Here is a 115343-nt window from a genome sequence, read left to right as displayed (position 1 = left end):
CGGCGTGCCCACGATTCTGACGAGCGTGATCGCGGCGCGGGGCGGTGTCATCTTTCCCCAGATCACCGATGTGTTTCCCGGCCAGGAAGTCATAGATCGCACGTTCATCAACACGTGGGAAGACAAAAAAGTGGTCGACGCGGCCAAGGCCACAGGCCGCAAGCAGTTGATCATCGCCGGGCTGTGGACGGAGGTCTGCGTCGCAATGCCAGCGATCCAGGCGGCGGGCGAAGGTTGGGATGTGACGGTCGTCACCGATGCCTCCGGCGGCGTGTCGGTCGAAGCGCACGAAGTCGCCCTCCAACGCATGGCGGCGGCCGGCGTGAATCTGATGACGTGGATGGCGGTGGCCGCCGAGTGGCAACGCGACTGGGCGCGCGCCGACACCGCCGCCGGGCTGACCGACATCCTCGTTCAGCATGCCGCCGGTAGCGGCATTGCCTATCTGTGGGAACAGCAGTTGCTGAACACGCCGGTACCCGCCACGGCAGGCTGATCGTGCCGGGGGATGACCCGTTCGCTAGCACCGCATGTTCCAGGGTGCGGCTTGGTCATCCCTTGCACGCCTGCGCCGGGGCCCACGTCCGGAGGTACCTTGATGACAAAACCTGTTTTGTTGATGGGCGGTACAGGCGCTATCGGCCGCTTGAGCGCAGGCGCACTGCGCGCCGTCTACCCTGATGTGCCGCTGCTGATCGGCGGGCGCGACGCGGTAAAAAGTGCCCAAGCCGCGAGCGACTTGGGTAACGCCGAGGGGGTGGCGATTGACCCCAGCGCAGAAGACCTTGGCCTGCGTGATCGCCCGGTAGCAGCCGTCGCGGTGTTTTACGCGGATGATCGACTGGCCGGACTGCGCTACGCGCAAGGTCGCAACCTGCCCCACCTGGGCATTTCTTCCGGCATCTATGAAATCGCCCCCGAAGTCGCGGCGTTTATGCAGGCGCCCGACGCTGGCGCGATCGTGCTGGGCTACGAATGGCTGGTGGGCGCCACGACAATCGCTACGTTCGCGTGCGCGAAAGCCTACGCGCAGCTGCACGACATCAAGATCGGTGCGCTTGTCGATGAGCAGGATGGCGGCGGCCCCGCCGTCGCCGAGGATTTCGAGCGCCTGAACCGCATGATGCCCGCGGCACTGACGCGTCGGGACGGCCGTTATATCTGGCGCGATGAAGACGATGCCAAAGCCGAATTCCGCGCCATCGATGGCACGACGATGCAAGGGACCGGCTTCTCGTCTATCGATGTTGCCGGCCTGGCGGCCGCAACCGGGGCGCCGAACGTGCAGTTCAACATCGCGACCGGAATCAGTTCGTCCCGGCGTCGCGGCGAACCAAAATCGACGGAAATCATCATCGAACTGTCAGGCAAGGATCATGACGGGCTAGCGCAGCACACGCGCCATGCCGTCGTCCATCCGCGCGGCGCCGCCCACCTGACCGCACTGGGCGTCAGCATGATTCTTGAGCGGCTGGCGGGCCTGGACGGCAATACGCCGACCCCGGCCGGCTTGTATTTCCCCTTCCAAGTCATCGATCACCGCACATATCTGTCTCGCTTGCAGGCCGAAGGCGGAAGTCTCGTTTCGTTGGATGCCGAGTGACGCCGGCGCCAGGTCTGACCCTGGTACGGACGAGCCCATGAACCCGGGGCTTAAGCTGGGTGCAACGGGCTTCGCGCTGATCGCCGTCTGCTACGGGTTTGCCCGCTTCGCGTTCGGGTTGTTTCTGCCCCGGATCGATGCGGACCTGACTTTGTCGTCGACCTTGAGCGGGTTGATTTCAGGCGCGGCGTTCCTGACATATTGCATTGCGGTCACGCTGTCCGCGTGGCTGACCGAACGAATCGGCGCGCGCGCTGTGGCCATCGGCGCCGCGCTGATCGCAGCAGCAGGCATGGCGGGCATCGCGGCAGCGCCCTCGCCCGCCTGGCTTGCCGGCGCCGTCATGCTGGCCGGATCAAGCACGGGGCTGGCTTCGCCGCCGCTGGCGGCGGCAGTGGCTGCGGCAGTCAGGCCCGATCGGCAGGACGCGACCAACACGATCATCAACGCCGGCACCGGTGCAGGCGTTGCCTTGTCGGGCGCCGTGGCGCTAATGATGGGCGACCTATGGCGCTTTGCGTTCGCGGGGTTTGCCGCCGCCGCGATCGCCCTGGCATTCGCCGTGGCGCTGACCCTGCCGCGAAGCCCACCCCGTACGACAACAAGCGCGCATGGCATGCCATCGCTTGACGGCGTGCTCCGGCGCCTGGTGTTGGCGGCGTTCCTCGCGGGCGCGGCCAGCACGGCGGTCTGGTCCTTTGGCGGGCAACTTGTCGCCCTTCGACTCAACTGGGGCAGCACCGGCGCGGGCATGCTTTGGATCGCCATCGGCGCAGCCGGCATCGCAGGTGCAGGCGCCGGCCATTTGATCGCGCGGTTTGGCATCAACGGGGTGCATCGGGCGTTTCTGACGGCGATGGCGGCAAGCATTCTGCTGATCGGCGTCGAAGGCACTTCGACAGCCCTGACGCTAAGCGGCGGCGTGCTATTCGGTGCCGCCTACATCATGCTGACAGGGGTCTATCTGCTGTGGGGAGTGGCGGCGCTGCCCCATCGGCCCGCCACCGGCGTGACGATCGCGTTTCTGGCCCTGGCTATTGGCCAGACCGCAGGGGCCGCAGGCTTCGGGCTGCTGATGGACCGGCTGACGGCCCATTACGCCGTGATCGCTTTTGCGTGCCTTGCCCTGTCGGCCGGGGTGGCACGCGCTGACCCAGTGCCTTAACCCGTTCCATCCCCCCGTGGCAGCCACGCCCCATGGAACCCCGCCGGAATCCGCTGCGGCAACCGCACTGTCGCCAACGGCCCCGCATCCAGATCACGCCCATCCAGCACCACCACGTCACTGGTGTCGCTGGCCTGGCGATACACGCACGTGAGCACCCAGCCATCGTCCTCATCCCGCGCGCCGGGACGCGGCACGAACACCGGCTCGCTGTTCTGGTCGCCGGGCGGCACGCGATACTGCTGGGTCGGGCCGTTTTCCAGGTCGTAGCGCACCACGCCGCGCATTTCCACGTTGCTAGGCTGCTGCACCGCGTAGGCATAACGGTAAGGGCGCCCGGTGCGGCCCTCGTTGATGCGCGGCAATTCGATGCCGGCCTCGTCCCATTGCCGCTCGCTGACCCCGCCGCGCGCCAGATCGATCACATAACGCCACAGCACGCCCAAGGGGTTTTCTTCGAAGCCCGCGCCGCTGCGCGACACACGCAGGTATTCCGGGTAGCGCACCACATCCAGCACCAGCGTCGTGGCATCCAGATCGTACGCGTTCACCACGTGCAGGATGAAGCATGGCGCCACCTCGAACCAGCGTATCGGCCCGCCATGGCGCGCAATCACGCCCAGTCGCGACTGCCGTTCGTCGTGCCAGCGCAGCGGCATGCGGTAGCCGCGCGACAGCATGGAAAAGTCGTACGCGACGTTCAGGTCCAACAGGATGCTGTAGCGGCCGGTGATCGCCATGTCGTGCATCATCGACGGCGCAGGCACGTCGATCAGTTGGTCCAGCACCGGCTGGCCGTCGGCGTCCGCCACGCCATAGCGCAACCAGGGCTGTTCCCAGTGGGAACGGAAGCTCATCAACTCGCCGGTCACGGGGTCCACCTTCGGATGCGCGGTCATGCCGCCCGCCAGGCCTGGATGACGCCGGCTGGTTCCCAGAAAGTCCAACCCCGGCGTCATCGCCAGCGGCGCGCCGCCCTCGGCCAGCGCCAGCGTTTCACCGGCGTGGCGCAGCACGTTGACGTTGGGGTTGGTGTCAGGCAGGTCGGCGGCCAGATGCGGCGCATGTTCGCTCGCCCAGATCCGGGTGCGAGCCCAGCGGTTGCGGTAGCTTGCCGCCCGGCCCTCCCGGAATTCAATGGCGTGCAGCATCGCCGGCTGGGGCCACCACGACAGCACGTCATTGCCCTCGAAGCGCCCGCGCAGCGGATTGGGGCCGTTGCGCACCAGCATCCCTTCCAGCTCGGGCGGCAGCGCGCCCTCCACGGGCAGGTCCATCAAGTCGATTTCATTGGACAGCGGCGCGGTGGCGCCAGCGTTCAAATCGAATGAGCTCATCGTTGCATCCTTGATCGCGATAATCGCTGGACGCATTTTTACCCGGATTAAATTAATCCGTCAATATTACCCGGATATAAATAAGCAAAAAATAAGCCCGGCAAGGTCCATACCCCATCTTGGGTATGGATGAGCGGGACTCGGTACCCATAGGCCAAGCTAGACTGAAAGGGTCAGGCTCCCCATCACCTGAATGGAGTTTTTCATGAAAAAGTCCATCTTCCCCGGGGCGGCTCCCCTAGTTCTTTATTGCCTTTGCGCGACCGCACAGACCGTGACGCCGATGAACGGCCAGTCTGCCGAATTGACTCAGCAAGACGTCGCCGCATGCCAATCGCAAGCTGGCGGGACAGGCAACGCCGCGCCGCCGCCATCCGGCGGCCGTGCCCGAGGCGCGGCGACCGGAGCGGTTGCCGGCGCGGCGGTCGCGGGCGTACGTAGCAATCAACACGAAGCGCTCTCTGACCGCGTCGACGACGACGTCAAGCAAGACTATCGACAAGAGAAGGCGAAAAACGCCGCGGTGGCCGGCGCAGTGGTGGGCGGATCCCGCCAGCGCCAGGATCGGCGCGAAACGGCGCAAACCAACGCCGCCGCGTCTTCGGCCTACACGAGTTGCATGCAACAACGCGGGTATCAGGTCACGCCTTGAGTCATCATCAATCCTTTCCCTGAACGGAAGCCGTTCGCAAAAAGGACAGGACCCGCCTCCATAAAGCGATACCATCTCGGACACCGCCAGGAGCCGGAGCCCGGGATGGGAACCAACAAAACGCGCCAGTTGGGCGTATTCATGACCGCTGACGACGAAGTGGCGTTCTTCCATGCGCTTCACACTCGATTGCCGGCGATTCGCTGCATCGATGTGTCCCAACAAACTCATACCGCCACGCCCGTGTATGGGACTGATATTTCCGCCTGCGCGGGCCGCCTCGTCACGCTGGTCGATTCAGACCTCGTTCCAGAATCCGACTTTCACGCGCGGTACGTGGTTCGCCATCCCGGTGGCGATCACTGGATATACGCCATCGTTGGGCGCGGGCTGATCAACCTGCTGCGCGCCACGCCAGCGAACTATGCGCCCGACTGCCTGCTGAACGGCGAACTTCGCGCCACCATCCCGGCGTCTGACACCGAGACCGCTGCGCTTGCTGACATCGCCTTCGATACTGCGGCGCAGGCGCACAAGGTCTACGGCTTGGACCTTGCCAATGGCGAGGCCGCGCGCCGCGCCGAGCGCAAGCTGATAGCCTGGCCGGACGCCGCCGCGCGATTCAATGGCAGCGATGGCCGCTATCTGACTAACCACACCGAAGCGTGGTTCGTGGCGCGTGCGGCAGGCAACAGGCGCCACTGAATCCTCTAGTGAAGATCCGGATCCCGGCTTTACGCCATCAGATACTGCGTCAGCTTCTCCATCATGGCATCGCACGCTTCCAGCTGCGATAGCTCGACGTACTCGTCGGCCTTGTGCGCCACTTCGATGCTGCCCGGTCCACAGATCAGCACCGACGTCTGCGCCCACAGCTGCTGGAACAACCCGCCCTCGGTGCCGAAAGCGGCTTTGACGAGCGGCGTGTCCGGCGGCAGCCACGAGGCCAGCAGCGTGACGGCCTCCGAGTCGTCCGCCGTGGCAAGGCCGGGATAGGTATTGACGGTCGTGACCTGGGGCGGCTCGGCATCGGGCCGGGCGCCCGCGGCGCGCATTTTCGTTCTGGTAAGCGCCAGCACCCGCTCCAGGATCTGGTTCGGGTCATCCTGCGCGACGTTGCGGATCTCGAAATTGACTTCACATTCTGCGGGCACGATGTTCAGCGCCGTGCCGCCCTTGATAGTGCCCGCATGCACTGTCGTGTACGGCACGTCATAGCCGGGCTCGCGCGGCCCGCGTTCGGCAAGGTCGTGCTGCACGTCGCGCAAGGCGCTGATCAGATCGCTGGCCGTGTGGATGGCATTGACAAAATGGGGCGCCAGCCCCGAGTGGCCCGCCTGGCCGCAGCACAAGGCCCGGTAGGCCGCTTTGCCCTTGTTGCCGGTGCCGATCTTCATCAGCGTGGGTTCACCCACGACGCAGAGCAGCGGAGCCGGTTCCATGTGTTCCAGCGCCCGCAGCATATGGCGCACACCCACGCAGCCGATTTCCTCATCGAACGACAGCGCCAGATGCAAGGGACGCGCAAGCGGCTGGCGGGCGGCGCGGATCATGGCCATCACGGCGCAGGCGACGAAGCCCTTCATGTCTGCGCTGCCCCGCCCATAAATGCGCCCATCGCGCAGGGTTGCCTCGAAGGGCGGCGAGGTCCAGGGCTGGCCCGTCACGGGGACCACATCGGTGTGGCCCGAGAGCAGGATGCCGGGCACATCCAGTGGGCCCACGGACGCGTACAGATTGCTGCGCCCGGCGTCCTGCGGGTCCGCCACCAGCGTGGACGCGATGCCGGCCTGCGCCAGCAATTCCCGCACACGCTCGATGAGTTCGATGTTCGGCGTCAGCGTGACGGATTGGAACGCGAGCAATTCGCGCAATAGGTCTGGACTGTTGTCCGGAGTCGGTTTGTTCATGACATGGGCCTGCAAGACTGTGGAAGGCGGCGGGGCGCGCCGTCCGTTCATTTGTTTTCGGGAAGCACGTAAGGATCGAAGAAACTGCCTTCGCTCATGCCGGGAATGTATTGATCCGAGATATAGGAGCGGCAGCGCTGCATGAACACCTCGGTCAGGCGCGACGGCTTCATCGGCTTGTAGGTCGTCAGGCCTAGCAGCATGGGGCGGTGTTCACCCACGAGGCGCAGCCGTACCAGCCGCTTGCCATCCAGCGCTTGCGTGGACTTTGGCCGCACGTTGAACAAGGCATAGCCGATCCCGTTGGCCACCATGGACCGCACCACTTCCTCCGAGCGCGAACGCGCCACGATGTTCGGCTCAAGTCCGACCTTCGCGAACAGGGACATGAAGTAGTCACGGCTTAAAGGCAGGTCCAGCAACACCATGGGCAGGCGGGCCAGGTCCTCCAGCGTCACCGCGATCTGCTGCGAAAGCGGATGCAGTTCGCTGACCACCACATGCGGCGGCAGGCGCGCCAGTGCCTCGAACGATATCTCGTCGCCCAGCCTCAGGTCGTAGCTCAGCGCGACGTCGATCTCCAGCGTATGCAGCTTGTCGATCAGCAACTGCTGGTCTCCTTCGACCATATGCAGCTCGACCTTGTCGAATGCACGCGCGAAGCCGAAGATCACCTCGGGCGCAATCATGGCCGTGAGCGACTGAAAGCAGCCCACGCGCAAGGCGCCCTGGATCGCATTGCTGGAGACGGACGCGATCTTGTAGAGGCGGGACGCGCGGTCGAGCAGGTCTTCGCATTCGCTCATGACCTGTTGGCCTAGCACCGTCAGGGCCAGGCCCTTGGACGGATGCCGGACGAACAACTGCACGTCCAACTCGGTTTCGACATGTGCGATGGCGGCCGAAATCGAAGGCGCCGAAATGTGGATCTGGCTGGATGCCGCGGCGATACTGCCATGCTTGGCCGTGGCGACGAAGTACTCCATCTGGCGCAGCGAAATGCGATTGAGCATAGTCCGAAGTGAGAAAACAGGAGCAGGCTGGAGGGAGATGGCGTTCCGGCTGGCGGACCGTCACCGTGGCCCGGCGCCGGCATGCGCCGCACCGAGGAAAAGTGTCCCACTATGCCCGGACAGCGGGCAGGACGCTCCTCGGGTTTTCTCGCACTCGCCAACTTCCACAGCCTGTCACAGATTGCCAGGCACGCCAAAACTTGGCGCGGCGCGCGGATCCCGGGCGCGGGTAACGTAGTCCTGGATCTGGGGCTCATAGACCTTCCAGGCCTCGTAAAGCGTCTCGACGGGGCATTGCTCCACCCAGTCCATGCGCAGGTCGACGATAGGCCAATCCAGCTCCGCCACCACCAGCAGCCCGGCCGAATGCACCGGCCCCTCTTCGCCGCCCGCCGCCTGCCCCGCCAGCATGGCCTGCATCAGGCGTTCAGCCAGCGAACCCGGCGTCTTCTCGAACGCCGACAGCATGGCGGCGGGCACATCCAGCGACGCCAGCATATTGCCCGCGCACGCGGCGTGCTCGCCCTTCGCGCTGGCCAGGCGGCCCAGCGCGTTCGACCCGGTGAAGATGGCCGGCGCCTGCGTGGCGTCGATGGCCATCAGTTGCCGGTAGCTGATGAAAGGACGTTCGGCCAGGGACTGCAGCGCGCGTTCGGGTGAGAGGCCCTGGCCCATCGCGTCAAGGATCAGCGGCCCAAGGGCGGGGTCGGTGATGTTCTGGCTGACCGCCGCGCCGACGCCTGCGCGCGCGCGGACGCAACGCGCCGCGACCGCAGGTGACGACGATGAGACGGCCGCGCCGAATTGGCCTGTGGCCGGACAACGGGCAATGATCGAAAAAGTCATGACCTGGGCCTCCTGAGGCGTCAATCCGGAATAACAGCAGTCGCGTCGATTTCCACCAGCCATTCGGGGCGCGCCAATGCCGACACCACGATGCCGGTGGACACGGGGAACACGCCCTTGAGCCACTTGCCGACCACAAGATAGACGGCCTCGCGATAACGGGGATCGATGATGTAGATCGTGATCTTGCAGATGTCCTGCAGTTCGCCGCCGGCTTCCTTGAGCAGCATGTCGATGTTCTTCATCGCCTGCTCAGCCTGGCCGGTGGCATCGCCGATGCAGACGCTCTCGGACGTGTCCAGGTTCTGGCCGATCTGCCCGCGCAGGAAGACGGTGCTGCCGCGCGCGACGACGGCCTGGCACAGATCGTTGTCGAGTTTCTGTTCCGGGTAGGTTGCCTTGGTATTGAAGGTGCGTATGCGCTTGTGCTTCATGGCTCGACTCATTATTAGGGTTTATCCGGGGACCCTGCGTCTGCCTGGCAAGCGGCATCGCATAAGGCCGTGACCTGCCCGCTGATGGTCGGCTCAAGCGGGGCGGCAGCCTATTTGTTTTTTCCGGCGTCCCGTCTCGGAAATCCTGACGCGGGCGGCGCCCCCGGCAATGCGCCCTCACCATGGCTTGGGACGCCTCGCCCGGCCATCAGGAAAATCGATCCATGCCAACGGAAAAGGCGACTTGGTCGCTCGGACCCCGTCTCTCATCATTGGTTTTCGCTGGCCGAAGCAACCTCTTTTTGCAGGGAAACCGGATGAACACCGCCTCAACGCCCCTACCCACCGCCTACCCCCGATTCCGCTACGACGGCTCTGGCGATCTTGCCCGCATCGGGCTGATCTACATCGCCTCCAGCGTCGTGATGGAAGAAGAAATGTGGGCCATGTCCGGTCCGGGGGTTTCCACCCATACCGCGCGCATCAAGCTGCCCAAGGTCACCGTGCAGGGCATCGAGGAAATGATGAACGCGCCGGAACTCGAACAGGCCGCGCGCCTGGCCGGCGCGGCCCCCATCGACGTGTTGCTGTTCGGCGGAACCAGCGCCTCGTTTCTGCACGGCACCGCCTACGACCAGGCGCTGATCCAGAAGCTGCGGCAATGGGTGCCAGGGCCGCAGATCACCACGGCGTCCACCGCCACGCTCGCGGCCTTGAAGCAGGTGAAGGCGGGCAAGGTTGCGCTGGCCACGCCGTATCTGCCGGAAATCCATGAGCGCGCCATCCGCTTTCTGCAGGAAAACGGCCACGAGGTCGTCAAGAGCGCCTGCCTGGGCATTTCGGATGACCATGCGCTGGCCGAGGTGTCGCTAGAGAAGGTCTACGACCATGTGATCTCGGTCGACCACCCCGATGCCACCGCCATCTTCGTTTCGTGCACCAACTTCCGGACCGCCGGGGCCATCGAGGCGCTGGAACAGAAACTGGGCAAGCCGGTGATCTCGGCCATCCAGGCCTCGTTCTGGCACTGCCTGGAACTTACCGGCGCGGCAGGCGCCAAGCCCGGTTACGGGTCGCTGTTCAACGCCCACCTGACCAAGGCCAACACGATGTAAGCACTTCGCCACGGCGGATAACCAATAAGCAAGGGGAAAAAAGATGCATCTGCACAAAACCATCACGGCGCTGACACTCGCAAGCGCCTCGTTATTCGTCCTGGCGCCGGCCCACGCCGAGAAGCTGGTACTTGGCAACGAGGGAAGTTATCCCCCGTTCAGCATGGTCGATCCCTCGGGTCGCCTGACGGGCTTCGAACCCGACCTGGCGCGCGAAATGTGCAAGCGGATGAAAGTCGATTGCGAAATCGTCGTCATGGACTTCAAGGCCCTGATTCCAGCACTGCTGCAGAAAAAGCTGGACGCCGTGGTCAGCCAGACCAAGCCGCTGCCGGAACGCAAGGAAAAGGTGCTGTTTGGCCGCCCGGTGCTGTTCAATCCGGATTCCTACGTGGTGCCGGAAGCGAAGAACTACACCTTCACGCCCGAAGGGCTCAAGGGCGTGCGCATCGGCCTGCAACGCGGGTCGGCGCAAGCCAAATACGTGTCCGAGACGTTCGGCAGCGGGGTGCAGATCGTGTTCTACGACAACCCCGACCAGATCCGGCTAGACCTGGCCAACGGGCGGCTGGACATGAGCCTGGGTCCCAAGATCAGCTGGACCAACGAGTTCCTGTCCAAGCCCCAGGGCAAGGGCTGGAAATTCGCGGGTGGCGACTTGTGGACCGGTGGCGGCGAAGCCGGCTCAAGCTGGATTGCCCGCAAGGACGGCGGCGAACTGCTCAACCGCATGAACGCCACGCTGGACACCATCATCAAGGACTGCACCTTCACCAAGCTGCGCAAACCCTATATGGAAGTGGAGCTCCTGCCCGAGGAAGCGGCCTGCCGCTAGCCGCATACCCGCACCCCGCCTGGGCCGCCCGCCATGAGGGCGGTGGATCAGGCGGCGTGTTTCATACGCTTGCCAGGGCCTGCGCAAGGCGCCTTTCAATGTGAACAGGCTATAGGAATACCTCATGCCTTCGATGGGTTTCGTGCAGCAACTCGCGACCGGCGCGATGATGACGATCCAGGTCGCCGTCTGTGCCTATCTGCTGGCGCTGGCGATCGGGACGTTCTTCGCCCTGATCACGCTACGGCCGACATGGCTGGCCAGGATCATCTGGATCCCGTATGCCTCCATCTTCACCGGCGTGCCTTCGCTGCTGGTGGGATTCCTGTTCTATTACGGCGGCTCGCAGATCGTCGCCGGCCTGCTCTCGCCGTTTGGCATCGGCCAGCGTATCGAGATCACGCCTTTCATGGCGGCAGTGGCGGCGCTGGGCATGGTGTACGGCGCCTACCTGGCCGACTTGATACGCAGCGCCATCCAGAACGTGCCCCACGGCCAGTTCGAAGCCGCGCGCGTGCTGCTGGTGCCGCGCAGCGCCATCTGGCTGAAGGTGATCCTGCCGCAGATGCTGCGCCTGGCCTTGCCCGGCATGACCAATATGTGGATCGTAGTCCTCAAGGATACGGCTCTCATTTCGTTGATCGGCCTGAAGGAAATCATGGCCTACGCCAAGCTCGCCTCCGGCGTGACCAAGGAACCTTTCGTCTACTACCTGCTCGCGGCGTTCTTCTTCCTCTTGATGACCTGGCTGACCTACTACGTGGCCCGTCGCGTTGAAACGTGGGCCGCGCGCGGCTTCCATCCCGTCGTGACCCAGGGAGCGTCTCATGCACTTTGATTTCCAGGTGGCCTGGGAGAGTCTGCCCAAACTGCTGGCCGGCGCCGGCACGACATTCGCCGTGCTGCTGCCGGTGCTAGTCATCGGCCTGCTGCTGGCGCTGCCGGTTGCGCTGGCAAGCTTCCGCCCGGGTCCGCGCGCCCTCTTCGCCAGCAGCTACATCGGCTTTTTCCGCGGAGTGCCCAGCCTGGTGTTGCTGTATCTGATCTATAGCGGACTGCCGCAGTTCTCTTTCGTGCGCGATACCTTTCTGTGGAACGTCTTTTCCAGCGCGTATGTCTGCGCCTGGCTGGGCTTGGCGCTGACGCACTCCGGCTTCATGGCGGAGATCATCCGCGGCGGGCTGGCGGCAATTCCGAAGGGCACCATCGAAGCCGCGCAGACCCTGGGCCTGAAGCCCGCGCAAATCCTGTTTCGACTGCGGCTTCCGCTGGTCGCGCGCTATGTACTGCGCGCCTATCAGAACGAGTTGCTGATCATGGTGAAAAGCACGGCGGCCGTCAGCGCCATCACCCTGGTCGACCTGACGGCCGCCGCCAATACCGTGTTCGACTACACCTATGACCCGTTCACGCCCCTGATCACGGCGGCGGCCATCTACTGGTGCATTACCAACAGCATACGTCTTGGATTCTCGATCGCGGATCGCAAGTTGAACCGCTATCTCGCCAGAGTCTGAGCCGCCCGGCCGACCGTCCTTCAGAGCGCGAACCATCATGACTGCCATCCTGTCCAGCATCACGCCGCCGTTGTCCTCCGTCCGTTCTGAATGCGCGCCCGCGGTATCCATCTCGGGATTGAACAAGTTCTACGGGTCGTTCCACGCGCTGCGAGATATCCACCTTGAGGTATCCAGCGGCGAAATCGTCATCCTTTGCGGCCCTTCGGGATCCGGCAAGTCGTCGCTCATCCGCTGCATCAACCATCTGGAACAGCACGACTCTGGCGATATCCACGTCAATGGCACGGCGCTCACCCGGCGCCCGGAAAGCGTGGAGCAAGTCCGGCGCCAGCTGGGCATGGTGTTCCAGAGCTTCAATCTCTTTCCGCACATGACGGTGCTGGAGAACTGCACCTTCGCGCTGAAGATCGCCTTGAAGACGCCGGCCGCCGAGGCCGAGCAGACCGCACGGGAGTACCTCGCCAAGGTCAATGTGATCGAACAGGCCGGCAAGTATCCGATCCAGCTTTCCGGCGGGCAGCAGCAGCGCGTGGCCATCGCGCGCGCGCTCTGCCTGCGGCCGCGCATCATGCTTTTCGACGAACCGACGTCCGCGCTGGATCCGGAATCGGTCGGTTCCGTGCTGCGCATCATGGAAGACCTGGCCCAGACCGGCATCACCATGATCTGCGTCACCCACGAGATCGGCTTCGCCCGCAGGGTGGCCGACCGCTGTGTGTTCATGGAGTGCGGCGAAATCATCGAGACCGCGCCCGCCGAACAATTCTTTGCCTCGCCGAGAAGTGAGCGACTGAAGCATTTCCTCGAACAGGTTCTGTAGCCAACAACATAGACAAGGGGTTGTCATGATCAAGAAACTTATTTGCGCGGGCATGCTTGCCGGCGCTGCCCTCGCCGGCACGGCGCATGCGCAGGATGCCCTGGTGGTAAGCACCTGGGGCGGCAGCTTCCGGGACCTTATCGATGAGACCATCTCCAAGGAGTTCACGCGGCAGACAGGGGTGCCGGTGAAGTACATCACGGGTGGCACCATCGACCGCTTGAACAAGGCCAAGCTCGCCACCAAGCCGGAAAGCGACATCACGTTCACCACATCGCACATCGGCTGGCTCTACGTCAATGCCGGTCTGTACGAGAAGCTGGACCTGAGCAAAATCCCCAATTATTCGCACTTGGTCGATCGCGCCAAGATCAGCCCGTACCACATCGGCAGCTGGGCGTATGTGTACACCATCGGCTATCGCCCCGACCTGGTTCCCGCCGGCATCACCTTCAACAGCTGGAACGATCTCTGGAACCCGGCGCTGAAAGGCAAGCTGTCCGCGCCCGATTTCGACCCCAGCCATATCATCGACATTTCGGCCCTGCTCTCGGGCGGCAACGCAAGCAGCTGGGAAAAGGGCCAGGACAAACTCAAGGCGCTGAAGCCCAACTTCAAGGCCTTCTACACCAACGATGCCAACAGCCAGCAACTGATCGCCGCCGGCGAGACGCCCGTGCAGATCGTGCTGTCCATGAACGCCTATTACATGATCGGCCAGGGGGTGCCGATCAAGGTCGCGATGCCCAAGGAAGGCGCAGTCCTGGGGGTGGACACCATGGCCATCATGAAAGGCAGCACCAAAGCCGACCTGGCGCACAAGTTCATGAACATAGCGCTGTCGCCGGAAGTGCAGGCCAAGATCGTGGCCGCGAAGAAGGCCAGCCCCGTCATCGACGACGCCAAGGTCTCGCCCGAAGACGCCGCGCTGCCGGGCGTCTTCACGACCAAGCAGCAATGGGATACCCAGGCCATCGTCATCGACGACAAGCTGCGCGCCGAAAAGACGGCTGAGTGGCGCAAGTGGTTTACCGAAAACATCATGAACTGATTGCCGATACCGCGGCCTCGCGGCCTTGCGGGCCGCGGCGCCGCCGTGCTTTCACCGTACACGAAGGATGGGTCCACCATGGATGCGCGTTCCACCCTGCGGGGATGGCTGATATCCCCGGCCAGCTTCATCGCGCTGTGCATCTGCGTCGCCATGGCGGCCGTGCTGCAGTACAGCTTGCGCACTTTCATTCCCGGTTCGCTGGATGTCGGGGGCCTGACGCTCTCGAACTTCTCGGGTATGGGCAAGCAGATCTACGTCGATGCCTTTGTCAACACCTTGCGCCTGAGCGTGGAAACGACAGTCTTCTCCCTGCTCGTCGCGTACCCCTTGGCGTATGCCCTGGTCAGGGTGCGAAACCGCTACATCAAGTCTTTCATCCTGATCGTCTCCATCACGCCGCTGTTCCTGGGCGAAATCGTGCGCACCTATTCCTGGATCATCGTGCTGGGCAGCACGGGCTTCATCAATTCGATGCTGCTAAAGCTGGGCCTGATCGATACGCCGCTGGCGCTGATGTTCAGCCATCTTGGCGTACTGGTGGCGCTGGTGCACGTTACCGTTCCGGTGGTCGTGCTGATGTTGGCTACCGCCATCTCGCACATCGACCGCGATTACGAGAAAGCCGCCGAAAGCCTGGGCGCCGGGCCGGTCCGCACTTTCCTGACCATCACGCTTCCCCTGTCGATGCCGGGCATCCTGGCCAGCATCACGACCTCGTTCGCCTGGACGTTCAGCGCCTTCGCCACGCCGCAGATGATCGGCGGAGGCCGCGTTCCGACGGTTTCCACACTGGTCTACCAGCTGGGGTTCTCGTCCATGAATTTTCCCCTGGCGGCCAGCCTGAGCGTCATGGGCCTGGGCCTTACGGCGATTGCGCTGATGCTGCTTGGCCGCGTCACGCGCCGTCTCAAGGTCATTGGAGGACACTGACATGGGTCTCCGTAAATCCCTGCCCCTGTGGCTGCGTATCGGCGCGCCGGTGCTGATCACGCTGATTCTGGCCTTTGTGCTGCTGCCCGTCGTGGTGGTGGTGCTGGCTTCCTTCAATGAAAAAGCCTTGCTCACGTTTCCGCCGCAGGCCTGGTCCTGGCGCTGGTTCGAGCGTGTTTTCACCTACTCCGACTTTCGCGACGGCTTTCACGCCAGCATGGTGGTGACGTTCTGGTCGTCATTGCTGGCGCTGGTCATCGGCACCGGCCTGGCGATTGCCGTCAAGCGCATGGCGTTTCCCGGCAAGAACATCCTGCAGGCGATTCTGCTCTCGCCGCTGGTGATCCCTCACTTCACGGTGGGATTGGGCCTGTTGATCCTGGTGGCGCAGCTGAACATCGATCGTGGCTACGGCATCGTGATTCTGTGCCACGTCATCCTCGTCCTGCCTTTCGTGCTGCGCAGCGTCTACGTCTCGATGGAGAACCTGGACGAGCGCCTGGAGCAAAGCGCCGCCAGCCTGGGAGCGTCGCCGGTGCGGGTCCTGTTCACAATCACCGTGCCCTTGCTGGCACCCGGATTGTTCGGCGGCTGGCTGTTCGCGGCCATCATGTCATTCAGCGAATTCACCGCATCGCTGTTCGTGACTACCCAGAGCACGCAAACCCTTCCCGTGACGATGTACAACTATGTGCGCGAATTTGCGGACCCGACCCTGGCCGCGTTGTCGGTGGTGTATATCGTGGTGACGGCCAGCCTGCTGATCTTCGCCAACCGCTTCCTCGGACTGGGCAGGATTCTCAATATCGAGGACAACCACTAGAGAATTTTTGGGTGGAATGTGGAAGTTTGATTTTGTGACGCCAGGTTCGTTCTTGAGCCGCCGGAGTCCGGACTGCAGGATTCCGATGCTCGGCCCGGTGGTCCTGCGCTTCGGGGCGAGCATCGGAATGGCGCAGGGCAGCCTCGGCGGGTTCAGAACCCTGACATCCGCAAGCTCTAACATCCGAGCGAGCCCGCTGAGCCCTTCAATAGCCGCGCGCCGGATCGACGCGGTTGGCGGGCTCCAGGCCCTGGCTGACTCGCAGTACGTTGTCGGCGATCTGTCCGGCGGCCGATGCCGGAATGGCCACCGAAGCCAGGTGCGGTGTAATGAGCACGTTGTCCATTCCCCAGAGCGGGTCCCCAGGCGGCAGCGGCTCGCGCTCGAAGACGTCCAGCGTCGCGCCGCCCAGATGTCCGCTGCGCAGCAGATCGGTCAGGGCCGCCTGGTCCACCAGCGCGCCCCGCGCCACATTGATCAGGGCCGCGCCGCGCGGCAGGCGCTGCAGACGCTCACGGTCCAACAGGCCACGCGTCTGCGGCGTAAGCGGAAGCATCACCACCAAAATGTCGGCGCGCGACAGTACGGTATCCAGCGCCGCCATGCCGGCGTGGCACTCGATGCCTTCGATGTCGCGCGGGCTGCGCGACCAACCCAGCACGGTCAGCCCCTGGCGGGACAGTTCCTGCGCCGCACAGGCGCCCAGTTCGCCCAGGCCCAGCACTGCCACGCGCACCGTCTCCGGCGAGCGAGGATGGCGATAGGCCCACTCGCCCCGCCGCTGCGCCGCTTCAAAATAGGGAATGTCACGCGCATACCGCAGGGCGGCAAACAGCACATAGCCCGCCATCATGCGCGCCATATTGGGATCGGTGAGGCGGGTGATGGGCACCTCGGCGGGCAGGTCTTCGCGGCCGACGAGTGAATCCACCCCAGCGCCCAGATTCACGATAAGGCGCAGGTTCTTCATGCGGTCGAAGAATCCCTGCGGCGCCTTCCAGACCAACGCGTAATGGATGTCGGCCGGATCGTACGCGTCGTTGCCGTGCACCACGCGCAAACCGGGCAGGCAGGCCTGCATGGCATCGCGCCAGGCCGCGTAGTCGTCGAAATCGCTATAGAAGATCATTGCGCCCGACACGGCGGGACGGGGGGATGCGTGCATGGCCGGTCTACCTCAGGTGCCGCGATTGATCAGGCGGGACATGGCCTCGATGGCAAGTTCGTAGCCATCGCCGCCCAGCCCCGCGATGACACCATCCGCGGCCTTGGAAATATAGGAATGATGGCGGAAGGCTTCCCGCCGCCAGATGTTGCTCATGTGAACTTCGATGATCCTGCCCGGAAAGGATAACAAGGCATCCAGGATGGGCACCGACGAATAGGTCAGGCCAGCCGCGTTGATGATGACGCCCTGCGCAGCGCCGCGCGCTTCCTGGATCCAGTCGACCAACTGGCCTTCGTGGTTGGACTGGACGAAGTGCAACTGGATGCCCAGCGAGGCGGCCTTGCTTTCGCAACGCTGCTGTAGCACGGGAAAACTGTCGGAGCCATAGGTCTTGTTGGCATCCAGCCCGTAGAGATTGGCGTTCGGCCCGTTCAGAAACCAGACCGTGGAAGAGGTAGTGGTGGCGCTTCGCGTCGTCATGGAGGCAGTCTCAGGCGTCATGGGGAAGGGTCGCCTGCATGGCAGGCAATTCGTTGAACACGGAGAACCACGCTGCGGCGCGCGGATGCGCCGTGCGCCAGTCCAGTTCAGGAAAGCGGAAATCCAGATACCCCAGGGCGCAGGCGAGGGTCAGGTCGCCGATGCTCGGATGCGTTCGCGGCAGCTCGTCTGCCTGCGACTCGATATCCGCAAGGCAGGCCTGGACTTTGACGAGCTGCGCCTCGCGCCATTGGGGCCACTGGATCTCGGCCGGCCGGGCCGTGTGCTCGTAACGCGCCAGCAGCGCGGCATCCAGCAGGCCGTCGCCCAGGGCCTGGCGCGTCAACGCGACCCAGCGGGCCGGCCCCGCCGGAAACAACTGCGTATCGCCGGCAGCCTCAGCCAAGTACTCGCAGATCACGCGGCTGTCGTAGAGCGCTCTGCCGTCCGGCAGGATCAGGGTGGGCACCTTGGCCAGCGGATTGTGGGCCGCGATACGCGTATCGCGGTTGACCGGATGCGCGGCGCTGGCCAGCCATTCGATCTGTCCGGCCTGGCCGGTCAAGTGCGCGCACACCATCACCTTGCGCACGAAGGGCGACGTCGGGGCATAAAGCAGTTTCAATCCATTCTCCGTTTGTCAGGGTTTGAGGACCAGTTTGCCAAACACCTTGCCGCTTTCCAGCAACTGATGCGCACGCACGGCCTCGGCCAGGGGCAGGCTTTGCGCCATCCTCGGCCGGATACGGCCCGCGGCCACCAACGGCAGCACATGGCGTCTGAGCGCAACCGCCATCCGGGCCTTCTCAGCATCGGTCTGCGGACGCATGGTCGAAGAGTGCAGGCTCAACTGCTTTTGCATCAGGGTCAGCAGTTCGATGGTGACGGCCGATCCCTGCAGGAAGGAAAGGCTCACGTGACGCCCGCCGAAGGCCAGGGCCTGCAGATTGCGCCGCACATAATCGCCGCCGACGATATCCAGCACGACATCCACGCCACGGCCCTGCGTGAAAGTGGCGCAGGCTTCCACGAAATCCGTGTCATGAAAGCAGATCACCTCGTCGGCGCCGAGTTCGCGCAAGGCGTCCAGGCGGTCGCGTTCGCCGTCCGTGGCGATGACCCGCGCGCCCGCGGCATGCGCCATCTGGATGGCCAGCGTGCCGATACCGCCGCCGCCACCATGGATCAGCACGGTCTCCCCCATGCGCAGGCGGCCCAGTTCGAACAGGTTGTGCCAGACGGTAAACAGGCCTTCCGGCAGGGCGCTCGCTTGCGCGTCGTCCAGCGCGTCGGGCACAGTCAGGGAATGATCCACGCGCGCCACGCACCACGGCGCATAGCCGCCGCCCGCAAGCAGGCTCATGAGGCGCTGCCCTCGCAAGGCATCCGGCACGCCTGGCCCGCATGCTGCTACCTCGCCGCAGGCCTCCAGCCCCAGCACGTCGGTCACGCCCGGCGCCGGCTTGCTCACGCCCTGGCGCTGCATGATGTCGGGCCGGTTGATGCCGGCCGAGTGCACGCGCAACAACACTTCGCCCGGGCCGGGCGCCGGGACGGGCCTGCCGGCCAGCGTCAATACCGTGGCATCGCCGGGCTCGCGGGCGATGATGGCTTGCATTTCAGCGGGAATTTGATTCATGGCACTGTGCCTCGCGGACGAATGGAAACTCGGCGGCTGCGCAGGCGCCACCACCAGGAAAGGGCATCGCGTGAAGCCGTCTTCAGGACGGCGCGTTGAAGACACTGACCCCGTGGCCGGGCAGGGCAAGGCCCGCCACGGCGCCCACGGGCCATTCATGCAGGCAATTCAGGTCGAAGGTGCGCACCATGACGTGCTGGCGCCCTTCCACGGGAATGTGCACATCCAGGTACAGGTCCACGTGATCGCCCTGGAACACGTGGTTGACGACCGTGCCGCTCAAGACTGATCCGCTATGCAGGGCTTCCAGCTTGATATGTTCTGGCCGTACATAGAGATCAAGCCGGTGGCCCTCGTGCGACCCGCCCACCAGGCGCTGGCGGGGAATATGCGTCAGCCCCGCGCCCAGGCGCAGCTGGATGGTTTCCGCGCTGGTGCCGTGATAGTGCGCGGGCAGGATGTTGACGTCGCCCAGGAACGATGCCACGAACGGATCCTGCGGATTGCGGTAGAGCTCGTCGGGCGTGGCGACTTGCCGGATCACGCCCTGATTCATCACGGCGATGCGATCCGACATGCTGAGGGCCTCGCCCTGGTCATGCGTGACGAAGATCGTCGTCACGCCCAGCCTGCGCTGGATATCGCGGATTTCCACCTGCATGGCGCCGCGCAGGCTTTTGTCCAGAGCGGAAAATGGCTCGTCCAGCAACAGGACCTTCGGACGTATCACCAACGCCCGCGCCAGTGCCACGCGCTGCTGCTGCCCCCCGGACAGCTCGCGCGGCTTGCGCTCGCCGAGTCCATCCAGCTTTACCAGCGCCATGGCTTCACGCACCCGCCTCTCGATCTCGGCGGCCGGCACGCGCCGCATCCGCAGGCCGTACGCAATATTGCGCTCCACGGTCATGTGCGGAAACAACGCGTAGTTCTGGAACACGATGCCGATCTGGCGCTGATACGGCGGCAGCGCCGTGACGGGCGTGTCGTCGATAAAGATCTCGCCCTCGTCGGCGTCGGCGAAGCCCGCAATCAGGTTCAGCAAGGTGGTCTTGCCGCAGCCCGACGGGCCCAGCAGCGTCAGGAATTCCCCGCGCTCGATCTTCAGGGACACCTGTTGAAGCACCGCGTGACCGCGATATTTCTTGACCACTCCCTCCAGGCGGACGGCACTGGAGCTATCGGAGGAATAGGGACTATTCGGCATGGCTGCTGCACTCACGGAGTTCAGTTTCCCGGCGCGAAGATTCCGGGAAAAACAGGCGGTGGCCGCATGGCACGCAAGGCTGCGGCGCCAGCGTTTCTGGTGCAGTCAAGAATACGGTAAAGCCCTGTTTCCAGTGCGTTGCCGATGCTGATGGGGGCCATCGGAAAAAAGAAATCACGACGGCGCAAGCGCGTCGGCGCTTGCCGCCCCGCTAAACAGACACCTTTGCTTTTTCCTAAGTCAGCCGTCCGAAAAACGAAGTTATCAACTTAGGGCTTCGGGGTCACACTGCGTGCCAATCGTTCAGCGCGCACCCTGATCGTGCACGCGGTTCGCCGGCTTTCTTGTCCTTGATCGTCGTGTCAGCCTCGAGACGCACCAGGGTCTCGGTATTTCTTAGGATCTTCACATGTCAATTGAAAAAACCAATACGCTGGTGATCGGCGCCGGCCAGGCCGGCATCGCAATGAGCGAGCACCTCGGCGCCATGGGGATTGCGCATATCGTGCTCGAACGCAAGCGGATCGCCGAACGCTGGCGCTCCGAACGCTGGGACTCGCTGGTGGCCAACGGCCCCGCCTGGCACGACCGCTTTCCCGGCTTGAAGTTCGATGACGTCGGACCCGATGTCTTCCCGCCCAAGGAGCGCATGGCCCAGTACTTTGAAGACTACGCCAAGATGCTCAATGCGCCGGTGCGCACCGGCGTCGAAGTCCTGCGCGTCCAGCGCAACGAGAAGCGTCCGGGCTTCACCGTCACCACCTCCGCAGGCACCATCGAAGCCCAGCACGTGGTCGCCGCGACTGGCCCCTTCCAGGTCCCCACCTATCCGAAAATCGTGCCGGAAAGCGCCGGCATCCAGCAGCTTCATTCCTCGGCCTACAAGAACCCGGGGCAATTGGCCGACGGCGCCGTGCTCGTCGTCGGCGCGGGCGCCTCCGGTTCGCAGATCGCCGAAGAGCTCCGCCAGGCCGGCCGCACCGTCTACCTGTCCGTGGGCGAACACTACCGCCCCCCCCGCTCCTACCGCGAACGCGATTACTGCTGGTGGCTGGGTGCGTTGGGCATGTGGGACGAAGTCAAGAAAAAGCCCAAGCGCGAACACGTCGCCTTCGCCGTAAGCGGCTACGAGAACGGCAAGACCGTCGACTTCCGGCGCCTTGCCCGCGACGGCATCCAATTGGTAGGCATCACGACCTCCTACGAAAACGGGGTGCTGCACTTCGCCGACAACCTCGGCCGCGATGTCGCCCAGGGCGATGCCGACTACTTCGAGGTCCTGCGCGAAGCCGACGCCTACATCGAGCAGAATGGCCTGGACCTTCCGCCCGAGCCCGACGCCTGGAAACTGCTGCCCGACCCGGAGTGCCTCACCTACCCCATCCTCAGCCTGAACCTGGCCGAGGCCGGCATCAAGACCATCCTGTGGGCAACCGGCTTCAAGGTCGACTTCAGCTGGATCGATGTCGACACCTTCGACGAAAAGGGCTACCCCATCCACAAGCGCGGCATCTCGGCCGAAAAAGGCATCTACTTCTTAGGCCTGCCCAACCTCACCAACCGCAGTTCCTCATTCATATGGGGGGTTTGGCACGACGCCCGCTACATCGCCGACCATATCGGGATCCATCAGGACTACCTGGCGTACAGGAAGGAATGACGGAGTCCGCGGCACGCTTGCTTCGGGCGACATCGGCTGCCAACCGCCGCCAAGCGCCTTGAACGCAGCAACGGCAGCACGCGCTGATTCAGTTTGTGCCTGCGCTCTGGCATCCGACACTTGCAAAAGAGTTTCGTCGGCGCGCAGCACATCGATCAGGCTGGCGGTTCCACGCTGATAGGCCGCGAACGAGGACGCCTGGGCACGGGAAAGCGATGCTTCGCCTTGCGCCAGCATCGCGGCCTGCTCTCCCCGATTGAACAATGCCGAAAGTGCATTCTCGACATCCTCGGTAGCGCGCAGTACCGCTTGACGGTACGCGGCCAGTGCCTCGGCATCCCGCCCCTGGGCGAGATCGATCTGCGCATTGATGCGGCCGAAATCGAAAAGGCGCCACCGCAGCCCCAGCATGCCCGACGTCTGACTCGCGCCGCTGGAGAACAAGTTGCCGCTGGAGATCACTGTGGCACTTCCCAGCAAGCCGCTCAACGAGAACTTCGGGTAATACTCGGCAATCGCTTCACCGATTCGGGCGTTTGCCGCGGCAAGCCGGCGTTCGGCCACGATTAGATCAGGGCGCCGCTGGAGCAGATCCGCCGGCGTCCCCATCTCGGCGATCCGTGGAATCGCGGGAATCGGCGCGACGGCCTCGAGTTCAGCCCGATGCGTGCCCGGCGGGGCGGCGAGCATCACGTCCAGGGCATTCATGCCCGCGTCCAGGCCCGCCTGGAGCACGGGAATGGTCGCTCGCACCTGCGCCAGTTCTCCTTCCGCTTGCCGTACCTGGTAGTCGGCAGCCAGCCCCTTGTCGTAAAGCAGTTGGACTTTCGCCAGCAGGTCCTGCTGAGTCTTGACCTGCCGCTTGGCAATATCAAGGCGGGCCTGCAAGCCCCGGATAGTGATGTAGATATCCGCCGCCTGGGCGGCTACGGCCAAGCGCGTGGCCACGGCACCCGCCTGCGAAGCTTGGTAGTCGGCCAGTGCCGCTTCCAGGTCACGCCGTCGACCGCCAAATACGTCCGCTTCCCAGCTTGCTCCCAGGTTGGCCTCGTAGGCATTGCCCCAGCGGTTATATCCAGGCGTGGCATTTACCACCTGGCCCAACGGAGTTTCCACCGACTGATAGGCGCGAGCGGCCGATCCGCTGAGGCTCCCCGACGGGAGCAAAGCCGCGTTGGCTGCCCCAAGCCCGGCACGCGCTTGGCTGACACGAGCGGACGCCTGCGCCAAATCCAGGTTCTCCTCAAGCGCCAATGACACAAAACGCGTAAGCAGGGGGTCGTTGAATCCCTGCCACCATGTCGCCAATTCCGCCGCAGACACGTTGTGACCGCGTTCAGTTGTGCCCTGCCCCATGTAGCGCTGCGGCAACGGCGCCTCAGGCCGCTGATAGTCGGGCCCGACTGCACAACCAGTCGCCACGCTGACGAGTAGCAAAACAACAATAGAGCGACGGGGCGACATGGCGATCCTCGGGGAGTTCAGATTGCTGTGACTATAATACGAAATGGTCACTCGTTGTCAATGATCATCCCACGAGGTAAGCTCGTGCCATGACCAAGACACCCTCTTCTGCGCCCCAGCTTCGCGGGCCTTCGGAACACGATGTCCGAAATCAAATTGTCGAAGCGGCTACCGAGTATTTCGGCCACTATGGCTACGAAAAGACCACCGTCTCCGATCTGGCCAAGGCGATCGGCTTTTCCAAGGCCTACATCTATAAATTCTTTGACTCCAAGCAGGCAATTGGCGAGGTCATCTGCGCCAATCGCCTGAGCACGATCGTGGCGGCCATTGATGAGGCCGTAGCCGGCACGCCCTCTGCACCCGAGCAGCTTCGCCGCACGTTTAAGACGCTGGTGGAATCTGGTAGCCAATTGTTCTTCCAGGATCGCAAGCTCTACGAAATAGCCAAGACTTCGGCAGGTGAAGCTTGGCCTTCCACACGCGGCTACGAAGAGCACCTCAGAGGGGTAGTCTTGCAGATCGTTCGCAACGGTCGCGAGTCGGGCGATTTCGAGCGCAAGACCCCACTGGACGAGACGGCGAATGCCATCTTTTTAGTCATGCGCCCGTATATCAATCCGTTGTTGTTGCAGCACAATTTAGACAATGTCGACGAAGCCACGACTCAGTTATCCAACCTGATATTGCGTAGTCTGACCCCCTAATCGAATGCGTTGTGACTATTGACTGATTTAGTCACTTGATTAAAATGGGCAACCTATTTCGTCAGGACGGGTTCCCATGCTTCGGCGCCAGCTTGCTTCGTATGCCATTTGTCTGTTGCCCCTTGCCCTCGCGGCATGTGGTGAAAGTCCCACCTCTGATCCACGTACAGAGGCCCCGCTAGTCAGGATCGGTGCCGTCGAAAACGCAGCCGCCGCGTCGCGTTCGTTCACGGGCATCGTGGCAGCCCGGGTTCAAAGCGACCTGGGTTTTCGCGTAGCGGGCAAGGTTTCTGAGCGCCTCGTCGATACCGGGCAGGCCGTCAAGCGCGGTCAGCCTCTCATGCGGATGGATCCGAATGACCTGGGGCTGCAGGCCCGTGCGCAACAGGAGGCGGTAACCGCGGCTCGGGCGCGCGCCAAGCAAACGGCCGACGACGAAGCACGCTATCGCGATCTGGTCGCGGAAGGCGCTGTATCGGCGTCGGCCTACGATCAAATAAAAGCCGCCGCCGACTCGGCTCGGGCTCAACTCAAGGCTGCCGAAGCGCAGGCCGACGTGGCGAAGAACGCGTCGAGCTACGCTGTTTTGCTGGCCGATGTCGATGGTGTGGTGGTAGAGACGCTTGCTGAGCCGGGGCAAGTGGTGGCTGCCGGGCAGCCGGTCGTGCGTCTGGCGCGAGCAGGCCAGCGTGAGGCCATCGTGCACCTGCCCGAGACGTTGCGTCCGTCCCTAGGCTCGTCCGCGCAAGCCAGGTTGTACGGCAACGGGCAGACCTCAGTGGCGGCGAAACTGCGGCAGCTGTCCGACGCGGCGGATCGCGTCACCCGCACCTACGAGGCCCGTTATGTACTTGAAGGTGCGTTGTCCCAAGCGCCTTTGGGGGCCACCGTCACCGTTGACATCCTAGAGGGCACGCAAACCTCGCCATCGCTGCAAGTCCCGATCGGCGCATTGTTCGATCCGGGCAAGGGGCCGGGCGTCTGGAAAATTGAAGGAGAGCCTGCAAAAGCCGTCTGGCGCTCCGTTAAGGTGCTCAGTCTGACGGACGAAACGGCGCGGGTGACGGGCGATCTCAAGGTTGGCGAGCAGGTGGTATCGCTGGGCGCGCACTTGCTGCGTGAGGGCGAGATCGTCAGGCCGCTGGGACGAGGCGCAACGGTGGCGGCCGGAGATCGGCCATGAGCGAGGGACGTTTCAATCTTTCGGCGCTCGCGGTGCGCGAGCGATCGATCACACTGTTCCTGCTGTTGCTGATTTCCGTGGCGGGCGTTCTGGCGTTCCTTGGACTGGGGCGCGCGGAAGATCCACCGTTCACGATCAAGCAGATGACGGTCGTCACCGCCTGGCCGGGCGCAACCGCGCAGGAAATGCAGGATCAGGTCGCCGAGCCACTGGAAAAGCGCCTGCAGGAACTACGGTGGTACGACCGCTCCGAGACATTCACGCGCCCCGGGCTGGCATTCACCATGGTGTCTTTGCTCGACGCCACGCCGCCTGCGGACGTGCAAGAGGAGTTCTACCAGGCCCGCAAAAAGCTGAGCGACGAGGCGCAGCGGTTGCCTGCCGGCGTCATCGGGCCGATCGTCAATGACGAATACGCCGACGTGACGTTCGCGCTCTTTGCCCTCAAGGCCAAGGGCGAGCCACAACGGCTGCTGGTGCGTGAGGCGGAAGCGCTGCGCCAACAGCTGCTGCACGTGCCTGGGGTGAAGAAGGTCAACATCATTGGGGAGCAGCCCGAACGCATTTTTGTGTCCTTCTCCCACGACCGCTTGGCCACCGTCGGCGTCACGGCGCAAGACATCTTCGCCGCACTCAACAGCCAGAACGTGCTAACCCCGGCAGGCTCCATCGAAACTAGGGGGCCGCAGGTCTACCTGCGCGTCGACGGGGCGTTCGACAACCTGGAGAAGATTCGACAGACCCCGATCGTCGCCCAGGGCCGCACGCTAAAGCTGTCGGATGTGGCGACCGTCGAGCGGGGCTATGAAGACCCTTCGACCTTCCTGGTGCGCAACGGCGGCGAGCCGGCATTGCTGTTAGGCGTCGTCATGCGCGACGACTGGAACGGTCTCGATCTGGGCAAGGCGCTTGAGGCGGAAGTCATCAAGATCAACGCGGCGATGCCCCTGGGCATGACTTTGGCCAAGGTAACCGATCAGGCTGTCAACATCAGCTCGGCGGTGGACGAGTTCATGGTCAAGTTCTTCGTCGCCTTACTCGTGGTGATGTTGGTGTGCTTTGTCAGCATGGGCTGGCGTGTCGGCATCGTCGTTGCGGCCGCCGTGCCGCTGACCCTGGCAGCCGTATTCATCATCATGGCGGCGAGCGGCAAGAACTTTGATCGCATCACACTTGGTTCGCTAATCCTGGCGTTGGGCCTGCTGGTGGACGATGCCATCATCGCCATCGAAATGATGGTAGTGAAGATGGAGGAAGGCTACAGCCGCGTGGCCGCATCGGCCTACGCCTGGAGCCACACGGCGGCCCCGATGCTTTCGGGCACCCTGGTCACGGCCATCGGTTTCATGCCCAATGGCTTCGCGCGCTCCACGGCCGGTGAATACACCAGCAACATGTTCTGGATCGTCGGTGTCGCCCTGATCGCCTCTTGGGTGGTGGCGGTGGTGTTCACCCCGTATCTGGGCGTGAAGCTACTGCCAGACATCAAGAAGGTGGAAGGCGGGCACGATGCCATCTATAACACCCGCCACTACAACCGCTTCCGACAGCTGCTCGGGCGCGTTATCGCACGCAAGTGGCTGGTGGCCGGAGCGGTCGTCGGCTTGTTCATGCTGGCCGCCGTCGGAATGGGTGTGGTCAAGAAGCAGTTCTTCCCGACTTCGGACCGGCCGGAGGTGCTGGTCGAGATACAGATGCCTTACGGCACCTCGATCGAGCAGACCAGCGCCACCACGGCAAAGGTCGAAGCCTGGCTGGCGAAGCAGGAAGATGCGCGGATCGTGACGTCCTACATCGGCCAGGGCGCGCCGCGCTTTTTCCTGGCGATGGCACCTGAGTTGCCCGACCCATCGTTCGCCAAGATCGTGGTGCTCGCGGGCAATGACAAGGAACGCGAGGCGCTGAAGTTCCGCCTGCGCCAGGCGGTGGCGGATGGACTGGCGCCCGAGGCGCAGGTGCGCGTCACCCAGATCGTCTTCGGCCCGCCTTCGCCGTTCCCCGTGGCCTACCGCGTCATGGGGCCAGATCCGGACAAGCTGCGGGCCATTGCCGCGGAAGTCGTGGGCGTCATGAGCGCCAGCCCGATGATGCGCACGGTCAATACCGACTGGGGGCCGCGCGTGCCCAGCCTGTCCTTCACCCTCGACCAAGATCGGCTCAACGCCGTCGGCCTGACTTCCAGCTCGGTCGCCCTGCAGTTGCAGTTCTTGCTCAGCGGGGTGCCGCTGACGCAAGTGCGCGAAGATATCCGTTCGGTGCAGGTGGTCGGCCGCGCGGCGGGTGACGTTCGCCTCGATCCTGCGAAGATCGGCGCCTTCACGCTGGTCGGATCAGCGGGACAGCGCATCCCGCTGTCCCAGGTGGGCAGCGTCAATGTGCGCATGGAAGATCCCATCCTGCGACGCCGTGATCGCATGCCCACAATCACCGTGCGCGGCGACATCGCTGAGGGTCTGCAGCCCCCGGACGCTTCCATGGCTGTGCTGAAGCAGTTGCAACCCATCATCGAAAGTCTTCCTCCCGGCTACCGCATCGAGCAGGCCGGCTCGATCGAGGAAGCCAACAAAGCCACCACGGCGATGTTGCCGCTGTTCCCGATCATGATCGCGCTCACCTTGCTTATTATCATTCTGCAGGTACGCTCGATAGCGGCAATGGTCATGGTGTTTGCGACCAGTCCGCTCGGCTTGATCGGGGTGGTTCCGACTCTGCTACTGTTCCAGCAGCCGTTCGGCATCAATGCCCTGGTCGGCCTGATCGCCCTGTCGGGCATCCTGATGCGCAACACGCTGATCCTGATCGGACAGATCCACCACAACGAGCAGGAGGGATTGAGTCCATTCAACGCGGTCGTCGAAGCCACGGTTCAGCGTGCAAGGCCGGTGATATTGACGGCCTTGGCCGCGATTCTGGCCTTCATTCCGCTGACCCACTCAGTGTTCTGGGGCACGCTGGCCTACACGCTGATCGGCGGTACGTTCGCGGGAACGATTCTGACACTGGTGTTCCTGCCGGCCATGTATGCGATTTGGTTCAAGATCCGCCCGCACGGAGAGAAGCTATCCGAGCCCACAGCACAACCAGCATGAAGATTCGCCTGGTGGGCGCGAAGTGGACACACTTCCGCCCACCAGTGCACGGTTAGACGCAATCAAGCCAGTAGCGCTGCCGTGGCGCGGCCGGCAATCATGTCTTCGAACAGGGCCGCGAGGCTCGGGGCGACCTCGCGGGTGTCCTCGAATTCCGGCTCGATGCCGTGCACGATGCGGCCCGAGTCGCGTTCTATCGCCAGAAATTCGTAATCGCCGGCAACGCTCATGTAGATCGGCGTGTGCTGTTGCCAGAAGTCCAGGACCACCTGCCGGCCGGCGTCGTCCAGCGCGGCATCCAGGCTGATATCGCGCAGGGTGTGCCAGGAAAAGGCGCTGTCCGCAGTGCCGTCATGGTCAGCCGTGCTCAGGAACCAGCGTGTCTGGTTTGCGTTGTGCAGGTCAGTGAATGCCGCCAGGAAAGCGCCATAGCCATGCGCATCGCCCGGCGCGGCCGCCGACGTCGAGTTGGGCGCCGTCCGCAGCACCGTCCAGCCGTGAGCGGCAAGATGATCCAGGAAGCGTTGTGGCTGCGATGTCATGTCGGTTTCCTCGGATCGGATGTCTATGGTATTGCAGTCTGACACTCCTTGGGCACTCCAAGCTTGATTGAGAGAAATCCCAAGCATCGCTTGGGCTTCACGGTTCTCGTCAGGGCGGCCGGGGCGGGTCTGCGTCCCCCCCGGCCCCGATCAGAACCGGTACCGCACGTCCAGCGTACCCGAGTGCTGCTGGTTACCTTCGCCGAACTGCCCGCCGTAGATCACACCCACCGTGGTGCGCTTGCTGACGGCCATGTTCACACCCAGCTCCACCAGTGCGGCGTCGGGTGCGATCGGCACGCCGTTGGTGGTGAAGGACTCGCTGCCCTGCACGAACGACATCGTGCTGGCCGGATCGACATCGCCAAAGGCGTGGCGCCAGCCCAGCGTGCCGATCAACTGGCCCTGGGCACCCGCGCTTTCAAAGGCGCTGCGGGCGTGCAAGCCCACCGTAGCAGTGGTGACGTTGTTGCGGCCGGCCTCCCCGCGCAATGCGGCGTCGCCGCCGGACTCGGTGAAGGCTCGGGTGCGCAGGCTGCTGAAGCCGGCGCCAACGAAGGGTTCAAGCGTGACGCGGTCGGTCAGCGGCATGGCATAGCCAAGTTCGCCGAACACTTGGGACGTGTTGCCGTCGTAGTCGGCCTTCAGCGTCTGGGGCAAACCTGCGGCGTCGGCGTAGCGCTGCGTCTTTATGTCGTGCCAGGTGTAGGACGCGCCCAGGCTCAGGTTGAGCTTGGCGCTGCCGGCATCGAACGCCTTGCCGCCGTAGACCGTCAGGCTATAGCTGTCGGCCTGCGAACTGGACGCGCGGTCGCCGGTCCGGCTGCGGCTGTTGGAATAGCCGACCGCGCCGCCCAGGCGCCAGCCGCCGCCCACGGCCACGTCGCCGCCTGCCGACACGCCGCTGTCGCTCTGCGTGGTGCGAGCGGCATTGCCGTTGCCGCCCAGCGAGCTCCAGTTGCCGAAAACCTGTGCCCATAAAGGCTGCGCGGCCGATTGCGGCAAGGCGGCGGCGTTGCCCAGGCCCAGCTGGGCCGTGGGCACGCCGGGCAACATGCCCGCCCCCAGGTTGGCGCGCAAGCGATTCATCGGGATCTGCACAAAGCTGTTGGCCACGCCCTGCGCCACCGACACCGTGGTCGCGTGCGCCTCGCCAGACAGGCCATTGAACACGTCGGCCGGCGCGCCGTTGGGCAGGTTCAGCACACGTCGGTACAGCGCGCTGTCCGCAGGCAGGCTTTGCAACGCACGCGCCACTGAACGCTGGTTGCCGGTGAAGGCGGCATCGGCGAATTCAATCGGGCGCGTGCCGCCGCCATTGCCGTTGCCGCCGCCGTTGCCGTTATCAGGCACCTGCTTGAGCTGCACCGTTAGATCCACCTGGTTGCTGCCGTAGGCCAGCGACGGCGCCAGGAAGGCAAAGTCGCTGGAGACCGAATCAAACCGGCCCAGCAAGCCGCCGCCAGCCGTCAAAATGGTGTATGTGGTGGACGGCGCATAAGCGCCGTTCTGCCCCACGTGCAGCACTGTTCCTGCCACGTGGGCAGTACCCGTGACGTTGACGCCGCTGTGCTGGCCGTCTGCCAACGCAGCCACGCGATACGACGCGCCCGGCGCCATGGTCAGGTTGCCCAGCACGCTCAAGCGGCCAAGCGGCGTCGCGGCGTTGCCGGGCGCCAACGTGACGCCCGCCCCCACCGTCAGATCTTTCAACGACCCGATGCCGGACACCGTGGTGCCCTTTGTGGTCGCAACTAGCGTACCGCCCAGCTTGCCGTCGACCTGCAAGCCACCGGCCGACAAGGTAGTGGTGCCGGTGTAGGCACGGCTGTCGCCGGTCAGCGCCAGCGTGCCCGTCCCCAGCTTGGACACCGCGCCCGTACCAACGAACACCCCCGCGAACACCGAATCGGTGGCTCGGTTGAACACCAGGCGGCCGTTGTTGATGACGGTGCCGCCCAGCGTGCCGTGATTGGCGCCGTCGCCGACCTCCAGCGAGCCCGAGGCGATGTTGGTAGTGCCCGTAAACGTACTGTCGCCTGTCAGCACCAGCGTGCCGCTGCCTTCCTGGCGCAGGTCGCCCGATCCCGAAATCGCGCCGCCGTAGACCACGCGGTCGCTGCGCTTGAACGCCAGCGTGCCGCCGGGCTGGATGTCGGCGTTGCCGGTAATGCTGCCAGCGGTGGCGCCGTCGCCCACTTGCAGCCTGCCACCGGCCACCGTGGTCGTGCCCAGGTAGGTGTTGGCGCCGGTCAGCACCAGCGTGCCCGCGCCCAGCTTTGCCAGACCGCCATTGCCCGACAAGGATTGCGCCACCGTGAAGGTGTTGCCCGCATCGGCGATGTCCAGCCCGCCGCCGCCCCCGCCCAGCGAGATCGCGCGGGCCGTGTTCTGGAAGGCGGTGCCGGTAATGCGCAGCGTGCCGCCCTGGAAGTCCAAACCGCCCGACGCCGCGCCGAGGTTGGCGTCCGTCGACACTGACAGCGTGCCCGCGGATAGGCGCGTCTGCGCGTAGAGGTTGGCGCCCGTCAGCACCAGCGTGCCCAGGCCCGTCTTGTTGACGCCGTTGCCAGCCACTACGTTGTCGAGCGTCGCAGTCCAGTTTGCCGATTGAGCGCTACCATTGCCCACGCGCAACTCGCTCAATGCCCCCCACGGCGGCGCCACCAGGTTGAGCGCGTCACCATTCAGGCGGTAGCCGTCGCTGGCGAATTGCACGCCATTGGCCATGATGGCGCCTGCGGCGGAATCCACGGTGACCGTGCCCGCCGTGCCGCCAAAGATCGCGAACCCATTGACCGGCGAAAACGTCGAAGTCAAAGTCGCCGCGGCATCCGTCCAGTTGAAATAGTTCCTGGACCAGATGCCGGACCCGCCGCCCAGCTGCGACGACGTGGCCGTACGGTCGGCGTTCCAGATATTGAGCGTCAGGCCTGCCGAATTGATCAGGTTGATCTGCCTGGATAGGGTCAAGATCTGTAAGGTCTGTCCAGCCGACAGACCGGTGATGCCGCCGTTGGCCTGGAGCAGCGAGCCGGTGTAGTCGAACAGGCGGTACAGGCCGGCGCCGTAGCCGCCCGCGTCGTGGATATTGAGCTGGGTGCCGTTCAGGGCCAGATCACCGTTGACCTGCACGCTGTGGCCGGCGCCCGCTGCACCCGAGCTGCCCGGCGCGCCAAGCGAATAGTCCATCTGGCTGCCCTCCGCCAGCGTCAGGTTGCCATTGACGGTGAAGGTGCCGCCCGAGGCGCCGGGGGCCAGGCTGCCGCCGGACCGCACGGTCACGTCGCCGGTCACCTGGCCAAAACCGCCGAGCGACGCGCCGCTAGCCACCGTCACCGAGCTGAGCAGCCGCGCGCCGGCGTCGGCGGACGTGCCGCCTACCCATAAGGCGCCCGCGTTCAGCTGGGTCGCGCCGGAATAGGTATTGACGCCGTTCAAGGTCAGCGCGGCGGTCGTGTTTTTGGTCAAGCCGCCGATGCCGGTGATCGCACCGTCGTAGGTGCCCGCGCCAAGCGTCAGCATGTTGGCCCCCAAGGTCACGCGGCCGCCTGCGGCGCCGTTCAGCGTGCCCAGTGCGGTATTTGCCGCGGCCGAGATGTCGAACTCGCCATCAGCCCCGACCTTCACGGTGGAACCGGCCGCCAGGCTGCCGCCCACGCCCAGCGCCAGCGTGCCGGCCTGGATGTCCACACCGCCGGTGAAGGTATTGGCGCCAGTCAGGGTCTGCCTCTGGCGTCCGCTCTTGATCATCCCGCCCGTGCCTTCGATCACGCCGCCGAAGGTCTCGGCGCTCAGGTTCTGGAGGTTCAGCTTATTGGCGCCCAACAACACCGAGCCACCCGTGCCGGACAGGCCATTGACGGTCTGATTGGTGCTGTTCGACATGTCCAACACCGCGTTCGGGCTCAATGTCAGCCGTGACAGCCCGCTCAGTATCCCGCCCTGAGCAACCCGCAGGGTGCCGGCCTCGATGGCCGTGGCGCCCTGGTGGCTGAGCGAACCGGCGATCGTCAGGACGCCGGTCCCTTGCTTGGTCAGGTCGCCTGAGCCAGACAGCGCGCCCGTATAGGTGCCGTTTGCCGCGCTGGAAAAGACCACCGTGCCACTATTGTCGATAGCGCCTTGCAGGCTGGTGCTATCGCCCTTCAGCGTCGCTCCTGCGACGACCGTGGTGCTGCCGGTGTAGTTGTTGGCGCCTGTCAGGGTGACGGTTCCGGTAGCCGCGACCTTCAACGGACCGGTGCCCGTCAACACGCCGGACAGCGTGAGGTCGTTGGTTCCACCCGCGGTCAGGCCGCCGTCGCCCAGCGTGAAGGTGTTGCCCATCGACACTCCGGCGGCGGACGCGCCGATGCTGCCGCCCCCGGCATTGATCGCGCCGATGCCCAACCCGCCGCTGGTGTCAACGAGCACCGTGCCGCCATTGAGCGCAATGCTGCTGCCGGCGGACATCAGCGGACCGCCCGACAGGCTCCAGGTGCCGCCAGTGACGGTCAGACGGTTGAAATTCAGGTACGTGCCGGCGGCGACGCTGGTCGTCAGGCCCCGGTTGGCCGTATCGGCGAACGTCAGTGAATTAGTGCCACCCGCCCCGCCATCCACCGTGCCCGGCTTTGCAAAGAGCAGGCCCGGCACCACGGTGATGGAGATGGTCCCGGTGGTCAGGCCCTGCGCGCTAATCGACGAACCCGACTCGGCAATAAAGGCGTTCTTGCTGTTCGCCCCCATCGACACGCTGCCGTTGATGACGCCAGCATTGGTGAAGCGATTGCCCAGGAACGCGCCGGCCGATTCAAAGGCGACGCGGCCGTTGATGGTGCCGCCGATGCCGTTGGTGAAGGTGGCCACGCCGCCGCCATAGATCGCCACGGCCGCCATATCCGCGCTGAGGCGGGAGCCGCCGGCCAGCGCCTTCATATCGATGGTTCCATTGTTGGTGACATTGGTCACCCCGCCCAGGCCGTTGTGGATGGACAGCGCCATTCCCGTCAGGTTAGCCGCTTGCGAAAAGTAGGTGTCGTGGCTCGAACCACGAATCAGGCCGGTTGCCTTGTTCTCGACCTCATAGGTGCCAAATCCCGCCGTTGTCGCTTCCGGCGGACCCATGACCAGGCCCGAAGACAGCACGCCAAGGCCGGTGCCCAATGCGTACACGTCGATCTTGCCGTTATTGGTTACGGACACATTTCTGCCCGACAGCTCCATGGCCGTGCCGCCGATGCCCAGCAACGTGCCCACTTCGGCGCCCGGGTTGAGCGTCAGAGTCACACCGTCCAACACGCTGGCGTAAGTCGGCAACAGCGGATTGGCCGCCCCGGAGCACGTAACCATGAGGCTTACCGAGGAACAGCCCGCCTGCGCCGCGGCCCCCCACCCGGCCAGCCCCAGCCCCAAGGCCGCGGCCACCGCGCGCAATCGCCACCGCACTGGCGCGTACACCGCCGTCGGCGCAGCGCCGCCGCGCGGCTGAGCCGCCAGCTCAGACACAGGCTGCCACATGCGCATAGCGCGGTTCCATACCAGGCGGTACACGTGATTCAAGGCCTGCTCCTCCGAACGAAGCTGCAAATGATGCGGGGCGTCCGCGACGCGGAACGCCCCAGGGCGGTGACGGCAACGATGTGGCGGGCGCCAGCCCGGCGCGACACCATACCATTTTGCAACTTTCTTTTACAAGTCAGAAAAATACTGGCGAACGCCTTGTCCAACGACAGGTCCGCGACTAGGCGCTCGAGTCGATTGCATTCCTCGTCAAGCTGGCAAAGTCGTCGCAGCTCCGAGGGCCCAATCCCCCCGAATTTCTTCTTCCAGTTGTAGAAGGTGGCTTCGCTCACGCCCCCTTGGAAACAAGGCATCCTTGGCAGATTTCGTGTGCCATCGCTCCGGGCAGGATGCTCGCGCCCACCGCAGCTACCGCGCCCACGTCCAGCCGCGCATGCGCCCCGTCCCACATGCTGGCCGGCAACCGGCATGGCGCGCACCCAGGGAACAACTAGAATCCCCCCTCCTCGTTTTCATCCAGGGCGGCCGTAGCGGCGGCCGCTGGTATTTTCATGGCCCACAAGCCCGCACCCCCAAAACCGCAGGCAGGCAAGCCGCTTTCCCTGCGTGAGGCCATGCAGCAGGCGCACGCCCACTGGAACGCCGGCCAGGCCAACCAGGCCGAGGCGCTGTGCCGCCGGATCCTCGCCGCATCGCCCGGGCAGGCCGATGCCTCGCACCTGCTGGGCTTGATCGCGCACGCCTACGGCAAACCGGCGCTAGCGCTTGATCTGCTGCGGCAGGCATGCCGGACAGCCTCCGCGCCGGCGGTCTATTTCGGCAACTTCGCCGAGATCTGCCGTCAACAGGGCCTGCTCGCAGAGGGCGAGGCAGCGGCGCGGCATGCCACTGCGCGTGATCCCGGGCTGGTCATGGCGTGGAACAACCTCGGCATCATCCTGCAGGAGGCCGGGCGCCACATCGAAAGCGCCGGTTGCCTCGAGCGGGTGGTACAGATGCAGCCGCACAGTCCGGAGGCGCGCAACAACCTCGGTAACTCATACGCGGGCATGAACCGCCTGCATGATGCGCACGAGCAGTATGTCCAGGCGCTGGCACTCCGGGCCGACTATGCAGAAGCCCACAGCAACCTCGCTTTCGTGCTGGGCGAGTTGGGCGACCATGACGCGGCCGCAATCGCCGGCCAACGCGCCATCGAATGCAACCCACACCTGGCCAACGCCTACCTCAATCTCGCCGGCATCGAAGCCGCACGGTCGCGGCCGCAAGAGGCGCTGCGCTGGCTTGAGGCGCTGCAGGCCTTCGCGCCGGCCCATCCCAAGGCGCAGGAACTTCGGGCGCGCCTGCGCACGGAGTGCGCCCCGCCGAATGCAGCGGCGCAGGAACTGGCTCGCCAAGCCAGCAGGTTGCTAACGCAACGGCAGTACGCCGAAGCCGAACGCCTGCTCCGCGCAAACATCGATCCGCGCGGCGCACCCACCGCGCTGTGGCGGCTGCTCGGGCTTGCGGTCAAGCATCAGGGACGCATCGAGGAAGCGACCGAAATCCAGACGATGCTCGCCACGGCCATGCCGGGCGACCTGTCCGCACGCTTCGATCTTGCCGAGACGCTCCTCCTGCAAGGGGATTTCGAACGCGGCTGGTCTGAATACCGCTGGCGCTACAGTCTGTCCCACACCGCCGCCATGGACCGCAAGGTGCAGCGGCCGCGCTGGGGCGGAGGCCGCATCGCCGGCCAGACACTGCTCATCCATGACGAACAGGGCTACGGCGACACGCTGCAATTCATACGCCTGGTCAGTGCGGCCCGGGACCGCAGCGGCGCTCGTGTCGTGCTGGAAGTGCATCCCGACCTGTTGCCGATCGCCCAGCGACTCGTCGGCTCGGACGCCTTCCCGCGCGGCCAGGTCCCGCCGCCGTTCGACGAGCACTGCGAGTTGATGTCCCTGCCCATGGCGATTGGCCTGCGCATGGCCGACCTGCCTTGCCAGGTCGCATACCTGTCGGCCGATGCGGCCCGGGTGGAGAAATGGCGGCAGCGGCTTGCCGGCTTGCCGCGGCCTTGGGTGGCGCTGGCCTGGGCCGGCAGACCCACGCATTCCAACGACGCCAACCGCTCTCTTGCCCTGGCGGACCTGGCGCCGCTCGCCTTGCCGGGCATAACGTATCTCGCCATCCAGAAAGGCCCTGCCGCAGCCCAGGCTGCCGCGGCGCCGCCCGGCATGAACATCGTGGCGCTGGACACGGAGATCACCGATTTCGAGGACACCGCAGCCATCCTGTCCTTGGCCGACCTGCTCATCTCAGTCGACTCGTCACCCGCGCATCTGGCGGGCGGGTTGAATCGCCCCGCCTGGGTAATGCTGCCCTTCCTGCCTGACTGGCGCTGGTTGTTGCGCCGGTCCGACACGCCCTGGTATCCGTCGCTGCGGCTTTTCCGCCAGCACACGCCAGGCGACTGGAAGACGGTCCTGCACGAGGTCGGCCAGGCCCTGGCAAGGCGCTTCCCGGGGACTGAGGCCTGAACAGCCGGGTTCAGCCATTGGCCAAGCCGGCGCGCCGACCGCGCCAAGCGAAATTAAGCCCGAGATTCACCCTTGTTGCGCTCTTTGAAAATCCGCCTTCGCCGGTAACGTGCAAGGTGCGATCGTGCGCGTACCGAACGGCCGCCAGTCTGACCTCGTACCCTGGCGCCTGCAGCGTGGATTGCCCATTGCTTCTCCGGTTGCCGCCAGACACCCCATGACATCGCCCCAGGCGGGAGCTTGCCTTGAAGCTGAAAAACCGAAAAAAACGTACCAACTTCTTTTCCAAGGCATCCGCGTGGGCCGGCTCGACGGCGCCCCCTGCCCGCTCGATGCAACTTCTGTCGGGTGTTTCTTTCGTGGCCGCCAGCCTGCTTCCCGGCATGGCCCATGCAGCGGCGTGCGTCGCTGTTGACTTCCCGGGCAACACGACCGTCGTAGGCCAAGTCAATTGCATCGATTGGACGCAAAGTAACCTTAAGGTCAACAACGTCGGCATCATTTCCGGCGAAAACATCGGTTTGCACGCCTCCATCACCAACCCCGGCGCCACGCTGGAGAACTTCGGCACCATCGTTGGCACGCTGGCCGGCCTGCAGAACGACGCCATTTTGTATGAAGTGACCAACAACGTTTTGCTCTCATCCACCGGAACGGGCGTCACCGTAGCGGGCATCGTGAACTCCAGCGGCGCAAGCATCACCCGCGTGGTCAACACCACCGGCGCCACCCTCGCCGGGGCACGTGCTGGGCTTTTCAACGAGGGCACCATCGCCGCGCTCAGCAATTCCGGGATGATCTCCAGCAACAGTACCTTCGGAGGGACTATTGCGGGGATCTGGAACGACGGCGGAACGATCACCAGCTTGACCAACTACGGCACCTTGCAAAGCGCCAACATCGGCGGTTTGCTTCAGGGTTTCGGTGTGGTCACCGAAAACGGCGCCATCGAAACGCTGGAGAACGGCGGGCACATCGTGGGCCAGCTCGGCTTGCTGGCGCAGGACAACGGGCGGGTGGGCACACTCACCAATTCCGGAACCATCTCGGGCGACATCGCAGGCATCTTCATGGATGCCAGCACGGTCGGCACCATCACCAACACGGGCCTGATCGTGGGCGCGCCCAGCAGTGCCATGGGCGGATCGTTCGATGCCGGCATCTACCTTTCGCGCGCCAGTACCGTGGGCCTGATCAACAATAGCGGCACCATCACCGGCCGGAGTGCGGCGATCCAGATCGATAGCAACAGCGCGATCGGTACGATCGCCAACAGCGGTCTCATCGCGGGCGACCTGACCTCCGCCAGCACCATTCCTCTCGCCATCGCAGGCGGCAGCGGCACCGTCGTCGGCACCCTCACCGGCGCGAGCGGCGGCCTGGGCGGGGCCGACAAAGGTCTCATCAAGGTGACGGGCGCGAACCTGGTGTTTTCGGGCGGCAACCTGCTGCTGAACGACGACATCGCCGCGGTGGGCCGTTCCGTCATCAACAGCGGCGCGACCCTTCGAATCAACAACCCCATCACCGTCACGGGCAACTACTCGCAGACAGGCGGCGGGCTGGCATTCGCCGTCGCCAACCCGGCCAGCCATGGATACCTGACCGTGAATGGCACGGCAGCCATCAACAATGCCGCGATCAGCCTGAACGGTACCGGATTGGCGGAGGGCCAGACCTACGCGGTCGTGCGACCGACAGGCTCCAGCACATACGGCAACAACACGGCCTTCGTCTCCACCAACAACGGCCTGCTCGCCCGTCTGAGCGACGTCAACGGCGCGCTGACCGTGACGTTGGCCGCCGACGCCCGCCGCCATTACTGGGACGGCGCCAACACCGTGGCCGACGGCACGATTGCCGGCGGCTCCGGCACGTGGACGGCGAACGGCACGAACTGGACCACGACCGACGGCACGACCAACGGCTCGCTCGACCAGACCGATGTGCGCCCCGTCTTCGGCGCGACGGCGGGCACCGTGACCGTGGATACCAGCCATGGCCCGATCAACGTCACAGGCATGCAGTTTTCCACCGATGGCTACCGCGTGACCGGCGGCCCCGTCGGCCTGGCAGCGGCCACCTCAGCCATCGAAGTCGACGCCAACGCCACGGCCATCATCGATTCGGAGCTCAAGGGCAGCGGTGCGCTGGCCAAGACCGGCGGCGGCATGTTGATCCTGAACGGCGTGAACACCTACTCCGGCGGCACGTCGGTGGAAGCAGGCACGCTGGAAATCGGCGATGCCGACCATTCCACCGCCAGCATTCTGGGAGACGTTGCCGTCGGCAGCGCGGGCACGCTGCGCGGCCACGGCTCCATTGGCGGCAACGTCATCAACAACGGTATCGTGCGCCCCGGCGGCTCCATCGGCACGCTGACAATCAACGGCAACTACACGCAGTCCTCCACGGGCACCCTGTTCATCGACGTCAGCCCTACCACCGCATCGCAACTGAAAGTAGGCGGCACCGCGACACTGGGCGGCACCCTGAATGTGCTGTATGGTCCCGGCACCTATAGCGCGACGTCCTACCGCATTGTCGACGCGACGAGCGTGACCGGCCGGTTCGCCAGCGTCACCAGCAACGCGCCGGCCGAACTGGCGCAGAGCGTGCAGAACCTGGCCGACGGCAGCACCCTCAGCCTGGCCGCCGGCAGCGGCGACGGCGGCAACACGGGCGGTGGCACTGTCGTCATCGCTCCCACCAACGCCACCATCTTCGGCGCCGTCGCCTCGGCCGCCCTGCGCGAAGGCCAGCGCGTGAACGACACGCTGCTCTCGCGCCTGGGCCAGGATTGCGCCGAAGCCTCGTCCGCCGCCAATTGCGCGCGCCCCAGTCGCCAGGCATGGGCCCAGATCGTCTCCAACACCGTCCACGTGCGCGGCGACGACAATGCGCCCAGCTACAAGGATAGCCATTACGGCTTCCTGGCCGGTTTGGATCAGCAAGTCGGCGACTGGACGCTGGGCATCGCGGGCGGCTACAGCCATGTCGACGTCACCGAAGACGAAGCCAGCGGCAAGATCGACACCCTGCGCATCGCCGGCTACGGCAGCCGCCGCCTGGGCGCCGTGAACATCGCCGCGACGGTGGGCGCCGCCTACGATTTCCTTCAGTCGCGCCGCTCTTTCGCCGGTCTTGGCAAAGCCCGGGACGACTCCGCGGGCCAGGAAATCACCGCCGGCCTGCAAGCCAGCCTGCCCCTGGCCGCGGGCCCGGTCACGGTCACGCCGCGTCTCGGCCTGCGCTACCAGTACTTCCACGCCGAGCGCTTCAGCGAAACGGGCTCGACCCGCCAGAACCTGGACGTCAACGCGCAGGATTTCAACAGCCTGCAACCCTACGCGCAACTGGTCGTGGGACTTCCTTTCAGCATGAAGGCGGACAAGCAGGCCGTCGTCCAGGTTCAAGTCGGCTACGCCTATGAAACGCTGGACACGAACCGCGGCTTCCGCGCCACGGCAAGCGACGGCACGGGCTTTACGCTGCCCGGTGTGGCGCCCACGCGCGGCATGTTCTCGGCCGGCCTGGGCATGACGTTGCCCGTCAGCAAGGCAATGGACCTCACCGCCAGCTATGATCGGTTGTTCGACACCGGCAACGTGTCGGGACAAGCCTTCCAACTACAGGCGATGTACCGGTTCTAAGGCAAAAAGCAGAAGGCCCATGCCATCCCATGGGCCTTCTGCTTTCACAATCAAGCGAACGCCTTCAGCACCAGTCGGCGTACCCGGCGGCGCCACCACCACGTCAACCCGCCCGCGAATGCCAGCCAACCTTGCACGAGCCTCCGCTTCACCTCCTCCCGGAGGTGCCCGCCGTGGCAGGAACCGCTGTACCGCTGCTATGCTTGGCTCACTGGCCGCCCCGCCGCAGCGCCGTGCCATGGCGTCAGCCTGACCGCAACCCAGGAGCATCGACATGAAGCTATCTAAACGCGCGTTATTGGCAGGGCTGGCGCTATCCGCGCTGTCGGCAGTCGCCCCCCCGGCCCTGGCGCATCACGGGTGGTCGTGGGCGGAATCCGAACAGATGACCTTGCAAGGCACGGTTGAGCAGGTTCAGGTCGCGCCGCCTCATCCCACTTTGAGGGTGCGAGCCGACGACGGTGTCTGGGTGGTCGAACTCGGCAATCCCGCCCAGACGAAGGAAGCGGGCTTCGTCGAGGGGTCGGCCAAGCCGGGCGACCCCATCACCGCCATCGGCAACCGCGACCAGGACGCCAGCAACAAGCGCATGAAGGCCGTCCAGGTCATGGTGGGCGGCAAGACCTACGACATCTATCCCAGCCGCATCAAGAAACCCTGAGCCCCACGGCCTTCAGCCATGCCCGAACTGCTTCGGTTGGCACTGGAACAGCTTACGGCCCTGCCGCCAGCGCTGTGGCTGCGACGGTCCGCAACGCTCTACCTTTTGGTCAACGCCGCTCATATCGGTGCCATCGGCCTGTTGATCGGTTCGATCGTTCCGCTGGACTTGCGCCTCCTCGGCGCCCTCAAGCCCACTTCCTTGGCATTCCTGGCGCCCGTGCTGGCGAGGACAGCCGCGCTCGGCCTGGCTCTGGCCGTACTGACCGGCGCCACGCTGTTCACCGTGCGTCCGCAGGAATATCTGCAGAATCCGGCATTCGTGATGAAGATGGGCTTGCTGGGCGCGGGCGCGATCAACGCCTGGCTCGTGCGCCGGGGCGGAGCATGGGGGCAGGTTTTACAGGGAGGCCGCCCATCCAGCGCGCTGCGCTGCCAGGCCGCCGTCTCGCTGCTGCTATGGACTGGCTGCCTGGTCGCGGGCAGATGGATCGGGTTCCTGTAGCCCGCTGTTCGCCTGAACCGGCTAGGTCAGGGGCTGGCGGCGCATTTGCTACGCCCAGTCCGCTTCGGGTCGCAAGCGGCCGTTGCAACAACGGAGTGGGTCGAGAGCAACCATCATTGGGCAGGTGTGCCAGCCCTGCATGGCCAATACCGAACCAGGCGGACGTCATGTGCCGCTCAGGCGCCTCGCGTCGCCAGCAGCGGGCAACGGCTCCATTCGGGGGAGAGCCGCGCGTCACCCTGAACTTGACACAGGGAATCGGACCTCCAGAGGTGAAATCCGGTGTCGAAGTTCAGCGCGCTTGGGAATGACATCACCGCCAAATCAATAAGTTATGAAAAGTTCGTCATTGACGTTGGTCCCATTGCGTCATTCAAGTTGGGATTTTGCTCAAAAAATGTCACCTAACTTGGGATTTTGATCAGCGACGTTAATGAAGGCCATTCACGGACGGCCCCGCTAGAATTGAGATCACTCGGCTACGCCGCTCATCAAGAAAGATGAGGTCAATCCGGTTCGCAGCGAATTTCTCGACGGCTTTATCCTCTTTCCCAGACCAGGTTTTCGTTAGACAGCACGTCTTCCCCATCCCAGCGGTAAGCCACCAACGGCCCTCCGGCAGCCGCCGACCAGTCCAAGCAGGCAAGCTTCCCGCTCTCGATCCTGGGCTGCCCCTTGAACCAGTGATGGCCGATGAAAATAGGCGCACCGGCAATGGGAGTCCGGTTGAAGCTCTCAGGCAAGGCCAAGCCGCGAATCTGCTCCTCTTGACCCGCGGGAACCAAGGCGACCTCATGCAAAGCACTCGCCCAATCGCGCCAATTGGCCAGCCGCACCTCATGATGACGGTGCCCCTCCTTGTCCTCGATGTAGCGGCCCGCAGGCAACGCCAGCACCATCCCTGATGTGACCAGCTTCCTGGCTCGCTCCAGATCCGAGCCGTCTTGATGAGTGGCCAGCAGCACGGTATCGTCAAGTGACTTGCCGGGCGTCCATCCGGCATCAGCCAGGGCGTTGACCGCGCCGTCGTCCCAACAGGCGTGCGCGACGCGAATGCCGCCCAAATCCAGGCAAGGCGGCAATTGCCGGAACCAGGCAACCCAGGCAGCGTGCTCCGGGCTGCCCTCTCCAACCTGCTCAATGAACGCCCGATGTTGCTTTCGGTTCTTGCGGCTCGTCTCCGAATTGCCACGATTCGGCCGCAGGAACTCGCCAGGATTGTGGGGATCTTCGGTGGCGTAGCCGATGGCGTTGAATTCATGGTTGCCCATGATGCGCAAGGCGTGGCCGTCATCCATCATGGCCCGGACAATCTCCAGGACCCGGCGTTGCCCCTGCCCTCGATCCACCAGGTCGCCCAGGAATACTGCCTGACGACCATGGGGAGCTTTATAGCCCCGCCCTGCCGGCACATATCCCAGATGGCGGAGCAGACCTTCAAGCTTTAGATCTTCGCCATGAATATCGCCGACGACGTCGTACATATGCACTCCATATGCTGCTCTTGGGCTTGAGTTTAAATCTCTTTCCCGCCAGGCCATGATGCACTTCCGGAAATCACCAACACCCTCCAGGTCATTTATTCGGCGATAAGTCAATGCTGCCGCAGATCGTCTGGAGTTGGACGAGCCCAACGCCGTGCTTCGACCGCGCCTCCGGCCGCATCTACATCATGCACAGCCAACGCGACTGGCAACGCCCTTGGCGCTCGTTTCGCATCCCCGTTTCGGTCCAGTCGTTCGACTGGCATGGGGCCGGTACTTTCAACCACCGAACTGGCCCAGCTTAAAGTAGCGATGGCTCATCCGAGAAGATTGTGATGGAGCCGCCGCTTTAGTTGATAAAGGCACAGGCGTCAGCTTAGATCTGGTAAAAACTGAGCCGGGTATTGGAATAAGAATGCTTCTGATGCTCCAGCGACAAGATCACAAGACCAGAGATGTGCATTAGCTCGGTTAAGCTGATTTGACGTGTCACGAGGGAGATGTGTTGTGCTGTACGCAGGACATCATCAACATACAACTTGAGAAGATAGGATCATGACCCAGCCGCATTCAACACGCCCACCCGCTTACGCACTGAAGATACGGTGTACACCTGCGATGAAGCTTCTCTTTACGTTGGGCCTTGCAACGCTATGGACTGGTGCCCAAGCCGCTAGTTTTGATTGCAACAAGGCCGTGGGCACGACGGAAAGGTTGATCTGTAGCGATGCCGAAACATCCGCGCTGGATGGAAAATTGCGAGGGGCCTATGAAACAGCACTAGCCGCAACCGATGCCTATGGCAAGAAAGAGTTGACTAAAGAACAGCGCAACTGGATTAAATACGCTCGTGACATTTGTCAAGACAGCGCCTGCCTGCAGCAAGCCTACACAACCCGCATCGCCATGCTAGCGCGTAATGAGGAACATATTGCCGATGGCGAGGTGTACTCAGACTGCAAGCTGCCGGGCAACCAAACCATTAGTGGCGAATGCGTTAATGTTGTGTCGATTCGTGATCCCAACTCCCGTGTTGAATCGTTCAACCAATCGTTGGCGCATCAGAAGCAAAACGGCCGAATCATCGGTTGTAGTCGGCTGATTGATCTACCGGTTGGCGTCGCTGGGAGTAATCACAGTTTTGGCGGCTCCTGCGTATTGCAGGAAGGTACGCAGCGCAAGAACGTGAGTATCTGCAACGACGATATGTTCGGGCATTTCCAAGTGGAGCCATCCACGCCACAGGATGCCTCAGACAAGCGCTTGGTCGACTTTACTTACGCGCAATGCTATGGCGGTTGATGGTAGGCGCCTGGGCCTATCCGTGATTTTGTGTGCGAGGCATATCATGAGGACTAACGATCATGGATATGCCGATGAAGAAGATACGCACAGCAGCCGCCCAGGCGGCGGCCCGTGGGCCGCTGCATGAAGTGCCGGCCGAGGCTGCTTGAGATAACACCGGCTTGGGGCCGGTGTCAGGTGAATACCATCTCAGTACATGTAATCACTGTTCGATATAGCAAGGAGTCCGGTCTCCCCAGGCATGTCGCGGGAATAACGTGACGGCAGAGTAAGTCAGTGGCTAAGCCATCCTCAGTGCTCATCCCGGGCGTGCCACACCCGAAGCACGCACACCGGCCCGCGCAGCCTTCTCGAATGCCTCGCAATCCTGGCGCACCGCTTCCAGTCGCAGGCGTCCCGACTCTGCGGCCAGATACTCAATGGCCGCAGTCAGACCGTTCCGGGATTTGAATAATTCGTCTTCATCCACGCGTCAGGACCCCGTCCTCCGAAATCGCGCAGATGCGCTTCTGGGACCGAATCCATTTTTTTGAAGACCGGTTTTGGCCAGGAGCGGCCCTTCGTTTCTGCGCCAGAATCCGGTCAAAAATAGTCCTCTAGGCAGGGGGAGGCAACTCGGCCAGAATACCGGACCAAGGCTTTGGCCTCAGGCCTTGCACGAACCCCACTTCCATCCATTGACGGAGCATTCCATGGTTGAGACATCCAAGGTAAAAGGACCTGCCTCCTACTTTCCTTCCATCGAAAAGACTTATGAAAAGCCAATAACGCATTGGATGGACATTCTTCAGAATGCGGGTCCGCTAAAACACATGGAACTCGTCAACTGCCTAAAGACGCAGCACCAGATCGGTCACGGTCACGCAAACGCCTTAGTGGCGGCGTTCCTCGCGAAGAAGTAGCGCGTGAAGAAACATGCCGGAGGATCATCCGCTACAAATCAGACTTGCTCGGCGAAGTTTGAACGGCAGCTTTGGGGCGGAAGCGGAAATCCGCATGGGACAGCTACCGGCCAGGAACGGTCGCAGGCGAACGGGCTCCGTATGGTGTGCAAGACGCACTCAAGAGCTATTCGTGCCAGAGGGGTAGTACCCGAATTTAGGTGCACGCAGGGCATTGCTATTCGCGAGGATCGCAGTGCCGGCTTGCGTTGCGGGCATCTGACACCCCTCGCGCCGCGCGAATAGCGCCCGTCGCTTGCCGGATGCTATCTTGCCCTCTAAACGTAGGCGCCATTCAGACACAGTCAGCGTGCGCGCACATCGCACTTCGGGTCGAATGCGATGGCACTACCATCCGAACAAATTAGGGCTCACTGAACATGCTTACAGATATCCTGGTTGCCTCGACTGAAGACATCCCCGCGATTCTCTCTGGCGAGTCGGCCAACTGGCCAATCTTGAAGTTCAAAGCTTTGGACAACATGGTGCTGGCCGGACTATGGTCCGCGCTCGGCGGAACGACCGCTACAGAATTTGAAGGCGAAAAGCATCTTCGTGCGCACACTCAAGAGCGATGGGTCTTCGAGTTCCCAGAGGACTTTGTGCGCAGGCTTTCAGCCGCGCAGCCAGAAGCCGTTCCAGGCATATCGGCTGTCTGGGCCAAACACGACGAAATGGTGCACATGGGCGCCGATGGTCCGGCCATCGAGCCGGTTGTTGAAGCTTTGACTAAGTTTGCTCGGGAAGCGACGAGCCAAGGAAAGCGTCTCTTCCTTTCGATGAGCCTCTAATCGAATGACTGCTTTCGGGAGAGTCGAAGGACTGCTCAGGGTCGGGAGCGGCCCGTTGCCAACAACGGAGTAGGTCGAGAGCGACCATCGTTGGTCAGCTGTATTCGGCATGCATGGCCAATACCGAACCAGGCGGGCGTCGTGTGCCCGTCAGTTGCCTCGCGTCGCTAGCCGCAGGCAAGCCTCCATCCCGGGGAGAACGGCGCGTCACCCTGAACTTGACACAGGAAATCGGACCTCCAGAGGCGAATTCCGGCTGGATGCCGCGCCAGTCCTTGTATATCGAAAATTCTCGATTCCCGAACTGGATGACGTAACTCCCCAGTTGGATGAATTTCGACAGCAGGCTCATCAGAAAGAAGGTCTTTTACCCCTGGACTCTATGTCGGTGCTGTCGGAGTTCATTGAAGCCGGGAATATCATTCGTTAAAAATCAATAAGTCAGATATTTTTGGTTCACTGAGTTTAGAATACTTGGTTCACTCAAGATGAGAAATTAACCTCAATGGTTCATTTAACTTGGGAACACGTCATTCCAAGGACATTTCGATTGGTACTCGCTGCGCGACTCCTGCACCAGGCGCACCGCGCGCTCGCGCACTTCAGGGGAAAACTTGTTCGCGTTGTTTTTGCTCATGGCTCGCATTTTCTCAAGAGAAGGAGCCTCCGCAAAACCGGGGGCCATTCACCAAGGTGGCTGGAGCCCAGGGCGAAGTCACTCTTGTGCGACGGCACTCGCTATGGTTCTTCAATGAGATCAAACACGCTGTGAACACGCTTACACGAGCCGCCCCCCCGCTCGTCGTTCCAGCTCTTGAGCGTACCTTCCTGGTAGCCCTTCATGCAGTCGCGTCCGGTATATTGGATAGGTGTTCTGGTACACCGGGGTATTATGACCCCGCTCGCCAGTCAAATCCGCGCGCATTATCGCTTGTCGCTTCTTCGAGGACAATCACATTCGTGGCCGGACGAAGAGGCGCCCCGCACTCCCCAAATGCAATCGGCGGCGCATCCAACTCAACCCATAGCATTGGGCTTCGGCGGCAAGACGCTCTTGTCAAGAAAACAACCGAGACCAGAGCGAGACCTTTGCAGCCGATGAGGTAGCAGGCTCAACGGGCGCGGGAACCGGCGCCATCGATGAGATGACGGGAGCCGTATCAAGCACGATATCTGGCACCTGCTCCCAGTTGACCCGATCGCTTTCGTTGATTTCACGAAACTGTGCATCAATCACCGTGCCGTAGTCGTACCACTTCTTGAAGCGGGAATGGCGCTCCTGCAATGTATGCATTTCGGCATCGATGGCACCGAGTTGCTGCTTGAGATCCGCAAAGGCAGGAAAGAATTTCTCGGAAAAGTCAGGAGAGTCGACCAACCGTACGACGTCCTTGGACTGTTCCTGCAGATTCTTGAGCATGGTTTCAATGGCCTGCGCAAAAGCCTGCAGGCGCTCTTGCGCCTTATAGCTATCCCATGCTTCCAGGGCAATCCCGACTACGGCCAACGCACTGCCCAGGCCATTGGCCAATTTCGTCGCCCCCCAGGGTTTGAACTTCAGATACTTGCCAATGTCGAGGCCAACCATCTTGGTTGCCGTGCTGATGCCGTCGCGCACCGCCAGGACGCTGCCGTTGGTGATGACGCCAGGCTGTGAAAGGAACTTCACTCCCTTTTTCCCCAGCGTGGTAACCACGTCGTTGTAATGCTCGAGTTCGTTGTTGACGTTGACTGCAATCCGGTTCAGGTCGCGTGCGATCCCGCCCACTTCGTCACTGAATATCTCCTGGATTCGTTGCTCGACCAGACATCCTTCATTTCCAATTTCGCGGTGCATGAAATCATCGAACGTCTCCAGCGTGACATTTTTGGCCTGCAATTGCACGTCTTCGAAATAGCGCAACAGGCGGCCTCGCAGCCGCACCTGAGCCTGCCCGATATTCCCGTAAACCCGCTGCAACTCGATCGCTTGACCCTGCTTGATTTCGGTTACGCGCCGGGCTTCGTCAGCCAGCATGGCATAAGCCTCTTTTGCCGCAGGCAACTGCTGGGCGATGATGTCCGAGATGATGCTTTTCTTGGTTTCACTTACCAGAGCCAACACACCACCATTGCCCTCTATCTTTTTCTGTGTTGCCGCCTGCAGTTCGGCTATACGTGAAAGGCGACGGAACTCTCCGAGGTTCTGCAGCCAATGCTCGACGCCCAAATCGAAAGGGTTGGCGGCAACAGCCACGACGCTGACATCCGTCTGCTCCTGCGCCGTCAGATTCAGCACGTCGTCCAATCGCTTGAGGACCGATGCCTTCTTGATCAAAAACCGTTCCTGGAACTCGGCCGGATCCGACATGTCTGCCACCTCGTCGAACCGGCTCAGCACGAATACTGTGCGGGGCAATAAGTTCAACGTGCGAAACAGCCATTTCAAATCTTCGGTATGGCTCTCCTTGATCGGATTGGTCGGGTTCATCACATAGAGCACCAAATGAGCCTCGCTCACATAACGCTTCGTGATGTCCTTGTATTTCTCTATCTGAGCGGTCGTTGCATTGGTCTTTTCCTTGAAGCCAAACAGCCCAGGCGTATCGATGATCTGCAGTTGATCCTTGAAGTTGTAGATCGCGACCTCGTTCGATGACTCCTGCTGGCTGATATTCATGCTCTTGCGATCAAGCTCCTCCAGCCAGGCCGCAGCAATCGACGTCTTGCCCTCAGAGAATCCGCCGATCAACGCAACCTTGAGCTTCTGGTCAGTAGTACTTTCCACCGACGCCTTTAGCTTTTCCACCAACTCGGCGTGCAGTTGGACCCCGAGATCCAGCCCCTCGTCGACGAAAGCGGTCAAGCTGGACAGGATGCGCAAGGCCTTCTGCCTCTGCTGCTCGAACGAATGAATTGTGCTGGTCATTTTGCAAAGACTCCTGTACTCACGCTGCGTTTTCAACAACGGCAGCCGTATCAAAGGCGGACGCCTTGCCGACTTTATCGCGCAAGGCCTTCATGTCGGCGGCAATCCTCTCCAAGGCTTTCCGGGTGCCGTCACTCTGTTCGTAGGGAATGTTCATCTGCTTCTTGGCTTCATCCAGTGCGCTACCTATCTGGATCTTGGCAGAATCGATGTTCTGCTTCAGCATTTCAGCCAATTTCTCGAACACTTTCTCGAGATTTTCATCCGCAGACTTGCGCTGCTGCGCCATCTTGTAGTCGGAGCTGAAGAAACTCCGCACTGCCTTGTAGAAGCTGAAGACCAAACCCACGGCGCCAAGCACCGCAGCGACCGTCCAACCTGCAGGATTCGAGGCAAGGAACGACGCCCAGACTAACGCAACGGCGCCACCGAAAGTCGAGAGAAGCCCCAACATGTTGATGCCGTTGTCCATTTCGAACTTGGTATCGAAGCTCAGATCCAAAGCCGAAAACGGGTCGTTGATAGTGTATAGAAGAATCTCGTCCACGTTCTTCTGATTCTTTCTGACTATATCTTCCGCATCGTTCTTGAACGACTCGAACACTTTCTGGAAACGGCGCTCCAAGTCGGGGCCGACTGTCACCTTGAGCTCTTGCAGCGTCGCTGTCAGGTGCGCCTTAAAATCTTCATTGCTTTTATCTGTGGCGATATAGTTGTATATCGCCATGCGCATGGAGGATTTCTTCTCAGCCAACGCGTCATTGCATTCGCTATCGAGCCGCCTTTGGGTTCCGGAAAGCAGATCGTCGACCTGGGTTGCAGAGGATTTGTACTGAACCTTCAATTTCTTCGCAGCCTGCGCGAAACTGTCGCGCGCCTGAACCAGGCGATCTATGCCTTCCTGCAGGCAGCTGGCGATCTTCTTCCTGTTGGCTTCAACGATCTTCCTGCGAAAATCCCGGCATATGTCGTTACGGATGAATTGCAGAAATGCACGCATACCGCTGCGGTCTAGGATGTCTCCGGCACTCATTTCCGATAGAAACTTCTGCCGACTTTTCGTATGAGGGTTGTTGGGAAGCAGGCAAGTTGCCGATGCCAGGAAAGCCGGCATGCCGCTGACGCAGAAATGGCCCTTGTAGACGTCACCAAGCGTGGCACCCAACGATTTGTCCAGATCGCCCAAGCCGATCAAATCATTCTTGTTGGCGAGCGTTTTCCCTTGCAGGATCTGCGGGGCTGTCGCACTCTTGTTGAATATTGCCCAGACCTCCGTCTGCTTGCCAAGCTGGCGCTTGATCTTGTCGATCGTTCCCTCCTGGCCTTCGCTACCCGAACCCGGAGGCGTGGCAGCGCGCGTCACGTAAAAAATCGCGTGGGCTTTTTTTACCGAAGAGTCGATCGCGCTCAGCACCTGGGCTTCGTCGCCTTCGATGCCCGGAACGTCGATCAACTGAAATTGCTGTCCATCAATCACGAAGCGGTAGGCATGGGACTGCAATGTGAAATCGGAGCGGCCATTACCTATGATGCGGCCGTCCTGCAATGGCTCCAGACGCTCAAGCGCCTTTTCGATTTCGGCCAGATCGGCACGCAATCGGTCAAGCTCATCGCTGACCTTCTGCACGTTATCGGCCGCTACCTTCCGTCGTGCATCGTTGCTGGCTTGCATCTGGCCTAGCTGTGCGCGGAGCACCAGCAGCATCTTCTCCTCTTCCAGCTTCTTGAACAGGAAGATCAACCGTTTCCATACCGTAAATCCCTGCCGCTTCTGTTTGGCGAGCGTTCCCAGGGCTTCCATTTTTTCTTTGAACGTCGCCTCTTCGTCCTGCCATCCTTTTTCCATTACTTGGGCCTGGATCTGCTCGTCGGCCAGCTTCGCCTCAAGTGTCTGGGTGGCAGAACCCAAGGCCACCAGATCGTTCGGGTCGATGCGCAGATCCTTGATCAAGTTATTAAATTTCTCTTGCGTGGCCAGCTTTTCACTGTGGCCCAATTGAATACGCAAGGTTTCGATCAGGGTCGACTTTCCCGCATTGGTCTCTCCGTAGAGCGCAATGGTAAATGTGTTCCACTCGGATAGCTCTCTGAGTTCACCGACGTCTTCCACCGTCTTGTCGCGGAACGTCTGCAGCAATGCCTTGGAATGGTCAATCGCAGTTGCCAGATCGAGGTTGCCATTGAATGTGGCCTTTCCGGAAATTTCGGCGAGCGACCAATCGACCATAGCGATGACTTGGTCGTAAGGCTGGTCCATCTTGTTGAGCATATTCGTGTCTATCGGAGATTGCAGAGTTGAGTAACCCGTGCCCAGGACGTATCCATAGCCCAGCCACGTGTAGGAAGTGACCAAGACCGAGCAAGTCTTTCTTCGTCGAGCCGGGGCAAGCCGCCGGCCTGGCATTGGCGGCATGCCGAGACGTTTTACCTGGCTCAGGCGCAACCGTTCGCCAAGGCGCATCCCAAATTAAAGCAAACCAAATAAATCAAAACGTAACTATATACGTTATTTATGAGGAAATCCCCACCAATAAGTTATTCATAAAACCCGGTCTGGTATCTGAGATCGAAAGATCGGCCTTTCAGATCGCCCCTGGAACAACGATCTCATCAAGGCGAAGGGGTGAAGCACCTTCAAAAGCATGGTCGAGTGTCATTTGTGGGACTCTTCCAACAGAATCGGCCTGCGGCAGTAGCCGACAGCATAAAGAAGCAGGCACTCAACGACTGCATTCAGCCGCGCCATTAGGCACCGGAACTACGGGTTAGGAATCATGCCGGCGCTCGGCGACGAAACTCCTGCAGTTCCCAAGTGGCCAACGTTCGAGGCTGCGCGTGCGCCCTAAGTGCTGCGATAGCGGCCTCATACTCCGCGACGGAGTCGCTTACGGTCCAGTCGTAGTTCAGGCCCGCGCGATCTCGGATGCTGCCGTCGATTGGGCAGTGCGGAGGCTCTGGGATCACTCCAGCAGCCCAGATGTATTTGAGGTGAATGTTTACTAGTTTTTGGGCGACCCCGTGCCGAAATCTACCTTTGTAAAGTGAGGACTCGTGCTGGCAGGAAAGTCGATCTGCAAGCACGGAGATCAGCGCCACATGATCATCCTCGCTTACCGGCCCTTTGGCATATGGGGTAGCAAGGCTATCCAGTTCTTTACGAACGGCCGCTTTGACGTCGTTTCGTTGGTGTCCCTTGCGACTCGCCGAATATATCGGCCAGTCCTTTGCTCGCGTGGAAAGTGCTGCTTTGAGGCTAAGCAGTCCCAATTCATAAGCGAGGAATGAATTTTTATCGTTTTGTATATGCATATGACGTACGTGGTGAGTTCTGACGGGAAGGCTAGCGGCTGGCCATAGCTGTGGTGTACGATCAGTTCGCCCGGACTCCCGCGTCTCAATCTGGGGCCGTTCCGGGAGAAAAGTCCGGGGCTGCATCATTGATTTCATCCGCAATCCTGCGCAGTAGCGGATCGTCATAGCCATCTGGCACGTGAATGACCGAGCCGTGAAGTTGCGCCCGCAGCGAATCCCAGCGTGCTTTCAAGACCATCCAGTTATGCTCGTCGTAAGTACCCTGGAACACAATCGGCAGGATGTCGATGCGGGGAAGATCGCTACCCCGGACACCGTTCGCCACAGCTTCCTCGAGCAGCTGCTCCCAACGGCTGCCAAGCCGGTCCACGCGCCCGATCTGTTGTTCGACCACGGCGGGATTCCATTCTGGGTGCAAGAGCAGCACGGTCCGGCAGGCCTTGTGTAGATTTAGCCCTTCCCGGCCGACCACTGACTGCGCAACGAGCACTCGGGGATAGCTGTCCCGACGGTTGAAGGACATTTGCAGCAGCCGCCGCGTAACGTGCTTGGTTTCGCCGTACATCAGCCGCGCGAAGCCGCCCTGCGGATGGCGGTATTCATCATCAAAGCTCTCAGCCAGCTTCGGCCACAAGGCGGACGCTCCAGCTTCGTTCAAGCCCGCTTCGCCGCGTTCGTCGACATCCTCGCGCTCCCTTGCCGCATCGACAAGATGCACGAACGCGTCGGCCCAATCCTGGGGACTCGCTTCGTCATGCGGCAGCAGTTCCATCACGGCTCGGGTGACGGATGCTTGGCCGACCGGATTGCGTTCAAACGCGTGGAACAGGCGTTTGGCAGCACTGTCGTCGGGATACGTTGCCAAACCGGCGCGCAGTGTATGGAACAACTGCTCACGTGCCGCCTGGCGACGATTTTCAAGATCCTCATATTGACGCTTTAACTGCGCATTGATGCTGTCGATCGATTCATCCCGCAGGATGCCGAGCTGCCGTTGCGCGGCCCTGACCGCGTCGTGTTCGCTTTCGCGCACGCCGCTCTGTGGCCAGGGCGTGTTGTCGCGCAAAGCCCGGAGCATCTGGCGCGCATTCAGCAACTCGACCAGCTTTTTCATCGGCGCGGTATAGCGGCCAAAAACCAGGACTTTCTCGCCCTTTTCGTGAGCGGTTTCGATTTCCCGGACCGCCCTGTCTATGGCCGGATGGTCGAGCAGCACATTCTCATTTTTCAGCGCCTGGCGCATCACGTCCAGCCACCAATCCACGCGCCGGGACCGGGCGGAGCCCGAATGGGGTTCGTCCCCCAGCCAACGGTCCAGTGCCAATTGCTCACGATCCTCGGTTTCATCTTGCTGAAGCTGATCGATGATCTTGGCGATGCCGTGGCCGTTGCCCATAGTCAAGCGCAGTCGTTGCGCCTGGGGCGCGGTGCCCTGGGCGGCGGCGAGGGACAGGGCTTCCCCCGCGCAAACCACCTGCCGCCAAGCGGGCGACAGCTCCGCCGGATCGACGATCAGTGGGCGTTCCCGCCGATAGGCGTGAGGCGGCAGTCCGGCGTGGCGGGCGAACGCTTGTACCGATTGCGCTTCGCGTTTGTCGCGCCGCAAGAGATATGGCGACAAAGTCTGCTCGAACGCTCGGGCCGTTGTCCGATAATTTTGTCTTTTCCCCGCGTCGGTCGGTTGCATCTTGACCTCATTGACCGCCCTTACGTAATCGCCTATCGCGCGAGTCGTTTGCTCATGGTCAGGCAAACTCCGCCCGTCGGCCGTCTTGACGGCGATACGGTCCAGCACGTCCTGCCATTGTTCGGCGTCCAGTTCCACCGGGGTGGCCGTCATGGCCAGCCTGCGTCCGTCGGCGGGGGCCAAGGCGACGTTGTTCAACAGGCGGGACAATCCCGTCGTGTCTCCGCGGCTCTTGTGCGCTTCGTCGATGATGATGAGATCGAAGAAGCCCAAGCCGATACCCACGGCGCGTTCCAGCGCAACGCGCAACTCGGTGCCGGAACTGTACTGGCCAGGTTGCGTCGCCGCCGGCCAGGGAGCCTCTTTGACCAATGTGTTCAAAAAATCGACGGGGGTGCCCCCGGTGCGTTTTGCCCATGCCGCGATATCGTCGGCCGCAGCCCGAATTCGCGGGTCCGACAGTTCTCGCGTCTCGTGGAAGTTTCTTGGATATCGGCCATCGCGGGCCTTGCGCCACGTGGCGTAAAGCACGGGCAGCAAAGACCAGTAAGGCGCGCGCGTGCCTTCGCCGATGCGCCAGTTGGCGATCTGATGCGACAGCAATACCACGCTTTGGGTCGACCAGAGCGGCGCGCCGCCCTCCTTGGAATCCCAAGGCTTGAAATACTGTTCCAGGCTTCTGAGCAGGGGCGGGCACTCCACACCGCCGTCCTGCATTTCCTGCGCCCATTGAAAACCCAGACCAGGCGGCACCAGCACGGCGACGCGGCCGCCTTGGCGCACGACCGCACGGGCCAATGCGACGGCAATGCGGGTCTTGCCCATGCCGACTTCGTCGGCGATCACGACGCCGTTTTGCGAGATGCGCTGGGCCAGCGCCGTCAGGCTGCGGCGCTGGCCTTCATTCAACGACCACGCGTCTTTCTGGACTCCGTCAGTTGCATCGAGCGATGCGATCAGTGTCTTCGCGACTGCGTTCCAATCCATTATGTCTCTTCTCCAAAAGCCAGATACCCTTCCTGCACGTCCCACGATTCGGCCACGCGTTGCAGCGCTTCCTCGTAGCGTCGGCCATGCGGGTCGCGGGCGTCGAGGGCGTCGCGGGCATAGTCGGGACGGAAGGCCGGCTGCCGCAGGCAACTGAGTGGATCGATCTTCAACTGCCTGAAATCGGCCAGCACGGCGCTGCCGCGCGCCTGGCACAGCGTCTGCTCGAGGCGATGGCACCAGGCCGTCCAGTCGGCGTCCGCGACTTGAACCTGTTTCTGGGCGATCAATTCCAGCTGCGTCATCATCGTCCGGATCGCGGCCGTCTGCGACGAGCTGCCACCGCCACGCGCCTGGTTTTTCTTGTCGGATGCATCCATGTCATCGTCGTCGCCGCCATTGTGGTCGCCGACGTCGATCGCAGGAAAGCCCAGCAGTTGTGCCGCCAGGTCCTGGAGTTCCAGTTCAGGCAGCTCGGTAGCGGCGATCCGGCCGTACTCATCGATCACGGGAACCAGCTGCTCCTGGTGAGCCGGCGCGCCCCAGCGCAGCCGGGCTTGGCGCGGCGCCTCACCCGGCCACACCCAATCCAGCCCCGTCCGGACGCAGGCTGCTCCGTCCGGACCCAGCACCTCGACATCCTCGGTATTCTGGCCGGGCGCTCGCAGCAATCCGCCGTCCGGCGTCGACATCCATTGCAGATAGGCCACCGGCGCGGCAAGGAAGGCATCGTTGTGTTCCGGCATCGGATCGCCGGCCTTGAGCCGTTCATTGATGGTCAGCGGAATACCATTGGCCTGAATCGGCAACAGGACCGTCAAGGCCGGCACAGTGGGATCCCGGGATGCCAACCACGGTGTCCTCGGCAAGGAGAAGACCACCCCTGCCTCAAGATTGCCGCTAGTCCGTGCCGCGCGTTGGATAAAGCCCGGGTTGGTCAGGTTCCCCGAGCCGAGGTAGAGCCAGCCGCTGGAGCAGGCATCGCCGACGTCATTGCCGCCGAGCAGGAATTTGGCGTGCAGGGTGCGGTGTGCGTCCGGGCCAAAGATACGTTCGGGCACGCCGGGCGCCAACACGGCCCAAGAGCGCTCTGCCATCGCTTCCTGGCACACGGCCACAGCCTGGCAGCTTTCCGGGTTGACGTAGACCTCCACCAGGGCATTGCGTGTCAGCATGTCATGGGAGCGCAGCGTGTCTTCTATCCGGGCAAGCACGGTGGGCACCTGGCCCGGCGCGCTATCCGTCACGGCCTGCGGCAAATCCTCGAAAAAGCCTGATGCCATGGCCAGATAGTTGCGGCGAACCTTGCCGGCGTGCTGCGTTATCCGGTCTGGCAATTGCTCGAGCAAACCGCGCGAGCGGTTGTCGAAGAATCGAGGCTCCTGCCCGTCCGCGCGCGAGGCGCATTGACCGACCCAGTCGTTGAACCGAGCGACACGGTCCGCCGCGCAAGGATTTTCCGACATGGCATCGAGGATGCGGAGATCGAAATGGGACACCAGCCAGCCCACCATTTCCGATGCTGCCTTGATGTCCGCGCAGCGCAGTGGCAGATCGCGCGCGTCCGCATCCAGCTCCTCGGAAGACAGCTCAATCGACCATGCCAGATCAAGGCTTTCCTCGACCGTCTGCTGAGTCCAGTTTCCGGTCGAGACGATCAGGCGCAGCAGCCACGCATCGGCGCTTGCCTTGCGAAAACCCAGCAGGGCGACCTTGGCGTGCATCAGCTTGAATGGCTGCTCGCTGGCTCGGCGCAAGGGCAGGTGGGCCACCCCTGGCACATCCAACAGCGACAGTGCCTCATGCTGAGGATCCAGGATCAGGCCCAGGGAAATCTCGCCCGCCTTTGCGCGCTGGGCTTGGGTGCGGCGGGTGAATCGCTCGGCAGCCTCGCCGAGGAACAAGGCATCGGCGGAATAGCCGCATACCCAGCCGAATAGACCGTCATAGTCGTCGGGCGCGTTGAAAAGATGCAATAGGGACGGCGTCATGCTGCGACATCCTCCAGATCCTGGTTCAGGATGTCGTTGCGCATAGCATCCGGTTCTTCCTGCAAGTCGCGATTCAGTGCATGGAGGTTGCGCACGCGGAAGGACAGGCCGGCGGGCCATGCGATCACGCCGCCGGCCTGGCCCGCATCGTCCGGATCCGGCGCGGACGACGGATCCGGTGTGTCCGCGTTCTGCATCGTGCGGCTAAACGCGGAGCCGGGCTTGACCTGGCGGCCGACCAGGCGCAGCACGCGGCCGTCGCGGCGCAGCAAGTGCTCGAGTTGCTCGGTGGTCGACGCAAGGGCGCATTCGCGGCAGAACGCCATGGCGTCGGGGTCGGTATGCGAGAACGCCAGATACCGTTCGGCGGATCGGCGCAGATCTGCCAGTTCGTTCGTCAGCGTTCCGGCGGCATCTTCGATGCCCATTGTCTCCTTGGGTGCCAACGCGAGCGCCCGTTCCAATTCGTCGAGCACGCGCAAGGCTTGATCGCGGCAGGCCATGAGTTGCGCGCCTGCCCGCAGGTCCAGCCAATGCGCATCATCGGCAATCGCGGTCGGCCGGTCTTCCCAGCGCATCGGCGTCGCAGGTGGGTTGTTGCGTACGTCCTCGACCCATTGCAGAGCAGCGCGGCGCCGTGTCTTGTGAGCGATGCTTTCGTTCTCGGCGCCGAGCATTAACTGCGCATGGAGCAGACCCCGGGCCGCGGCCGACAGCGGCACGCAAGGAGACAACAGCTTGACGAAGCGCGGGGGCCAGCCGACCTGCTTTCCCTGCATCCAATTCAAGAGGTGCGTCACGACATCGTGGCGACCACCCTCCCCGCATGCCAGGGCGATCAGCCTCTGGCCGGTCTCGTTGGTCGACAGGGCATTGAACCGCCGGCTTTGCCCGTCCGCCAGTCCCAGCGGCATCAGGCTTTGCCCGACCGCCATGCGCATGGGCTGCGAAACATAAAAACCGGGGCGACGCAGGGTACGGAAATCCAGGGCATGCTGCCGGGGAAACTTATTGATGCCCCGCAAGCGTGGGTGCTGCGTCCATTTGTTGTCGTTGAAGCCGAGCCAGCAGGCCAGCGCCTCGATCGCGTTGGCGCATTCGATATTGCCCACCGCCATTTTCTCGTGGCGCGCCAGTTCGGCGACGCGGATGCCGAGTATGGCAAGAAACACCTGCTTGCCAAACCAGACGCCGCCCGTGCCCGGCACGGCCAGTTCATTGAAACGCCGGACTGCCCGTCCTATTTCCAAGGTTCGCGTACGCCTCTCTCCGGTCAGTACTGCCGGTCCCAACAAGCCCCATTTCATAGTCATCTGCCTTATTTTTGGATTCAACACGCCATGCGCGCGGGTGCCCGGCACAATTCTGATCAAGCCCGCTGCCGCGCGGGCGTGCCCACTCCTACGCCGGCGCGACCCGCGCGGTGTGACGAATACTCAAGCGCCGCTGCGCCATGTCACACAACGAGGAAAGCGAATCGGCCACCAGCGATAGAATTTGCCGCAACGAAGATCGCTTTTGGCTTTGGAGCGCGAAGGCCTCCGCATGCGCCGCGAGCCTACTTCTCCCCGCAGCTTCAAGGATGGCGACGGAATACTGCTTTGTGTTTTTGTTGCCGCGACTCCAGATACTGCAAGACTGTCAAGCCGCCTGCGGCACGGCAGCGATCCCTAACGGCCGCCCCAATCTCTCCAGCATTCCCGAGACAAAGTCTTGTGCAACTTCAATGATCGAGATTTTGAACAGCAGCATTTCCGTATGCACCAAGGGACGATCATCTTGCCAAAGCTGCTGGTGGGCTTCGGCCATGACATCGAGGTAATAGGCATAGGCATCCTGGTCGGGCACCACTGCGTTGTTGAGCCAAATCCTTAGGGAATCATCCTTGCTCGTCTTCCCTACGTTTACGGCATCCATCTCATCACGTGCCGGGCACGCGCTCCCGTAACTTCCCAACCAGGCAAAGGCGGCCGCGCTCTCAGCGTCGAGACTCGCAAGCAACCCGTTTCTACCCGGCGGCACGGGCAACACCGGAGCATTCACTGCTCGGATAAAGTGGATCGCGTCCAAAGCAAAAGCGATGCGCGCGTCGTAAATCAATGCCCAATCGTTCCACACGAATGAAAGCCATTTTGACCAGCTAGCGATTCCGCCGAATTTGTACAACCCGCGCCTGATTCGCGGCCGAACCGCCGAACGAAGGCTTTCGTGATCAACAACCGCATCGAATCCGGTTGCGATATCGGTGAACCGAGAGGCGTACTCTTCAATCGTTTCCTCATCATTTCCATTCAACCCACCCCAGTCGGAAATCACGAATTTGGCAAGATCGGCCAGTTCCTGAACACCGGTTGCCCCTTTCTTCCCGTCCTGGATCTCGCGCGATCGCTGGGCAACCGCCTGTCGCAACTCCAAGGTTTCAGCGAAGCCTCCGCCAAAATCACGGTCGGAGAGCAAGCCGCGGACCCGTGCCGCGGCTATGCAGCTCTCCGTCATACCCCAGCTATAGTCGTCCAGTCGATGACGGTAAGTAGATAAGTACGTAGCCACTTCACGGCCAAATGCGACTGCTTGCGAGGTTGTAGGCTTCATTTCCCTTTTCATCCGTTCATCACTATCTCAGTCCCAAAACAGGTCGGCGATTGCCCCTTGCTTCCGCTTGCGCCCCGACAAGGCGGGTGCCGACCTAACCCGGCATGACGCCGAACACCGGCACTAGGCTGCTAACCTCATGGGGCGCGCTTGCCTTGCATACGGACATGTGGTGATTCTTGTCATGCAGCTTGATACTTGCGCTTATGGTGTCTCGACCGACCGCGTCTATGAGTGTGTTGTGTACGAGCATATCGAGCTGCCGCGACGCCAAGTCCACCCGAGCGCCGCGACCCAATCCGGGGAGCACCCAGATAAGTCGGTTTTTGCTGACTTCCACGCTTCCACCGCGTATCTCCACCTCCGCAGCGAGTAGCTCCTCTAACAGCAACGCGGTGCTCGTACCTTGCTTCGCATGCTTCAAGGCGGCGCACGCCGCTTCGCCTAGGGTGTCGAAGTGCAGTTTCTCTGCAAACTCTCGGGAGCCCGTCGCCTTGTTCATGTACCAGATCTGAGGGCTCTCTACCGCTGCGATCCCCACCCAGTCCTCGCGCCAATCGTCATCCAGACCGAAGGCCTCGTCTTCACTGATGCAAGCCAGCATCCGTATGACGATGGCGCGGACCGCAGCATCAACTTGACCGTCTGGCTGCACCATGGGGCCGTACACGACGTGCTTTCCGCGCACGAGAAAGATCCAGTGGTTGCCGTTGGTGACGACACCCATCATCCCGGGCTTGAGATAACAATCGATAAGGTCCGGATGCAATTTCCTGGCGAACTTCTTTGCCTCAATCAACCAGACAGGCCGGGTGCCCTGCACGATCGCGATGTCCGCCGACAACCGTTTGTTCGGACCGTTCGGCTGGGAGTATTCATAGAAGGCTTCCAGGCCGCTGATTTTCAATGCGGCATCCGTCACGGGACAGATCAACCGATACATCGCCCACCGTTCGGACGGCTGCGGTCGAATCGGCTTCTCGCCGAACGACGTACCGAGTTCTTGCTGGCCCGAGGCATTGCTGTTTACGAACTTATTCATGAACTGCAGCAATCTGCACAGCGCGAGCGGCAACGGGCAGAAATAGCCAGCGCTCACGCACGGCCTCTCCCGACGCGGCCTCGACAGCACGGGCATAGGCCTCCAGTTGTCCGCCGTGCGTCGCGGCCAGGCGCTCGCCGTCCGCGACGCCGCGCGGGTCCGCCTTGTGATCGATGAGGATGTGGCCAGCCGCGACTCGGATCAGCAAATCAATCTGGCCGCGGATGACGGTGCCATCAAGGCGTGGCACCTGAATCGGCAGTTCCGCCTGGGCAGTGCCGTCAGGCCACTTGGACTGCCACCATTCCTGAAAAGCGCCCACCTGGAAGCGGACCGCCTCCGGCGTCACGGCGCCATGTACACCCCAGCGTATCAGGACCTCCCTGATCTGCTCATCGCTGATGGGACGCGACAGATCCGCCACCGAGCAGGCGATGCAACCATGCAGCGCCGAACCCAGCGCTGCCATGTCAGTATCAGACTGCACAACGATCCGTTTGCCTACGCCCTCCACCTTCACCGCCCGATGCTGTCCGGTCTGGGCGGCGCTGGGCGCAAACCAGAGCCGTTCATAAGACTGGGGCTGGCGCGCGTCGAAGTAACGCATGACCCGTGCAGCCGGTGCGGGCGGTGCGTCGAGCGATTCATCGAACTCGAAGGCTTTCGTTTCGCGGACGACGGTCTGGCCGTCCATCACGGATGCGCCCGCCGGTCCCCAGAGCTTGGTGGCAGCGCCGATCTCGTCGAGCCAATCGCAGGGCGGGGCTGAATCCACCGTCTTGGTACCGCCCACCAGGGCGAGCACATCGCGCGCACGGGTGAGGGCGACATACAGCAGGCGTGTGTTCTCCGCGCGCGCCTGCTCGGCCATGAGCTTGCCTGTTTCTGAGGCCTCCGCATCGGCGATGACCTGCACGGCAGACCTGAAGGGATTGACCCAAAGATGGATGTAGCGATTGGCCAGAGGGGCTGTCGCGTCAAAAGCACCGATCGTCCGGGAACGCACGCTCCACAGATCCGTGCGATAGCCGTGATCCAGGCCGATCACAATCACCATCGGCCATTCCAGGCCCTTGGCCGCATGGAAGGTCATGACTTCGACCGCGCCATGGGCAGCGGCCGCACGTCCGTCCGCGCCATCGGCCACCAGTTGTTGGAACCAAAGCAACATCCCGTTAATCGTCGCCGGCTGCCGCGAGCCCAAACAAGCCTCCTCGTACTGTTGCGCCAATGCCAACAGCGCTTCAATGTTGGCGATACGAACCTGCGCCTCGCGCTCCGCCGCCGACCACTGGTGTGCCAAACGCGCAACGCCGGACTCAGCCTTCGCCAGCCTCAGCGCTTCTCGCGGCGTGAGCGACACCAGGGACGGCCGCAAGCTGGCCAGCCTGGCGATAAGCGGATGAGCGTCCGCTCCCTCCGCCTTCCATGCTGACACTGAGGGCGAAGTCTCGCCATCTGCGCCCGCAGCCATCCCGGAAAGGAACTGCAGGCGGTCTTGCAGCCAGTCTTCCGGCCTCACCGAACCCGTCAGCCCGACAATCATGGCCGTGGCCACAGTATCCGAGGCGTCCTGCAAACGACGCAGGCAGGCCAGCACCAACTGAATCTCGGGCGTCGACATCAAGCCAGGCCGGGCCGCCGCTGCGGCAATGCCCCAGCGGCTCAGTGCAACGACCGCGGACTTGATATGGTCATTCTTGCGGCACAGCACGGCGATGTCGCTGGCTTGCAACGGACGTTCCCGGCCCGTGGCCTTGTCGGCGATCAGGATGCCGCGTTCCAGCAGCTCCGATACCGCGGGTCCCAAGGCCTTCAGCGAAATTGAACGTTTCCCGGCTTCCGTCACGAATGACCAGTTCAAGAGCTGAGGCTGTCCGGCAAGCGCCTTGCGCACCGGTCTGAGCGCGGTTTCGGAGGCTGACGCGGGGTGGAAGGCCGGCACGAACACCTCGTTGGCAAGCCCCACCAACCCCGGGGTGGAGCGGTACGAATCCGACAACGGTGTACCCATCGTGCCGCCCCAGCCTTCCACGGAATCGAGAATCTGCTGAATGAGTGTCGAATCCGTGCCGCGAAAGCCATAGATGGCTTGCTTGGGGTCGCCTACCCAGATCGAGCTTTTGGCCAGCTTCGCCAACTCTACGAAGATGGCCAACTGAAGCGGGTTCGTGTCCTGGAACTCGTCGACCAGAACGAGATCGAGCTCACCTGCGAGCGCTTCACGCACCAAGGTGCTGCTTTGCAGGGCTCGCAGCAACAAGACCTCCTGATCGGTGAAATCGACTACACCAAGGTCCCGCTTGGCATCGGCAAAGGCTTGCAAGGCACGTCCCGCCAGGTCGAAAACCGTGCAAAGATAGTTCCGCACATCATTGTGAAACCGGTCATGGGTAGGATGGCGTGCTGCCATATCTTTAAGGTCTTCCACAATGCTGGCCTGCTTGGCGCCAGCATTCAGTTTCGAGAGTTGCTGCCAGGCATTCCACGCAAGCTGCCCGCGAGCGAGACCGCTACGGGCCGCTGCGACTCTCTCGATCGCGTCGTTTAGAACCTTGGTATTCACGCCTGCGGCCTGCGCCTGCTTGAGCTCGCGCTCCGCGCGTTCAAGCGCCGCAATCAAGACGGCATCGTGATCGCCCTGCGGGCGCGGCCAGCACGCCAGCATCGCGTCCGCATTTCGCGGCCCCATCGCGGCAAGTTCTTCTGGGCTGATGTTGTTGGAACGCGCGGCGTTCATGACCGCCTGCAGCGTGGCGGTCACCGCATCGTCGTCCAGGTCCAACCGCGCGGTCAGTCGCGCCAGATTCTCGACGGCACTCGAATCCTGGACGCCTTCGACAGCAACGCGCACAAGGCGGCGGCCTTCATCTTCGGTCAGGACGGTCTGATCCGGCGAGATGCCGAGCTCAAAGCAGAATCGCTGAATCAAGCGCCCGCAGACGCTGTTGACCGTACCGATGCTCGCTTGCCCCAGTGCGGCGGCCAGATCGAGCCGTCGCTGGCTTAACAACGTCGACCTCGCCCGCTCGCGCAACTCCGAGGCAGCCTTGACCGTGAATGTGGTGGCCAGGATCGCTGCTGGCCGCGCAGCGCCGCTTTGCAGACGGTCCGCCAGCAAGTGGGTCAGGTAATAGGTCTTTCCGCTGCCCGCCCCGGCGCGGACGAATTCCACATTCATATTTTTCTGATCCATGGTTATTCCCTGCTGCCGAACAGCGCCGTGTAATCGCCGTGCCACGGCGCGGTTTCGCCCAGCGGCAGGCAGTCTTCCGGAGATGGCCCCGGTTCCGGATCGAGCCCCTCTCCGATCACGTCAACATGGCCTTCCTGCCACTGCCGCACCCGCCAGGCCCACGTGGCTCTGGCCTTCATGACGAGTTCCGATGCGTTGACGCCGTTCTTTGCACTGATGACACGGGCTTGTGGGCCGAAGACGTCTGGCGTAGCGGTCAACAGCAGAGCCTCACGGAATGTGAAATAGCCCACTGCGGCAGGTGGCGTTCCGAGCTCCTGCCGAATCATTTCGCCATACAACGCCAGTTGCAGGTATGTGCCGTCGGACAGCGCTTGTCGGTACCGCTTCGCGCCCGTCCATTTGAGATCGAGCGCGGCGGTCCTGCCATCTGCCAGATGCAATAGCAGGTCCGTGGCGCCGTTGAGACGCAACGCGCCGAGCATGCCAGCCAGCGGCCGCTCGGCCTCGACGCGGACGACGCCGGCATGCGCCATATGCTGCAGCAACACCCACAGGCCGTGACTCACAGTGTTCTTGAACTGAAAGAGCGCAGCGCCGTTGCCCGGCGCAAGCAACGGCATGCCTTCCTGTTCAAGCAATCTTGCCAACTCTGGTTCCAGCCACGCTTCCAATTGCGCCTGGCTCCACGATGGCGCATCATCGTTGACGAATAGGGTCTCCACCAAGCGGTGCGCGAGATTGCCGAGCAAGCGGCCATCCTTCGCGACCACCGTAGCCCGCCCAGTACGCAAACCGGCCGCATACTTCAACACGGCGATCGCGGGGTTGTTGAAATGAAGATCCAATGACGTGTAAGACTGCGATGGCAGTCGTGTCGGAAGCGGATAGGTGGCCCGCCATGGCGCCTCCGTGTTTAACTTCCAGACGCCTTGCGCGCGTTGCAAGGGAAGAGGTGCGACCTGCCTCACCTGGTCTCGCACCATTGGATGCTCTTCGAGCTGCGATGCGGTCAACGCAGGCGCGAGCAAGGCGATAAGCTGCCATGCCGGATGATCTTCCGCCGGTGCCGGCGGCAAGACCAGAATCAGGCGATGAGCAGCAGTCAGCAGCGGCCGCATCCACAACGCGGTTAGGGCTCCCATGGCGAACGCCTGGTCCACAAGCTCGACCCCTCCCGCTTCCAGCGCCTCGATTTCAGGACGGCTCCACGGATGTCCCGCAGGCAGCTTCGGAGCGGAAGGCATCCACCAAATGACTTCGGCGACCGGCCCCAGGGCGCAGGCTTCGGGCGCCGTGGCGCTGAGCATGCAAGCCGCCTCGGCCACGGCCAGGCTATTGCCGCAGGCCGTGGTCGCCTGAGCGCATAGCTGTTCGAGCAACCGGGGCTTGACGTGCTTTACCCCGTCCCGCTGCAGCGACTGGAGGCCGCTCAGTGTCCCCGCGCATTGGCTCAGGGCCGCGCCAAGATCGCGCGCCACCGCGTCGGTAGGCATGAGGTGCAGCAAACGGCCGCGCAGCGCCTGCGCCAGCAGTTTGACCCGTTCGATTGCATAGTCAATGGGCGCGCCGAGGGCTCGCGGATGGCGGGGCGACTCAAGCCAGACCCGGATGTGTTGCTCCAGTTCCTCACGAAGTTCGGTCGGAGTCTCGGCCAGCAGGCTTTCGCGCGCTTTGACCCACTCGGTCCCACCGATACCCGGCTGCTCTGAAAAGACCGCGCCGAACGCGCGACGCGCCGAAGCCCGGAACGGGCCGATCGGATGCATGAGGAAATCCAGCAGGCGCGCAGGTTCGAGAGGATCCCAGAAGGTCTCGAAGATCAGCGGCAACGCCAGCAAAGCTGGGCGCAAGGCACTGGACTCGTCAAAACCGCAGGCCGGTGCACCGTTGACACGCAAGGTATCGTCGACCGAAGCGCCGTGCTGCTCACTGACCAGGAGCATCTGTGCCTGCCCGGCATGATAGTGATGAGCTAGCCATTGCTCCGCGGTTTCGCACGTGTGGGGACGAAGCACGACAATCGAGCCATCGCTACCGTCGATATCCGACCGAGCCGTGAACGATTGGTCAAGCGACACTGCATCCGACACGGCGCGTTGCAGACGCCCCAGTTGCGAATGCGATTCGGCCGCGGGAACCAGGACGCTTCCATCGACAACCGGAAATCGGGCCAGCAGCCTACGCCACATGGACGGAAAGAGCTTACAGTCCTCCAGCAGTACGATCTCGCCGACCGGTACGCTGCGCTCATCGAGGCGACGCAGGACAGCAATCAGGCGATCGCCTTCGCCAGGGGGTAACAATCCGGCCGCTGCGGCTTCGACGACGGCCATGTCCGATAAGCGAGACGGCCATCCCACTGCTGCGACACCAGTCCATCCTCCGAGAATCCATTCGTCGCGCCATTGCAGGAGTCGGGCCGCAGTGCCGATTTCATCAGCCGCCAGACTGTCGTGAAAAAACCTGTCCGGCCCATCGGATTGACGCAATGCCAGCAGGAAGGCCGCGGTCCGTTCTGCCACACTGACTGGCAACGACGACAGGCCGAGCCAGGTTTCCAACATCCCGAGAAAGGCCTGACGCCCCACGGTCGCGCGTTCGAGCGACGCCCCGGGGTGAGGCCCTTGCCACTGCTCGATATGCAGGCCCAGGGTAATTCTCAGCGCTGCCGTGGTGCCTTGTTGCTCTTGCATTTCGCTCGCTCTTTGGTCATAGGTGCGGATTGGGGGTGACTGGCTACCTCCATGGGAGTCGCCACGGGACTGATCACGCCGGAGTCGGGCAGCCGTCGAGACGTTCGAGCAGTCGCGCCGCCGCCCTCTCGGACATGACCAAGACCAGCTTCATGGAGGCGCGCGTCGCGCCTACGAACAAGCGGCGAACCTCGTCGTCGCCCAGCATTTCGAAATCGATCTCCGCCATCACTACTGCCGGCGCGGACTGCCCCTTGAATCGGTGCACGGTATCCGTCACCAGCGTGCCGTCGGAATACTGCGGCCTGCCTTCACCGTCGTAGGTGCCAAGAAATTTTCTCAGCGCATATGAACCCAATTGATCGTAGGACAGGATGCGAGAGCTATCCCTTCCCCGATAACTGAGAAGCGCGATGTCCGTCGTCGCGAACCCCGCCACTTGGCACAGGCGCACACCTTCTTTGACTTGGTCGAGCAATTGCGCGCCAGTCTCGTAGGTAAGGAACTCCACGTCGTGGCCCGCGACGGGCGATGCCGGCACGACCGCCACTCCGTCCGGGACCAATGCTTGCAGCAATTGAACGACAGGGCGCGGACTGCGGAAGTTCATGTCTGCTCGCAGGCGTATCCAACCCGGCAATTCCACGGCGGCATGGCGATACAGCTTCTGCATTGGATCTTCGAGCCAGAGAATGCGGGCATCATCGCGGGCATGGCGCAGAATCAGCTCAAACCATTCGGTCTTGATGTCCTGCCCTTCATCGACGATGACCGTGTCGAACATCAGATCCAGCGGGACCGCCAATTCCCGGCAGGCGTTGACCAGTTGCTCGAAGGCCATGGCCGCATTGAAGTCAGGCACCGATCCCGACTGTCTGACCATGCGTACGCACAGCATGTGGAACGTGCACACCACGCCGCCAGCCGGCACGATCGCGGCAATGTGATCTGCCAGGGGCCGGTTGAAGCAAAGATACAGCGGCCTGCGTCCGGCTTCGATTGCCGCGCGGTATTCGGCCAATGCCAACTGCGTCTTTCCAGAGCCAGCCGTGCCGTTCACGTGCAGTCGAAAGGGCGCCATGTCGATTTGCCGGGCCCAATACGCCAGGCCGCTGGACACGCGGGTGACCAGGGCCTTGGCCTGCCCCACCAAGGCGCTGGCATCCGCCTCCAGTTGTATGACGTCGCAGAGAAACCGATGCACCTGCGCGTACAGCGGACCCGCGATGCCTGCAGGGAGAATCTGCTGAATCACCGTACACAATGCGTCGCGTCGGCCTGCGTCGACGATACGCTCGGACATCACGCCCACCGTTTGCGGCGTCTTGCACAAATAGTCGGGGCAATAGAGCAGATGCTCAATCTCGATATAAGCACCATTCAAGACCCGTGCCAGCTTGCCTCGCAGGCTGTTCACCGTGCGGCCCATCTGCGCGGGTACCGATTTCAGTTTGCCGCCACCATAGTTCTTGGCCAGCCCATCGGGCGTCTCTTCCAATGGTCCGCATTTCTGCTCGATGAGCATCATGTGTCCGGCCTGGTTGACGATGACGAAATCGACTTCGCCGTGGATGGCGTGGGATCGTTCGATATTGGTCCAATGCACGGCGTGATATACCGTATATTCATCCGGCAACCCCTGCGCCAACAATTCCAGCGTCTCGAATTCCCGACGCATCGCGCCAATGGCATCCATGGTCTGCCAACCATCCGGCACGATACGCGTCATGTTGCGATGCTCCTTTGCAGGCGAAATTGGCGGGCGGTGTCCGGGAAAAGTACTGGGCGTCAGCCTGAAGAACGGACCGCCTCATTGCCAGAAGGGTCTGTTCAGCCAAAATCAACATTTTGATTTAATTGTACGTATTTGAATACATATACGTCAGCATACCCTATCCAGCGTTTCTTTTTTTATTGCGATCTGATTGCCGCGTTGACGGATAGTGGGCCACGGCACTGAGCCCGAGTCGAGAAACGTGGCGAGACCCGTGCGCTCTATCCTGAGCTAAGAAGGCGTTTCAGCCAGCTCGCCATCAGCGCTGGCGTCGAAGGCGCGATAAATCGCAGTTGCCTTGATTGGCATTTTGGACAATGGGCCGCAATATCCCGCCCAACGACAAGCGCGTCACTGATGGGCGAAAATGTCTGTGTCCAATTGCATTCGGTGCAGATCTGGGTGAATGGCCGGGGACGGACAGGCATGCTGCGATTCCAGGAAAAATAGGGCGAAATACTCAGAAAAATGCGAGCTTGCACCTGGCTCAATCATTTCGCGCGCATGCGTCTTCTGCCGCATCTCGCCTGACCGCGTCAATATATCTGCCCAGGATTGCCGTGCCTAATACACCCGTCACGAAAACGATAGCGAATGCAGCCAAGTGTTCCAAGGGTGTGGCGTTGTTGTTGATCATGTGAATTCCAGGATAGGCAAAATCGGCAGCCCGATGACTGCCGCACCGCAACCAGAATAAGAGGCGATCGGGACATTACGTGTCTCGATCACCCACTCGGTCACGCACGCGCTGAATAAAGCGCCGCAAGCGTTTCCGCTTCGTTGGCCATTTCCTCGCGTAGCCTTGCCGGCCCCAGGACCTCGACATTCGGGCCAAACGCTCTCAGCCACCAACGCAGGCGCTTGCTGAGCAAGACCGTGCCCCTGACCCGCAGTTCCGATCCGACATACTCCGCCACTTGATCATCGGATAAGGGCGATTCGATCAGGTGATTGCCAGCGCCGCTGAGAAAACGCAGTTCCAGCTTGATGGCGCCCTCCACCATGAAATCGAACTGCCTCTGATGTTTCACATACTCGGCCAGGCTGAATTCCCGGGGATAGGCGAATATCTCTGGCAGCATGGTTGCGCTAACCACCCTGTCAAGCCGGTACATTGCGGGCTTGGGATAGCCGACCATGGCTGCGACAAGATAAATCACCCCGCCCACCTCGACCAATCCCAGCGGGTCGATAATCTTCGCCGTTTCTTGATCCCCTTTTGAGCGAACGCGATAAACCACTTCGAGTTTCTGCTCAAAAAATAGAGCGCGGGAAACGGTGGAAAAAGTGTTTGAGTCTATGGCCGGATGCTGTAAGGCAAAGGCCCCGCTTTCTACTTCGACCTTGTCCACCCATTTCCGATAGCGGCGTTCGCTATCGTTGTGCGAGACGCCCAGACGTTTCTCGGCGGTATCAAACAAGGAAGATAGCGACTCGGAAACCAGCGACGGAATCTGGCGGGATGAAAAGCGCTTCAAAGTTTGCAGCGCCAGCGCTTGTTCATGCGTCATCAAGCCGGCCGATCTGGCGGCAACACCTCCAGCGCCGGCCCGCCTGCGCCAGACCAACGCCGTGCCACGCTTTTCGGACTCCACCAACTGTTGGTCGAGCAACTTCTGCAATGTGCGCAGAACAGTCTTGACGACGGGAGGCTCCGGAGATGATCGGCACAACTCCCGGTGTATTTCCGGCGTACTCATGAAGTGCCCGCCTTGCTCGGCGCCCTTCAAGACGTGAAATATATTGGCGACCAGCGGAGGCATGCAGGAACTCACTCACTTCGACATGAAGTTGCTACGATAACAAACTGAGATTTACCAGAAATGTCATCGCCCACGCAGGCCGGCCCCGGAACTCCAGAATGCAGAGGTCGCGGTGAAAATAATCGGTGGGATTTAATCGAGCGCAGGCCAGGAGAAACCCAGCAAGGCATCCACGCGCATCGCGCCATCCAGAGTCATGGGCACGGCGACTAAAGGCTGCAATTCTTGCAAACCCGCTTCGATGATCGTGCGCTGCAACTCATGCTCGGGAACGCCGGCAGCGGCGAGCGCTGCAGGTTGCATCAACAGCGCAGTCAGCGCCTCGCGCAGCAGCTCGGAAAAGCCGGCGGCGGTCTGCTCAAAACCAAGAACGGCAAGAAGATTGGCATCGGCGAACTTGCGCGTCGCGCGCCACCCAGGCACTGTCTTGTAGCCCTCCGCACGGGTCCATTCCAGCGCCGCCAGCGCCCGCACTGACGTTTGCACGGCGCACGCCCACGGCTTGTCCGCCGCCATGACCCAGACACCCTTGCGAACGGCCGGCAACTGGCTGACCCGGCCACGGCACAACGCCAATGCCGCCACGCCATGCTCACGGGCCTGACGCATCGCCTCGATCGGGCCAAAGGCATTCCAGGCGGCGCGCCCTTTTCCCGTCAATGCGGCGAAGTCCACGAGATGCAGCGACAGCGCGCCGTGCGGCGCGCCCGTATCCGAGTGCCAATCAAAGGCCGGCACTTCCTCCGCAAGCTGCCGCACAAGCAAAGCGACCTCCTCCCCAGACATCCCCCAGCCGTGCAGGGCGACCACGGGGCGATTGGATGCGGTATGAGTTCCACGGGTTGCTATTGAGTCCGACACTGTGTCTCCACTTGAGTTGGGAGTACGCAGTTTCGATCGCGGTCAGGACATTAGCTGTCTCGAAGGCCACATTGGTTGTATTTACTTGCTAGGCCGCTTGAGTCGCCCGGGATAATGCGGAGGAGTGGACTCACAACATCTGCTGCAGCACTATCCCGCGAGCAGGACGGTTATGAAGAGATCGACGTACACCAAGGAACGGAGAGCAGGCCCGCCATCTGTACAACGCATTCAACCGCGCCGACCTGCCCGGAGATCTGCTTCACGCGCTGTGGTTGCCGGTGGCGGAGAACGGCAAGATCGAGGTGGAATTCGCTGGCGAGCCGGGCGTGCGTTATGACGCGTTGATCGTCTTTAGTGAAGGGCATATCAAATGCCTGGGCCTGGCGATCCTGCTCGCCAAGAACATCGCACAGGGCTGCCCCGTGGTCATCTTCGACGACGTCGTCAACGCGATCGACGACGACCACCGCGACGGCATCTGGCGCACTTTCTTCGAGGACGGCTTGCTCGATGGCAAGCAGGTCATCCTCACCTCGCACGCGGAGGAATTCCTGCACCGCATCCAGCAGGAGTTGGGCGTGCGGCGCGCCGCGGCCATCAAGCGCTACAAGTTCCTCCCGCATCAGGGGGAGCACGAACTGCGCGTCGACAGCGACCCGCCCACGAAGAACTACGTTCTGCTGGCCCAGCAGGCATTGGCGGCCGACGAGAAGCGCGAGGCACTGCGCCAGGCCCGGCCGGCGCTAGAGAGTCTGACGGATCGCCTTTGGACATGGCTGGGCCGGCGGGCGGACAGTCGGATCGACATCAAGCTGGGCGGACCCCGCTCGCCCTGGGAGTTGAACAACAAGTGCAGCAAGTTGCGATCGGCGGTCGATCGCATCTCGGCGCAGCACGCCGGTGCGCCGCAGGCGGTCGCCGCGCTCGCCGCGCTGCTCAATGTCAGCGGCGCGAGATCGAGTGGGGATACCTCAATAGCGGCGTACACGACGCCCAGCGTGACCATGAATTTGACCGTGCCACTGTGCGCACAATAGTGGAATCCGTCACTGCATTAGATGCAGCACTAGAAGCGTTGCAGAACCGCTGAGCAACCGCCTTAGGTCGTCCGAGATGAGGTTGATTGAGAAATATCGACCCTGCCCAACATCCTGGACCCATGACCGATGCCAAATCGATGCCTGCATTGGGTCGGATGCGGTCGGTCGGCTCGAGGTACTTTCTGCCCAGGTTAAGGCCAAGGTCTCAAGTTGAATGAAATTCGACAGCAGCTCAATTTCCGCAACAAATCCTTATTTTTCAACGACTTGAGTTAAATTAATACATATTTGTATTGGGGATCACAGATGCCAACGGCGCTGCCACTGTGGTTTGCGCTCATCAACGGCAGTGCCGAAAGTTTCAAACTGGATGACACAAATTCCAAACTCAATGGAATTCGACACCCGGCGCGCCCATCAAATATGTAACAGCCCGGCCTCCCCCCCTTGAAGCCCGGAACATCATCCCTATAATTAGCACTCGACACCGGTGAGTGCTAACAGCCCTCCCGGGGCTAACCGATCATTCACTTTTTTCAAGTAAACAGGAGTTCCTCATGGCCTTGCGTCCCCTGGGCGATCGCGTGATCGTCAAACGCCTCGAAAACGAGCGCAAGACTGCCTCGGGCATCGTCATCCCCGACAGCGCCGCTGAAAAGCCTGATCAAGGCGAAGTCGTGGCCGTCGGCCCCGGCAAGAAGACCGAAGACGGCAAGATCCTGCCGGTCGACCTGAAGGCTGGCGACAAGGTTCTGTTCGGCAAGTACGCCGGCCAGTCCGTGAAGGTTGATGGCGAAGAACTGCTCGTCATCCGCGAGGACGAAATCCTCGCCGTGGTTCTGTAAACCCCGCCTCAAACGAATTTTCGAAGGAAGCTAAGAAATGGCTGCCAAGCAAGTATTGTTCGGTGACGACGCCCGCGTGCGCATCGTCCGCGGCGTGAATGTTCTCGCCAACGCTGTTAAGACCACCCTGGGCCCCAAGGGTCGCAACGTCGTGCTGGAGCGCTCGTTCGGCGCCCCGACGGTGACCAAGGACGGCGTGTCCGTCGCCAAGGAAATCGAACTGAAGGACAAGTTCGAAAACATCGGCGCACAACTGGTCAAGGACGTTGCTTCCAAGACCTCCGACAACGCCGGTGACGGCACCACGACCGCCACCGTGCTGGCTCAAGCCATCGTCATGGAAGGCCTGAAGTACGTTGCCGCCGGTTTCAACCCGATCGACCTGAAGCGCGGCATCGACAAGGCTGTCGCCGCTGCCGTTGCTGAACTGAAGAAGCAATCCAAGCCGGTCACGACCAGCAAGGAAATCGCCCAAGTCGGTTCGATCTCGGCCAACAGCGATTCCTCCATCGGCCAGATCATCGCTGACGCGATGGACAAGGTTGGCAAGGAAGGCGTCATCACCGTCGAAGACGGCAAGTCGCTGGAAAACGAGCTGGACGTCGTCGAAGGCATGCAATTCGACCGCGGCTATCTGTCGCCCTACTTCATCAACAGCCCGGAAAAGCAAGTTGCCGTGCTGGAGGACCCGTTTGTCCTGATCTTCGACAAGAAGATCAGCAACATCCGTGACCTGCTGCCCGTGCTGGAACAAGTTGCCAAGTCGAGCCGTCCCCTGCTGATCATCGCAGAAGACGTCGAAGGCGAAGCGCTGGCCACCCTGGTTGTGAACAACATCCGTGGCATCCTGAAGACCACCGCCGTCAAGGCTCCGGGCTTCGGCGACCGCCGCAAGGCCATGCTGGAAGACATCGCCATCCTGACGGGCGGCACGGTGATCTCCGAAGAAACCGGCATGTCGCTGGAAAAGGCCGGCCTGGCTGAACTGGGCCAAGCCAAGCGCATCGAAGTGGGCAAGGAAAACACGACGATCATCGACGGCGCTGGCGACAGCAAGTCGATCGAGGCTCGCGTCAAGCAAGTCCGCATCCAGATCGAAGAAGCCACGTCCGACTACGACCGTGAAAAGCTGCAAGAACGCGTGGCCAAGCTGGCCGGCGGCGTTGCCGTGATTCGCGTTGGCGCTGCCACCGAAGTCGAAATGAAGGAAAAGAAGGCTCGCGTCGAAGACGCCCTGCACGCTACCCGCGCTGCAGTGGAAGAAGGCGTTGTGGCTGGTGGCGGTGTTGCACTGCTGCGCGCCAAGCAAGCCATCGCTGACCTGAAGGGCGACACGCCTGACCAGAACGCCGGTATCAAGCTGATCCTGCGTGCTGTGGAAGAGCCGCTGCGCACCATCGTCACGAACGCCGGCGAAGAAGCCAGCGTCGTGGTCAGCAACGTGCTGCAAGGCAAGGGCAACTACGGCTACAACGCTGCAACCGGCGAGTACACCGACCTGGTTGAGCAAGGCGTGCTGGATCCCACCAAGGTGACCCGCACCGCCCTGCAAAACGCTGCCTCCGTCGCCAGCCTGCTGCTGACGGCTGAAGCCGCCGTGGTCGAACTGGCAGAAGACAAGCCCGCTGCCCCGGCCATGCCGGGTGGCATGGGCGGCATGGGCGGCATGGACTTCTAAGTCCCGCTTCCCTTGCAAGGCCTCCCCGGCTCACGCCGGGGAACGCAGTATCCTGAGAAACCCCCGGACCTTCGCCCCGGGGGTTTTTCTTTTGGGGTCGCTGGACGCCCACTGGCCGAATTACGCCCTGAGCGGTGCGAACACGTTTGCGCACAAACTGTTGGTTTCGCCTGGGCGCATGCGTCCCTACAATAAAGGGTCCACAGACCGAGTCCAGACCCATGCGCCTTCCTCAGAGCCTGCGAGCCTTGCGTCCGTCCGAAATCGGCGGATTGCTGATGGATTCCGCCAACCAATGGTCAAGCCATCGCGCCTCCAGCAAAGGGGCAGCCCTGGCGTTGTACATGGTGTTCTCGCTGGCGCCCATGCTGATCCTGGTGATCGCGGTGGCGGGCGCATTCTTTGGCGAAGATGCGGTGCGCTCCGAGTTGTTCTCGTCCCTGCGGGACCTGACCGGCGAACGTGGCGCGGAAGTCATTCAGACCGTGCTGGCCAGCGCCCATGAGTCAGGTGGCGGCTGGATTGCGGCGCTGATTTCGATTTTTGTGTTGATCTTCAGCGCCACGACGGCGTTTGCCGAACTGAAGGCCAGCCTGGACGACCTATGGGAAGTGCCGCCTAACCAGAAGGGCGGCATCCAGGGCATGGTGCGCAGCCGCATGCTGTCGTTCGGCCTGGTGCTGGTGCTCGCCCTGTTCCTGCTGATCTCGCTGACCGTGAATGCCGGCCTGGGCGCCGCGCGCAAGTTCTACGGCGACCTCTGGATGGCGTCTACGTTCGCCACGGTGGCGGACTGGCTGTCCAGCCTGTTCTCGTTCTCGGTGGTGGTGGCGCTGTTCGCCGTGATCTTCAAGCTGCTGCCCAGCGCCCGGATTTCCTGGAAGGACGTCATCCCCGGCGCCATCGTGACGGCGGCCCTGTTCCTGGTCGGCAAGTGGGGCATCGGGGTCTACCTGAGCCGCGGCGCCGCGGTCTCTGCGTATGGCGCGGCCGGATCGCTCATCGCCCTGCTGCTATGGATCTATTACTCCGCGCAGATCTTCTTCTTCGGCGCGGTGTTCACACGGCAGTTCGCGCTGCGCTTTGGCAAGGCGGCGGATGCCGCCCCGACGGAGCCGCCCTCGGCGGATTCCCCGCCCCCACCCGCCGCCTGATCCGCCGTCAGGCTGGATCCTGGGGCTCCAGCCCCACCATCAAGCGCAGGCACTTCAAAAATACGGGCCGCAGCTCTGGCGGAATCGGCGCCAGCACCGCGGCCTCGACGTCGGCATCTTGCGGCAGGATGCGCGCCAGCAGCGCCACGCCCTCGTCCGTGATCTCCAGCGCATAGGCGCGGCCATCTTCCGTGGATCGCGTGCGGCGCACATAGCCCTTCGCAGTCATGCGGGCCATCATTTCGGCAAAGGAATTACGGTCCAGGGCGATCAGCTCGGCGATGCGGTTCTGCGTGGCGCCGGGGTTCTGATAGACGGTGATCAACAAGGCCTTCTGGCGCGGGGTGAGGTCTTCGTCCGGAAAGGCTTGCGCGAACAAGGCTTCGGCCCGGAAATGCGCGCGGCGCAGCAGGTGCGAGGCGACCTGGGTCAGGTCGAAAGCTTGCAGGTCGCGGGGCGGAGCCGCTGCGGAACGGGCGGTGGCGGTCATCGGGCTTCCATGGGTTGTGCCTGCCGATTGTAGGCGTTGGATCTCTCGAAAATGCGCATTGACTTGGCGCGGGCCGCTGCCTATGATCCAAAATATAGTACGTATACGTATTTATTGACCGCCAACCCGAACACCATCCAAGGGGCCAGATCGTGACGATCCGCCAACTGCGCAACTACATCGACGGCCGCTTTGAAGACGGCGCGTCCACCTTCGACAAGCACAGCCCGGTGGACGGGCAGCATATTGCCCAGGTCCATGAAGCCAGCCAGGACCAGGTCAACCGCGCCATCGCGGCCGCGCATCGGGCGCTGCCGGCCTGGGCCGGTTTGTCGGTCGAGGCGCGCACGGACCACCTGCTGGCGCTGGCCGACGGCATCACCCGGCGCTTTGACGACTTCCTGCAGGCCGAGATTGGCGACACCGGCAAACCGGTAGGATGGGCCGGCAAGATCGACATCCCGCGCGGCGCCGCCAATTTTCGTGCCTTTGCCGAACTGGCCCGCACGCTGGATATGGAAAGCTACATGACGGACACGCCCGACGGCCGGCAGGCGCTGAACTACGCCTACCGCAAGCCGCTGGGCGTGGTGGGCGTGATCTCGCCGTGGAACCTGCCGCTGCTGCTGTTGACCTGGAAGGTGGCGCCCGCGCTGGCGTTCGGCAACACCGTAGTCATGAAGCCGTCGGAAGTCACGCCCAGCACCGCCACCCTGCTGGCCGAAGTGGCGGACCAGGCCGGGCTGCCCGCCGGCGTGCTGAACCTGACGCACGGTTTCGGGCCGGGATCGGCCGGCGAATTCCTGACCACGCATCCGGACATCGACGGCATCACCTTCACCGGTGAATCCGCCACGGGCGCCACCATCATGCGGGCCGTCGCGCCGGGCGTGAAGCCGGTGTCGTTCGAACTGGGCGGCAAGAACGCCGCGCTGGTGTTCGCCGATGCCGACTTCGACGCCGCGGTCGACGGCGTCACGCGGTCGGTCTTCGCCAATTGCGGACAGGTCTGCCTGTGCACGGAACGCGTGTACGTAGAGCGCCCCATCTACGAACGCTTCGTCGCCGCGTTGGCGGCCCGCGCGCGCGACATGCGCATCGGCTGGCCCCTGGACCCCGCCACGGAGATGGGCCCGCTGGTGTCGCGCGAGCATCGCGAGAAAGTGCTGTCGTACTTTGCGCTGGCGCGCGAAGAAGGCGCTACCGTGGTGGCGGGTGGCGGCGTGCCGGTGTTTGGCGACGCCCGCGATGCGGGGGCCTATGTACAGCCCACCATCTGGACCGGCCTGAAAGAAGACGCCCGCTGCATCAAGGAAGAAGTGTTCGGCCCGGTGTGCCACGTGGCGCCCTTCGACACCGAGGAAGAGGCCATCCGCCTGGCCAACGACACGCGCTACGGCCTGGCCGCTGCGGTCTGGACGCAGAACCTGACGCGCGGGCACCGCGTGGCGCAAGCCATGAAAGTGGGCCTGGCCTGGGTGAACTGCTGGTTCCTGCGCGACCTGCGCACGCCGTTCGGCGGCAGCGGACTGTCCGGCATCGGCCGTGAAGGCGGCCGCCATTCGCTGCATTTCTATACTGAACCCACCAACGTCTGCATCAAGCTCTGACCCTGTCCACAAAGGAACGCAAGATGACCCAGTCCAACGTCAGCGCCACCGTCGTCGCCGGCAAGGCCACGCCGCGCGGCAAGTATCCCCACATCAAACGCGCCGGTGACTTCCTGTTCGTCTCCGGCACCAGCTCGCGCCTGCCCGACAATCGTATCGCTGGCGCTGAAGTCGACGCCATGGGCACGACCACGCTGGACATCCGCGTGCAGACGCGCGCCGTCATCGAGAACATCGGCGACATCCTGGCGACCGCCGGCGCCACGCTGGCCGATGTGGTCGAGATCAGTACTTTCCTGGTCAACATGAACGACTTCGGTGGATACAATCAGGTCTACGGCGAGTTCTTCGACGCCGATGGCCCGGCGCGCACCACCGTCGCGGTGCATCAGTTGCCGCACCCGCAATTGCTGATTGAGATCAAGGCGGTCGCCTACAAGCCGCTGGCGCGCTAGCTTCCGGCTACGCGGCGGGCAGATGATGGGCGACGGCATTTCGCGTTCACACAGGGAACAGGATGACGGCTCGCGGCGCACCGCCGGCGCCGCCCCACGCATGTCGAACTTCCGCATCACGCCCAACGCGCTCAGCCACAAGCTGAAGCTGCACCAACTGCAGATCTTCGAACGCGTGCTGGCGCGCCGTTCGCTGTCGCGCGCGGCCAGCGAACTGCATCTGACCCAGCCCACCGTCACCAAAGCCATCCACGACCTGGAAGCCTTTTTCGGCGCCACGCTCTTCGAACGGTCGAACCGGGGCGTCACGCCCACCGAACTGGCCCTGGTGCTGGGCCGCCGGGTGCACGCCATGATGGCCGAAGTCCGGTATATGGCCGACGACATCGACGCCGTGCTGGGTGGCGCCAGCGGCCACGTCGTCGTGGGCACCCTGATCGCTGCCTCCGCGAAGCTGCTACCCGAAGCCATCGCGCGCCTGATGACGGAACACCCCGGCATCCAGGTCACGGTGCGCGAAGGTCCGTCCGCCCAACTGCTGCCCGCGCTGGCCACCGGCGACGTCGACATCGTCGTGGGCCGCCTGCCCGGCGCCGACATGGCCTCAATTTCCGGCGTGGCGGTAGACCACCACAAGCTGTACCGCGAATCGCTATGCCTGGTGGTAGGCGCCCAGCATCCGATGGCCCACGCGCAATCGGTGTCGCTGCCCGACCTGATCGACCACATCTGGATCCTGCCCGCGCCCACCTCGCCGCTACGCGCCTCCGTCGAACGCACCTTCTTCGACGCCGGCCTGCGCCTGCCCGCGCGCCACGTCGAGTCCTTATCGCTGCTGACCAATATCGGCATCCTGATGCACAGCGACGCCCTGGCCCTGATCCCCTACGACGCCGCCGCGCAATTCCTGTCCATGGGCCTGCTCGCCCGCCTGCCCACCGACGTCTTCGGTGACTTCGGCGACGTCGGCTACTCCATCCGCGCCGACCGCCCGCTGACCCCCGCGTGCCAACGCCTGGTGGACTACCTGAAAACCATCGCAGCGCAACGGCCGTAGCACGCGCGCGGCGTCGGGCCTTGCCACGATGATGGGTTACGCGCGAAGAACAGCCGCGTCCTTCTGCCCCGCTTGCCGCGCTCCACCCATCCTACAAATGCCACCGCACGCGTTCGTGCCCAGGGTCATCACCTCGTGATCCCCCACGATTCAATCCGCCATCCCAGTAGCACAACTCAAACGCCACGACGCAAGACACCGCCAAAGCCCCAAAAGGCCGCCCGCGCGGCCGGCCTGGGGCGAGCCCCGCAAGATCCTCCACCACACCCCACTCGCGGCGAGCACCCCAAGCACACCGTCCTCCCCGCTGACGGCCGCTTGCCGCTGACGCAGCGCGGCGTGGCGCGTGCCCGCGGTGCGCGGGGAGTCGATAAGCCCAAGGGAATCCGTAGGGAGCCGAAGGCGTACGAGGATGACGCAGGGGAAGTCCGGAGCGAAGGCTCCGGACCGCAATCGTTGACCCGCGCACCGCGGGCACGCGCCACGCCGTGCGTCTCAAGAACCAACAACCGCCCCATCAGGGAAACCCCGCGATAGATAACCCGAATGTCCACCCCGACAATTTCTATTATGCAGCCCCCCTCCCCCCGCCTAGACTGCATCAACAACGTCCTCCCCGGAGACCCTCATGCCCGCCTACGGCCCGCCGTTGAATTTCCAGCGCTGGATACAAGACCACGCGCATCTTCTGAAGCCGCCGGTCGGCAACCAGCAGATCTGGCAGGACGCGGACTTCATCGTCACCGTCGTCGGCGGCCCGAACCTTCGCACCGACTATCACGATGACCCGCTCGAAGAATTCTTCTACCAGATCAAAGGCAACGCCTGGCTGTCCCTGTGGGTGGACGGCAAACCCGAACGCGTGGACCTGAAGGAAGGCGATATCTTCCTGCTTCCCCCGCACGTGCGGCACTCCCCGCAACGCCCCGAGACCGACAGCGCCTGTCTGGTCATCGAGCGCCAGCGCCCCATGGGCCTGGTCGACGGCTTCGAATGGTATTGCCCGCATTGCCGCCACCTGGTGCATCGCGTCGAAGTGCAGTTAAAGAGCATCGTCACCGACTTGCCGCCGTTGTTCCAAGGCTTTTACGCCAGCACGGAAAAGCGCACCTGCCCTGGTTGCGGAGCCATCCACCCGGGCAAAGGCCACGCGCCCTCGCCCCAAGCCACCCCTGCCTAGTCTCCCTGCGAAGCCGCTTCCCATGATCCAGAAAATCGACATGCACGCTCACTTCTTTCCGCCGATCACCCGGCAGGAAGCGGCCGCGCTGGACCCCGTCAACGCGCCGTGGCTGCGGGCTGACGGCGATGGCGCCACCGGCCAGATCATGGCCGGCGACCGGCCGTTCCGGCCCGTGGACGCGACCCTGTGGGACCCGGCGCTGCGCATCGCCCAGATGGACCGCCACGGCGTGGACGTACAGATCCTGTGCGCCACGCCGATCATGTTCGGCTACACCTACCCGGGCCAGGCCGCGGCCGATTGGGCGGCGCGCATGAACGACCTGGCGCTTGAGCATTGCGCCCACGCGCCATCGCGCCTGAAAGCGCTGGCGCAGGTGCCGCTGCAAGACCTGGATCTGGCCTGCAAGGAAGCGTCGCGCTCGCGCGCCGCCGGCCATCTTGGCGTACAGATCGGCAACCACGTCGGTCCGCGCGACCTGGATGACGACACGCTGGTGCAGTTCCTGATCCATTGCGCCAACAACGACATCCCGGTGCTGGTGCATCCGTGGGACATGATGACCGACGGCCGCATGAAGAAATGGATGCTGCCGTGGCTGGTCGCCATGCCCGCCGAAACGCAGCTGGGCATCCTGTCGCTGATCCTGTCCGGCGCCTTCGAACGCATCCCCCGCAGCCTGAAGCTGTGTTTTGCGCACGGCGGCGGCAGCTTCGCCTTCCTGCTGGGCCGCGTGGACAACGCCTGGCGGCATCGCGACATCATCCGCGAAGATTGCCCGCAACTGCCGTCGTCCTACACCGATCGCTTTTATACCGACAGCGCGGTGTTCGACCCGCGCTCGCTGCGTCTGTTGGTCGACGTGATGGGCGAAGACCGCGTGCTGTTGGGATCCGACTATCCCTACCCGCTGGGCGAACAGGAAGTCGGCCGCCTGGTGACGCATGCCGACCTGAGCCCCACAGTGCAGCAGAAGATCCTGCTGCGCAACACGCTGACCTTCTTCGGCCTGAACGCATAACGCGCTTTTCGCACTTCACAACACCACGACCGTGCCACACGGCGACTCAAGGGAAAACACCATGAAACGCACCACCACGCTGGCCGCCGCTGCGGTCATGGGACTGGCCTTATCGGCCACCGCGATGGCCGATGTGAAAATCGGCCTGCTGACGACACTGACCGGCCCCGGCTCCGTGCTGGGCCAGGACCAGCTGGACGGCTTCATGCTGGCCGTGGAGCAAGGCGGCGGCAAGCTGGGCGGCGTACCCGTGCAGGTCATCAAGGAAGACGACCAATTCAAGCCCGAAGTCGGTGTGCAGGCCGCGCGCAAACTGGTGCAAAGCGACAAGGTGCCGATCATCACCGGCGTGGTGTATTCCAACGTAATGTTGGCCGTGGTGCGGCCGGTGACGACCGCCGGCGTGTTCCTGGTGGGCTCCAACGCCGGCCCCACCAATTTGGCGGGCAAGGACTGTTCGCCCTATTTCTTCTCCACGTCCTGGAACAACACGCAGCGCCATGAAGGCAGTGGCGAAATGGCCAACCAGATGGGGTTCAAGAAGGTCTACCTGCTTGCGCCCAACTATCAGGCCGGCAAGGACGCCATGGCCGGCTTCAAGCGCTTCTACAAGGGCGAAGTGGCCAACGAAGTCTTCACCCAGGTCAACCAGCCGGACTATTCCGTGGAACTGGCCGCGCTGGCCGACGCCAAGCCGGACGCCGCCTACGTATTCTTTCCCGGCGGCATGGGCGTGAACTTCATCAAGCAATATCGCCAGGCCGGCCTCTTCGGCAAGATTCCGCTGCTGTCGGTGGACACCATCGACGGCGCCACCCTGCCCGCGCTGCAAAAAGACGCGCTGGGCGCCGTGACCAACGTGCCGTATTCGCCCGACCTGGACAACGCCGCCAACAAGGCCTTTGCGGCGGCGTTCCGCCAGAAGTATGGCCGCGAGCCCTCCAGCTATGCGGCGCAATCCTTCGACGCCGCCCAGCTGATCGGCTCGGCCTTGAAGAAGACGGGCGGCAAGACCGACGACAAGGACGCCTTGCGCAAGGCCCTGGAAGCCGCCGATTTCCCATCGGTGCGCGGCGAATTCCGCTATCAGCCCAACCACTTCCCGGTGGCCGGATTCTTCCGCGCCGACGTGGAGGCTGGCGCAGACGGCAAGGTCGCCTTCGTGAACAAGGGCCCGATCTTTCCGGACCTGTCCAAAGTCGCCGACCAGTACGCCGCCCAGTGCGTCATGAAGTAAAGCGGGCGGCCAAGACATCTGTCACGGCCGCCGGCAAGAGGTGAACTGATATGTCCACGACGCTGCTGCTGGTGCAGGCCTTGAACGGCCTGCAGCTTGGCATTCTGCTGTTCCTGCTGGCGGCCGGCCTGACGCTGGTGTTCGGCATCATGAATTTCATCAATCTGGCGCACGGCTCGCTCTACATGATGGGCGCCTTCATCGCGGCCACCGTGTTCCGTCACACCGGCTCGTTCCTGCTGGCCGCCGCCGCGGTCATCGCCGGCATGGCGGCGCTGGGTCTGCTGCTGGACCGCATTGCGCTGGCACGCCTGTATCCGCGCGAACATCTGGACCAGGTGCTGGCCACATTCGGCTTCATCCTGTTCTTCAACGAGCTGACCCGCATCATCTGGGGGCCGGCGCCCATCAGCATGGGCCTGCCATCGTGGCTGTCGGGCACGATCGATATCCTGGGCGTGACGTATCCGCTCTACCGGTTCCTGATCATCGTTGTGGGATTGCTGGTGGCGGCGGGCTGCTACGTGCTGATCCACCGCACGCGGCTGGGCATGCTGATCCGTGCGGGTTCCACCGACCGCATGATGGTCGGCGCGCTGGGGGTGAACATCGCACGGCTGAATACGCTGCTGTTCGTGCTGGGCGCGGTGCTGGCGGGGCTGGCGGGGCTGATGGCCGGCCCCATCCTGTCGGCGCAGACTGGCATGGGCGAGCCCATCCTGATCCTGACGCTGGTGGTGATCGTGATCGGCGGCATCGGCTCGGTGCGCGGCGCCTTTCTGGCCGCGCTGATGGTGGGCCTGATCGACACGCTGGGCCGCGCGCTGCTGCCGACACTGCTGCGCGCCGCCTTGCCACCCGCCGCGGCTAACGCGGCCGGCCCGGCCATCGCATCGATGCTGATCTACGTGGTGATGGCGCTGGTGCTGGCCTTGCGGCCGCAGGGCCTGTTTCCCGTCAAGCACGGATAAGGGGGAATCCCATGCACAGGCTTTCTCCTCGAACCCTGGTGGCCGGCACATTGCTGCTGTTGCTGGCGCTGGTTCCCGTCTACGCGCAATGGCAAGGCGAACCCTTCCTGCTGGCGCTGTTCGGCCGCGTGCTGGTCTACGGCGTGGCCGCGCTGGCGCTGAACCTGCTGTTGGGATATGGCGGCATGGTCAGTTTCGGCCACGCGTTGTACCTGGGGCTGGGCGCGTATTCCGTTGGCGTGATGTCGCACTACGGCATCGAAAGCGGCTGGCTGCATCTGGCGGGCGCGCTCGGCGCGTGCGCCGTGGTGGGGCTGGTCAGCGGTTATGTGGTGATGCGCACCTCGGGCATCGCCTTCATCATGATCACGCTGGCGTTCGCGCAGATGTTCTATTTCCTGGCGACGGGCCTGGACGGCTTCGGCGGCGACGACGGCATGTCGCTGTTCGCAGGCAGCGACTTCGGCGCGTTCCGGCTGGATACGCCGCTGGCTCTGTACTACGCGGCCTTCGGCGTGCTGCTGGCCGTGCTGGGGCTGATGCACCGCATGGTCCACGCGCCCTTCGGCATGGCGTTGCGCGGCTGCCAGGCGAATGAACGGCGCATGCGCGCGCTGGGCTTTCCGACCTTGCGCTACCGCCTGGCTGCGTATGTGATTTCCGCGATGATCTGCGGCGTGGCCGGCGTGTTGCTGGCTAACCTGACGATGTATGTGTCGCCGTCGTACCTGGCCTGGACCACGTCGGGCGAATTGATCGTGATGGTGGTGCTGGGCGGCATCGGCACGCTGTTCGGCCCCGTCGTGGGCGCGCTGGCCTTCCTGTTGCTGGAAGAAGGCTTGAAGCTGCTGACGGACCATTGGATGTTGATCATGGGGCTGTTGATCGTCGGCGTGGTGCTGGTGTCACGACGCGGCGTCTACGGCAATCTGCGCGACACGCCCTGGCGCCGCCGCGCGGCCCGGCCGCTGCGCCAGCCTTCGGGAGAACCGCTATGAGCGCGCTGCGTGTGGAGAATCTGCTCAAGCGCTATGGCGGCCTGACGGTCACCGACGACTTGTCGCTGGACGTGCATGCCGGCGAACTGCACGCCGTGATCGGGCCGAACGGCGCGGGCAAGACCACGTTGATCGGCCAGCTCAGCGGCGAACTGCGGCCCGACGGCGGCCGCGTGCTGCTGGACGGCCGCGACATCACCCGCATGCCGGTGGAAAAGCGCGTGCGTCACGGCCTGGCCCGTTCGTACCAGATCACGTCGGTCTTCAAGCCGTTCACGGCCTTGGAGAATGTGGTGATGGCGGTTCAAGCGCGGCGCGGTCACAGCTTCCGCTTCTGGCGCCCGGTGCTGTCCACCGCCGCGCTGACGGACCCCGCCCAAGAGGCCCTGGCGCTGGCCGGCCTGTCCGCCCGCGCCTACACGCCGGCGGGCGAGCTTGCCCACGGCGAACTGCGCCAGCTGGAATTGGCGATGGTGCTGGCCTGCCAGCCGACCCTGCTGCTGCTGGACGAACCGATGGCAGGCATGAGTCAGCACGAGTCCGAAGCCATGACCCGCCTGCTGCTGCAACTGCGCGGGCAATACACGATCCTGCTGGTGGAACACGATATGCAAGCGGTCTTCGCGTTGTCAGACCGCATCACGGTCCTGGTGTACGGCCGGGCGCTTGCTTGCGGCACGGCCGACGACATTCGCAACAACCCGCAGGTGCGCGAGTGCTACCTGGGCAGCGAACGCAGCAGCCGCCGCGCGGCGGGCCAACGCAATCCGGCGGTGCCCGCATGAGCGCCCTGCTGTCACTGCGGGGCGTCACCGCACACTATGGCGCCAGCCAGGCGCTGTTCGGCATCGACCTGGATATTGGGCCCGGTGAATTCGTGACCTTGCTGGGACGCAACGGCATGGGCAAGTCCACGACCGTGAAAACGGTGATGGGGCTGAACCGCGCGTCCCAAGGCAGCATCGTCTTCGACGGACGGGACATCAGCCGGCTGCCCGCGTATAAGGTGGCGCAATGCGGCATCGGGCTGGTGCCGGAAGGACGCCACATCTTTCCCAACCTGTCGGTCCGCGAGAACCTGGTCGCCACCGCCCACAACCGCCAGGGCGCGCCGCAACCCTGGACGCTGGACCGGGTGTACGCGCTGTTTCCCCGCCTGTCGGAGCGCGCCCGTCACCTGGGCAGCCATCTGTCGGGCGGCGAACAGCAGATGCTGGCGATCGGCCGGGCGTTGCTGACCAATCCCCGCTTGCTGATCCTGGACGAGGCCACCGAAGGCCTGGCGCCCGTGGTGCGCGAAGAGATCTGGTCCGCACTGGACACGCTGAAGCAGACGGGGCTGGCGGTGCTGTGCATCGACAAGAACCTGGAACCGCTGCTGGCCACGGCCGACCATCACGCCATCGTGGAAAAGGGGCGCGTAGCGTGGGCAGGCTCGTCGCAGGCATTCCTGGACGACGAACCGCGGCTGCTGCAGTACCTGGGGGTTTAGGGTCTGCGCCCTTAGGTTCGGTGCGCGGGGAGCGCCACGCCCAGGCGTGCGCTCCAGTCCGCCATCTGGTCCCACAGCGCGGGCGGAACGGGGAGGCCGTGCTGCCGCCGTTCGGCCTGCGCGGCAGCCTCCGGGTCGCCCGGCATGCGAGGCGCACCGGGTGCCTGGGACAATTCCATCGCCATCGCCGCCACGACACCGGCCAATGCCGCGCCGCCGGCGAAACGCAACGGATCGATCACAATGAAGAACGCGCCCAACTCGCGCGGGCGATCCAGCGCGTCGTACATGGGCGAGATATGCGGCCCGAACGGATTGCCGTTCAAGGGCCCGCACAGCAGCTCGACCATCATGGCAAGGCCATAGCCCTTGTAGCCGTAGCGCTCGCCGCCCAAGGGGCGCAACGCACGGACGTGATCCGCGTCGACGCAATCATGCCCTTGCGCATCCACCGCCACGCCGGGGGGCAGCGTCACGCCGTCGCGCCTGGCGTTCATGACGCGGTTCCAGGGAATGGCGGTGGTGGCCATGTCCAGGCATAGCGGTTCGGCGCTCGCGCGCGGGAACGCCAGCGAAATGGGATTGGTGCCGAAGAATGCCTGATGGCCCCCAAAAGGCGCGGCGATCGAATCGGAATGCGTGAAGGCGATGCCGATCAGGCCTTGCGCAGCCGCCTTGCGGCTATACAGCCCAATCGCCCCGCAATGCGATGAGTTGCTGACGCCGACTGCGGCAATGCCCGCGTCGCGGGCCAGTTCCATCGCCAAGGCGTTGGCGCGGTGCGCCACCACGATGCCCTGTCCTTGGCCGCCATGCAGTTGCGCGGTGCCGGGGCCGGTGCGTTCGATGCGGATCTCGGGGCGGGCCAGAATGGAGCCGTGCGCCACGCGGTTCAGGTAATGGGGCAGCCGCGCGATGCCATGGGAGTCGATGCCCCACAGGCTGGTCTGAGCCAGGCTTTCCGCCAGGCACCGCGCATCCTCGTCCGTAAAACCCTGGGCGCGCAAGCAGTCCTGCCCCCAGCGTTCCCATTCAACAGCATCCACTCGGCATTCCGCATTCATGCAGCACTCCTCAGGTAGCGGCCTCCACGGCGTGCATCACGCCATGCTGACGCAGGGTTTCCAAATGCGCGGCCAGCAGCGAGACGAATTCGGATGCGCCTCCCAGGTCGCCGAACACGGGTTTGAATCCCGACAGCACCATTGCGCGGCGGTGGGCCGCCTGCGACGGCGCCGACGCGCGGGCGGCCACGTCGGCGCGCGCCACCAGCTTGGCCAGGCGTGCCGCCATCGGATCCTGGATCTTGTAGCGGCCGCCCGACTCGTCTTCGCCGCGCAGGTAATGCAGCCAGGCCGCCACCGCCAGCGTCAGGCGCTGGATATCGTCGCCCGTCCGCAAGCGGTCGCGGATCGTGTCCAAGAGGCGCTGCGGGACCTTTTGCGATCCATCCATCGCCACCTGCGACGTCGGGTGCGGCAGCGCCGGATTGGCGATGCGCGCCAGGAATCGGCGGCGGTATTCCTCCAGTCCGCTGTCGGGGATGCCCTTCAACGTCGGCGCGATCTCCAGCCGCATCAGGGCGTCGACGAAACCGCACAGGGCAGGCGTTTGCACCGACTGGCAGATCGTCTGGTGCCCCAGCAACGCGCCCAGATAGGCAAAGGTGGAATGCGGGCCGTTCACCATGCGCAACTTCAGCCGCTCGTAGGGCGCGGCATTACGCACGAAGGTCGCGCCGCCGTGGCTTTCCCAAGCCGGCCGGCCCGCCGCGAACTTGTCTTCAATGACCCAGTTCATATAGGGCTCGCCCACCACCGGCCAGGCATCCTGCACGCCCAGGCGCTGGGTGATCCGCTGCCGGTCATCGTCGCCGGTGCCCGGCACGATGCGGTCGACCATGGAATTCGGGAAGGTGCAATGCGTGTCGATCCAGTGTGTCAGCCCCACATCCACCCGCAAGGCAAAGGCCAGCACCAGGCTGCGCAAGGTATCGCCATTGCCACGCAGATTGTCGCAAGACAAGAGCGTGACGGGCGGCAGCCCGCGTTCGCGGCGCAGCGCCAACCCATAGACCAGAATGCCGATCGTGCTGCGCGGGCGGTGCGAGTTCTCGAGGTCGTGCAGGATGTCGGGGTCATCCCAGCGCAAGTGGCCGGTAGCGGGCTCGTGGCTGTAGCCCTTCTCGGTCACGGTCAGGCTCACGATGCGGGTCTGCGGGTAGGCGATCCGTTCCAGGACGGCGTTGGGATCTTCCTCGGCGACCATCACGCGCAGCACCGAGCCCACCACGCGCAGCTGTTCGCGGGTTTCGCCGTCGGGCCCGCCGTCGCGCAGGGCCAAGGTGTACAGGCCGTCTTGCGGCGTCAGCGCATCGCGGGTGGCGGCGCTGCGTAACGAGACACCCAAAATGCCCCAACTGAGGTCGCCGCTGGCTTGCATGGCCAGATCCGTCATCACCGCCTGATGCGCACGGTGAAAGGCTCCCAGCCCCAGATGCACGATGCCGGGCGTGAGCCGGCTGCGGTCATAGATGGGTTTTTCCACGTCTGCGGGCAGGCGCGGCAACGACTCCGTATTCAAACGTTCAAGCATGGTTGACCAATGGCGTAAGGCGCCATGCACCTGTCGGATGACCGGCCAGTCGGCGCGCGGATGAGGATATCCGCTGACGCCGATTTCGTCGATATCGGCAGCGTGACCTATTGCAACGCCGGCGGCCACCATGCCGCCGCTACATCACCGCGCCCAGCGCCCAGGGCACGAATTCGTTCTGGCCGTAGCCGTGCTCTTCGCTGCGCGTGCGCCGGCCCGAGGCGGTTTGCAGCATCAGCTGGAAGATGCGCTCGCCCATCTGCGCCACGCTCTGCGCACCATCCACGACCTCGCCGCAATTGATGTCGATGTCGTCGCTCTGGCGCTGCCACAGCGCGGTGTTGGTCGACAGCTTGAGCGACGGCGCCGGCGCGCAGCCATAGGCGGAACCGCGCCCCGTGGTGAAGCAGATCAGGTTGGCGCCGCCTGCTACCTGCCCGGTAGCCGACACGGGGTCGTAGCCCGGCGTGTCCATGAACACCAGCCCGCGCGTGCGCACGGGTTCGGCGTACTCGAACACGTCGGTCAGGTTGGTGGTGCCGCTCTTGGCGATCGCGCCCAGTGATTTTTCCAGAATGGTGGTCAGCCCGCCTGCCTTGTTGCCGGCCGACGGATTGTTATCCATTTCAGCGTCGTTGCGGGCGCAGTAGTCTTCCCACCAGCGCACCCTGGCCAGCAGCTTTTCGGCCACGGCCGGTGTTTCGGCGCGGCGCGTCAGCAGATGCTCGCCGCCATAGATCTCGGGCGTTTCGGACAGGATGGCGGTGCCGCCGTGCCGCACCAGCAGGTCCACCGCCGCGCCCAGCGCCGGGTTGGCGCTGATGCCCGAATAGCCGTCGGACCCGCCGCATTGCAGGCCCACCGTCAAATGGCTGGCCGGCACGGGCTGGCGGCGCACCTGATTGGCTTGTTCCAGCATCCGCTCCACCAGCTCGATGCCGCGCGCCACTGTCTTGCGCGTGCCGCCGGTGTCCTGGATGTTGAAGGTGTGCAGCAGGCCGCTTTCGCGCAAGCCCTCTTGTTCCATCAGCCCGCCGATCTGGTTGGTTTCGCAACCCAGCCCCACCACCATCAGCCCGCCGAAATTCGCATGGCGCGCATAGCCGCCCAACGTGCGCCGAAGCACCCGCAAGGGTTCGCCTTCGCTGCCCGTGGCACAGCCCGCACCGTGGGTCAGCGCCACCACGCCATCCACGTTCGGACAGGACGCCAGCGCATCGGGGTGGATGTCGCGCCGGAAATGGTCGGCGATGGCGCGTGCCACCGTGGCCGAACAGTTCACGCTGGTCAGGATGCCGATGTAGTTGCGCGTGGCAATGCGCCCGTCGGCGCGCACGATGCCGTCGAACGTGGCCGGTTGCGCCACGTAGTCTGTCGCGTGCGCGCCCTGCCCCACGGCATAGTCGCGCTCGAAGTCCGAGAACTCCAGGTTCTGCGTGTGCACGTGCTGGCCGGGCGCAATGTCTTGCCGCGCCACCCCGATGATCTGGTTGTAGCGGCGCACGGGTTGGCCCGCCGCGATGGCGCGCACGGCCACCTTGTGGCCGGGCGGCACCAGGCCCTGCACCGTCACCCCTTCGCTTTCCAGCCGCGTGCCGCTGACCAACTGACGCCGGGCGATCACGACGTTGTCGGCCGGGTGGATGCGTATCACTGCCGTGTCGTTCTGGGACATGAGGACTCCGGAAAGTAAGGGGTGCGGATTCAGCGGGTGCCTACCCGTCGATCAGCGCCGGATCCCAGGCATGGACCCGCTGGCGCTGTTCGCCCAGCCCGGCAATGCCCAGCTTCATCTCGTCGCCCGCCTTCAGGTAGACGGGCGCGGGCTTCTGGCCCATGCCCACGCCCGGCGGCGTGCCGGTGCTGATCAGGTCGCCCGGATACAGCGTCATGAAGCGGCTGACATAGGCCACCAACTGCGCCACGCCGTACACCATCGTGCGCGTGCTGCCGTTCTGGTAACGCTTGCCGTTCACTTCCAGCCACATCTCCAGGTCTTGCGGATTGGGGACTTCGTCGACGGTTGCCAGCCACGGGCCGACCGGGCCAAACGTGTCGCAGCCCTTGCCTTTGTCCCAGGTGCCGCCGCGTTCGATCTGGTATTCGCGCTCGGAAACGTCGTTCACCACGCAGTAGCCCGCCACGTACTTCATGGCGTCGGCTTCGCTGACATAGCGCGCCGTCTCGCCGATCACCACGCCGAGTTCGACTTCCCAGTCGGTCTTGACCGAATCCTGCGGTAGCACGACCGGGTCGTTGGGGCCCACGACGGCGGACGTGGGCTTCATGAAGATGACCGGTTCGGCCGGCACGGCCAGGCCGGATTCGGCGGCATGGTCGGCATAGTTCAGGCCGATGCAGATGAACTTGCCCATCCCGCTCCAGGGCGGCGCCACGCGGCCGGGGGTCTCCACCAGCGGCAGCGCGGACGGGTCCAGCGCACGCAGTTCGGCAAGCTTGGCGCGCCCAAGCGTCTGCGCGGTGATGTCGGGCAGCACGCCGGACAGGTCGCGCACCTTGCCCTGGGCATCGATCAGGCCGGGCTTCTCGGCGCCCTTGGCGCCATAGCGCATCAGTTTCATAGCAGATTCCTTGTTGCGGAAAGGGTTAAGCGTTCAATTGGACCAGCCGCCGTCGATCACTTGGGCGGTGCCGGTCGTGAAGGCGGATTCGTCGCTGGCAAGATACACCGCCAGCGCGGCGATTTCAGTGGTGCGCCCGATGCGACCCATGGGCTGGCGCGCCGTGAAGGCGGCTTCCACCGCGGCAATAGATTGGCCGCTGGCCTGCGCCTGCGCCTCGATGCGCTGGCGCAACGACGGCGACTCCACCGTGCCCGGGCAGATGGCGTTGCAGCGAATGCCCCGGGCCACGAAGTCGGCCGCGACGGCCTTGGTCAGCCCGATGACCGCAGCCTTGGTCGCCCCGTAGGCGCAGCGGTTCGGCGCCCCTTTGATGCTGCCGGCCACCGACGCCATGTTGACGATGGAGCCCGACCCTTGCGCCAGCATGCCGGGCAGGCAGGCGCGGATCAGCCGGTACATGGACCGCACGTTCAGGTTGAAGGAAAAGTCCCAGGCGTCTTCGTCGCAATCCAGGATGGTGCCGGCGTGCACGAAGCCCGCGCCGTTGAACAGCACGTCGATGGCACCCGCGCTGTCGGCCAGCGCCTGGATGGCGCGCCCGTCCGTCACGTCCAGCACCTGGGTGCGGCAACCGGAGAGCGTTTGCAGCGCCCCCGCATTGATGTCCACGGCCAGCACGTCGGCGCCTTCGCGCGCGTAGGCCTCGGCCACCGCCCGGCCGATGCCCTGGCCCGCGGCGGTCACGATGGCGGTCTTACCTTGCAGTCTTTCCGACATGGATGTGCTCCTGTTATTTGCCGGCCATGCCCATTGCGGTGGGCAGCCACAGCGTGATCTGGGGGATGTAGGTGATGGCGATCAGTGCCACGAACAGCGGCACCAGCCAGGGAAGAATGGCCATCGTGGTGCGCTCGACCGACAGGCGCGCCACGCGGGCCAGCACGAACAGCACCATGCCCATGGGTGGATGCAGCAGGCCAATCATCAGGTTCAGGGTCATGATCAGGCCGAAGTGGATCGGGTCGATGCCCAGCTTCAGCACGATGGGCAGCAGGATGGGCACCAGGATCGTGATGGCGGCGATGGTGTCGATGAAGCAGCCGACGATCAGGATCAGCACGTTGGCCATCAGCAGGAACACCCACTTGTTCTGCGTCACGCTCAGGATGGCGTCGGTCAGCGTCTGCGCCGCCTGCGTGGTGGTCAGCAACCAGGCGAAGACGGACGCCGCCGTCACGATGAACAGCACCGAGGCCGTGGTCTCGATGGTGTCGAACGTGGCTTTGGCCAAGGTCTTGAACGTCATCGAGCGGTAACGCACCAGGCCCAGGAACAGCGCCCAGATGACCGCGGCCACGGCGGCTTCGGTGGGCGTGAACCAGCCCAGCGTCATGCCCCCGATCAGGATCACCGGCGCCATCAACGCCATCACGGCCGAGAAATTGAAACGCCAATCCAGCGCCAGCAACGCGACGAACGCGATGCCGGTCGCCACGTTGGGCGACACGCCGGCCAGCGTCATCAGCCAGATGGACAAGGGAAAGGACAGCACGATCAGCACTTCCAGGCCTGCGCCGCCCAGCCGCTTCCAATTGAACGCCACGTCGCCGCCCCAGTTGTTACGGCGGGCGTAATAGGCCACGGTCAGCATCATCAGGATCGTCAGCACTGCGCCCGGCAGCAGGCCCGCCAGGAACAGCGAACCGATCGACACGTTGGCCATCATGCCGTAGATCACGAACGGCAACGACGGCGGAATGATGGGGCCCAAGGTCGCCGACGCGGCCGTGACGCCCACGGCGAATTCAGTCTCGTAGCCATGGTCTTTCATGGCCTTGATCTCGATGGTGCCCAGGCCGGCGGCGTCCGCGATGGCCGTGCCCGACATGCCGGCGAACACCACGGAGCCGATGATGTTCACCTGCCCCAGACCGCCGCGCATCCAGCCCACCAGCGCCACGGCGAAGTTGTAGATGCGCCCGGTGATGCCGGCGATGTTCATCAGGTTGCCGGCCAGGATGAAAAACGGCACGGCCAGCAGCGGGAACGACTCGACACCCGCGATCATGCGCTGCGCGACCACCACGTCCGGCACGCTGCCGGAGATCAAAACGAACAACAACGACGCGCCCGCCATGGACACCGCCACCGGCAGGCCCAGGATCATCAACAGTAGAAAGGTTCCAATCAGTGTGCCCATGTCTTGCTCCTGGAAAGGCACTGCGGATTCGTAAGGGTTTCGGTGCTGCGCAGCGATCCGGCGATCTCAGTCCTGCGACTCGTAGGCCGCGGGGTTTTCCAGGATCGAATAGCCTTGCCGCCAGTTCTGCACGGACACTTGCAGCGATCGCAGGAACATCATGGCGAAGCCTGCCAGCGCGACCCAGTAGACATAGGACTTGTTCCAGAACAGCGTGGTCATGGGTTCGTCGCCCACCAGCACGATGTAGCGGTAGGTCAGCCACACGGCATAGCCAAAAAAGGCCGTGCGCAGGATGTCGATCACCGTCGCCAGCACGCGGCCCACCCGCTTGGGCAGGTAGCGGTACAGGAAATCCACCTGGATATGGCGACAGGCCCGCACGCACATCGCAGAGCCCAGGAACACCACGCCGATCAGGCAGTACACCGCCAGCTCCTCGGTCCAGGCGTAGGAATCGTTCAGCACATAGCGGGAGAAGAACTGCAGGAAGACCAGCATCGCCATCGTCCAGAACATGGCCAGGCAGATCCAGTCTTCGGGTTGGTAACCCGCCAGGCTGACCTCGTGATGGTCGGCCTCTTCGAAGCTCTGGACGATCTCGTCCACGGACGTCTGGTGCGGGCCTGCCGCAGAGGCAGAGTGGCCGGGCGCAGCGCTCGGGCCGTGGCTGGCGGCCGCCATCGGCGCCGCCTTCGCGTTCAAATGCATGGAGTTCCCCTGGTCGGAATCGGGTGTTGGGCGGCGGGCCGCTGGGGCCCGCCCGCGCGGCTTACTTCACCGCCTGGATCTTTTCCCAATCCGACTTCTGATAGCCGTACTGCTCGAACGGCACCTTCTCCAGCACAGTCTTGCGGAAGTCTTCGACATTGACCTCTGCCACGTTCAGCCCGCGCTTCTTGAATACCTCGACCATCTTCTTCTCGCTCTCGGCGACTTCGGACGAAGCCTTTTCCGACGCCTGCTGGGCGACTTCGGAGAAGATCTTCTTGTCTTCGTCGGACAGGCTCTTCCACAGCTTGCCCGAGATCACGGTATTCAAGTGGTCGACGATGTGGCCCGTCAGGACGATGTTCTTCTGCACTTCGTAGAACTTCTTCGCCTCGATGGTGGTCAGCGGATTTTCCTGCGCTTCCACCGTGCCGTTCTGCAAGGCCAGATAAACCTCGGCGAAGGCGATGGGCGCGGTGTTGGCGCCACAGGCGCGCGGCATCGCCAGGTACGCCGCCACGTCCGGCACGCGGATCTTCATGCCCTTCATTTCAGAGCACTTGGTGAAGGCGCGGTTGGAGGTGGTCTGGCGCGTGCCGTAGTAGGTGGTGGCGACGATGTGATTGCCGCTTTTCTCGTCGTAGCCGCGGGTCAGCTCTTTGTAGATATCGCTCTTGGTGTAGGCGATCAGGTGTTCGGGATTGCGGAAGATGTAGGGGTAGTACGTGACGCCGATGCGGGGAAAGCTCTTGGCGGCAAAGCTGGACCCGGAAATGATCATGTCCACCGTGCCCAAGGTCAGCCCCTGGTTGATGTCGTTTTCCTTGCCCAGCTGAGAGGCGGGATAGACATCGATGTGATAGCGGCCGTTGGTGCGTTTCTCGATCTCCTGGGCCGCCCACACCGACGAGGTATGGAAGGGTTCGGAGGTCTCGTACACATGCGCCCATTTCAGCTTGGTTTGCGCCATCGCGCTGCCAGTTGCGGCAAGCAGCGCGGCGGCAAACAGCACTTTGATAGCGTTGCCTCGATTCATGATGTCTCCTCTCTCTGAGGTAGCGAGTCCGGCGACTGTCGTCACGCGCCGGCCCGCTTTATGTTTCACATGGGGATTTCACATACAGGTTGCACCTTCGTACAGCGACTACGGTTCCCCGATGGCGTCAAGACGCCGCCGGTTCTTTGCTATCGGCACGCAACGCGTCCGCGCCCGCCGGCCAACTGGCCGTCAAACGGTCGAACGAGCAAGAAAGATGGTGATGCATGGCGGCCCGCGCGGCGGTCTCGTCGCCGGCCGTGATGGCGGCGATGACGCGGCGGTGCTCGGTGATGGCGACGGCCCAGCTGTCGGGGTTCTCGAAGTAGTCGCCCAGCTTCACGGACAGGGGGTTATGGCGTTCGTCGAACAGTTCGCCCACGACGCGGACCAGGACGGTGTTGCCCGCCATTTCCGCCACGCGCAGATGGAACAGGCGGTCGCCGCGGATGGGCACGCTGCCCGCCTGGGCCTCGTCCTCCATCGCGCCCACTGCTTCCAGCAGGCCGTCAACCAGCGCGGGGACGGGGTTGCGGGCCGCCTGGGCGGCAAGTTCGCCTTCGATGGTCCAGCGTGCGCGGATGGTTTCCAGCGGGCTTTCGGCGGTCAGGCTGGCGCGCGGCGCGCCGGCCAGGCTTTGGACGTAGACGCCCGATCCCATGCGCACTTCCACCCACCCTTCGACCTCCAGCGCGATCAGCGCTTCCCGCACCGACGGCCGCGACACGCCCAGCTTCAGCGCCAGGTCGCGCTCGGGCGGCAGCCGGGCGCCGACCGGGAATTCGCCCGCCTCGATCAGCAACCTGAGCTGATCGGCGATCTGGCGATACAAGCGGCGTGGCTCGATAGTCTGGATCGGCATGGGAGTCGGTGGGTGGCAACGACAAAAAGGTAAAGTGGCCTTACCAATTGACCAGAATCCTGCGCCTGCCTTCGATCGGTCACAATTAGGGTTTGCCCATAGCCGCACGTCGCATCACGCGGGCAACCCTTATCTGTTAAAAAGCCGCCACACCCGGCCTTCTTCCGCATCCATGACCTACGACCCGCAACACTCGCCCTTTAAAAGCACCGGCGGCCTGCGCCGCATCCTGAATGCGCTGCGCTACTCCTGGCAGGGCTTGAAAGCGGCCGTCAAATACGAAGCTGCGTTCCGCCAGGAACTGGCGCTGGCCGTGCTGATGATCCCCGCCGCGTTCTTCCTGGGCCGCACCACCGTCGAGGTCTTTTTCCTGGTGGGCACGGTGATCATGGTGCTGGCGGCGGAATTGCTGAATTCCGCCATCGAGGCGCTGGCCGATGCGCTGTCCGTCGAACGCCACCCGCTGCTGGGGCGCGCCAAGGATCTGGGCAGCGCAGCCGTGATGCTGCTGCTGATCTTCGCCGGGGCGGTCTGGATCGGGGTGGCCATCAGCCGTTTCGTCATGCATTGACACGGGCCGCATCCCACGGGGGACGCACCTGTCTTTATACTGGGAGCCATGATGCCTAAATCGACGTCAGCCCCCTCTCAACGCATCGTCATCGTCGGCGGCGGTGCCGGCGGCCTGGAATTGGCCGCCAAGTTGGGCCGGATCCATGGCCGCCAACACATCACCCTGGTCGACAGCCGCCCCTTCCATATCTGGAAGCCCTCGCTGCATGAAGCAGCCGCGGGCACCCTCGACATCCACCAGGAAGGCCTGTCCTACCTGATGCTGGCCCACATGAACGGCTTTTCGTTCGCGCAGGGCCGCTTGCTCAGCGTAGACCGGGCGCGCCGCCAGATCGTGGTGGACGCCGTCAACGATTCGCAAGGCCAGGAAGTCCTGCCCCGCCGCGATCTCGGCTACGACACGCTGGTGCTGGCCCTGGGCAGCACCTCCAATTTCTTCAATACGCCCGGCGCGGCCGAACACGCCGTCACGCTGGACACCACCGAAAACGCCGAACAGTTCCGCCTGACCATGCTGAAGGCGATGGCGCAGGTTGACCTGGCCAAGGTGCGCAATCCGTCGGCCCGGCTGGATCTGGTCATTGTGGGCGGCGGCGCCACCGGCGTCGAACTGGCCGTTGAACTGACCGAAGCCAGCCACGTCGTCAGCGCCTACGGCCTGCCGAACTTCCGCGCCGAACGCGACCTGGCCATCACGCTGGTGGAAGGCGCGCCGCGCATCCTGTCGGCGCTGCCCGAAAAGATCTCCGAAGCCGCGACCAACCGGTTGAAGGAACTGGGCATCGGCGTGGAAACGTCCTGCCGCGTCTCGGAAGTGACCGGCAACAGCGTGAAAACCGCGGACGGCCGCGAATTCCCCGCCCAGCTATGCATGTGGGCCGCCGGCATCAAGGGCCCCGCCCTGCTTGCCGACCTGGACCTGCCGCTTAACAAACTGGGACAGCTGGAAGTGAACGAACGGCTGGAAACCGCCGATCCGCACATCCTGGCGCTGGGCGATTGTTGCTCGGTGCCCTGGCGCGACGGCCGCACGGTGCCCGCCCGCGCCCAGGCCGCGCACCAACAGGCCGATTACCTGGCCAAGAAGCTGACGGCGCGCCTGCGCAACACGGCAGAGCCCACCGGCCCCTACGTCTATCAGGATCACGGTTCGCTGGTGTCGCTGGGCCAGGACGCCGGGGTGGGCAGCCTGATGGGCAAGCTGGCCGGACGGGGACTGTTCGTAAGCGGTACACTGGCGCGCTTGATGTACATGAGCCTGCACCTGATGCACCACAAAGCGGTGCTGGGCATCTCTCGCACCGCCTCCCTGGCCCTGGCCCGCCTGCTTATGCGGCGCACGCGCCCCCGGGTCAAACTGCACTGAACTCCCCCATGAATTTCCTGCAAAAACTCGAACACGCCTGGACCACCAGCAACTCGCTCCTGCAAGTCGGGCTGGATCCCGATCCCCAACGCTTTCCGCGCGAATTGCAGGACAAGCCGGACGCCATCTTCCAGTTCTGCCGCGACATCGTCGACGCCACCGCGCCCTACGCCTGCAGCTTCAAGCCGCAGATCGCGTATTTCGCCGCGCACCGCGCCGAAGACCAGCTGGAAGCGCTGTGCCAGCACATCCGCGACAAGCACCCGGACCTGCCCATCGTGCTGGACGCCAAGCGTGGCGACATCGGCTCCACCGCCGAGAACTACGCCCGCGAAGCCTACGAGCGCTACCAGGCGCACGCGCTCACCGTCAGCCCCTACATGGGCCTGGATTCCGTCGAGCCCTACCTGGCCTGGCGCGACCGCGGCGTGATCGTGCTGTGCCGCACGTCCAACCCCGGTGGGTCGGACCTGCAGTTCCTGAAGATGGATAACGGCGAACCGCTGTACCTGCACGTCGCAGGCCTGGTGGCCGACAAATGGAACGCCAATGGCCAGTGCGGCCTGGTGGTGGGCGCCACGTTCCCGAACGAACTGGCCGCCGTGCGCCAGCGCATCGGCGACGCCCTGCCCCTGCTGGTGCCGGGCATCGGCGCCCAAGGCGGCGACATCACCGCCACCGTGAACGCCGGCGCCAACGCCGCCCGCAGCGGCATGATGATCAACTCCTCGCGCGCCATCATCTACGCCAGCGGCGGCGACGACTGGCGCGAGGCCGCCGGCCGCGCGGCCATGGGCCTGCGCGACGCGATCAACGCAGTGCGTTAAATAAAAAAAACGGGTTGCTAACAGGCAACCCGTTTTTTTTCGACCTTAGCGGCGATTGACCGGCGCCCCCACGAACTCCAGCAATCCCCGCAACGCGAATTCCACCGCGGCCTGGCGCACTTGCGTGCGGTCGCCCGGGAACACGTGCGTCACGGCGCGGCTGGTGATGCCCTCGCCCACCCGCATCGCAAAACCGAAGCACACCATGCCCACCGGCTTGCCCGGCGTGGCGCCGCCCGGCCCGGCGATGCCGGTGGTGGACACGGCCACATGCGCGGCAGGCGCCATCAGCAACACGCCATTGGCCATCTCCAGCGCAACGGGTTCGCTCACCGCGCCGAAGTGATGCAGCGCGTCGGGGGAGACGTCCAACTCTTCCACCTTGGCTTCGTTGCTGTAGGTGACGAATCCCCGCTCGAACCATTCGCTGGAGCCGGCGACCGACGTCATCGCGCCGGCCAGCAGGCCGCCCGTGCACGATTCCGCGGTGCCCAGCATCCAGCCATGGCGCCGCATCGAATCGCCCAGCCGTTCGGCCAGGCCGACGGTGGTGGCTTCAGTCAACTGGGCGGCCGACAGGTTCGACCGCGATCCCACTTCTTGTTGCTCGTTCATCCCAAGACTCCTGTGCGCGCGACCAGCGCCATCACCAGCAAGGCATAGCCGGCCGCCACGATATCGTCCCACATTACGCCGAAGCCGCCCTTGATATGGGCGTCGAAGAACTTGATGGGCGGCGGCTTGACGATGTCGAACAGGCGGAACAGCCCGAACGCCAGCAACTGCGACAGCCAGCCAGCGGGCGTCAACCAGAGCACCAGCCAGAACGCCACCATCTCGTCCCAGACCATTCCGACATGATCCGGCTGCCCAAGTTCACGGCCGACGCGGTGGCAGGCCCAGCAACCATAAAGAAAGGCCAGCGCCAGGAACACGCCGATCGCCAGATCCGACGCGGCGGGCGCGGCCGCCACCCAGATGCCCCAGGCCAGCAAGGTGCCCCAGGTGCCCGAGGCCGGCCGGACGAGGCCGCTGCCCAGTCCAAAGGCGATCAGGCGGCCCGGATCGCGGCACACCCAGGACAGTGACGGATACACGGCCCGCGAGCGTTCACGCATGGACGGGGATGGCTTTTCGGTAAGGGACATGGCGTTCCTGGGCCGTTGATAGAGGGGGAATGTCGGTAGGGGAACCGCTGCGGATCAGGCTGCGGGAAAGTGATCGAAACCGGCCGGCAGCGCGGTCATCGGCTGGCCCTGCCCGTCCAGCACGGTCAGGCCCGCCTGCGCCAGCGTGTGGCCCACCCGGGTCACGCGGGCATTGGCTGCGCGGGCGGCTTGCGCCACAGCATCGCGGCGGGCGGCGGGCGCGGTAAAGCACAGCTGATAGACGTCGCCGCCGCCCAGCACTGCGCGGCGCAACAGTGCCTCGTCCATGCCCGCCAGGGCCGTGGCCGCCGGCATCCGGGCGTACTCCAGGCAAGCGCCCACCCGGCTGGCGGCCAGGATGTGGCCCAGGTCTTGCAGCAGCCCGTCGGACAGATCGATGGCGGCGTGCGCGATGCCGCGCAGCGCCAGCCCCAGCGCAACCTGCGGTTGGGGCCATTCCAGTGCGTCACGGGTCGCGGCCAGCAAGGACGCATCGACCGGATACTGGCCGTCCAGCAGGCGATAGGCCACGTCGGCCGCGCCCAGTTCGCCCGATACCCAGATATCGTCGCCCGCCTGCGCGCCGTCGCGCCGCAGCGCCTGGCCGGCGGGCACAGCGCCGAACACGGTGACGCTGATCGCCAGGTCATGCGCGCTGCGCGTGGTGTCGCCGCCGATCAGCGGGCAGCCATGGGCATCGGCCAAGGCGTGAAACCCGTCCGCGAAGGCGGCCAGCCAGGGCTCGTCCAGGCGCGGCAAGGCCAGCCCCAGCACGCAGCCAATCGGCCGGGCGCCCATGGCGGCCAGGTCAGACAGGTTCACGGCCAGGGCCTTGTGGCCCAGGGCGCGAGGATCCACGTCGGGAAAGAAATGGCGGCCTTCCAGCAGCAGGTCGGTGCTGGTGGCGACCTGTTCGCCAGGCGGTACAGGAAACAGGGCGCAATCGTCGCCCACGCCCAGCAGGCCCGTCGGTGCGGTCCGGGTGAAATAGCGCGCGATCAGATCGAATTCGGACGCCACGGCAACTCCGAGAAGCCGGTCGGGAAACCGGCGGTGAAACAAGCCGAAGGGGTCAGACGCAGGCCACGCCTGGCGCACCGGCTAGGGTACGCGCAGGGCGGCATGCGCCTGACCCCTTCGGAGTCCGGCAAGCGCGGGTCAGCGCCGCTGTTGGGCGGCGGCCTGGACCTCGTTCGCACGCACGTCGGCAGCCAGCTTGTCGAGCACGCCGTTGACGAACTTGAAGCCGTCGGTGCCGCCAAACGATTTGGCAAGCTCAACGGCTTCGTTGATGGCGACCTTGTACGGCACTTCGACATGATGAATCAGTTCGAAGCTGCCGATCAGCAGGATGCCATGCTCAACGGGCGACAGCTCGGCCAGCGGGCGGTCGACGTAAGGCGTGAACCGCTCGCGCAACGCGGGCGCTTCGCGCAGGACGCCGTGCAGCAAGGTCTTGAACCACTGCGCGTCGGCCTCGGAAAAATCCTCGGTGTCGCGCAGGTGGGCATCGATCTCGCCGGCGTCTTGCGTGCCTTCGCCACCGCGCAGCAGCCACGCGTACACGCCCTGCAGCGCGAATTCGCGTGCACGGCGGCGGGCGCTGCGCGCATTGGCGCGGGCTTGCGCCGCGCTATCAGCGCTGGTCGTCGTCTTCTTCGTCGTCAAAATCTTCGTCCTCGTCTTCGTCGTCTTCGTCTTCTTCCTCGGGTTCCAGCGCCGCCACCAGGTTGGCCATTTCAACGGCCACCTGAGCGCAATCGCGGCCCTTGCCGGCGGCGCGGGCTTGCGCCTGCTCGTCGGTGTCGACGGTCAACACGCCGTTTGCGACGGGGATGCCGGTTTCCAGGGAGATACGGGTGATTGCCATGGCCATTTCATTGCTGACCACTTCAAAGTGATAGGTCTCGCCACGGATGACGGCGCCCAGCGCGATCAAGGCGTCGAATTCAAACGTTTCGGCCATGTGGGACAGGGCCACGCCCAGTTCCAGGGCGCCGGGAACGGTGGCGACCATCACGTCGCGCTCGTCCACGCCCAGTTCGGCCAGTTCCTTCAGGCACGCTTCGAGTTCGGCCTGGCCGATTTCTTCATTGAAACGGGCGCGTACGATGCCGATGTGCAGCCCTTCGCCGTTCAGGTCGGGGGTAAGGATGTAAGGGTTCATGTGTCGGCCTTCAGTGTGTTGCGGGAGTATTCTGCGGGTCGCAATCGTAACCCGTAATGGTGAGCGAAAAGCCCGCCATGCTAGGCATCTTGCGCGGCCGGGCCAGCAGCTTCATCTGGCCCACATTCAGGTCGCGCAGGATCTGGGCGCCGATGCCGTAAGTGCGCAGACCGAAACGGTCCGTGCTGGCGGCCGCGTCGGCCTGAGCCTTCGGGTCATTCCAGCCGGCGATCTGGCCGAACAGGTGCTCGGTGGACGATTGGCAGTTCATCAACACCAGCACCCCGGCCGGAGCGGCTGCAATGGCCTGCAGGGCTTGCGCCACGCCCCAGCTGTGCGGGCTGGCGCCGGTATCCAGCACGTCCAGCACCGAGGCCGGCTCGTGCACGCGCACCAGCGTTTCGACGTCGGGGCTCACGTTACCATGCACCAGCGCCAAATGGGCGGAGCCGGTAGCCGCGTCTTCATAGGCCACGGCCTCGAAGGTGCCCCAGGCCGTCTGCATGGGGCGCTTGCCCACGCGCTTGACGATGGATTCGTGTTCGCTGCGGTATTGGATCAGGTCGGCAATCGTGCCGATCTTCAGGTTGTGCTGGCGGCCGAATTCCACCAGGTCCGGCAGGCGGGCCATGGTGCCGTCCGGCTTCAGGATTTCGCAGATCACCGCGGCGGGCGTCAGGCCGGCCATGGCGGTCAGGTCGCAGCCGGCTTCGGTGTGGCCGGCGCGCACCAGCACGCCGCCGGGCACTGCACGCACGGGGAAGATGTGACCCGGCTGGACCAGGTCGGCCGGCTTGGCGTCGCGCGCCACCGCCACCTGGATGGTGCGGGCGCGGTCGGCGGCCGAAATACCGGTTTCGACGCCCACGGCGGCTTCGATCGACTGTGTGAAATTGGTGCCGTATCGCGTGCCGTTACGGGCCGCCATCATGGGCAGCTCGAGTTGGCGGCAGCGCTCTTCGGTCAGCGTCAGGCACACCAGGCCGCGGCCGTGGGTCACCATGAAGTTGATGGCTTCAGGCGTGACGAATTCGGCGGCCATGACCAGGTCGCCTTCATTTTCACGGTCTTCTTCGTCAACAAGAATGACGATACGGCCGGCGCGCAGCTCGGCGATGATCTCGGCAACCGAAGCGATACCGAAGGATTCCGGCTCGGAGCCGGGCAAAGAGGACAACTGGACGGACATGGCGGGCACGCAAACCAGGCGGGAAAGCCCGGATTTTACCGCCCCTGGCGCCGGATCCCCTATCGGGCCGCCAGAACGGCGTCCAGCCGGGGCATCCGGTTAAACTTTCGGCCGGAGATCCCCCCATAAAAATCACATCCCCAACGAGGAAAAACCCCATGCAAGCCCTTGCGGCCATGCCTTTGACCGTCGCCGCGGCGGTTCGCGTCGTCCTGACCGACATCGACGACACGCTGACCACCGAAGGCCGCCTGCCGGCCGACGCCTACGCCGCGCTGGAGCGCCTGGAACAGGCGGGCATCCAGGTGGTGCCGATCACCGGCCGCCCAGCTGGCTGGTGCGACCATATCGCCCGCATGTGGCCCGTACGCGCCGTGGTGGGGGAGAACGGCGCCTTCTACTACGCCTACGACCGCCAGGCCCGCCGCATGACGACCCATTACTGGACGGACGCCGCCTCGCGCCAGGACAGCCGCAAGCAGCTCGACGCGATCCGCGACCGCGTGCTGGCCGAAGTGCCGGGCTCGGCCGTCGCCAGCGACCAGGACTACCGCGTGGCCGACCTGGCCATCGACTTCTGCGAAGACGTACCCGCCCTGCCCGACTCGGCCATCAGCAAGATCGTCCAAATTTTCCACGACGCCGGCGCCCAGGCCAAGGTCAGTTCGATCCACGTCAACGGCTGGTTCGGCGACTACGACAAGCTGACCATGACCCGCACCATGTTCCAGCGCGAATTCGGCGCGGATGTGGCCAGCGCCTTGGACAGCACGCTGTTCATCGGCGATTCGCCCAACGACGAACCCATGTTCGCGTACTTCCCGATTTCAGTCGGCGTGGCCAACATCCAGGCCCAGCTGCATCGCCTGACGCATCGCCCCGCCTTTGTCGCCGCCTTCCACGGCGGCGCGGGTTTCGTCGAAATGGCGAACCGGCTGCTGGCGGCCCGCCAGGCCCCGCAGCCGCACGCGCAACCGGCCTGAGGTCCGCACCGTGGCCACCACCAAGACTCCCGCCCCCGCCGCCAACGACGGCCGCCGCAGCATCCAGTCCATCGAAGTGGGCGTGCCGCTGCTGGCCGCCCTGGTCGACGCCGCCAAGCCCCTGACCCTGCGCGACCTGGCTGCGGGCGCCGGCATGACGTCCGCCAAGGCGCATCCCTACCTGGTCAGCTTCATCCGCGTGGGCCTGGTGCAGCAAGACGCCATCACCGGCCAGTACGAGCTGGGCCCCTTCGCCTTGCAGATGGGCCTGGTCAGCCTGCAACGGCTGGACCCGGTGCGCATCGCCATGCCCGAGATCGCCAAGCTGCAATCCGAGATCGGCCATACGCTGGGCATCGCGGTGCTGGGCTCGCACGGGCCCACCATGATCCACATGACCGAAGCCAGCTACCCGGTGCACGTGAACATGCGCAAGGGCACCGTGATGTCCATGCTGCACACCGCCACCGGCCTGGTATTCGCGGCCTGGCTGCCGCCCAAGGTCAGCGAGCACTACATCGCCCGCGAAGAAGGCGACACGGCCGTCATCGCCAGCGTGCCGCCCCCACGCAAGGCCTCGCGCGCCAACATCGAAGCCCAGTTGGCCGACATCCGCGTGCACGGCATGGCCCGCGCGCTGGGCAACCCGCTGCCGGGCGTGGACGCCTTGTCGGTGCCCGTGTTCGACAACACCGGCAACATCGTCCTGGGGCTGACCAGCCTGGGGCCCACGGGCCTGTTCGACGTGAGCTGGGACGGCGCCATTGCCCGGCCGCTGCTGGCCTGCGCGCAGGAGATCTCGCGCAAGCTCGGCTACCGGGCCTGACCGGAGTTGGCTTGGGTCTGGCCCCGGGTCCGGATCGGACCCGGTGTCGGACTTGTTCGATTGATCGCAAACAAACGAACATAAAGCGAACAATTCGAACAAAACACGAAAAGAAAGGCAGGGACTTTCCCAAGTGTGCCCGTCCCCGCTTGTGTGGTTGAATTCAGCAAATATTCAAATTCATCCCACAAGAGGAGACAAACCATGCACGCAATGCGTCTATTGCAAGCGGCCTCCCTGGCCGCGTTCGCCGTTGGCGGCACCGCCGCCCACGCCGCCGACACCTGCTCCAACCGGGGCGACCTGGACCAGATGTATTGCGACGCCAATAACGATCTGGTGGCCGATACCCCCACCGACGCCTCCAAGCAGAAGACGCCGTCGACCCTGGTGTTCACCTACACCCCGGTCGAAGACCCGGCGGTCTACGAAGACATTTTCAAGCCGTTCACCAAGCACCTGTCCGAATGCACGGGCAAGCGCGTCGTGTTCTACCAGGTGCAAAGCAACGCCGCGGAAATCGAAGCCATGCGCTCGGGCCGCCTGCACGTGGGCGGCTTTTCGACCGGCCCGACCGCGTTCGCCGTGAACATCGCCGGCGCCGTGCCGTTCGCCGTCAAGGGCTATGCCGACGGCTTCCAGGGCTACAACCTGATCGTCATCGTCAAGAAGGACAGCCCGTACCAGAAGCTGACCGACTTGAAGGGCAAGAAGCTGGCGCACACCGCGCCGTCCTCGAACTCGGGCCACATGGCGCCCGTGGCGCTCTTCCCCAAGGAAGGCCTGACGCCGGACAAGGACTACAAGGTGGTCTTCTCGGGCAAGCACGACCAGTCCGTCATGGGCGTGAACTCCGGGGACTACGACGCCGCCGCCGTGGCCTCCGACGTGTTCAAGCGCATGGTCGAACGCGGCCAGGTCAAGGAAGCCGACTTCCGCGTGATCTACAAGAGCGAGAAATTCCCCACCTCGTCGTTCGCCTACGCGCATGACCTGGAGCCGAAGTTCCGCGACCAGATGCTCAAGTGCTTCTACGACTACCGCTTCCCCGCGGAAATGTCGAAGGCCTTCGACGGCGCCGACCGCTTCTATCCGGTGACCTATCAGAAGGACTGGGCCATCGTCCGCCAGGTGGCTGAATCGGGTGGCGAAAGCTTCAACCGCGCCGCCTACGACCGCGAATCCGCCAAGAGCAAGAAGTAATCCAGCATGACGACGTCGCTACGCATTTCCGGCCTGGTCAAGGAATACCGGGCCGGCCGGCCGGTTCTCAATGGCATCAACCTTGAAATCGCCGGTCAAGGCCTGACCGCCATCATCGGCCCTTCCGGCACCGGCAAGAGCACGCTTCTGCGTTGCATCAACCGCCTGATCGAACCCACCCAGGGCGAGATCGTGCTGCAGTCCAAGGACGGTTCCGTGGATCTGGCTCGCGTGCGCGGCGCGTCGCTGCGCCGCGCGCGCCGGCGCATCGGCATGGTGTTCCAGGAATACAACCTGGTCGAACGCCTGACCGTCATGGAAAACCTGCTGACGGGGCGGTTGGGCTACACCTCCGCCCTGAAGGCCTGGATGCGCCGCTTCGAGCCCGAAGACATCGAGCATGCCTACAAGCTGCTGGATACCGTCGGCCTGGCCGGCTTTGCCGACCAGCGCGCCGATGCGCTGTCGGGCGGCCAGCGCCAGCGGGTGGGCATCGCCCGCGCGCTGATGCAGCGCCCGCAGCTGCTGCTGGCGGACGAACCGACGTCGTCGCTGGACCCCAAGACCTCGGTGGAAATCATGGAGCTGCTGTCCGTTCAGGGCAGCGCCACCGGCATTCCCGTCATCGTGAACATCCACGACGTCGAACTGGCGCGCCGCTACGCCACCCGCATCGTCGGCATGTCCGGCGGACACGTGGTGTATGACGGCGATGGCCAGGGACTGGACGCGACCATGCTCAAGACGATCTACGGAGGCGAGTCTTGGCTGGAATGACGCATCCCCGGGGCAACCGCCCCTTCGCCATGTCCGGGCGCGCCAAGGCGGGCCTGGTGTTGCTGGTGATCTACACCATCTACGCCGGCGCGCAGCTGGATTTCAGCTGGGCACGCTTTGAAACCGGCATGGGACACGCGTCGACCTTTCTTTCGCGCATGTTCCCGCCCAATTTCGAAAAACCCGCGACCTTGTGGAAAGGCATCGCGGAAAGCCTGGAAATCGCGGTGCTGGCCTCGGTGCTGGGCATCCTGTTTGCGCTGCCCGTGGGCCTTTTGGGCGCGCGCAACATGATGCCCGCCTGGGTCTCGTGGCCCGCGCGTTCGCTGGTGGCGCTGTGCCGCGCCCTGCACCCGGTCATCGTCGCCATCCTGTTCGTCAAGGCCGTGGGCTTTGGCGCACTGGCCGGCATCCTGGCGCTGACGGTGGCCTCCATCGGCTTCATCGGCAAGCTGTTCACCGAGGCCATCGAAGAGATCTCGCTCAAGCAGGTGGAAGCCGTGCGCGCAAGCGGCGCCTCGTTCGCCAACGTCATCATCTTCGGCGTGCTGCCGCAGGTGTTCGCCCGCTTCATCGGCTTTGCGACCTACCAGTTCGACTCCAACCTGCGCAACTCCACCATGGTGGGGATCGTGGGCGCGGGCGGCGTGGGCGGCACGCTGTTCTCGGCCTTCCAGCGCTTTGATTACGACTTCGTCAGCGCCATCCTGCTGACGCTGATCGCCATCATCATGCTGGGCGAAATCATCGCAGGCTTCGTGCGTGCCGTGTTCCTGGACAACCTGGGCTTTGACCGCATCCTGCAAGACCGATTCGCGGGCGCCCGCGGCATCGGCTCGACCAAGCCGCCGGCGGCGCGCAAGGCGGAGGTGGAAGAATGAACGTCCATGCCTCCACCCTGAACCCGGCGGGTTCGCCGCGCGTGTGGCAGCGCTACAGCATGGGCCAGCGGCTGCTGCGCTTCGCGCTGTACCTGCTGGTCGTGGCCGCCATCGTCCAGGCCATCCGCGGCGTCGAAGTCATACCGGAGTTCCTGTATGACGCGCCTGAGCAGATGGCCGACCTGTTCCGCCGCATGTGGCCGATCGACTGGGCCTACTACCCGGACGGCGTGCACAACGCGCTGATCGAAACGCTGCACATCGCCACGCTAGGCACCATCCTGTCCGTCTTCATGGCGGTGCCGGTGGGCCTGCTTGCGGCCAACAACCTGACGCCCAGCAAGACCATCAATATGCTGGCCCGGCTGATCCTGGTGTCCAGCCGCTCGGTCAATTCGCTGGTCTGGGCGCTGTTGTTCATCGCCATCTTCGGGCCAGGCGCGCTCGCCGGCACGCTGGCCATCGCGTTCCGCTCGATCGGCTTCGTGGGCAAGCTGGTGGGCGAAGCCATCGAGGAAGCGCAGCGCGGCCCCATCGAGGCCGTGACCGCCACCGGCGCCAGCAAGGCATCGGTGCTGTGGTACGCCTACTGGCCGCAGATCCGCCCCGCGTTCTGGTCCATCGTGCTGCTGCGCTGGGACATCAACGTGCGCGAATCGGCCGTGCTGGGCCTGGTGGGCGCCGGCGGCATCGGCATGGCGCTGGACACCGCGTTGAACCTGTTCCAGTGGGACCGCGTCGCGCTGGTGCTGGCCGCGATCTTCGTGGTGGTCGTCTTGGCCGAAATCATCATCACCCAGGCGCGCAAACGCATTCTTTAACCGCGTCCCCGTTTTACGCTTGTCGGTTTCCCCTGACCAGCGCTCCTTGGCGCCGCCCTTGTAAAAGGGGCGGCGTTTTTTCTTGCCTGGCGGGCGCCTCCGCTTGTCCGCGACGCGCGTTCACGTCTATGCTCAATGTGAACAAAATATGAACCGTCATCAAATCCCGCCCCCCGGTTGATTAAGATCTCGGCTTTTGCCGTTGGACACCCACCGCCATGTCGGAACAGGAATTGAAACTGCACGTGCCCACGGCTTCGCGCCAGGCCGTGCTGCGAGAGATCAAGCAACGCGAGGCCACGCGCATCCGCCTGCATGCCATGTATTTCGACACGCCCGAACGCGAACTCGCGCGGGCGCGCATCGCCATCCGGCTGCGCCAGGAGGGCCGCGACTGGGTCCAGACGCTGAAGATGCCCGGCATCAACGCCATCACCCGCATTGAACTGAACCACCCGCGCCCCGGTCCCGTGCTGGACCTGTCGGTGTATGCGGGCACCGAAGTCGAAGCCGCGCTTGCCGCCGTCAAGGGTGAACTTGGCCTGCGCTACGAAACCGATGTGCAGCGCCTGCTGCGCAAGGTCCGCACGCGCTTTGGCACCGTAGAGCTTGCGTACGACACCGGCATCCTGCGCGCCGGCGCGTTGGAACTGCCCATCTCGGAACTGGAATTCGAACTGGTGTCGGGCCGCCCTGCCGCCATCTTTGCCAGCGCACGCGGCTGGCAGCAGCGCCACAGCCTCGTGCTGGATCCGCGCAGCAAATCCGAACGCGGTGACGCGCTGGCCCAGTTGGCGCAACGCCTGGCCGATGTGGACGCCCTCCCCGGCGACGATCTGGAAGCCCGCCGCGCCCAGGCCATCGCCCAGTTCTGGGCGCCGCGCGGCGCGGCCGCCGTGAAGCTGCGCGACGATATGACGCCGTCGCAGGCAATGGGCCGCATCGCTGCGGAATGCCTGGACCAGATCGCGCGCAACGCCGCGGTGCTGGCCGAGGTAGACACGGAAGGCGTGTACCGCGCCGGCAACTCCGAACACGTGCACCAGTTGCGCGTGGGCGTGCGCCGCCTGCGGTCGGCCTGGAAACTCTTCGACGGCTGGATCGCGCCGGTGCCTGACGCCATGCTGCAAGGCGTGCGTACGCACTTCGCCGCCTTCGGCGCCAACCGCGATCAGGACGTGCTGAACGAAACCGTGGCGCCCGCGCTGATCCGAGCCGGCATGCCCGTGATTCCGATGGAAGCCGCGCCGCCCGAACAAGACGCCCAGACCATTGCCGGCGGCAAGGCCTTCCAGGCCTGGTTGCTGGAACTGCTGGAGTGGAGCCTGGATGTGCCGCCTGCGGTGCCCGCCGGCAATGGCCAGACCATCGCCAACGGCACGCCCAGCGACGCGGCGCCCGAGCCTGCCATCCGCCTGGAAGGCGGCGTGGCCGGCCCCAGCGTCAAGCCCACCATCATCCCCATGCTGGCGCCGGAACCCGATCCGCAGCGCCTGCACAAGCAATTGGCGCGCCGCCTGCATCGCTGGCACAGCAAGGTGGCCGACCAGGGCACGCAGTTCGCCACGCTGGACATCCCCACGCGGCACGAGCTGCGCAAGCGCGGCAAGCGACTGCGCTACAGCCTGGCGTTTGCGGAATCGCTGTTGCCCTCGGGCAAGCTGCGCGGCTACCGCAAGCTGCTGTCCAAGGTGCAGGACGTGCTGGGCGAAATCAACGACTTGGCCGTCGCCAAGGAATACTACGAGTCGTGTACGGCCACGCACCCGCAAGCCTGGTTCGCGCTGGGCTGGATCAGCGCACGCTTGGACGAGCTGGCCGACGAAGCGCAGAAAGCCTTCGATAACCTGGCGCGCAGCAAGCCGTTCTGGAAGTAAAACGCCGCATGTCGCGCCATGGCCCGGGCGGCCATGGCGGGCGCGCGCGTTTACCGCAGCGGCAAGTCAATCGTTGAATACGTTTTCACTTCGACACGCATCTAGCACCGCGTTTCAAAAAAAGCGGCGCGCACAGCAACGGGTCAGCTGGCTGTCAAAAGAACGACATCCGACGCGCCAATACTGGATCGCTGTCGTCCGGCCAGCATGCGCCGGGCGCTCTCGTGGCCCGCAGCATCCGCCCGACATTCGTCCTGTGTGACGGCAACGGCCCCTGCGGGCCGTCAGCCCATCCACACCTGACCGAACCATGGAACCCACTTCCCACTTGCTCGCCCATGCAAGACGAGGCCTCGCGGCCTTTTGTGCACTGTCGCTCGTGTTTTCGCTGTCCGCTTGCGGCGGCGACGACAACGATTCGGACGAACCGGCTCCTCCCCCACCTACGACGCCCACCACGCCACCCGCCGCGTGCGCGTCGCACTGCGCCCCATGAGCCCGTTCCCCTCCGACCTTCAACGACAGAGAAGCCAATGACGTTCGACGCCTCAAAGAGAAAGTTCTTCAAGACCACGCTGGGAACCACGGCGGCCGTAAGCGCCTTGTCGATGTTCCCGCCCAGCATCCGCCGCGCCCTGGCCATTGAAGCCAGCAGCCCGACCGGCACCATCCAGGACGTCAAGCACGTCGTGATGTTGATGCTGGAAAACCGTTCCTTCGACGGCTACTTCGGCACCTTCCCCGGCGTGCGCGGCTTCGGCGACCGCTTCCCCATTCCGCTGGCCAACGGCAAGTCCGTGTTCCACCAGACGCGCAGCGATGGCACCGAAGAGCTGCCCTATCACCTGGACACGACGCTAGGCAACGCCCAGCGCGCCGGCAGCACGCCGCACTCGTGGCCCAATTGCCAGGCGGCCTGGGATCATGGCCGCATGAACAAGTGGCCCAGCGCCAAGCAGCCGTTGTCGATGGGCTATTACGAGAACGCGGAAGTCCCGTTCCACCGCGCGCTGGCTGACGCCTTCACGCTGTGCGACAACTACCACTGTGCGATGCACGCGGGCACCATCCCCAACCGCCTGTTCTTCTGGACCGGCACCAACGGCCCGTCCGGCGACAATGTATCGGTGGTGATGAACGAAATGAACGACGGCGCCGACGTCGGTCCGTCCACCGAAGGCTGGACGTGGACCACCTACGCCGACCGCCTGCAAAAGGCCGGCGTCAGCTGGAAGGTCTACCAGAACATTCCGGACAACTTCGGCTGCAACGAGATGATGAGCTTCCGGCACTGGCGCGCCGAGATCGAAAAGATGCCGGCTGACCGGCAGGTGACCAACCAGGGCGGCCCCGCCTACAACCCCGCCATCGACGACCAGTACAGCCCGTTGGCCAAGGGCTTCGGCAACACCATGCCCGACGGCGGCTTCCTGCAGAGCCTGCGCGACGACGTCATGAACGGCACGCTGCCCGAGGTGTCGTGGATCATTCCGCCGGCCGCATACAGCGAACACCCCGGCCCTTCCAGCCCCGCCAAGGGCGCGTGGTACATCCAGGCCGCGCTGGACGCCTTGACGCAATCGCCCGAGGTCTGGAGCAAGACCGTGTTCCTCGTCACCTACGACGAGAACGACGGCTTCTTCGACCACATGCCCACGCCGTCCGCGCCGTCACGCAACGACGACGGCAGCTTGGCGGGCAAGTCCACGCTGACGGACGCCGAGATGGCGTTCGAGTACTTCACGTACCCTCCCGCCACGCCCAAGCAACTGACCGCCGACGGCAAGCCGTTCGGTCCCGGCATGCGCGTGCCGATGTGGGTGATTTCGCCGTGGAGCCGTGGCGGCTGGGTCAATTCGCAGGTGTTCGACCACACCTCGGCGCTGCGCTTCCTGGAGCAGCGCTTCGGCGTCATCGAGCCCAATATCAGCGCATTCCGCCGCGCGGTTTGCGGCGACCTCACCTCCACCCTGAATTTCGTGTCGCCCAACAGCGCCGCGCTGCCGACCTTGCCGGGCCGCACGACCAAGACGGATGCCGACGGGCTGACGACCTGGCAGGAAGCGCAGCCCGCCATCGCCGTCCCCACGCAACAGACGCTCGCCAAGCAGGCGCCCGGCACGCGCCCGTCGCGCGCCCTGCCCTACGAGCTGCACACGAGCGCCCGCGAAGAGGCGCGCGAGAACCGAGTAAGGCTGCTGTTCGCCAACGCCAGCAGCAGCCAGGCGGCGGCCGTCTTCCATGTGTACGACAAGCTGCACCTGGATCGCATTCCCCGCCGCTATGTGGTCGAGGCGGGCAAGTCGCTGGAGGATGCCTGGGACGTCTCCGGCGACAGCGGCAAGTACGACCTGTGGGTGCTGGGGCCGAACGGCTATCACCGCGCCTTTGCGGGTGATCTGATGCAGACGGGCGGCGCGCAGCCCGAGATCCAGGTTTGCTACGTGCCTTGCGACGACCCGCAGGTGCAGGTCAAGCTGCACAACAACGGCAGCCAGGCTTGCACGTTCAACGTGCGCGCGATGGCGTACCGCAGCGACGGCCCCTGGACCGCCACCGTGCAACCGGGCCAGACCGGCGAACTGAGCTGGCCGGTCGGCGACAGCGGCCAGTGGTACGACTTTGCGGTGGCCTGCGACGGCTACGGTGCATTCCAGCGCCGTTTTGCCGGGCGCATGGAAACGGGCAAAGACGGCGTCAGCGACCCGGCGATGGGCCAAGTCGGCTGAGGCTTGATTCAGCGCCAATAGAAACGGGGCGGCGCTTGCGCGCCGCCCCGTTTTTGTTCCTTCTGCGGATAGCTCAGTCCGACAACAAGGCCGCGGCGAACTCGTCCGCCACGAACGGCTGCAAGTCTTCCAGGCTTTCGCCCACGCCGATCCAGTACACCGGAATCGGGCGTACGCCCTGGCTGCCGGCCGCGACCGCTGCCAAGGTGCCGCCCTTGGCGGTGCCGTCCAGCTTGGTCACGACCAGGCCCGTCAGCGTGATGGCCGCGTCGAACGCACGGATCTGCGCCAACGCGTTCTGCCCGGTGTTGCCGTCCACCACCAGCAGCACTTCATGCGGTGCGGTGGCGTCCGCCTTGCCGATGACGCGGCGGATCTTCTTCAGTTCTTCCATCAGGTGCAGTTGCGTGGGCAAGCGGCCGGCGGTATCCACCATGACCACGCCCATGCCGCGCGCGCGGCCCGCGTTGACCGAATCGAATGCCACGGCGGCGGGGTCGCCGCCATCCTGCGCGATCACGCTGACGTTGTTGCGGCTGCCCCATTCCACGAGCTGTTCGCGCGCCGCGGCGCGGAACGTGTCGCCCGCGGCCAGCAGGACGCTGGCACCCTGGCGTTGGAACGTGTGGGCCAGCTTGCCGATGGACGTCGTCTTGCCCGCGCCGTTCACGCCGGCGATCATCACCACCAGCGGCTTGGCGCGGGTCAGGTCAAACGCGCGCTCCAGCGGACGCAGGTGATCGGCCAGCAACTGGCGCAGCGCCGTCTTCACCTTGGCCGGGTCTTCGATGCGTTCCTTCTTGACGCGCGCACGCAGCGCGGTCAGCAGCTTCTCGGTGGCCTCGAGGCCGGCATCGGCCATAATGAGCGCCGATTCGAGTTCCTCGAACAGGTTTTCGTCGACCTTGACGCCGATGAAGATGCCGCCAATGCTCTGGCCAGTGCGCGACAAACCCTGCTTCAACCGCGACAGCCACGACGCCTTCTTGGGCGCCTCGACGGCAACGGGTTCAGCGGCGGGAGGCGGCGCAGGCACAGGGGCCGGCGCCGGGGCGATTGCCGCAACAGGTGGCGCTGGAGCCGGCGTGGGAGCCGGCGTGGGCGCCGGTGCGGGCGAAGGTGCTGCGGCCGGAACCACGGCGACCGGCGGCGGGCTGACCGGCGCCTGGACGGGGGCCTGAAAGGGGGCCTGAACGGAGGCCTGGACCGGAGCTTGAACCGGTGTTTGAACCGGCGCCTGAACAGGAGCCTGGACCGGTGCCTCGGCTCGCGCATACGGCGCTACAGTCGGCGTAGGCGTCGCAGCCGGCGGCGCGGCAGGCGCGGTCGGTGCGGGGGTCGGCTCGAAAGCAGGACGGGAAACCGGCGCAGGCGCCGGTGCA

Annotated in this window: 94 protein-coding genes and 2 pseudogenes (1 of these 96 running past the window's edge); 50 read left to right on the top strand and 46 right to left on the bottom strand. The window is 63.8% G+C overall.

Annotated features, from left to right (window positions below; genetic code table 11):
- The 3 genes from AC27VE_RS08770 to AC27VE_RS08760 all read left to right on the top strand — a co-directional run.
- A protein-coding gene (locus tag AC27VE_RS08770; protein WP_488703612.1) for a hydrolase crosses the window boundary here: on the top strand, window positions 1–496 show its 3' portion. It extends 158 nt beyond the left edge of the window; the window shows 496 of its 654 coding nt (coding positions 159–654); its start codon lies beyond the left edge, outside the window; its stop codon occupies window positions 494–496.
- Between the two features lie 102 nt (window positions 497–598).
- Entirely contained in the window at window positions 599–1603 is a 1005-nt protein-coding gene (locus tag AC27VE_RS08765; protein ID WP_488703611.1) for an NAD(P)-dependent oxidoreductase, read from the top strand.
- 37 nt (window positions 1604–1640) lie between these two features.
- The gene (locus AC27VE_RS08760) at window positions 1641–2768 is read left to right on the top strand and encodes an MFS transporter (protein WP_488703610.1); all 1128 of its coding nucleotides are present in this window, start codon (window positions 1641–1643) and stop codon (window positions 2766–2768) included.
- On the opposite strand, the gene AC27VE_RS08755 is transcribed toward AC27VE_RS08760, so the two are convergent.
- The gene (locus AC27VE_RS08755; protein ID WP_488703609.1) at window positions 2765–4105 is read right to left on the bottom strand and encodes a carotenoid oxygenase family protein; all 1341 of its coding nucleotides are present in this window, start codon (window positions 4103–4105) and stop codon (window positions 2765–2767) included. The two genes, AC27VE_RS08760 and AC27VE_RS08755, sit on opposite strands and share 4 nt — an antisense overlap.
- A 205-nt stretch (window positions 4106–4310) precedes the next feature.
- Here AC27VE_RS08755 and AC27VE_RS08750 point away from each other — a divergent pair, with 205 nt between their 5' ends.
- Both AC27VE_RS08750 and AC27VE_RS08745 read left to right on the top strand, forming a co-directional pair.
- Entirely contained in the window at window positions 4311–4757 is a 447-nt protein-coding gene (locus AC27VE_RS08750; protein WP_088589608.1) for a hypothetical protein, read from the top strand.
- Window positions 4758–4862: 105 nt separating this feature from the next.
- A complete protein-coding gene (locus tag AC27VE_RS08745; protein WP_488703608.1) occupies window positions 4863–5462 on the top strand; it encodes a hypothetical protein in 600 nt (199 codons plus the stop codon).
- Window positions 5463–5491: 29 nt separating this feature from the next.
- Here the strand turns inward: AC27VE_RS08745 and argE are convergent, their stop codons facing one another.
- The 4 genes from argE to AC27VE_RS08725 form a co-directional block, all read right to left on the bottom strand.
- Window positions 5492–6667 carry an acetylornithine deacetylase gene (gene argE, locus AC27VE_RS08740; protein WP_488703607.1) on the bottom strand — a complete coding sequence of 392 codons (1176 nt, stop codon included), beginning with the start codon at window positions 6665–6667 and terminating at the stop codon, window positions 5492–5494.
- Between the two features lie 47 nt (window positions 6668–6714).
- Entirely contained in the window at window positions 6715–7680 is a 966-nt protein-coding gene (locus tag AC27VE_RS08735) for a LysR substrate-binding domain-containing protein (RefSeq protein WP_006227661.1), read from the bottom strand.
- Window positions 7681–7854: 174 nt separating this feature from the next.
- Window positions 7855–8526 carry a DUF1028 domain-containing protein gene (locus AC27VE_RS08730; protein WP_488703606.1) on the bottom strand — a complete coding sequence of 224 codons (672 nt, stop codon included), beginning with the start codon at window positions 8524–8526 and terminating at the stop codon, window positions 7855–7857.
- Window positions 8527–8546: 20 nt separating this feature from the next.
- Entirely contained in the window at window positions 8547–8960 is a 414-nt protein-coding gene (locus AC27VE_RS08725) for a RidA family protein (protein ID WP_006227659.1), read from the bottom strand.
- A gap of 317 nt (window positions 8961–9277) precedes the next feature.
- On the opposite strand from AC27VE_RS08725, the gene AC27VE_RS08720 reads away from it, so the two are divergent.
- The 8 genes from AC27VE_RS08720 (at window position 9278) to AC27VE_RS08685 (ending at window position 16057) form a co-directional block, all read left to right on the top strand.
- The gene (locus AC27VE_RS08720) at window positions 9278–10075 is read left to right on the top strand and encodes a maleate cis-trans isomerase family protein (protein WP_488703605.1); all 798 of its coding nucleotides are present in this window, start codon (window positions 9278–9280) and stop codon (window positions 10073–10075) included.
- A 43-nt stretch (window positions 10076–10118) separates the two neighbouring features.
- Complete coding sequence (locus AC27VE_RS08715) at window positions 10119–10910, top strand: transporter substrate-binding domain-containing protein (RefSeq protein WP_424624991.1); 792 nt, start codon at window positions 10119–10121, stop codon at window positions 10908–10910.
- Window positions 10911–11034: 124 nt separating this feature from the next.
- Window positions 11035–11748, top strand: a complete 714-nt coding sequence (locus AC27VE_RS08710) for an ABC transporter permease (protein ID WP_280029717.1) — start codon at window positions 11035–11037, stop codon at window positions 11746–11748.
- Window positions 11738–12427, top strand: a complete 690-nt coding sequence (locus AC27VE_RS08705; protein WP_006227655.1) for an ABC transporter permease — start codon at window positions 11738–11740, stop codon at window positions 12425–12427. The genes AC27VE_RS08710 and AC27VE_RS08705 overlap by 11 nt, the downstream gene beginning before the upstream one ends.
- A gap of 37 nt (window positions 12428–12464) precedes the next feature.
- Entirely contained in the window at window positions 12465–13250 is a 786-nt protein-coding gene (locus AC27VE_RS08700; protein ID WP_088589341.1) for an amino acid ABC transporter ATP-binding protein, read from the top strand.
- Window positions 13251–13275: 25 nt separating this feature from the next.
- Window positions 13276–14301 (top strand): ABC transporter substrate-binding protein, encoded by a 1026-nt coding sequence (locus AC27VE_RS08695; RefSeq protein ID WP_488703604.1) that lies wholly within the window; start codon window positions 13276–13278, stop codon window positions 14299–14301.
- Between the two features lie 78 nt (window positions 14302–14379).
- A complete protein-coding gene (locus AC27VE_RS08690; RefSeq protein ID WP_006227652.1) occupies window positions 14380–15234 on the top strand; it encodes an ABC transporter permease in 855 nt (284 codons plus the stop codon).
- Between the two features lies 1 nt (window position 15235).
- On the top strand, window positions 15236–16057 hold the full coding sequence (locus tag AC27VE_RS08685) for an ABC transporter permease (protein ID WP_424624989.1): 822 nt from the start codon (window positions 15236–15238) through the stop codon (window positions 16055–16057).
- A gap of 205 nt (window positions 16058–16262) precedes the next feature.
- On the opposite strand, the gene AC27VE_RS08680 is transcribed toward AC27VE_RS08685, so the two are convergent.
- From AC27VE_RS08680 to AC27VE_RS08660, 5 genes are all read right to left on the bottom strand, one after another.
- Window positions 16263–17222 carry a 2-hydroxyacid dehydrogenase gene (locus AC27VE_RS08680; protein ID WP_488703603.1) on the bottom strand — a complete coding sequence of 320 codons (960 nt, stop codon included), beginning with the start codon at window positions 17220–17222 and terminating at the stop codon, window positions 16263–16265.
- 12 nt (window positions 17223–17234) lie between these two features.
- The gene (locus tag AC27VE_RS08675; RefSeq protein WP_424624987.1) at window positions 17235–17705 is read right to left on the bottom strand and encodes a type II 3-dehydroquinate dehydratase; all 471 of its coding nucleotides are present in this window, start codon (window positions 17703–17705) and stop codon (window positions 17235–17237) included.
- A gap of 10 nt (window positions 17706–17715) precedes the next feature.
- Window positions 17716–18330, bottom strand: coding sequence for a glutathione S-transferase (locus AC27VE_RS08670; RefSeq protein ID WP_006227648.1), 615 nt, complete (start codon window positions 18328–18330; stop codon window positions 17716–17718).
- 15 nt (window positions 18331–18345) lie between these two features.
- On the bottom strand, window positions 18346–19344 hold the full coding sequence (locus tag AC27VE_RS08665) for an NAD(P)H-quinone oxidoreductase (protein ID WP_488703602.1): 999 nt from the start codon (window positions 19342–19344) through the stop codon (window positions 18346–18348).
- A gap of 82 nt (window positions 19345–19426) precedes the next feature.
- A complete protein-coding gene (locus tag AC27VE_RS08660) occupies window positions 19427–20548 on the bottom strand; it encodes an ABC transporter ATP-binding protein (protein ID WP_488703601.1) in 1122 nt (373 codons plus the stop codon).
- A 409-nt stretch (window positions 20549–20957) separates the two neighbouring features.
- Between AC27VE_RS08660 and AC27VE_RS08655 the strand changes: the two genes are divergently transcribed.
- Window positions 20958–22208: a flavin-containing monooxygenase gene (locus tag AC27VE_RS08655; protein WP_488703600.1), complete on the top strand. Its 1251-nt coding sequence runs from the start codon at window positions 20958–20960 to the stop codon at window positions 22206–22208.
- Here the strand turns inward: AC27VE_RS08655 and AC27VE_RS08650 are convergent.
- Window positions 22119–23672, bottom strand: coding sequence for an efflux transporter outer membrane subunit (locus AC27VE_RS08650; RefSeq protein WP_488703599.1), 1554 nt, complete (start codon window positions 23670–23672; stop codon window positions 22119–22121). The two genes, AC27VE_RS08655 and AC27VE_RS08650, sit on opposite strands and share 90 nt — an antisense overlap.
- Window positions 23673–23761: 89 nt before the next feature.
- On the opposite strand from AC27VE_RS08650, the gene AC27VE_RS08645 reads away from it, so the two are divergent.
- The 3 genes from AC27VE_RS08645 (at window position 23762) to AC27VE_RS08635 (ending at window position 28651) form a co-directional block, all read left to right on the top strand.
- The gene (locus tag AC27VE_RS08645; RefSeq protein WP_488703598.1) at window positions 23762–24379 is read left to right on the top strand and encodes a TetR/AcrR family transcriptional regulator; all 618 of its coding nucleotides are present in this window, start codon (window positions 23762–23764) and stop codon (window positions 24377–24379) included.
- A 76-nt stretch (window positions 24380–24455) separates the two neighbouring features.
- Window positions 24456–25562, top strand: a complete 1107-nt coding sequence (locus tag AC27VE_RS08640) for an efflux RND transporter periplasmic adaptor subunit (protein ID WP_488703597.1) — start codon at window positions 24456–24458, stop codon at window positions 25560–25562.
- Window positions 25559–28651 (top strand): efflux RND transporter permease subunit, encoded by a 3093-nt coding sequence (locus AC27VE_RS08635; RefSeq protein ID WP_488703596.1) that lies wholly within the window; start codon window positions 25559–25561, stop codon window positions 28649–28651. The genes AC27VE_RS08640 and AC27VE_RS08635 overlap by 4 nt, the downstream gene beginning before the upstream one ends.
- A gap of 62 nt (window positions 28652–28713) precedes the next feature.
- Here AC27VE_RS08635 and AC27VE_RS08630 read toward each other — a convergent pair whose 3' ends face one another.
- Window positions 28714–29193: a hypothetical protein gene (locus tag AC27VE_RS08630; protein ID WP_488703595.1), complete on the bottom strand. Its 480-nt coding sequence runs from the start codon at window positions 29191–29193 to the stop codon at window positions 28714–28716.
- Between the two features lie 150 nt (window positions 29194–29343).
- Entirely contained in the window at window positions 29344–34527 is a 5184-nt protein-coding gene (locus AC27VE_RS08625) for an autotransporter domain-containing protein (RefSeq protein WP_488703625.1), read from the bottom strand.
- Here AC27VE_RS08625 and AC27VE_RS08620 point away from each other — a divergent pair.
- On the top strand, window positions 34526–34666 hold the full coding sequence (locus AC27VE_RS08620; RefSeq protein ID WP_488703627.1) for a hypothetical protein: 141 nt from the start codon (window positions 34526–34528) through the stop codon (window positions 34664–34666). The two genes, AC27VE_RS08625 and AC27VE_RS08620, sit on opposite strands and share 2 nt — an antisense overlap.
- A 225-nt stretch (window positions 34667–34891) precedes the next feature.
- Here AC27VE_RS08620 and AC27VE_RS08615 read toward each other — a convergent pair.
- Window positions 34892–35045: pseudogene (locus AC27VE_RS08615) on the bottom strand (transposase); the annotation flags it as partial.
- A 204-nt stretch (window positions 35046–35249) separates the two neighbouring features.
- Between AC27VE_RS08615 and AC27VE_RS08610 the strand changes: the two are divergent.
- The 4 genes from AC27VE_RS08610 (at window position 35250) to AC27VE_RS08595 (ending at window position 42041) form a co-directional block, all read left to right on the top strand.
- Window positions 35250–37223, top strand: coding sequence for a tetratricopeptide repeat protein (locus AC27VE_RS08610; RefSeq protein WP_488703594.1), 1974 nt, complete (start codon window positions 35250–35252; stop codon window positions 37221–37223).
- Between the two features lie 332 nt (window positions 37224–37555).
- A complete protein-coding gene (locus AC27VE_RS08605; protein ID WP_488703593.1) occupies window positions 37556–40876 on the top strand; it encodes an autotransporter outer membrane beta-barrel domain-containing protein in 3321 nt (1106 codons plus the stop codon).
- Between the two features lie 274 nt (window positions 40877–41150).
- On the top strand, window positions 41151–41537 hold the full coding sequence (locus AC27VE_RS08600) for a DUF6152 family protein (protein ID WP_488703592.1): 387 nt from the start codon (window positions 41151–41153) through the stop codon (window positions 41535–41537).
- An 18-nt stretch (window positions 41538–41555) separates the two neighbouring features.
- Window positions 41556–42041 (top strand): DUF6644 family protein, encoded by a 486-nt coding sequence (locus AC27VE_RS08595; protein WP_488703591.1) that lies wholly within the window; start codon window positions 41556–41558, stop codon window positions 42039–42041.
- Between the two features lie 539 nt (window positions 42042–42580).
- On the opposite strand, the gene AC27VE_RS08590 is transcribed toward AC27VE_RS08595, so the two are convergent.
- Complete coding sequence (locus tag AC27VE_RS08590) at window positions 42581–43525, bottom strand: metallophosphoesterase (protein WP_488703590.1); 945 nt, start codon at window positions 43523–43525, stop codon at window positions 42581–42583.
- Window positions 43526–44080: 555 nt separating this feature from the next.
- Between AC27VE_RS08590 and AC27VE_RS08585 the strand changes: the two genes are divergently transcribed.
- From AC27VE_RS08585 to AC27VE_RS08575, 3 genes are all read left to right on the top strand, one after another.
- Window positions 44081–44827, top strand: coding sequence for a lysozyme inhibitor LprI family protein (locus tag AC27VE_RS08585; RefSeq protein ID WP_488703589.1), 747 nt, complete (start codon window positions 44081–44083; stop codon window positions 44825–44827).
- 695 nt (window positions 44828–45522) lie between these two features.
- Window positions 45523–45732 carry a DUF4287 domain-containing protein gene (locus AC27VE_RS08580; RefSeq protein ID WP_183012118.1) on the top strand — a complete coding sequence of 70 codons (210 nt, stop codon included), beginning with the start codon at window positions 45523–45525 and terminating at the stop codon, window positions 45730–45732.
- A gap of 419 nt (window positions 45733–46151) precedes the next feature.
- Window positions 46152–46562 (top strand): hypothetical protein, encoded by a 411-nt coding sequence (locus tag AC27VE_RS08575; protein WP_488703588.1) that lies wholly within the window; start codon window positions 46152–46154, stop codon window positions 46560–46562.
- 514 nt (window positions 46563–47076) lie between these two features.
- Here the strand turns inward: AC27VE_RS08575 and AC27VE_RS08570 are convergent.
- The 14 genes from AC27VE_RS08570 to AC27VE_RS08505 form a co-directional block, all read right to left on the bottom strand.
- Window positions 47077–47199: a hypothetical protein gene (locus AC27VE_RS08570; protein ID WP_488703626.1), complete on the bottom strand. Its 123-nt coding sequence runs from the start codon at window positions 47197–47199 to the stop codon at window positions 47077–47079.
- A 420-nt stretch (window positions 47200–47619) separates the two neighbouring features.
- Window positions 47620–49470: a LeoA/HP0731 family dynamin-like GTPase gene (locus AC27VE_RS08565; RefSeq protein WP_488703587.1), complete on the bottom strand. Its 1851-nt coding sequence runs from the start codon at window positions 49468–49470 to the stop codon at window positions 47620–47622.
- A 19-nt stretch (window positions 49471–49489) separates the two neighbouring features.
- On the bottom strand, window positions 49490–51739 hold the full coding sequence (locus AC27VE_RS08560) for a hypothetical protein (protein WP_488703586.1): 2250 nt from the start codon (window positions 51737–51739) through the stop codon (window positions 49490–49492).
- A 1125-nt stretch (window positions 51740–52864) separates the two neighbouring features.
- On the bottom strand, window positions 52865–55456 hold the full coding sequence (locus tag AC27VE_RS08555) for a helicase-related protein (RefSeq protein ID WP_488703585.1): 2592 nt from the start codon (window positions 55454–55456) through the stop codon (window positions 52865–52867).
- Window positions 55456–57447, bottom strand: coding sequence for a phospholipase D-like domain-containing protein (locus AC27VE_RS08550; RefSeq protein WP_488703584.1), 1992 nt, complete (start codon window positions 57445–57447; stop codon window positions 55456–55458). Before AC27VE_RS08550 ends, AC27VE_RS08555 begins: the two co-directional genes overlap by 1 nt.
- Window positions 57444–58820, bottom strand: coding sequence for a hypothetical protein (locus AC27VE_RS08545; protein WP_488703583.1), 1377 nt, complete (start codon window positions 58818–58820; stop codon window positions 57444–57446). The genes AC27VE_RS08550 and AC27VE_RS08545 overlap by 4 nt, the downstream gene beginning before the upstream one ends.
- 268 nt (window positions 58821–59088) lie before the next feature.
- Window positions 59089–60039, bottom strand: a complete 951-nt coding sequence (locus tag AC27VE_RS08540; protein ID WP_488703582.1) for a hypothetical protein — start codon at window positions 60037–60039, stop codon at window positions 59089–59091.
- 94 nt (window positions 60040–60133) lie between these two features.
- On the bottom strand, window positions 60134–61081 hold the full coding sequence (locus tag AC27VE_RS08535) for a hypothetical protein (protein ID WP_488703581.1): 948 nt from the start codon (window positions 61079–61081) through the stop codon (window positions 60134–60136).
- On the bottom strand, window positions 61074–64277 hold the full coding sequence (locus AC27VE_RS08530) for a UvrD-helicase domain-containing protein (protein WP_488703580.1): 3204 nt from the start codon (window positions 64275–64277) through the stop codon (window positions 61074–61076). The genes AC27VE_RS08535 and AC27VE_RS08530 overlap by 8 nt, the downstream gene beginning before the upstream one ends.
- Before the next feature lie 2 nt (window positions 64278–64279).
- Window positions 64280–66973 carry a PD-(D/E)XK nuclease family protein gene (locus tag AC27VE_RS08525; RefSeq protein WP_488703579.1) on the bottom strand — a complete coding sequence of 898 codons (2694 nt, stop codon included), beginning with the start codon at window positions 66971–66973 and terminating at the stop codon, window positions 64280–64282.
- A 73-nt stretch (window positions 66974–67046) separates the two neighbouring features.
- On the bottom strand, window positions 67047–68702 hold the full coding sequence (locus AC27VE_RS08520) for an ATP-binding domain-containing protein (RefSeq protein ID WP_488703578.1): 1656 nt from the start codon (window positions 68700–68702) through the stop codon (window positions 67047–67049).
- A 532-nt stretch (window positions 68703–69234) separates the two neighbouring features.
- Window positions 69235–69384: a hypothetical protein gene (locus AC27VE_RS08515; protein WP_488703577.1), complete on the bottom strand. Its 150-nt coding sequence runs from the start codon at window positions 69382–69384 to the stop codon at window positions 69235–69237.
- 100 nt (window positions 69385–69484) lie between these two features.
- Entirely contained in the window at window positions 69485–70510 is a 1026-nt protein-coding gene (locus tag AC27VE_RS08510) for a helix-turn-helix transcriptional regulator (protein ID WP_488703576.1), read from the bottom strand.
- A gap of 132 nt (window positions 70511–70642) precedes the next feature.
- Complete coding sequence (locus tag AC27VE_RS08505) at window positions 70643–71320, bottom strand: hypothetical protein (protein WP_488703575.1); 678 nt, start codon at window positions 71318–71320, stop codon at window positions 70643–70645.
- A gap of 251 nt (window positions 71321–71571) precedes the next feature.
- On the opposite strand from AC27VE_RS08505, the pseudogene AC27VE_RS08500 reads away from it, so the two are divergent.
- From AC27VE_RS08500 to AC27VE_RS08485, 4 genes and pseudogenes are all read left to right on the top strand, one after another.
- Window positions 71572–72464: pseudogene (locus AC27VE_RS08500) on the top strand (ATPase); the annotation flags it as partial.
- Window positions 72465–72971: 507 nt separating this feature from the next.
- Window positions 72972–73259, top strand: a complete 288-nt coding sequence (groES, locus tag AC27VE_RS08495) for a co-chaperone GroES (protein WP_057283173.1) — start codon at window positions 72972–72974, stop codon at window positions 73257–73259.
- Between the two features lie 37 nt (window positions 73260–73296).
- Window positions 73297–74937, top strand: coding sequence for a chaperonin GroEL (groL, locus tag AC27VE_RS08490; protein ID WP_169271334.1), 1641 nt, complete (start codon window positions 73297–73299; stop codon window positions 74935–74937).
- A gap of 221 nt (window positions 74938–75158) precedes the next feature.
- On the top strand, window positions 75159–76091 hold the full coding sequence (locus AC27VE_RS08485) for a YihY/virulence factor BrkB family protein (protein ID WP_315137562.1): 933 nt from the start codon (window positions 75159–75161) through the stop codon (window positions 76089–76091).
- Window positions 76092–76098: 7 nt separating this feature from the next.
- On the opposite strand, the gene AC27VE_RS08480 is transcribed toward AC27VE_RS08485, so the two are convergent.
- A complete protein-coding gene (locus tag AC27VE_RS08480; RefSeq protein ID WP_488703574.1) occupies window positions 76099–76581 on the bottom strand; it encodes a MarR family winged helix-turn-helix transcriptional regulator in 483 nt (160 codons plus the stop codon).
- Between the two features lie 152 nt (window positions 76582–76733).
- On the opposite strand from AC27VE_RS08480, the gene AC27VE_RS08475 reads away from it, so the two are divergent.
- The 10 genes from AC27VE_RS08475 to AC27VE_RS08430 all read left to right on the top strand — a co-directional run bounded on the left by AC27VE_RS08475 (window position 76734) and on the right by AC27VE_RS08430 (window position 86605).
- Window positions 76734–78191: a 2-hydroxymuconic semialdehyde dehydrogenase gene (locus AC27VE_RS08475; protein ID WP_006227639.1), complete on the top strand. Its 1458-nt coding sequence runs from the start codon at window positions 76734–76736 to the stop codon at window positions 78189–78191.
- A 23-nt stretch (window positions 78192–78214) separates the two neighbouring features.
- Window positions 78215–78646, top strand: a complete 432-nt coding sequence (locus tag AC27VE_RS08470; protein ID WP_006227638.1) for a RidA family protein — start codon at window positions 78215–78217, stop codon at window positions 78644–78646.
- A gap of 25 nt (window positions 78647–78671) precedes the next feature.
- A complete protein-coding gene (locus AC27VE_RS08465; RefSeq protein WP_006227637.1) occupies window positions 78672–79703 on the top strand; it encodes a LysR substrate-binding domain-containing protein in 1032 nt (343 codons plus the stop codon).
- A 628-nt stretch (window positions 79704–80331) separates the two neighbouring features.
- Complete coding sequence (locus tag AC27VE_RS08460) at window positions 80332–80883, top strand: 3-hydroxyanthranilate 3,4-dioxygenase (RefSeq protein WP_006227636.1); 552 nt, start codon at window positions 80332–80334, stop codon at window positions 80881–80883.
- Window positions 80884–80905: 22 nt separating this feature from the next.
- The gene (locus AC27VE_RS08455) at window positions 80906–81907 is read left to right on the top strand and encodes an amidohydrolase family protein (RefSeq protein WP_488703573.1); all 1002 of its coding nucleotides are present in this window, start codon (window positions 80906–80908) and stop codon (window positions 81905–81907) included.
- A 61-nt stretch (window positions 81908–81968) separates the two neighbouring features.
- Complete coding sequence (locus tag AC27VE_RS08450; RefSeq protein WP_088589318.1) at window positions 81969–83144, top strand: ABC transporter substrate-binding protein; 1176 nt, start codon at window positions 81969–81971, stop codon at window positions 83142–83144.
- A 50-nt stretch (window positions 83145–83194) separates the two neighbouring features.
- Complete coding sequence (locus tag AC27VE_RS08445) at window positions 83195–84115, top strand: branched-chain amino acid ABC transporter permease (protein ID WP_006227633.1); 921 nt, start codon at window positions 83195–83197, stop codon at window positions 84113–84115.
- A gap of 11 nt (window positions 84116–84126) precedes the next feature.
- Window positions 84127–85113, top strand: coding sequence for a branched-chain amino acid ABC transporter permease (locus AC27VE_RS08440; RefSeq protein ID WP_088589316.1), 987 nt, complete (start codon window positions 84127–84129; stop codon window positions 85111–85113).
- Window positions 85110–85898, top strand: a complete 789-nt coding sequence (locus tag AC27VE_RS08435; protein WP_088589315.1) for an ABC transporter ATP-binding protein — start codon at window positions 85110–85112, stop codon at window positions 85896–85898. The genes AC27VE_RS08440 and AC27VE_RS08435 overlap by 4 nt, the downstream gene beginning before the upstream one ends.
- Complete coding sequence (locus tag AC27VE_RS08430) at window positions 85895–86605, top strand: ABC transporter ATP-binding protein (RefSeq protein ID WP_488703572.1); 711 nt, start codon at window positions 85895–85897, stop codon at window positions 86603–86605. The genes AC27VE_RS08435 and AC27VE_RS08430 overlap by 4 nt, the downstream gene beginning before the upstream one ends.
- 11 nt (window positions 86606–86616) lie before the next feature.
- On the opposite strand, the gene AC27VE_RS08425 is transcribed toward AC27VE_RS08430, so the two are convergent.
- The 9 genes from AC27VE_RS08425 to AC27VE_RS08385 form a co-directional block, all read right to left on the bottom strand.
- Window positions 86617–87669 carry an Ldh family oxidoreductase gene (locus AC27VE_RS08425; RefSeq protein WP_488703571.1) on the bottom strand — a complete coding sequence of 351 codons (1053 nt, stop codon included), beginning with the start codon at window positions 87667–87669 and terminating at the stop codon, window positions 86617–86619.
- A 10-nt stretch (window positions 87670–87679) separates the two neighbouring features.
- The gene (locus tag AC27VE_RS08420; protein WP_488703570.1) at window positions 87680–89200 is read right to left on the bottom strand and encodes a mannitol dehydrogenase family protein; all 1521 of its coding nucleotides are present in this window, start codon (window positions 89198–89200) and stop codon (window positions 87680–87682) included.
- A gap of 139 nt (window positions 89201–89339) precedes the next feature.
- Window positions 89340–90875, bottom strand: a complete 1536-nt coding sequence (locus AC27VE_RS08415; protein ID WP_488703569.1) for a UxaA family hydrolase — start codon at window positions 90873–90875, stop codon at window positions 89340–89342.
- Between the two features lie 40 nt (window positions 90876–90915).
- A complete protein-coding gene (locus AC27VE_RS08410; RefSeq protein ID WP_488703568.1) occupies window positions 90916–91782 on the bottom strand; it encodes a fumarylacetoacetate hydrolase family protein in 867 nt (288 codons plus the stop codon).
- 33 nt (window positions 91783–91815) lie between these two features.
- Window positions 91816–92562, bottom strand: coding sequence for an SDR family oxidoreductase (locus AC27VE_RS08405; RefSeq protein ID WP_488703567.1), 747 nt, complete (start codon window positions 92560–92562; stop codon window positions 91816–91818).
- Window positions 92563–92575: 13 nt separating this feature from the next.
- Entirely contained in the window at window positions 92576–93985 is a 1410-nt protein-coding gene (locus tag AC27VE_RS08400; RefSeq protein WP_006227624.1) for a TRAP transporter large permease, read from the bottom strand.
- A gap of 66 nt (window positions 93986–94051) precedes the next feature.
- Window positions 94052–94696, bottom strand: a complete 645-nt coding sequence (locus AC27VE_RS08395) for a TRAP transporter small permease (protein ID WP_488703566.1) — start codon at window positions 94694–94696, stop codon at window positions 94052–94054.
- A gap of 61 nt (window positions 94697–94757) precedes the next feature.
- Window positions 94758–95732 (bottom strand): sialic acid TRAP transporter substrate-binding protein SiaP, encoded by a 975-nt coding sequence (locus AC27VE_RS08390; RefSeq protein WP_488703565.1) that lies wholly within the window; start codon window positions 95730–95732, stop codon window positions 94758–94760.
- A gap of 127 nt (window positions 95733–95859) precedes the next feature.
- Window positions 95860–96594, bottom strand: coding sequence for a FadR/GntR family transcriptional regulator (locus tag AC27VE_RS08385; RefSeq protein ID WP_088589308.1), 735 nt, complete (start codon window positions 96592–96594; stop codon window positions 95860–95862).
- 172 nt (window positions 96595–96766) lie between these two features.
- Here AC27VE_RS08385 and AC27VE_RS08380 point away from each other — a divergent pair, with 172 nt between their 5' ends.
- The 3 genes from AC27VE_RS08380 to pyrF are packed head-to-tail and all read left to right on the top strand — an operon-like array spanning window position 96767 to window position 99360.
- A complete protein-coding gene (locus AC27VE_RS08380) occupies window positions 96767–97165 on the top strand; it encodes a diacylglycerol kinase (protein ID WP_006227620.1) in 399 nt (132 codons plus the stop codon).
- Window positions 97166–97213: 48 nt separating this feature from the next.
- On the top strand, window positions 97214–98533 hold the full coding sequence (locus AC27VE_RS08375; protein ID WP_006227619.1) for an NAD(P)/FAD-dependent oxidoreductase: 1320 nt from the start codon (window positions 97214–97216) through the stop codon (window positions 98531–98533).
- A gap of 8 nt (window positions 98534–98541) precedes the next feature.
- Window positions 98542–99360, top strand: coding sequence for an orotidine-5'-phosphate decarboxylase (gene pyrF / locus AC27VE_RS08370; protein WP_006227618.1), 819 nt, complete (start codon window positions 98542–98544; stop codon window positions 99358–99360).
- Window positions 99361–99405: 45 nt separating this feature from the next.
- Here pyrF and AC27VE_RS08365 read toward each other — a convergent pair whose 3' ends face one another.
- From AC27VE_RS08365 to ribBA, 6 genes are all read right to left on the bottom strand, one after another.
- Window positions 99406–99975 (bottom strand): CinA family protein, encoded by a 570-nt coding sequence (locus AC27VE_RS08365; RefSeq protein WP_088589306.1) that lies wholly within the window; start codon window positions 99973–99975, stop codon window positions 99406–99408.
- On the bottom strand, window positions 99972–100478 hold the full coding sequence (locus tag AC27VE_RS08360; RefSeq protein WP_315137692.1) for a phosphatidylglycerophosphatase A family protein: 507 nt from the start codon (window positions 100476–100478) through the stop codon (window positions 99972–99974). The genes AC27VE_RS08365 and AC27VE_RS08360 overlap by 4 nt, the downstream gene beginning before the upstream one ends.
- An 84-nt stretch (window positions 100479–100562) precedes the next feature.
- Window positions 100563–101528: a thiamine-phosphate kinase gene (gene thiL / locus AC27VE_RS08355; protein WP_488703564.1), complete on the bottom strand. Its 966-nt coding sequence runs from the start codon at window positions 101526–101528 to the stop codon at window positions 100563–100565.
- A gap of 138 nt (window positions 101529–101666) precedes the next feature.
- Window positions 101667–102176, bottom strand: coding sequence for a transcription antitermination factor NusB (gene nusB, locus AC27VE_RS08350; RefSeq protein ID WP_006227614.1), 510 nt, complete (start codon window positions 102174–102176; stop codon window positions 101667–101669).
- On the bottom strand, window positions 102145–102675 hold the full coding sequence (ribH, locus tag AC27VE_RS08345) for a 6,7-dimethyl-8-ribityllumazine synthase (RefSeq protein ID WP_006227613.1): 531 nt from the start codon (window positions 102673–102675) through the stop codon (window positions 102145–102147). The genes nusB and ribH overlap by 32 nt, the downstream gene beginning before the upstream one ends.
- Window positions 102676–102685: 10 nt before the next feature.
- Window positions 102686–103864, bottom strand: a complete 1179-nt coding sequence (ribBA, locus tag AC27VE_RS08340; protein WP_006227612.1) for a bifunctional 3,4-dihydroxy-2-butanone-4-phosphate synthase/GTP cyclohydrolase II — start codon at window positions 103862–103864, stop codon at window positions 102686–102688.
- A 158-nt stretch (window positions 103865–104022) separates the two neighbouring features.
- Between ribBA and AC27VE_RS08335 the strand changes: the two genes are divergently transcribed.
- The 8 genes from AC27VE_RS08335 to AC27VE_RS08300 all read left to right on the top strand — a co-directional run bounded on the left by AC27VE_RS08335 (window position 104023) and on the right by AC27VE_RS08300 (window position 113961).
- Entirely contained in the window at window positions 104023–104847 is an 825-nt protein-coding gene (locus AC27VE_RS08335; RefSeq protein ID WP_488703563.1) for an HAD-IIB family hydrolase, read from the top strand.
- Window positions 104848–104857: 10 nt separating this feature from the next.
- Entirely contained in the window at window positions 104858–105673 is an 816-nt protein-coding gene (locus AC27VE_RS08330; RefSeq protein WP_006227610.1) for an IclR family transcriptional regulator, read from the top strand.
- Window positions 105674–105877: 204 nt separating this feature from the next.
- Complete coding sequence (gene phnD, locus AC27VE_RS08325; protein WP_488703562.1) at window positions 105878–106876, top strand: phosphate/phosphite/phosphonate ABC transporter substrate-binding protein; 999 nt, start codon at window positions 105878–105880, stop codon at window positions 106874–106876.
- Between the two features lie 6 nt (window positions 106877–106882).
- The gene (phnC, locus tag AC27VE_RS08320) at window positions 106883–107653 is read left to right on the top strand and encodes a phosphonate ABC transporter ATP-binding protein (protein ID WP_006227608.1); all 771 of its coding nucleotides are present in this window, start codon (window positions 106883–106885) and stop codon (window positions 107651–107653) included.
- Entirely contained in the window at window positions 107650–108534 is an 885-nt protein-coding gene (phnE, locus tag AC27VE_RS08315) for a phosphonate ABC transporter, permease protein PhnE (RefSeq protein ID WP_488703561.1), read from the top strand. The genes phnC and phnE (AC27VE_RS08315) overlap by 4 nt, the downstream gene beginning before the upstream one ends.
- Entirely contained in the window at window positions 108531–109355 is an 825-nt protein-coding gene (gene phnE / locus AC27VE_RS08310; protein WP_006227606.1) for a phosphonate ABC transporter, permease protein PhnE, read from the top strand. The genes phnE (AC27VE_RS08315) and phnE (AC27VE_RS08310) overlap by 4 nt, the downstream gene beginning before the upstream one ends.
- 218 nt (window positions 109356–109573) lie before the next feature.
- Complete coding sequence (locus AC27VE_RS08305; RefSeq protein ID WP_488703560.1) at window positions 109574–111232, top strand: CYTH and CHAD domain-containing protein; 1659 nt, start codon at window positions 109574–109576, stop codon at window positions 111230–111232.
- Between the two features lie 533 nt (window positions 111233–111765).
- Window positions 111766–113961, top strand: coding sequence for a phosphocholine-specific phospholipase C (locus AC27VE_RS08300; protein ID WP_488703559.1), 2196 nt, complete (start codon window positions 111766–111768; stop codon window positions 113959–113961).
- Between the two features lie 73 nt (window positions 113962–114034).
- Here the strand turns inward: AC27VE_RS08300 and ftsY are convergent, their stop codons facing one another.
- Window positions 114035–115099, bottom strand: a complete 1065-nt coding sequence (ftsY, locus tag AC27VE_RS08295) for a signal recognition particle-docking protein FtsY (protein ID WP_488703558.1) — start codon at window positions 115097–115099, stop codon at window positions 114035–114037.
- Window positions 115100–115343 lie beyond the last annotated feature (244 nt).

This window comes from Achromobacter sp. 18P8.1.1, assembly GCF_057799415.1.
This window is presented reverse-complemented; position numbering and strand designations above follow the sequence as displayed.

What these genes read in the sequence shown, in the direction of transcription:
- AC27VE_RS08765 (WP_488703611.1), top strand. Translation starts at nt 599, where the DNA reads ATGACAAAACCTGTTTTGTTGATGGGCGGTACAGGCGCTATCGGCCGC.
- AC27VE_RS08760 (WP_488703610.1), top strand. Translation starts at nt 1,641, where the DNA reads ATGAACCCGGGGCTTAAGCTGGGTGCAACGGGCTTCGCGCTGATCGCC.
- AC27VE_RS08755 (WP_488703609.1), bottom strand. Translation starts at nt 4,105, where the DNA reads ATGAGCTCATTCGATTTGAACGCTGGCGCCACCGCGCCGCTGTCCAAT.
- AC27VE_RS08750 (WP_088589608.1), top strand. Translation starts at nt 4,311, where the DNA reads ATGAAAAAGTCCATCTTCCCCGGGGCGGCTCCCCTAGTTCTTTATTGC.
- AC27VE_RS08745 (WP_488703608.1), top strand. Translation starts at nt 4,863, where the DNA reads ATGGGAACCAACAAAACGCGCCAGTTGGGCGTATTCATGACCGCTGAC.
- argE (WP_488703607.1), bottom strand. Translation starts at nt 6,667, where the DNA reads ATGAACAAACCGACTCCGGACAACAGTCCAGACCTATTGCGCGAATTG.
- AC27VE_RS08735 (WP_006227661.1), bottom strand. Translation starts at nt 7,680, where the DNA reads ATGCTCAATCGCATTTCGCTGCGCCAGATGGAGTACTTCGTCGCCACG.
- AC27VE_RS08730 (WP_488703606.1), bottom strand. Translation starts at nt 8,526, where the DNA reads ATGACTTTTTCGATCATTGCCCGTTGTCCGGCCACAGGCCAATTCGGC.
- AC27VE_RS08725 (WP_006227659.1), bottom strand. Translation starts at nt 8,960, where the DNA reads ATGAAGCACAAGCGCATACGCACCTTCAATACCAAGGCAACCTACCCG.
- AC27VE_RS08720 (WP_488703605.1), top strand. Translation starts at nt 9,278, where the DNA reads ATGAACACCGCCTCAACGCCCCTACCCACCGCCTACCCCCGATTCCGC.
- AC27VE_RS08715 (WP_424624991.1), top strand. Translation starts at nt 10,119, where the DNA reads ATGCATCTGCACAAAACCATCACGGCGCTGACACTCGCAAGCGCCTCG.
- AC27VE_RS08710 (WP_280029717.1), top strand. Translation starts at nt 11,035, where the DNA reads ATGCCTTCGATGGGTTTCGTGCAGCAACTCGCGACCGGCGCGATGATG.
- AC27VE_RS08705 (WP_006227655.1), top strand. Translation starts at nt 11,738, where the DNA reads ATGCACTTTGATTTCCAGGTGGCCTGGGAGAGTCTGCCCAAACTGCTG.
- AC27VE_RS08700 (WP_088589341.1), top strand. Translation starts at nt 12,465, where the DNA reads ATGACTGCCATCCTGTCCAGCATCACGCCGCCGTTGTCCTCCGTCCGT.
- AC27VE_RS08695 (WP_488703604.1), top strand. Translation starts at nt 13,276, where the DNA reads ATGATCAAGAAACTTATTTGCGCGGGCATGCTTGCCGGCGCTGCCCTC.
- AC27VE_RS08690 (WP_006227652.1), top strand. Translation starts at nt 14,380, where the DNA reads ATGGATGCGCGTTCCACCCTGCGGGGATGGCTGATATCCCCGGCCAGC.
- AC27VE_RS08685 (WP_424624989.1), top strand. Translation starts at nt 15,236, where the DNA reads ATGGGTCTCCGTAAATCCCTGCCCCTGTGGCTGCGTATCGGCGCGCCG.
- AC27VE_RS08680 (WP_488703603.1), bottom strand. Translation starts at nt 17,222, where the DNA reads ATGCACGCATCCCCCCGTCCCGCCGTGTCGGGCGCAATGATCTTCTAT.
- AC27VE_RS08675 (WP_424624987.1), bottom strand. Translation starts at nt 17,705, where the DNA reads ATGACGACGCGAAGCGCCACCACTACCTCTTCCACGGTCTGGTTTCTG.
- AC27VE_RS08665 (WP_488703602.1), bottom strand. Translation starts at nt 19,344, where the DNA reads ATGAATCAAATTCCCGCTGAAATGCAAGCCATCATCGCCCGCGAGCCC.
- AC27VE_RS08660 (WP_488703601.1), bottom strand. Translation starts at nt 20,548, where the DNA reads ATGCCGAATAGTCCCTATTCCTCCGATAGCTCCAGTGCCGTCCGCCTG.
- AC27VE_RS08655 (WP_488703600.1), top strand. Translation starts at nt 20,958, where the DNA reads ATGTCAATTGAAAAAACCAATACGCTGGTGATCGGCGCCGGCCAGGCC.
- AC27VE_RS08650 (WP_488703599.1), bottom strand. Translation starts at nt 23,672, where the DNA reads ATGTCGCCCCGTCGCTCTATTGTTGTTTTGCTACTCGTCAGCGTGGCG.
- AC27VE_RS08645 (WP_488703598.1), top strand. Translation starts at nt 23,762, where the DNA reads ATGACCAAGACACCCTCTTCTGCGCCCCAGCTTCGCGGGCCTTCGGAA.
- AC27VE_RS08640 (WP_488703597.1), top strand. Translation starts at nt 24,456, where the DNA reads ATGCTTCGGCGCCAGCTTGCTTCGTATGCCATTTGTCTGTTGCCCCTT.
- AC27VE_RS08635 (WP_488703596.1), top strand. Translation starts at nt 25,559, where the DNA reads ATGAGCGAGGGACGTTTCAATCTTTCGGCGCTCGCGGTGCGCGAGCGA.
- AC27VE_RS08630 (WP_488703595.1), bottom strand. Translation starts at nt 29,193, where the DNA reads ATGACATCGCAGCCACAACGCTTCCTGGATCATCTTGCCGCTCACGGC.
- AC27VE_RS08620 (WP_488703627.1), top strand. Translation starts at nt 34,526, where the DNA reads ATGAGGCTTACCGAGGAACAGCCCGCCTGCGCCGCGGCCCCCCACCCG.
- AC27VE_RS08625 (WP_488703625.1), bottom strand. Translation starts at nt 34,527, where the DNA reads ATGGTTACGTGCTCCGGGGCGGCCAATCCGCTGTTGCCGACTTACGCC.
- AC27VE_RS08610 (WP_488703594.1), top strand. Translation starts at nt 35,250, where the DNA reads ATGGCCCACAAGCCCGCACCCCCAAAACCGCAGGCAGGCAAGCCGCTT.
- AC27VE_RS08605 (WP_488703593.1), top strand. Translation starts at nt 37,556, where the DNA reads ATGCAACTTCTGTCGGGTGTTTCTTTCGTGGCCGCCAGCCTGCTTCCC.
- AC27VE_RS08600 (WP_488703592.1), top strand. Translation starts at nt 41,151, where the DNA reads ATGAAGCTATCTAAACGCGCGTTATTGGCAGGGCTGGCGCTATCCGCG.
- AC27VE_RS08595 (WP_488703591.1), top strand. Translation starts at nt 41,556, where the DNA reads ATGCCCGAACTGCTTCGGTTGGCACTGGAACAGCTTACGGCCCTGCCG.
- AC27VE_RS08590 (WP_488703590.1), bottom strand. Translation starts at nt 43,525, where the DNA reads ATGTACGACGTCGTCGGCGATATTCATGGCGAAGATCTAAAGCTTGAA.
- AC27VE_RS08585 (WP_488703589.1), top strand. Translation starts at nt 44,081, where the DNA reads ATGACCCAGCCGCATTCAACACGCCCACCCGCTTACGCACTGAAGATA.
- AC27VE_RS08580 (WP_183012118.1), top strand. Translation starts at nt 45,523, where the DNA reads ATGGTTGAGACATCCAAGGTAAAAGGACCTGCCTCCTACTTTCCTTCC.
- AC27VE_RS08575 (WP_488703588.1), top strand. Translation starts at nt 46,152, where the DNA reads ATGCTTACAGATATCCTGGTTGCCTCGACTGAAGACATCCCCGCGATT.
- AC27VE_RS08570 (WP_488703626.1), bottom strand. Translation starts at nt 47,199, where the DNA reads ATGAGCAAAAACAACGCGAACAAGTTTTCCCCTGAAGTGCGCGAGCGC.
- AC27VE_RS08565 (WP_488703587.1), bottom strand. Translation starts at nt 49,470, where the DNA reads ATGACCAGCACAATTCATTCGTTCGAGCAGCAGAGGCAGAAGGCCTTG.
- AC27VE_RS08560 (WP_488703586.1), bottom strand. Translation starts at nt 51,739, where the DNA reads ATGCTCAACAAGATGGACCAGCCTTACGACCAAGTCATCGCTATGGTC.
- AC27VE_RS08555 (WP_488703585.1), bottom strand. Translation starts at nt 55,456, where the DNA reads ATGGATTGGAACGCAGTCGCGAAGACACTGATCGCATCGCTCGATGCA.
- AC27VE_RS08550 (WP_488703584.1), bottom strand. Translation starts at nt 57,447, where the DNA reads ATGACGCCGTCCCTATTGCATCTTTTCAACGCGCCCGACGACTATGAC.
- AC27VE_RS08540 (WP_488703582.1), bottom strand. Translation starts at nt 60,039, where the DNA reads ATGAAGCCTACAACCTCGCAAGCAGTCGCATTTGGCCGTGAAGTGGCT.
- AC27VE_RS08535 (WP_488703581.1), bottom strand. Translation starts at nt 61,081, where the DNA reads ATGAATAAGTTCGTAAACAGCAATGCCTCGGGCCAGCAAGAACTCGGT.
- AC27VE_RS08530 (WP_488703580.1), bottom strand. Translation starts at nt 64,277, where the DNA reads ATGGATCAGAAAAATATGAATGTGGAATTCGTCCGCGCCGGGGCGGGC.
- AC27VE_RS08525 (WP_488703579.1), bottom strand. Translation starts at nt 66,973, where the DNA reads ATGCAAGAGCAACAAGGCACCACGGCAGCGCTGAGAATTACCCTGGGC.
- AC27VE_RS08520 (WP_488703578.1), bottom strand. Translation starts at nt 68,702, where the DNA reads ATGACGCGTATCGTGCCGGATGGTTGGCAGACCATGGATGCCATTGGC.
- AC27VE_RS08515 (WP_488703577.1), bottom strand. Translation starts at nt 69,384, where the DNA reads ATGATCAACAACAACGCCACACCCTTGGAACACTTGGCTGCATTCGCT.
- AC27VE_RS08510 (WP_488703576.1), bottom strand. Translation starts at nt 70,510, where the DNA reads ATGCCTCCGCTGGTCGCCAATATATTTCACGTCTTGAAGGGCGCCGAG.
- groES (WP_057283173.1), top strand. Translation starts at nt 72,972, where the DNA reads ATGGCCTTGCGTCCCCTGGGCGATCGCGTGATCGTCAAACGCCTCGAA.
- groL (WP_169271334.1), top strand. Translation starts at nt 73,297, where the DNA reads ATGGCTGCCAAGCAAGTATTGTTCGGTGACGACGCCCGCGTGCGCATC.
- AC27VE_RS08485 (WP_315137562.1), top strand. Translation starts at nt 75,159, where the DNA reads ATGCGCCTTCCTCAGAGCCTGCGAGCCTTGCGTCCGTCCGAAATCGGC.
- AC27VE_RS08480 (WP_488703574.1), bottom strand. Translation starts at nt 76,581, where the DNA reads ATGACCGCCACCGCCCGTTCCGCAGCGGCTCCGCCCCGCGACCTGCAA.
- AC27VE_RS08470 (WP_006227638.1), top strand. Translation starts at nt 78,215, where the DNA reads ATGACCCAGTCCAACGTCAGCGCCACCGTCGTCGCCGGCAAGGCCACG.
- AC27VE_RS08465 (WP_006227637.1), top strand. Translation starts at nt 78,672, where the DNA reads ATGGGCGACGGCATTTCGCGTTCACACAGGGAACAGGATGACGGCTCG.
- AC27VE_RS08460 (WP_006227636.1), top strand. Translation starts at nt 80,332, where the DNA reads ATGCCCGCCTACGGCCCGCCGTTGAATTTCCAGCGCTGGATACAAGAC.
- AC27VE_RS08455 (WP_488703573.1), top strand. Translation starts at nt 80,906, where the DNA reads ATGATCCAGAAAATCGACATGCACGCTCACTTCTTTCCGCCGATCACC.
- AC27VE_RS08450 (WP_088589318.1), top strand. Translation starts at nt 81,969, where the DNA reads ATGAAACGCACCACCACGCTGGCCGCCGCTGCGGTCATGGGACTGGCC.
- AC27VE_RS08445 (WP_006227633.1), top strand. Translation starts at nt 83,195, where the DNA reads ATGTCCACGACGCTGCTGCTGGTGCAGGCCTTGAACGGCCTGCAGCTT.
- AC27VE_RS08440 (WP_088589316.1), top strand. Translation starts at nt 84,127, where the DNA reads ATGCACAGGCTTTCTCCTCGAACCCTGGTGGCCGGCACATTGCTGCTG.
- AC27VE_RS08435 (WP_088589315.1), top strand. Translation starts at nt 85,110, where the DNA reads ATGAGCGCGCTGCGTGTGGAGAATCTGCTCAAGCGCTATGGCGGCCTG.
- AC27VE_RS08430 (WP_488703572.1), top strand. Translation starts at nt 85,895, where the DNA reads ATGAGCGCCCTGCTGTCACTGCGGGGCGTCACCGCACACTATGGCGCC.
- AC27VE_RS08425 (WP_488703571.1), bottom strand. Translation starts at nt 87,669, where the DNA reads ATGAATGCGGAATGCCGAGTGGATGCTGTTGAATGGGAACGCTGGGGG.
- AC27VE_RS08420 (WP_488703570.1), bottom strand. Translation starts at nt 89,200, where the DNA reads ATGCTTGAACGTTTGAATACGGAGTCGTTGCCGCGCCTGCCCGCAGAC.
- AC27VE_RS08415 (WP_488703569.1), bottom strand. Translation starts at nt 90,875, where the DNA reads ATGTCCCAGAACGACACGGCAGTGATACGCATCCACCCGGCCGACAAC.
- AC27VE_RS08410 (WP_488703568.1), bottom strand. Translation starts at nt 91,782, where the DNA reads ATGAAACTGATGCGCTATGGCGCCAAGGGCGCCGAGAAGCCCGGCCTG.
- AC27VE_RS08405 (WP_488703567.1), bottom strand. Translation starts at nt 92,562, where the DNA reads ATGTCGGAAAGACTGCAAGGTAAGACCGCCATCGTGACCGCCGCGGGC.
- AC27VE_RS08400 (WP_006227624.1), bottom strand. Translation starts at nt 93,985, where the DNA reads ATGGGCACACTGATTGGAACCTTTCTACTGTTGATGATCCTGGGCCTG.
- AC27VE_RS08395 (WP_488703566.1), bottom strand. Translation starts at nt 94,696, where the DNA reads ATGCATTTGAACGCGAAGGCGGCGCCGATGGCGGCCGCCAGCCACGGC.
- AC27VE_RS08390 (WP_488703565.1), bottom strand. Translation starts at nt 95,732, where the DNA reads ATGAATCGAGGCAACGCTATCAAAGTGCTGTTTGCCGCCGCGCTGCTT.
- AC27VE_RS08385 (WP_088589308.1), bottom strand. Translation starts at nt 96,594, where the DNA reads ATGCCGATCCAGACTATCGAGCCACGCCGCTTGTATCGCCAGATCGCC.
- AC27VE_RS08380 (WP_006227620.1), top strand. Translation starts at nt 96,767, where the DNA reads ATGACCTACGACCCGCAACACTCGCCCTTTAAAAGCACCGGCGGCCTG.
- AC27VE_RS08375 (WP_006227619.1), top strand. Translation starts at nt 97,214, where the DNA reads ATGATGCCTAAATCGACGTCAGCCCCCTCTCAACGCATCGTCATCGTC.
- pyrF (WP_006227618.1), top strand. Translation starts at nt 98,542, where the DNA reads ATGAATTTCCTGCAAAAACTCGAACACGCCTGGACCACCAGCAACTCG.
- AC27VE_RS08365 (WP_088589306.1), bottom strand. Translation starts at nt 99,975, where the DNA reads ATGAACGAGCAACAAGAAGTGGGATCGCGGTCGAACCTGTCGGCCGCC.
- AC27VE_RS08360 (WP_315137692.1), bottom strand. Translation starts at nt 100,478, where the DNA reads ATGCGTGAACGCTCGCGGGCCGTGTATCCGTCACTGTCCTGGGTGTGC.
- ribH (WP_006227613.1), bottom strand. Translation starts at nt 102,675, where the DNA reads ATGAACCCTTACATCCTTACCCCCGACCTGAACGGCGAAGGGCTGCAC.
- ribBA (WP_006227612.1), bottom strand. Translation starts at nt 103,864, where the DNA reads ATGTCCGTCCAGTTGTCCTCTTTGCCCGGCTCCGAGCCGGAATCCTTC.
- AC27VE_RS08335 (WP_488703563.1), top strand. Translation starts at nt 104,023, where the DNA reads ATGCAAGCCCTTGCGGCCATGCCTTTGACCGTCGCCGCGGCGGTTCGC.
- phnD (WP_488703562.1), top strand. Translation starts at nt 105,878, where the DNA reads ATGCACGCAATGCGTCTATTGCAAGCGGCCTCCCTGGCCGCGTTCGCC.
- phnC (WP_006227608.1), top strand. Translation starts at nt 106,883, where the DNA reads ATGACGACGTCGCTACGCATTTCCGGCCTGGTCAAGGAATACCGGGCC.
- phnE (WP_488703561.1), top strand. Translation starts at nt 107,650, where the DNA reads ATGACGCATCCCCGGGGCAACCGCCCCTTCGCCATGTCCGGGCGCGCC.
- phnE (WP_006227606.1), top strand. Translation starts at nt 108,531, where the DNA reads ATGAACGTCCATGCCTCCACCCTGAACCCGGCGGGTTCGCCGCGCGTG.
- AC27VE_RS08305 (WP_488703560.1), top strand. Translation starts at nt 109,574, where the DNA reads ATGTCGGAACAGGAATTGAAACTGCACGTGCCCACGGCTTCGCGCCAG.
- AC27VE_RS08300 (WP_488703559.1), top strand. Translation starts at nt 111,766, where the DNA reads ATGACGTTCGACGCCTCAAAGAGAAAGTTCTTCAAGACCACGCTGGGA.